Below are 112404 nucleotides of genomic sequence, written 5' to 3'. Positions count from 1 at the left end.
CCAGCCCGAGCTGGCGCTCGCCCACCCGTTCCCGGACGGGTCGGCCGCCGTGCTCACCGGGTCGGTGGGGGAGAGCGCCATGTCGCTCGGTGCCGAGGACGCCGGGGCGTACCGCAGGCTCGTCGCCCCCTTCCTCGGACACTGGGACACCCTCGCCGAGGACTTTCTGCGCACCCCGTGGGACGGGCTGCCCCGTGACGCGTACCGCTGGGTGCGATTCGGTCTCGACGCGCTCCAGCCCGCGACGCTGCTCTCCCGCCGTTTCCGCGGTGCGAAGGCGCGCGGTCTGATCGCCGGGCTGGCCGCCCATGCCATAGCGCCCGTCAGCGGCGTGGCCACCGGCGGGATCGCCCTGCTCTTCGCCCTCGCCGCGCACGAGAAGGGCTGGCCGGTGCCGCGCGGCGGATCGCAGGCCATCTCCGACGCCCTTGCCTCGTACATGCGCGAACAGGGCGGCACGATCCGTACCGGCACCCAGGTCAAGCGCCTGGACGAGCTCCCGCCCGCCCGCGCCTACATCTTCGACACCTCGCCGACCGCCCTCGCCCGCATCGCGGGGCTGGGCCACGCCTACAGCGGCTATCGGTACGGGGCATCCTGCTTCAAGATCGATTACGCGCTGTCGGGCCCCGTCCCGTGGACCGCGAAGGAGGCCCGCCGCGCCGGAACGGTCCACATCGGCCCCACGGCCGGCGAGATCAACTCCGCGCTGAGCGCCGCGGTGGCGGGCCGCGACCCGAGCGTGCCGTTCCTGATCACCGCACAGCCCAGCCTGGTCGATCCGTCCCGCGCGCCCGAGGGCCGGCATGTCTTCTGGGCGTACGGACATGTCCCGGCGGGCTGGGAGGGCGACGCCACCGATGTCATCGAGCGGCAGCTGGAGCGCTTCGCCCCGGGCTTCCGCGACCTGGTGCTCGCCCGAGCGGTCGCAGGGCCGCCCCAACTCGCGGCGCGCAACGCCAATTACGTCGGCGGCGACATCGCGTGCGGCGCGTTCTCCGGCCTCCAGACGGTGATACGGCCCAAGCTCGCACGGGTTCCGTATGCGACGGCGCATCCGGCGGTGTTCCTGTGCTCCTCGGCCACTCCGCCCGGCCCGGGCGTGCACGGCATGTCCGGTCACCATGCGGCGAAGGCCGTCTGGCGGCGGCTGCGGGCGGCCTGAGCACCTCAAGCCCTTCCGGAGCGCCGGGGGAACGGGGCGCCGCGCCGTTCGGAACGCCACGTCCAGGCGCTCGGTTGTCGGCTGCATCGACTTGCGCTTCCCGTCCAGCATCAGCCCGCACAGGTACAGCTCGCCCTTGGCCCGCTGATCCCGACGGACCGGCGAGCCCACCATCTCCGCCGCGAAGGACCGAGAGCGGGCCGGCGAGCGAGAACGACGTGGCCCGCGCCCATGAGGCAGGTCCTCCTGCGGTCGCGACCGTGGCAGTGCCGTCGATTGCCGATGACATTTGCCGTAAGTCGGCGGGGTGCGGCAGCCGTCCGGCGGGAAGGCATCGTCCGTAACGTGGTTGTCGTAGCGAGCTGTCGAGCTCCAGCGCGAGGGAGGTCGGACCGGAGTGCGTTTCGGGAAAGGGGCATGACCGCTCGCGCCACGGGACGTGCTTTCACGCTCGCCCAACATGAGGAACCAGTGGTTCCTCCATGCCCGGCCTCCTCCTGTCTGCATAACGTCGTCCCAGACGGGCGAGCCCGTCAAAATAGGATCGGTACGCTGACGTGTCTGTTGGCCAATCGGTCGTGGGCCGAGGCTGACTTCACATGAGAACAAGGGATGTTATCGGCATGACAACGCTCAGTGGCCCTGTCGAGGCTTTCACCCAATGGATTGTGGAACATCAAGAGATGCTCGTCGAAAATATCCTCACGGCGGTTTGGCGTGACGGTCTTTCGGACAGTCCTTTCAGTAGGGATCCCGCGCTGGTGACGGTGGTGCGGTCGGAGACAGCGATGCTTGTCGCGCGTTTTGTGAAAGGGCTCCAGAGCGGGCAGCAGGAGCCGATCTGGTCACCCGAGGCGCAGCACATCGCCCGGCTCGCGGCACTGCACGAGATACCGCTGGACGCGCTCATAGCCAGTTACCGGGTCGCGCAAGGGGTCGTGCAGGACGCCTTCTTCCAAGCCGCGCAGGAAGCGGAGATTTCGGCGACCGAGGTCGTGCACGTCTTACGGTTATGCTGCAGTCAGCTGTCCCAACAGATAAAAGTAATCCTCGAGTTCGTTACGGATGAGTACATGGACGCGCTGGAAGCGAGCAGCGCGGACGAGAACGCGATACGTCTCCGGGTGGTCCGCTCCGTTCTGAACCAAACGGGCTCCGCCATCGAATCGCCTTTCTACGATCTGAACGCCGAGCACGTCGCGGTAGTGGCCTGGGGTGCGGCGGCGAGGGCGCTCGCGGCATTCGCGCGCGAATGCGGAAACTCCGCCGTCTACGCCTTCATCGACCGCGGTGTCATGTGGGCGTGGTTCAGCTCGGTGGGTCCGGACCAGGTGCACGAAGCGGTGCTGGAACGCACCCCGCGCGGTCGGCTGGGAACCGGCGGATCGGGCAAGGGAGTTCTGGGCTTCAGGCAGTCCCACCTCGAGGCGCAGTCCGCCTACCGCGTGTGCGAGCGGACCGGGCGCCGGAACGCGCATTTCCCCGAGGTCGCCCCCGAGGCGATCGGGCTGGCGGACCTGGACGTCGCACGCGGCCTCGTCCACCGGCACCTCGGTCAACTGGTCGGCGGCGACAGCCGGCAGAGCGAGCTGCGCAAGACGCTGGAGGTCTATCTCGCGTCGAGGCACTCCGCCCGCTCCGCAGCCGTCAAGCTCGGGCTGACGGAACGCACAGTCGCGAACAGAATGCAGGCCGTGCGGGCGCTGCTGCCGCCCGACACGGAACTGTCCTCGGTCGAACTCGCCCTCGCGCTGCGGCTGCGGACCCTGGTGATGGGCCGGTCGGCGGAGTCGTAGCCCGATCGGCCGCCCGAGGCGTACAAGCGGCCGGCCCCGCCCGTGGGCGCCTTCCCCCGGGAGGAGCCCGGGGGAAGGCGGGGCTCGTCGCGACCATGGCCGGCCCGGTCGGCACGGCGGGGGAGCGCGTCGCCCGGCACGGGTCTCCGCCCTGCCACCGGCCGGCCCACCGAGTCCTCTGAGCGACCGGGCCGACGATGGGCCGGGGTCGTGAAACTCCGGCCACGACACCGTCGTCGGCCCGGTCGCCCACCCCCGATGCCCTTCCTGGAACGGGAAGATCGCGGGCGGATGTTTCACATTGCTGTCATTGTCCGCACACGCTCCGTGATGCCAAGCTGGTCGAGATCGGAGCCTGCAAGGGGCGTCCGGAGACCTCATCAACCCACAGGTATTCCGACTCATCACTCCGAGGACACGGAATGGCGTACATGACCACTGGCTTCAGCCCGGTGTCATTCACCGGACCTCGAAAATCCGCCATCCAAGCACTGCCGGGAATCACCGCTCCCGGTTCGTCCGGCCGATGTTGCGCCGGTGGTCTCCCCCGGTGACTTCTCTGCCGGTTCGGGCCATCGAGCGGCAGGCGATGTGCAGATGCTTCCCGGCGCGGGTCGGACGGTACCTCCCCGATCGAGGCACCCGCGCCCGGGTGGGCGAGTGAATCCGACTCACGACACGTGGATGGGAACATGGCGGACAGGCCCCTGCTGAACCGCGCGCCGGCCGGACTGGGCACGACGATCTTCGCGGAGACGTCCGAGCTCGCGGCCAGAACCGGATCCACCAACGGCGGCGCCCGGCACCAGCCGATCGTCTCGCTGCCCGAGCGCTGTGGCGTCATGGCCATTCCCGACCAGATCTTCTACGCCGATCCGCAGGCCGGCCGGCCGCTGGTCCGCTACGCCTTCCGCAAGCGGGCCGACGTGCTGCAGGAGGCCGTCACGCGGCTGAAAAGGACTGTTCTCCGGACCCGTCCTGCCCTTCGTCATCCCTTGAGCGGCGGCCGCGCGCAGTCCGCTCGGACCAGAGGAGAGCCATGACCACACGTCCCGCCCACACGGCCACGGTGCCCGGGCCCGCGACGTCTCTGCCCGACGGCCGGGTGCGGTCCATGCCCGCCGCCTCGCTCGCCTGGTCCGACGGGGCCATCAGCATCGTCGACCAGCGGGCGCTTCCGCACGAGACCCGGTGGCTGCGGCTGGAGAGCGTGGACGAGCTCGTCGATGCCATCCGCACGCTCGCGGTGCGCGGTGCTCCCGCGATCGGACTGGCCGGAGCCCTGGGCGTGGCCCTGTCCGCGTACCGGCACACCACGCCCGACGGCTCCACCGACGAGGCCGCGGTCCGCGCCGACGCCGAGCGGATCGCCACGGCACGGCCCACCGCGGTCAACCTGGCCTGGGCCGTCGGCCGGGTGGCCGAACGGATCCCCGAAGGCCCCGACGCGGTGCTCCACGCGGCGCGGGAGGCGATCGACGAGGACATCGCCACGACCCGCGTCTGCGCCGTCAGTGCCGCCGACCTCGTCGCCGGGCTGCTGCCGGACCGGCCGCTGCGCGTGCTCACTCACTGCAACACCGGCCGCCTGGCCACGGCGGCGAGCGGTACCGCCCTCGGCGCCATCCTGGAGCTGGCCGCCCGCGGCCGGATCGCCGAGGTGCTGGTGGACGAGACCCGCCCTCTGTTGCAGGGCGCCCGGCTCACGACCTGGGAACTCCAGGAGGCCGGTGTGCCGTACCGGCTGTGCCCCGACTCGGCGGCCGCCGCCGCGATGTCGAGGTCCCTGGTGGACTGCGTCCTCGTGGGCGCCGACCGCATCGCGGCGAACGGCGACACGGCCAACAAGATCGGCACCTATGCCCTGGCGGTGGCGGCCACGAGGCACGGCATCCCGTTCGTCGTCGTGGCGCCGGAGTCCTCGTGGGACCCGGAACTGCCGGACGGCTCCGGGATCGTGGTCGAGGAGCGCGCGGCCGACGAGGTCACCACGCTGGCCGGCGTCCGGGTCGCCCCCGAGGACGCCCGGGTGTTCAACCCGGCGTTCGACGTGACGCCGCACGAGCTGATCACCGCGCTCGTCTCCGAGGAGCGAGTGCTGCGCCCGGCCACCTCCGCCGCGCCGGCGGTCCTCGCCCCGGACAGTGCGACGGGGGAGCACCGGACGCGTGCGGCCGTTGGCCTCGCCGACCACTCCCGCGACCTCTACCTGCGCGGGTGGATGCCCGGGACCTCCGGCAACCTCTCGGTCCGACTGCCCGGACCGTCCCCCCACGCGCTCATCACCGGCAGCGGCCTGGACAAGGGCACCCTCGGCCCGCGGGACATGGTGCTGGTCGACGCCGTCACCGGGCAGGCCGCCGGACCGGACGGCGACGGGCCGCGGCCTTCGGCGGAGACCGCAATCCACGCGGCCGTGTACCGGTCCGTCGAGGAGGCGGGCTCCGTCGTGCACGCGCACTCCCCGTACTCCACCGCCCTCGCCTGCCGTATCGGTGTTGCAGGCCGCCTCTCCTGGCTGCCGCTGCGGGACCTCGAACTCCTCAAGGGACTCGGCCTCACCGACCCCAGCCGCACCGCGCTGCCCGTCTTCCCCAACTGGTCCGACGTCGCCCGTATCGCCCACGACGTGGCCGGTCATCTGGCGAAGTCCCCCGAGGCGCCGCCGGCGCTCCTCATCGCGGACCACGGCATCACGGTCTGGGGGCGCGACCTGGCACAGGCCCGCAATCGGCTGGAGTGCGTCGAGGCCATGTGTCACCTGCTGCTGCTCAGCGGCGAGCCGGATCCGAACCGCCTGGCCGCATGACTCCTCCCGGAAAGGAATCACTGCTGTGACCCTGCTTCAGATCATGCCCGAAGACGCCCCCCGGAAGGTGCTGCTGCGCACCCGCGACGACAAGGAAATCACCCGCGAACTCGCCTCCTACGGGATCACGTTGCGGCACTGGCCGCTGCGCACCGATGACAGCGCCGCCCTCGACGACCAGACCCTGCTGAACCTCTACCGCGAGGAGATCGAGGAGGTGTGCACCCAGGACTCGATGAAACTCGTCGATGTCGCCCGGCTGCACCCGGCTCCGACCGAGGAGTGGCGCGAGCGCGCCGCGAAGGCCAGGTCGACGTTTCTTGAGGAGCACCGGCACAGCGAGGACGAGGTCCGATTCTTCGCTCACGGTTGCGGCCTGTTCACGCTGCACCTCGGCGACCGCGTCTTCGCCGTGCTGTGCGAGGCCGGCGATCTGCTGTCGGTGCCGGCCAGTGTCCTCCACTGGTTCGACATGGGCGAGCGCCCCGACTTCGCGGCCATCCGCTTCTTCCGTGAGGAGGACGGCTGGGTGGGCGACTTCAGCGGCGCGCCGCTCGCCCGCCGCTTCCCGGGGCTGGACGACCTCACGGGGTCCGGCCGGTGACCAATCTTCGTGCGGATGCGGTGGTTCTCGACATCGAGGGCACCATCGGATCCCTGACGCACGTACGGGACGTGCTCTTCCCGTACGCCCGCAGGCGCCTGGCGGACTGGTTCGGGCGCCACCGTGACGACCCCCGGCTGGAAGCCCTGCTGCATGCCGTGCGGGAAGAGGCGGGACGTCCGGAGCTCGATGAGACGGGTGCCCTGGCAGTACTCGTCGCATGGTCGGACGCGGATGTCAAGGCCGCCCCGCTGAAGACGGTCCAGGGCTGGATCTGGGCCGAGGGGTACGCCGAGGGCGACCTGCACGGGCACGTGTACTCGGAGGTGCCCTCCGTGCTGCGCCGGTGGCGGGCGGACGGGATGCGTGTCTTCACCTACTCCTCGGGCTCCGCCAAGGCTCAGCTGGACTGGTTCGGCCACACCGCGTACGGCGACCTGACCGGACTGCTGGACGACCGGTTCGACCTGGAGAACGCGGGCCCCAAGAACGACCCCGGCTCCTACCGGCGGATCGGCCTCATGATAGGTGGCTCCGCCGTGCCGCCCGTCTTCCTCAGCGACACCGCCTACGAACTCGACGCGGCGGCGGCCGCAGGTTGGACCGGCGTCGGCGTACGCAGGGACGACGACCCCCGCGGAACCGAGGTGCCCGGACACGTCACCGTAACCGCCCTCGACCGGCTCCACCTGGGGCCGGCCCCCGCAGCCACCCGTGCCCACGACCAGACCGTCGGAGAGGTGTTCTTCTCATGAGCACATCACAGCAGTCCGCCGCCCCGGCCCGGATCGGGGTGATCGGCGGCACCGGCTTCTACGAACTGCTGTCGGATGCCACCGAGGTCACGGTGAGCACCCCCTATGGCGACCCGGCCGACACGCTGACCGTGGGCATGGTGGGCGGACGCCGGGTCGCCTTCCTGCCCCGGCACGGCCGCGGCCACGCCCTCCCCCCGCACCGCATCAACTACCGCGCGAACCTCTGGGCGTTGCGCTCGGTCGGCGTCCGGCAGATCCTCGCCCCGTGCGCCGTCGGCTCGCTCCGCCGCGACCTCCTGCCCGGCAGTGTCGTCGTCCCCGACCAGGTGGTGGACCGTACGAGCGGCCGGACGGGAACCTTCTTCGACGACACGGTCGCGCACGTGTCCTTCGCGGACCCATACTGCGACGTGGGCCGGTCGGCCGTCCTGAAGGCGGCCACCGACTGCCGGTTCGAGTCGATCAGCGACGGCGGGACGATGGTCGTCGTCGAGGGCCCACGCTTCTCCAGCCGCGCCGAGTCCCGGTGGTACGCGGCGGCGGGCTGGTCGCTGGTGAACATGACCGGCATGCCCGAGGCCGCGCTGGCCCGTGAACTGGCCATGTGTTACACGTCGGTGGCCCTGGTCACCGATCTGGACGCGGGCATCGACGCCGAGGAGAGCGTGGCCCAGGAGGACGTCTACGAGGTCTTCGCCCGGAACGTCGAGCGGCTGCGCGGTCTCGTCCTGAGTACCGTCTCCCGGCTTCCCGAGGACCGCGACTGCCGTTGTGCACAGCAACTGGACGCGGCCGACGCGCTTTTGGCCCCGCCTTCCGCGTAACCGCGCGCTCGGTGGCACCGGTCGGCGCCGGACACGAGCCGGCCGGTGTCAGACGAGCCGGCTCTGCGGATCCGGCGAGGGGCGCGTCGGCACCGGCGACGGACGGTGCCAGCCGCGGCAGTAATGGATCAGGGGTGGTGCGGCGGTGAGCGTCACCTTCTCCAGCCGGCCGACGAGGATGCTGTGGTCGCCGCCCGGCAGAACCTGCTCGCGCGAGCAGAGGAACCTGGCCGACGCGCCGGGCACACCGGGCAGGCCCCCCTCCAGGGGGACGAGTCCGGCCTCCGCCTCGGCCCGATCGTGCCGCGCGAAGGCGGTCGCCACGTCGGCCTGCTCGTCGGTGAGGACGTTCACCAGGAAGTGGCCGGCCGCAGCGAACACGTCATGGGTGCTCCCGGTCCGGTTCATGCAGACCAGGAGCAGGGGCGGGTCCGCGGAAAGGCTGCAGACCGCGCTCGCGGTGAACGCACGCGGTTTTCCGTTGTCCTCCATGGCGGTGACCACGGTAACGGGAGAGGCGAGGTGGGACATCGCCTCGCGGAACACTTCCGCGGTCACGGCCGTCCCGGGCGGAGCGGGGCCGTCGCCGAGGAGGACGGAGCGCATCCGCTCCGCGACGCCGGCGGCCCGGCCGTCTCCGGCGGCGTGCGGTCCGCCGACCACCGGCAGCCGAGTGACCGGGCCACTGGTGAGCTCGGCCCACAGGCCCGCGTCCCGTTCCGGGGCGTCGGCCTCCTCGTCACCGGTGAACACGGTGACCGGACAGTCGAGACGCGGGACCCGGCCCGCCTCGCGATACCAGCTGTGCCACTCCTGGTCCCGGCGGATCCGCGCGTCGGCGTAGGAGCGAGCGTCGTTGAGCTCCAGGAATTCCCGGGGCACGCAGACCGCGCCCGTCAGGGCCGCCAGGAACGTGAGGTCGGGACGCGTGTGCTCCCCCGTCCTCCCGTTCTCGCCGCGCCGGCCGTGCGGCAGGGTTCCGGACACGAACATGTGCCGCGGGGACCGGTGCCCGGCGGCCACGAGGCGGCGCGCCGCCTCGTACCCGATCAGTCCGCCCGTGCCGCAGCCGTAGACGGCGTACGGAGCGTCACCGACCTGCCGTGGGATGCGGGCAGCGAGGTCGTCGACCGCCTCGGCGAACCTCTGGTACGGCCGGTCCTGGCCCCGGTCGCCGGGGCCGTCCGGTTCGATCGTGACGACCTCGACCCCCGGGCCGAGCGTGGCCGTCATGGCTGGGAAGGGATGAGCCGGCTGATCCCCGCAGGGAATGCAGAGCAGTTTCATGGGCACGTCCGAAGTGATGTCGGGGACAGGGAGCTGCTGCTCGTCGGCGGCCCGGATACGTGGGGCACTTTGGCTCGTGACAGGCAGGCCGGGGTGCGGCCCGGGGGCCGATGCTGCGGGTTCCGGGCCGCACCGCCGCGCCCCGTTCCTCCGGCCGACGTCGGTGACTCGGGGCGGAGCCGGTACGGGCGCTACCGGTAGGACCCGGCGCTCGCCCGGACGGGCCGTGGCTGCGGGCGCTGTTACGGCATGACGAGGGGGTCCCCGATGATGAACCGGTCGAGCGGCTCGGCCATGGCGCTCCTGGCCGGCGGGTGGAACGCCATGGCCCGGGCCGACGTGAAGAACGTCGTGCTGAAGCCGCTGATCATGTAGGATGTTCCGCCGAGCAGTTCGGTGGCGTGCGCAGCCACTCGCTCGACGGTCCGCTGTGCCGAGTACCGCACATACAGTGCGCGGGCCACGCCCAACTGGTCTGCGCCGCCGGCCATCGCCGTCCGGGCGACGGCCTCGAGGGAGGCCATGGTGGTCTCCAGCTCGCCGACGAGTTCCACCCGCTCCGCGGCGGAACCCCGGCGCTGTCGGAGCACCTCCTCGACCAGACCACTGGCCGCGCCGACGTAACTCGCCGACATCAGAACCTCGAAGACGTGGAACACCGTAGCGAGCGCCGCGTTCAGGGACTGCGGGTCTCCCAGGGAGGATATGTAGTCGTCCGGCACGTCGACGTCGGTCAACACCACCTCGCACGTCTCCGAGCCGAGCAGCACCGGCGAGTCCCCGAGCGGTCGTACCTCGATGCCCGCGGTGCCGGCCGGGATGATCGCGAGGGCCATCTCCGTATCGCTCGTACCCGGGGACGTCAGCATGACGCTCGCCGTGAGGTAGTCCATCGACTTCGAGAGGCTGCATGGCTTCTTGGTGCCGTTGAGGCGCCATCCGCCGCCGTGGCGTTCCCCCTTCACCAGGGGTTTGAGAATGCTGGCGGAAGGCTTGCCCTCACCGAACGCGGACGCGAGGTACAGGTATTTCCCCGCGACCGCACCGAGCAGTTCCTCGGTGGCGGGACACGGCGGCATGGCGATCACCGTGCACACGTGCATGTTCGCCGCGAGGGCCAGCGACGGCGACCGCGCACCCAGCACCCGTTGGACGTGCAGGGCATCCACGAGGGTGGCGTCCAGACCGCCGAGCTCCTTGGGGACCATGAGGGCCGGCCCGCCATACTCACGGAAGATGGTCAGCGCGGGGGACCTGTCGGACTCCAGCTCGGCCACCGGGAATTCGCGAAGCCTCTGGTCGAGACCGGGGAACAGCCGTTCTGCAGTGGTCAGTTCCTCGACCATGAAGTTGATGGGCACGTTTCAACCTCTCATTTCACATGGCATCGTCCGACGGTCCGCCGTCGTCGATGAACTCAGTGATGCGCTCGGCCAGCCAGGCGGGCTCGTCGAGCGAGACGAAGGCGCGGGAGTGCTCAGCGATCGCCACCGAGCTGTGCGGGAAGCACGCGGCCAGCCGCTGCGCGTGGTCGAACGGGAAGAGGGGATCCTTCCGGGACCAGACGACGAGTACGCGCCCCTTGAACCGGTGCAGCTCCTCGGCCACCGCGCTGGTGACCTCGGGCCGCAGGCCCCGCAGCAGCTTGGTGAAGTCCCTCTGTACTCCCCGGTCGTAGGGCAGCGCGCCGAGCAGTTCCGCTACGGTCCCCGACGCCACCTTGCTGCGCGACACGAGCATCATCATCGCCCGCTTGACGAAGCCCAGACGCAGGGAGAGCGACACGGCCCGGATGGCGCCCGGGACGGCGGCCAGGCCGCGCATCGGGACCAGCAGTTTCGGCGGACAGTTGTCGAAGGCGTCCGAGGGAAGGAGCACCAGGCGGTCGAACAGCCCGGGTTCACGCGCCACGGCGATCTGGGAGATCGCCCCGCCGGTGTCGCTGCCGACGAGCACGATGGGCCCTGACAATTTCCGCGCGATCTCGATCACACGCGCAGCGTGTGCCTCCAGGCTGCAGTCCGCGCTCGGTTCGAGCGGTGTGCGGTGCCCGCCCAGCGGCAGGTCCGGCACAACCATGTGGAACCGGTCGCGCACAGCCGCGATGAGCGGGTCCCACAGGTGCCCGTTGACCATCAGCCCGTGCACGAGCAGGAGGGTCGTACCCTGCCCGAAGTGCCGTAAGTCGATCGAGCCGCCGGAGGTCTCCACCCGGGATGTCTCGTCATGCATGCTGGACGTCTTCCTTTCGATCAGCCGGTCAACGTGAGCACCTCGATGTCGTAGACGAATGCTTTGTCGTCATGAGTGAGCGACGAACTGAGCACGTCGTCACGGACCAACGTGGACCGTGCCTCTTCCGGCACCTGGTGCTTGGCCAGGAAATTGCGGTAACACACCCGTCCGTCGGGCCGGCCGACGCGCACGATGTGACGCATGATCCGATCGAATCCCTCCTGGCCGATACAGCTTGTCACATCGGACAACGAGAACTTGTCGAGCGATCCCTCGGGAACGTTCGCCAGGTAGTCGATGAGGTTCTCGGTGACGATCTCGACCTTCGTGCGCGCGGCGCGGATCGCCTCGTAGTTCTCCCGCAACAGGTAGTGCGGGAGCGTGTCGCGGTCCGGGTAGCGCCCGAGGAACGTGAACGCGAGCCAGTGGTTGTCCTTCGCGAGGTGGTTCATGAAGGAGTGGTGGACGCGTTCGAGCACGTAGCCGCCCACGGAGTCCACGTCGATCGTGATGCGGTAGCCGGGGTCGTTCAGCACGGTTTTCAGCACCCGCTCGGAAAACCCGAACCGGACCAGCGACCGCCACAGGACGCCGTCGATCTTCCCGAGGTAGACGGCCCTCTGCTCGTCGAGCGTCCGGGCCGAGAACAGGTCGCGCATGGCACGGCCGTACAAGACCCGCATAGCCGGGGCGACGACGCGCCGATAGAACTTCTCGTGCCGCCCCGACATCACCAGGCCGCTCTCGATTTCCCCGCGGTGCTGCGAGAAGTAGTGGAACGCTTTGTAGCTGATCTTTCCCTGGAGTTCCGAGAACAGCCGCCAGCGGTCCGGGCACGGGTCGATGCCGAGGAACGCGAGCAGCGAGTCGTACTCGAAGTGCCTGATCGCCGCCAGTTTCACCTCGAGCAGATAGTTCTGGCCGGGCGCGGTGTCCACCGACACCACCGAACGCGGGTCCTTGGCGACCAGGCTCAGAGTGCGGCAGCCGCTGCCCGTGACACTCAGCACGTCCTCGCCGGCCGAGACGCCCAGAGCCCGCATCTCCGAGTCGGAGTCCTCGTCACACGTGCTGTACAGGATCCACTTCTCCGAGCCCTTCGAGCTCATCATCACCATTCCTCATTCGGGCTTGATGGGACCGTCCGCCGGGTGTTGCGGGCCGGACTGACTGCTGACGTGCTGCTGCCGCGGCGTGCCGGCGCTCACGACACGAAGAATCCGTCGTCGGCCATGTCCGCCACGCTGAGGTCGAACGCTTTGCCGGTGGTGGCCAGGTCGTCGTCGGTGTGGGCGGTACTGAGCAGGAAGCTGTGCAGCTCCGGCATGTACACCCCGTGCCGGCGCATGTAGTACGCGAGCGCGATGGTGGCCTTGAAGTTGCTGCCTGCCATCCGGTCCCGGTAGACGCCCGCCGACCGGTGGCTGAAGTTGAGCGAGAAGATCGACCCGCGGGCGTTGATGCGACAGGGGATGCCGCGTTTCCCAGTGCTTTCCATGAGTTCGGCGCGCAGCCGCTGCGTCTTCGCCTCCAACTCCTCGTACAGGTGCTGGTTGGCACGCAGGTGGGTGAGGACCGCGGTGCCCGCCCGGCAGGTCATGGAGTTCCCGCTCAGCGTGCCGCCGGCGAACGCCTTCTGCTCGTAGTCCAGGAACGGGTCCTCGGAACTGCGGCACATCTCGACCAGCCGGGCCCGTCCCACCACCGCACCGCAGGGCAGACCACCACCGATGATCTTGCCCAGGCAGGTGAGGTCCGGTTCGATCCCGGCCAGTGTCTGAGCCCCGCCGTACGCCACCCGGAAGCCCGTGACGACCTCGTCGAAGACCAGCGGGACACCCGACTCGGTGCACAGCTTCCGCAGGGCGGCCAGGAACTCCTGGTCGAAGGTGGTCGTCGAGGTCGGCATCGGCTCGACGATGACGCAGGCGAGGTCGTCCAGACGCTCACGGAGTCGTTCGAGGCCGCCGATGTCCCCGTACTGGAGCACCAGCGTGTTCCGCACGACGTCCTCGTTCGAACCGAGGGTGCCCGCGATCGGCTCCGGCGCGTGCTTGTCCCCGGTGAAGCGGAACCACGAACTGACCATGCCCTGGTCGGAGAACCCGTGGTAGTGGCCCTCGAACTTCACCACCGTCTTGCGCCTGCGGTACGCCCGGCACAGACGGATCGCCAGCAGGACGGACTCGGTGCCGGAGTTGCACAGCAACGCCCGTTCCGCGGAGGGGAAGGCCTCGACGAGCGTCTCGGCCAGTTCGACCTCGGGCGCGTGGCCGATGCCGTTGAGCATGCCGGCCGCGATGCCTGAGCTGATCGCCTCGTTCACCACCGGGTGGGAGTAGCCCAGGATGTGCGGCCCGTACCCGCCGGAGAGGTCCACGTACTCGTTGCCGTCGAGGTCGCGGACCCGTCCGCCCTGCGCGTCCTTGACGAAGATGGGGTACGTGCTGGGGAAGAAGTAGCGGTGGATGTGGGTGGGCGCGACGAGCGAGAGGTTTGCCCGGTCACGCATCTCCAGCGAGCTCGGGATCTGGTTCTTGAACTGCTCGTCGAATCGCTCGCGGACCTCCTTGCTCATGTAGGGGGAGTAGCGGTCCGTGAACTTGCGGGCGTTGTCCCAGATGTTGATGTCCGGGTCGAGTTGGGTGGCGAACCCCTCGCAGGAGAGGAAGACGAGCTCGACCTTGGTGAAACTGGTGGTGTACCGGGCACCGTACTTGCGCAGGATGTTGCTGACGTCCCGGAAGTAGCTGATCGTCGACCAGCGGTTCGAGACGGTGTCGAAGTGGTGCTCCAGCGCCGCCTCAAGCTCCTCCCGGTACTCGTCCCAGCGCTCATGAAGCTTCTCGGTGCCGGTGACGAAGTGGGCGGTGAAGCGCTCCACCGCGATGTCCCAATCCTTGCGAGTGCACGCGTAGTAGAAGGACGAAAGGCCCCATTTCTCGTCCTCGCTGAGCTCGACCGTGATCCCGAAGTCGAGCAGGATCAGCTCACCCTCCTCGGAGAAGAGGATGTTGCCCGGGTGAGGGTCGCCATGGGACAGGCCGTGCATGTAGAGCATGGTGTAGATCGTGTCCTGCAGGCGCCGGGCCAGCTGCGCGGCCGGCAACCGCACCCGGTGAGCGTCATTCCCGCGGATGCCGTCCATGAACTCCATGGTGAGCATGCGGGGCGTGACGAGGTCCGATATCACGCGCGGCACCCGCACGTAGGGGTGGCCCTGGAAGTTGCGGTGGACCGCCTTCTGCCGGGCCGCCTCCTGGAGCATGTCGGCCTGCGAGCGGAACAGGTTCGCCACCTCGGCGAAACGCCGGGCGCCGTCGGAGTCGGCGACGGTCGGGACCATCTTCTCGGCCAGGCGCACCCCCCTGGCTATCATGCGCAGGTTCTGGTCTATGTGCTCGGGCACTCCGTCCTTCACCAGCTTCACGGCGACCCTCTGGCCGTCCAGCAGCCGGGCCCGGTGGACCTGGGCGACCGAGCCGCTGGCCACCGGTTCGAGGTCGAACTCGCGGAAGACACTGTTCATCGGAGCGCGCAGCTCCCGCTCGACGACGGCACGTGTGGTGGCCGCGTCCATGTGGGGAGCGTCGTCCTGGAGCATGCGCAGGGTCTGCACCCACTCGCCGGGCACCAGGTCGGACCTGGTGGCAAGCAGTTGGCCCATCTTCATGTAGATCGGGCCGGCCTGGACGAGACAGTCCAGCAGCCGCTCGGCCTCCTGGGTCCTGAGGTCCTCGCGCGGGTTCCGCAGACGCGACACGGAGTATCCGAAGAGGTGGCCCAGCGCATTGGTGACTGGTTTCATCGGGAGAGTGGCCATGGTGTTCTCCGTCCTCCTGGTCAGTACACGAACGAGAACGCGCTGAAGGACATGCCCGCGCTGCCGAGCCAGCCGATCGCGCGGTCACCGCGCTTCAGGCGTCCTTCGCTCACCGCGGTCGCGATGGCCGTCGGCACCGAGGCCGAGACAATGTTTCCGGTGTTCTGGAAGACGTGGAAGATCTTGTCGCCCAGGCCCACGCCGTCGGCCATCTCCTGCCAGAACCGCTTCGAGGAGGCATGCGTGAACACGGCGGTCGCCTCCTCCTTCGGGGCGTCGAGCCGCTTGAAGACCTCCGTGGCCTCGACCTGGGCGGCCTCGTGCAGTTCGAAACCGAACGAGGTGAAGCGGTGGACGCCGTTCCTGGCAGTCTTCTCCGACGGCCGGCTGAAGTCCGCATAGCCGTCCAAGGGGATGTTGCACAGGTCGGCGAGATCGGGCCGCGAGGAGAATTCGAAGGACCACGGTTCGTGCCCGTCCGCCGTCAGGATGGTCGCGGAGGCGGCCTCGCCGAGAGTGAATGCCGGAAAGCTCCAGGTGATCGCGTCGGCGTTGGGCAGCGCGAACACACCCGGGTAGACCGGCCCGGTCGGACGCATGTTGAACTCGGCGTTGACGACCATCGCGGTGCGGCACGCACCCGAGGCGAACAGGCCCTCGACGATCTGCAGTGCTCTGGTCCAGCTCATGCACGCGTCGAGGACGTCGAAGCACTGGGCGCGCTTGATGCCGAGCGCCGCGGCGGCGTGGTACGACCCGCCCGGTTCGAGGAAGCCCCTGCCGATGCCGGTGTAGATGACGACGTCGATGCTTTCCCGCGTCACTTTGGCCTCGTCGAGCGCCTCCTCGGCCGCGCGGGCCAGCAGGTCGATGGGGCGCTCCCCGTCGTCGGCCCAGACACGGCAGTCGGATCCGGAGTACGCGAGCCAGAAGCTGATCTTCCGAAGGGCCTCTTCGATGTCGCCCTCGAAGACGTCGGCGCTGTGCTCGCGGACGAGGTCGAGGACGTCGTCGTTGGTGACGCGGCGCGACGGCAGGGCGGCGGATACGGCGGCGATCCTCATCGGCCCGCCCCTGCGGTGGAGTCGGCGGCGGGGCTGGTCAGACGTTCCACGACGAGTGTGACCAGTTCGTCGATCGATCCCGACTCCCACATCCACTCGGGAGGCAGCCGCGTTCCGGTCCAGTCCTCCAGACTCTGGTGCAGTTCCAGCGTGTGCAACGAGGAGAGTCCGTAGGCGGACAGGGGTTCTTGGGCGTCCACATTCCTCATGCCTTCCAGCACCCTTTCTGTGATCCAGCTCTCGATGTGTGCACGGCAGCCCTGGTGGAGCGACTGGGCCGCGGAGGTGAAGGCCGGCCGCGCGGCCGGACCGGGCGTCTCGTCGGGACCGGCCGAGCCGGCGTCAAGACGGGCACGGACGACGAGGCGTCCCGCAAGGAAATCGGCCTTGCAACGGGTCCGCTGGATCTTGCCGCTCGTGGTCACGGGGACCGTTCCGGTCTCGGCGACCACGACCGTGGCGGTGAACTCGTGGGTGCGCCAGACGGCTTCGCGGACGGCGAGGGCGACCTCCTCGGGGGAGCTCTTGTCGCCTCGGGCGCATTCGGCGACCACGACGACGCTCTCCCGGACCCCCTCGGTGACACCGAAGGCCGCAGTGCGGCCGCGCCGGACGGCGGAGTGGCTCTCCTCGACGGTCCGTTCGATGTCCTGGGGATAGTGATTGACCCCGTTGATGATCACGACGTCCTTGATCCGTCCGCAGATGTAGAGCTGCCCGTCGTGCACGAACCCCAGATCTCCCGTCCTGAGGTGGGCGCCGGTGTCCTCGCCCCTGACGCGTACGTCGAAGGTCTCCGTGCTCTCCTGGGGGCAACCCCAGTAGCCACGGGAGACGATGGGGCCGGTCACCCAGATCTCTCCGGCGTGGTCGTCGGGAAGGCGCTGCCCCGTCTTCGGGTCGACGACGGCGACGCGGGTGTCGGCCACGGTCGTGCCACACGCGACGAGCGGACGCACGGCCTTGTCGGCGGGCAGTTCCACCACTGGGCTGCCGGGGGTGACGGCGCCAAAGGTGCCCCAGACCAGCGGCTCGTCCGGCATCGTGTTCGTGACCTTCAAAGTGGCTTCGGCGAGACCGTAGGAGGGACACAGGACACCGGGCCGGAGGCCGTGTTCGGTAAACGTCTCCTCGAAGCGCCGCAGCGTGTCTAACTGCACGGGCTCCGCGCCGTTGCCGGCCGTGACCAGTGAGCTCAGGTCCAGCCCGGCTCGCTGGTCCTCGGTGGTGCCTTCGACGCAGAGGTCGTAGGCGAAGTTCGGGGCGCCCGTGTGGGTGCCGCGGTACTGCGAGATCGCCCGCAGCCAGCGGACGGGCCTGCGGATGAACGTGGTCGGCGCCATCAGCACGCACTGGGCGCCCGCGAAGACCGGCAGCATGATCGAGCCGATCTGGCCGTAGTCGTGGAAGTGCGGAAGCCACGAGACCCACCGGCTTTCGCTGTCGACCTTCCAGGAGAGCGCTGCCTCGGCGCACTGCCGGACCGCGTTGGTGTGGTCGACGATCACGCCCTTGGGGGCGGATGTGGAGCCGGAGGTGTACTGCAGATAGGCGATCGTGTCCGGGGCGATGCCGTCGGGGTCCAGCGGGGAGATATCGTCCAGCGGCACATCCGTGGCCAGCCAGGGCAGGTTCGCCGACCGTGTGTCCTCGCCGAAGAGCGACTTCTGCTTCGTCCCCCGCTCCGTGGTCAGTACGGCGGTGGCCGCACAGTCCCGCGCGATCGCCTCGACCGTCGAAACGGTGCGTTGCTGCGGGACGTACAACGGAACGCCGATGATCCGTGCGTACAGGCAGGCGTAGAACGCTACGGCGTAGTCGAGGCCGGCCGGGTGGAGCAGCAGAACACGGTCTCCGGGGGAGACCGTCCGAGCCAGCCGGGCGGCCAGCCGGCCGGCACGGTCGTGCAGCTCTCTGTAGGTCAGCGTGCCCACTACATCGAGATCGCCCTCAAGGAATGTGAATGCTAAACCATGCGGGTCGTCCTGGGAACGTTTCTGCAGTATCTGGACGAAATCGGTTTCCAGCGCGGGTTCCACGGGGTGCTACCTCATTCTGACGGTGACAAGTAGACATGCCTGCCGGCTGCGACCGTTGGTATATCGAAGGCATTTGATGATTCGCCGGTGGAGTGGGAAGGAAAGCGGTCCGCCTCCCGCGGAGGCGCCGCTGCGGTGCGCTTCGATCAACGAGCCTGCCACCGCCCGGCGCGTACGGGCAATGACAGCAGTCCGAAAGATCTCCGTGTGATCTTCGCAATGCGGGAAGACGCTCCGCTGAAACGTCAGCGGGCTGAATTATTGAGGAACAGTTCCCGCGCGCTGTGCCTCCGGCGGTTCCCCGACCCCCTTCCCGGCGCGCATTCAAGCACCCGCTTTTCCTGTACTGGGAAAGACGGATCGGGCGTTTTCCGATTCCTGACCTTGTGCGCCCGCGCCTGCCGGTGACAGGCTCCTTGTGCCCTGGGAGCGGTCATATATCCCCGGGCCTGTTTCAGGAAGCTGCCGCGGCTTCCGTCGGCCGTGGAGCCGAAACAGTGCCGGACGGGCGCACGACGCTCGTCCGGCGCCAAACGGCCCGGGCGGGCCGTCCCCTGCCACGACATCGTCCCTGATCCACCGTCAGCGGAGCAGCACCGGCCCTGGCCGATTCGTCACCCGATCCTCAGGACCACGGAGTCAACTGGTATGACGTACCGATCCCCTCGTGCTGCGGTTCTCACCGGCCTCGGATCCTGGCTGCCGCCCGACACGGTGACCAACGCGGACCTGGAGGCCACCCTCGACACCAGCGAAGAATGGATCCGCAGCCGTACCGGCATCGCGAGCCGCCGCCGCGTCTCGCCAGGCATGTCGACCTCGGACCTCGCGGTGGAGGCGGGCCGGCGGGCGCTGAAGTCCTCCGGCTCCGGTCAGGCCGACGCCGTGGTGCTGGCCACCAGCACGCCCGACGAGCTGTGCCCAGCCACGGCGCCGGACGTCGCCTCCCGGCTCGGCCTGACGGGCGTGGCCGCCTTCGACGTCTCCGCCGTCTGCGCGGGCTTCGTCTACGGGCTGGCCAGCGCAGCGGGCCTCGTCGCCACCGGCGTCGCCGACCGCGTCCTGCTCATCGGGGCCGAGGCGTTCACCACCCTCATCGATCCCGCCGACCGCACCACCGCCGCCATTTTCGGCGACGGCGCGGGAGCCGTCGTACTACGCGCAGGCGATCGGGACGAGCCCGGCGCGCTCATCTCCCTCGTGCTCGGCAGCGACGGCGGCGGGAACGCCCTCCTGAACGTGCCCGCGGGCGGCGCGCGCCGGCGCGTCCCGACCGAGGACCACTCCCGGTATCTCCGGATGCAGGGGCGCGAGATCTTCCGCTTCGCTGTCAGACACATGACGTCCGCCTGCCGCACGGCCGCTGAGCAGGCGGACTGGCGGCTCTCCGACATCGACCGCCTGGTGGCCCACCAGGCCAACGCACGCATCAGCAACGCGCTCGGCGACGCACTGGGCGTCTCGCATGAGGCCCGCGCCTCGAACATCGAGCTCGTGGGCAACACGGCCTCGGCCTCGGTACCACTGCTGCTCGACCAGGACAACGCTTCCGGTGCACTGACCGAGGGCCAGCGGGTGCTGCTCACCGCGTTCGGCGGCGGACTTGCCTGGGGCGCTGCCACCCTCGTCTGGCCGTCGCTCACCAGCGTTCCCTGAACCGGCGACCTCCGCCCCACGGTCACGGCAGCACGCCCCGCTCTGGATTTCCAGCCCGCCCGGTCCCACCCGGGTTCCCCGACACCACGTGCAAGGAGCTGACATGAACGGCTACGACACGCTCAAGAAGATCATGATCGAGGACCTGAAGATCTCCTCAGATCTCGTGAGTCCGCAAGCCTCCCTGGAAGATGTGGAGTTCGATTCCCTCACCCTGGTGGAGCTGACCGTAATCCTGGAGCGAGACCTCGGCGTGGACATCCAGGACCAGGAGTTGCGCGACGCGGCCACCCTGGCCGGCATGGGCCGTCTGGTGGAGGACCGGGTCACCCAGGGCCAGGCATGACGGTCCGCACCGACATCGCGGTCACCGGCCTCGGGCTCGTCACGCCGGCCGGAGTCGGAGTGAAGCGCAACTGGTCCGAGGTGTGCGAGGCCCGGGGCACAGCGGCGGCTCTCGACCCCGAACTGGAGGGCATGCCGGTTCCCGTGGCCTGCCGCGTCCCGGACTTCGACGCCGACGTGCTGCTGGGTGGGCGGCGGGCACACCGCCTTGACCGCTTCGTCCAGTTCGCGCTGGTCGCGGCAGGTGAGGCCCTGGCCGACTCCGGCCTGAACCCCGCCACCTGGGACGGTGCGCGGGTGGGGGTCGTGCTGGGCAACGCAGGAGCCGGCCTCCACACGTACGAGGCACAGCACCGCGTGATGCTCGACCAGAAACCCCAGCGCGTGACACCCCTGCTGCTCGCCATGTATCTGCCCAACATGCTGGCGGGGCAGGTGGCGATCGAGATCGGCGCCACGGGCCCGAACCTGGTGGTGGCCACGGCGTGCGCCTCCGGGACCACGGCCATAGCCACAGCCTGCGACCTGCTGGCCCTCGGGCGCTGCGACGTCGTCCTCACCGGCGGCAGCGAGGCGATGGTCACCCCGCTGGCCATGTCCGGATTCGCGAACATGGGGGCCCTCTCCAAACGCAGCGAGGCCCCGGAGGGAGCCTCCCGGCCCTTCGACGCCGACCGCGACGGATTCGTCGCCGGTGAAGGGGCGGGACTGCTTGTCCTGGAGCGCGCTCCGGAGGCCCGCGCCCGCGGAGCGCGGATCCGGGCCCGGATCGTCGGGCACGGCTCGACCGCCGACGCCCACCACATCACCGCACCGCCCCCGGACGGCCGCGGGCTGGAGCAGGCCATGCGGCTGGCGCTCGCCGACGCCGGCGCCGCCCCGCAGGACGTGTCCTACGTCAACGCGCACGGCACCTCGACTCCGCTGAACGACCTGGCGGAGGCCAGGACACTGCACCGGGTGGTGCCCGGCGGCCCGCTGGTCAGTTCCACCAAGGGCGTCACCGGGCATCTTCTCGGGGCAGCCGGGGCGATCGAGGCCGCCTACACCGTGCTCGCCGTCGAAAACGGTCTGGTGCCGCCCACGGCCAACCTCCTCACACAGGACCCGGAGATCGACCTCAACCTGGCGCGAACCCCGACCTCCCATGACATCGGATTGGCGCTCAGCAACTCGATGGGCTTCGGCGGCCAGAACGCGGTCCTGGCGCTGAGCCGGGCGTGACGTGACCGCGTCAGCGGTGTCTGCGTACGGGCGCCTTCGTCAGGGCGGCGCGCGTCTTACGCCGCGTCGACCGCACCCAGGTCCACCTGCCCGCCGCGATGAGCCTCGCCCTGACGGGGGCAGAGGACCCTTCACCCGAGAGGTAATTCCATGACACGACCGGTCGCCTTCCCGCAGGACCGCACCTGCCCCTACCAGCCGCCCGCCGGCTACGCACCGCTGTCCCGCCCGCTCTCCCGGATCACCCTCTTCGACGGCAGCGAGGCCTGGGCCGTCACCGGTCATGCCACGGCCCGTGAACTCCTCGTCGACCAGAGGCTGTCATCCCGCAGCGACTGTCCGGGCTTCCCGATTCCCAGCGCTCGCCTCGTCGGATTCCGCGAGCGCAGCGCCGCCCTGGTCGGCCTGGACGACCCGGAGCACAATACCCAGCGACGGATGCTGATCCCGAGCTTCTCCTTCAAACGCACCGCCGCCCTGCGGCCACGGATCCAGGAGACGGCCGACCGCCTCCTGGACGCCATGGAGACGCAGGGCACGTCCGCCGAACTGGTGAGCTCCTTCGCGCTGCCCATGACGTCCATGGTGATCTGCGCGCTGCTCGGCGTCCCGTACGCCGACCACGACTTCTTCGAGATCCAGTCGCGTCGGCTGCTGCGCGGCCCCGAGGTCACCGACGCCGAGGATGCGCGCTTCCAACTGGAGCACTACCTGGGCAACTTGATCGACCGCAAACAGAAGGAACCCGGCGACGGCGACGGTCTCCTCGACGAACTGGTCCACAACCAGCTGCTCAAGGGCCGGACGGACCGGACCGAACTGGTCGCGCTCGCCCTGGTCCTGCTGGTCGCCGGGCACGAGACGACGGCGAACATGATCTCGCTCGGCACCTTCACCTTGCTGCGCCACCCCGAGCAACTGGCCGAACTGCGAGCCGATCCCGCTCTGGTGCCCGCCGCCGTGGAGGAGCTGCTGCGGTTCCTGTCCGTCTCCGACTGGCTGCTGCGGGTAGCAACCGAGGACATCGAGATCGCCGGTACGACGATTCGGGCCGGCGACGGTGTCGTCTTCTCGACCTCCGTCATCAACCGGGACGCCGGCTGGGTGTCCGACCCGGACACACTCGACTGGCATCGCTCGGCCGGCCACCACGTGGCCTTCGGATTCGGCATCCACCAGTGCCTTGGCCAGAACCTGGCCCGCACCGAGATAGAGATCGCTCTGCGCAGCCTCTTCACCCGCTTCCCCGGACTGCGCCTGGCCGTGCCGGCCGACGAGATTTCCTGCAATCCCGGCGACACGATTCAGGGGATGCTCGAACTTCCCGTCGCCTGGGAGTAAAGGGCTTGCTTTGCACATCGGTGCCGGCCAGTGCGTGCTGACCGCACGGAACGTGTTCACCTGCGACGACAACGGCCTCAGCGAAATCCTGCTTCGGTAGGACCAGATATAGGTAAAGGAAAATCGGCAACGTGACACAAAACGACTTTGCCCAGCGGAGCTACGTTCATGGACACGCACCTGCGGAGCAGCAGCGTCTCATAGACCAGGCCGAATTGTGGCAGGACAGACTGATCCTGGACGGTACGGCTCTCGTTTCCGGTACTCGTCTGCTGGAGGTGGGCTGCGGGGTCGGCGCGGTACTGGGAACCTTGGGCAACTCGTTTCCCGATGTGCGGTTTTCCGGCGTGGACATCGAACCCGCCCAGATCGGTTTCGCCCGTAAGCATCTCGCGGATCGCGGGGTGGTTGCCGATCTCCAAGTGGCCGATGCCCGGGAGCTTCCTTACGACACAGCATCGTTCGACCATGTGTGGATGATGTGGGTGCTGGAACACATGACGGAAGACGACGCGAAGGCGGTGCTGCGCGAGGCGCGACGGGTACTCAGCCCGGGAGGGAGGATTACCTGCATCGAGCTCGACTACGCAACGATCAAGGTGGGTCTGCCGACTCCTGGCCTGGATGCACTGATGACGACATTGGTGCAGGCGATGCGAGCATTCGGCCAGAGCGACGCCGGAACCCAGCTGTGGGGATGGCTGGACGAGACGGGTTTTTCTCAGATAGACCCCGGTGAGCGGCTGTTCTCATTCCGCGGAGCAGAGGCGGTGCCGTTGGCTCGTTATTTGGCCGATTCGGTGGAAGGCGCGATGACCGCAATCATGTCACTTCCTGGTATCGCTGAAGAGGAGACCCTGCGACAGGGGCTGACCGAACTGCGCGCCTTCGGCGCCGATTCATGGCTGCGATGCGTGACCCACAAGGCCCAGGCGCTGGTCTGACGCAGTGACAGGGCGGCTGGCGCTCCCCCGTGGCACCGATCGCTTCCCAGGAGTGGGTCCGCTCAGGCGGGCGGGGCGCCCGGACGACGAGGCCGGTCTTGTCGAGCCACCGCCACGGCCTGGGCGTGGCCGTCCAGGTCCAGCTTGGTCGCGGTCCGGTTCAGGTGGGTCTTCACGGTCGCCCCGTCCCCCTCGCCCCAGAGGAGCAGTGCAGAGAAGAAGTGATCAAGAACTGAGGCCGAGGCCATGACTGAGGTCCTGGCAGTGCAAGGTTGATGTCGGATTTTCGCCAGCCTCCAGGTGCCCCGTGGCCGATGCTTGAGTCATGCACACCGACACCGAGCGCTGCGTGCGGGCCGTCCAGTCCAAGGACTCCCGCTTCGACGGCTGGTTCTTCACGGCGGTCCTGACCACCCGGATCTACTGCCGCCCCAGCTGTCCCGTCGTGCCGCCCAAGGTCGAGAACATGACCTTCTACCCCAGCGCCGCCGCCTGCCAGCAGGCCGGATTCCGGGCCTGCAAGCGGTGCCGCCCCGACACGAGCCCCGGCTCCCCGGAGTGGAACGCCCGTGCCGACTCCGTCGCCCGTGCGATGCGACTGATCCGGGACGGTGTCGTCGACCGCGAAGGCGTCCCCGGCCTTGCTGCCCGGCTGGGCTACTCCGCCCGGCAGATCGAGCGCCAGCTGCTCGCCGAGCTGGGCGCCGGCCCGCTGGCCCTGGCCCGTGCGCAGCGCGCCCAGACCGCGCGGCTGCTCATCGAGACGACCGGGCTCCCCATGGCCGAGGTCGCGTTCGCAGCCGGGTTCTCCTCGATCCGTTCCTTCAACGACACCGTCCGTGAGGTCTTCGCGCTGGCCCCGGGCGAGCTGCGCAGCCGCGCCGCCCGGTCCGCGACACCGTCGCCCATTCCGGGCGTGATAGCCCTGCGGCTGCCGTACCGGGCCCCGCTCAACCCCACCAACCTCTTCGGCCACCTGGCCGCGACCGCGGTCCCCGGCGTCGAGGAGTGGCGCGACGGCGCCTACCGCCGCACGCTCACCCTCCGGTACGGACACGGCATCGTCGCCCTCACCCCGCACCCCGACCACATCGCCTGCCGGCTCTCCCTCACCGATCCGCGCGATCTCACCCTCGCGATCAGCCGCTGCCGCTGGCTGCTCGACCTGGACGCCGACCCCGTGGCCGTCGACGACCAGCTGCGCGCCGATCCACTGCTCGCCCCCCTGGTCGACAAGGCACCGGGCCGACGGGTGCCGCGTACCGTCGACGGTGCGGAATTCGCCGTACGGGCCGTGCTCGGCCAGCAGGTCTCGACCGCGGCCGCCCGCACCCACGCGGCCCGCCTGGTCACCGCCCACGGCCTCCCCGTCGACGACCCGGAGGGCGGCCTCACCCATCTCTTCCCGACCCCCGGGTCCCTTGCCGCGCTCGACCCCGAACAGCTCGCCCTGCCGCGCAGCCGCCGCACCACCCTCACCACACTCGTCGGCGCACTCGCCGACGGCACACTGCGACTCGGCACCGACACCGACTGGGAGAAGGCGCGGGCCGAGCTGACCGCCCTGCCCGGCTTCGGCCCCTGGACCGTCGAGGTGATCACGATGCGGGCGCTCGGAGACCCGGACGCGTTCCTCCCCACCGACCTCGGCATCCGGCGCGCGGCCGGGCAACTGGGCCTCCCGTCGACACCGGCAGCGCTCACCGCCCGCGCGGCGGCCTGGCGGCCCTGGCGGGCGTACGCGGTCCAGTACCTTTGGACCGTGGACGATCACCCCATCAACCACCTGCCCGCATGAGCAAGTTGGGAATTTCACTCATGACCGCGACGCATATGCGTGACGTGACCCGGCAGCACACGGTCGTCGACAGCCCGTACGGTCCGCTCACTCTCGTCGCCACCGACGGAGTCCTCGCAGGCCTCTATATGACGGACCAGCGGCACCGTCCGCCCGAGGAGACCTTCGGCGACCGGGACCCGCACCCCTTCGCAGAGGCGATCCGTCAGCTCGACGCCTACTTCGCCGGTGAACTGCGCGAGTTCGACCTCCCGCTGCATCTGGACGGCACCCCGTTCCAGCGCAGCGTCTGGGCGCGGCTCCAGCTGATTCCGTACGGCGAGACCCGCTCGTACGGCGAACTGGCCGAGCTCCTCGGCAAACCGGGCGCCTCACGCGCGGTGGGCCTCGCCAACGGCAGGAATCCGGTGGGCATCATCGTCCCCTGCCACCGTGTCATCGGCGCCTCCGGCAGCCTCACCGGCTACGGCGGCGGGCTCGACCGCAAGCAGCGGCTGCTGGCCTTCGAGAACGGTACGCAGGACGACACCCCGGCACTCTTCTGACGCCGCCCGTGGGAAGAACGCGAGGAGACGGGCTCGGAAGACCTGGTCCGAGCCCGTCCGGAAACCACGTACGAAAGAGCCGAAGCAGCGCCGTAGCGGCGCAGGCGTCAGCCGGTGAAGATCTCCACGAGGGTCCAGATCGCCAGCCCCAGCATGCAGAGCCCGCCGATCCGCTGAACCGTCTTGAGGGGCACCCGCTTCGCGATGAACCGCCCCGCGAGGAGCGCCAGCGCCGAGACGGACATCAGGGCGGCCGCGGACCCGATCGCCGTGGACCAGGTGCCGTTGCTCGCGGCCAGATTGGCCGTGGTGATCTGGGTGAGGTCGCCCCACTCGCTGATGAAGACCGCCATGAACGCGGTCGAGTAGACCGGCCAGAAGCCGGTCACCGTCTTGGTGCCGCCCTCCTCCTCGTCATCGCCGCCGCCGTTGCGCAGCAGCATGAACGCCCCGAACGCGAAGAGGGACGCCGAGACGAGCTTGACGATCCAGTCGGGCAGCAGCCCGATCAGGCTGCCTGCCCCGACGGCGATGGCGACGTGCACGATGAACGCGGACGACGTACCGAACCAGACATACAGCGGTCGCATACGGGTGCCCATGGCAAGCGACGCGAACATCGTCTTGTCGGGGAGTTCCGCGAGGAAGATCAGCCCGAAGGCGGTGAGGATCGCCAGGGGGTCGAGGTGCATTCCGGGTGGCTTTCTGTAAGAGCCGGTCCCCGGGCCTTCGCGAAGCGCCATTCGGGCTTTTCGGAGGACCACTCGGCCCGGCATGACGTCAGCGCCCACGGGGCGCGGGCGCGTCATACCTGACCGAAGGTCTCGCCCGCCCGTAAGGATCTACGGGCCCGGCCACCGGGAACCCGAGGGATCCAGTGTGTCGACGACCGGTTTGCGGGGCTACTCCCCTTCGCAGCCATCCACTCTACCTCACCGGCCGGCGGGGTAGAGCGGGTGTTCGACCCGGCAGCAGGGATCGGTAGAGTCGCACGGTGATCATCCGCGCAGGCACCGGAGGCGTCCCCGCATGAGCCGCCGCACCCGCGAGGCCGACCCCGCCCAGGGCACGCCCCGCCCCACCGTCAGCGTCTGCCGCGGCTGCTGCTGCGGGACACCGAAGATCCCGGACGTCGACCACGCCGGTCAGCTCGCCGAGCTGCGCCGCTCGCTCGGTGAGGCCGCCACGGTCCGTGCCGTCGAGTGCCTGGACGCCTGCGAGCAGGCCAACGTCATCGTCGTACAGCCTTCCGCGGAGGGACGCAGGGCGGGCGGCCGCCCGGTCTGGCTCGGGCTGGTCAACGACCCGGACGCCGTGACGGACATCGCCGCCTGGGCCGAGGCGGGCGGCCCGGGGCTGGCGGACCCGCCCGAGATCCTCGGCCTGTACACGTTCCGCCCCTCGCGCCGCATACAGCAGGGACTCGATCACTAGGGCCTTTCGCTCGGATCAGGCCGTGTCCACCGCCCCGTCGGGTACCGACCACTCAGCCCCTGGAGCCCGTACCCGCGTCCGGGCCCGCGGCCAGTCGCTTCAGCAGTGCGGGAAGCGCCGTGCCGATGGGCTCGCGGATGGTCTCGTCGGCCAGTTCGTCGTACGGTGTGGGCTCCGCGTTCACCACGATCAGCCGCGCCCCGTTGTCCACCGCGATCCCGGCCAGCGAGGCGGCGGGCTGCACCTGCAGCGTCGTACCGACCGCGATGAACACCTCGCAGGCCTTGGCGATCGACATCGCCTCGCCCAGCACCACCGGATCGAGCCGCTCGCCGAACATGACCGTCGCCGATTTCAGGATGCCGCCGCAGACGCTGCACGGCGGGTCGGCCTCGCCCGCCTCCACCCGGGCCAGCGCCTCGGCCATCGGGGAGCGGGCATGGCAGCGGGTGCAGACCGTCTCGCGCGCTGTCCCGTGCAGTTCGAGTACCTTGCGGGCGGTCAGGCCGGCGAGCTGATGCAGACCGTCGACGTTCTGAGTGATCACCCGCACCGCGGCGCCGGACCGCTCCAGCTCCGCCACAGCCCGGTGGGCCGCATTCGGCTCCGCGCCCCAGGTCGCGCTGGTGCGGCGCATCTGCCAGGAGCGGCGGCGGATCTCCGGATCGGCCATGTAGAAGTCGTACGTGACAAGCTTCTCGGCCTCCGGATCCTTGCGCCAAAGCCCATGGGGCCCGCGGTAGTCGGGGATGCCGGAGTCCGTGGAGATACCGGCGCCGCTGAGGATCGCGACGAGAGTCATGGCACGAGCGTACGCATCGCCGACCGTCTCCCGCGAGGTCATTTCACCCGGTGCGGTGGTCCCGGCCCATGGCCGAGGCCACCGCAGGTCCCGATGCGGAACTCGTGGTGGAAGTGACGGTGCTCGCGGGCGACGGCAGCCCGCAGGACACCGTCGAACTCGTCGTGCGCGACTACGTCGCGCGAGGCCACCGCACCGGAGCGCGGACTGCCGCGCGCGGTGGACGTCAAGCCGCAGGACCAACAGGGCTGAACGGTGACGGGGTCCGGCCTGTCCAGGTGTTCAGCACGGCGCGGGCTGTCTGCTTGGTGACGCCGCCGTCCTGGACCGTGCCGCTCCGAGCGACATAGAACCGCCCGTCGTCGAGCGAGATCAGCCCGTACTGCCCGTACTGTCCCGGCACCGGCCACCCGTACGTGCCGGTCGCCGCATCGTGTGCCCCCTCGCGCAGCAGAGGGAGCAGCAGACCGTGCTCCGGCTTCTGCTGACCGAGGACGGGGCCGCGTACCGGCTTCCTCGCACCGTCCAGTGCGAAGACCGAGTAGTTGGGGAAGCCCGGCTTGGTGCCCTTGTAGACGGCCATCAGCCAGTTGCCGCTGTAGCCGTCGTACTCCAGGTTCTGCACGCCGTACGTGGTGTTTCCGGTGTACGCGAAGAACTTTCCGTCGACGTGTGCCGGGCCGCTGGTGTGCGGGGCGGACTCGGTCAGCGGGCGCTCGTACTTCTTCCACCGTGTGACGTCGTACTGGAGCAGCACCTGGTGGTCGTTGTCCGTGCGGCCCGTGTTGGCGTACACGCCGTACGCGACCGTCAGCTTCTGCCCCCCGCGCTTGCCGCGACGGTCGCCGAACGCCGGGCCGAACGCGACGCCGTCGATGCCGCTGCAGCCGTAGCGGTGATCGGCGTATTGGCCGTGTCGCCGTCGAAGACGCCGTCGCCGTTCATATCGGCGGTGAAGTCCTTCACCACCTCCCTGAGATAGACGGTCGACACGACACCCGTGGACTGGGCGTCCATGCCCATCCGGGTGATGCGGTCGACGTCGAGGATCGCGATGTAGAAGGACTTCGCCTCCTTGTACTCCAGCGAGCCGTAGACCCTGCCGTCCTTCTCGTTGAAGTCCAGATCGCCGAGATGGCCGGTGAATCCGGTGACCGAGCCGACCGGGTTGCCCTTGAGGTCGGTCTTGACCAGCAGGTTGGTCATCGAGAAGTACATGAAGCCCTTGCGGCGGTCGATGGCCATGCCCTGGACATGCCCCGACTGCCACGCGCCGCCGTCGACCGACAGCGGCACCTTGCGGTGTGCGGCCGGGGCCGACGCCGGCTCCGCGGTCGCGGTCGACGCCGTGGCGACAACTGCCGTACAGGCGAACGCTGCGACGATCGTGGCCAGCAGCCCGCCGAGGTGTCCCGTGTGCGTACGCATGATCCCTCCGCTGTCGTGGAGTTCGGATGATGCCGGTCGAGCGTGCACTGCGGACAACCGACACATGAACTCGGGTGTCCGGCAGCTGCCGACCGGACTATCAGCCGACGACCTGTCAAGACAACGGGACGCAACGGAAATACGGGCCATACGGGACGGGGGGTGTGCGACGGGAGCGGGCGCGTACGTCAGCCGGCCACCGGGCGGCCGTCCTCCAGCTCCACTGCACCGCTGCTGGAATCGAGCACATCCAGTGCCGCCCTCAGGCGCAGCGCGAGACCGCCGTGCAGATAGCGGTCGAGGTCGTCGCGCTCGACCAGTTCCCAGGACAGGAGTTCCTCCTCCTGCAGCCGGATCGCCTTCAGCTCCGCCTCGTCCAGCACTCCGCCGTCGTACAGATACGCGGCGATCGGTGGCCGCTTCGGGCCGCGTGCCCAGTCGATCGCGAGCAGCCGTCCCGGCTCCAGATCGAGACCGATCTCCTCGGCCGTCTCGCGTCGCGCGGCCTGCCGAGGACTCTCGCCCTCGTCCGACTCGACTGTTCCGCCGGGCAGCGCCCAGCCGTCCCGGTAGTTCGGCTCGACGAGCAGCACTCGCCCGCGGACGTCCCGGAACACGGTGGCCGCGGCAGCGAGAACCCGGGGGAGTCCCGCGATGTAGGTGGCGTAATCAGTGGTGGTCACGCGGGCAGCGTAGTAGGGGCGGAGCCGGTGCGAGGACGGCTCTGGGCAGCAGGTATCCGCTGCGGATAGGGTCAGGGGCGGCGCGACTGCCTGTTCGAAAGCAAGGGATTCAAGGTGGCGGACGGAGCAGTGATGGAGACCGCACGCGTGCTCGTCGCGGCGGACAAGTTCAAGGGATCGCTCACGGCCGTACAGGTCGCGGAGCGGGTGACGGCCGGGCTGCGGCGCGTCGTCCCCGGGGTGCAGGTCGAGACCCTGCCCGTGGCGGACGGCGGCGACGGCACGGTGGCGGCGGCGGTGGCCGCCGGGTTCGAGCGCCGCGAGGTGCGGGTGACGGGGCCGCTCGGGGAACCGGTGACCGCGGCGTACGCGCTGCGCGACACCACGGCGGTGGTGGAGATGGCCGAGGCCTCGGGCCTCCAACACCTCCCCGCAGGGGTGTTCGCCCCGCTCACGGCCACGACATACGGCTCCGGCGAACTGTTGGCCGCGGCGCTCGACGCGGGTGCCCGGACGATCGTGTTCGGCGTCGGCGGCAGCGCGACCACGGACGGCGGCGCGGGCATGCTGGCCGCGCTCGGAGCCCGTTTCCTGGACGCGGACGGAAAGCCCGTCGGCCCCGGGGGCGGCGGCCTCGCCGACCTGGCCGAGGCGGACCTGTCCGGCCTCGACCCGCGAATGGCCGATGTGGACCTGATCCTCGCCAGCGACGTGGACAACCCGCTGACGGGCCCGAAGGGCGCGCCCGAGGTCTACGGCCGGCAGAAGGGCGCGACCGAGGACGACATCGCGACCCTCGACGCCGCGCTCGCCCACTACGCGTCCGTCCTGGGCCCGGACCACGCCGGGCTGCCCGGAGCAGGCGCCGCGGGCGGCATCGGCTACGGGGCGCTGGTCGCTCTCGGCGCCCGGTTCCGTCCCGGCATCGAGGTCATGCTCGACGTCCTCGGCTTCGCCCCCGCGCTGGCATGCGCCACGCTGGTGATCACCGGGGAGGGTTCGCTCGACGAGCAGACCCTCCACGGCAAGGCCCCGGCAGGTGTGGCCGCGGCAGCCCGTGCCGCGGGCGTCGAGGTCGTGGCGGTCTGCGGCCGCCTCGCCCTGCGGCCGGAGGCCCTGGCCGGCGCGGGCATCAGCCGCGCGTACGCCCTCACGGACCTGGAACCGGACCCCGCGGTCTCCATGGCTCAGGCAGGACCACTACTGGAACGGGCGTCCGAGGCGATCGCGCGCGACTTCCTGCTGTAGTCCGCCCCGGTTCCGGGAAGGGTGGGCAGGGGACAGCCCCTTCCCGGAACCGCACCCCCACCTCACCCTCCGCGTCACCCCACAGAGGGCGCCGCCCCCTGACCGTCGGTCGTGTCCGCGTCGGGACGGTCCTCGTCGGCGAGCAGCTCCGCCAGACACCGCAGCTCCGCCGGCAGATCACGACGCCACGCCATCGTCACGAACGGCGCAAGAATGATCATGCCGCCGTCCAGATGGGGCTTGACCGAAACGGTGACCATCGTTCCCTGCCGGCTCGGACTCAGCCGGAACTCGAGTTCCGGGGAGTGGCGGCCCAGCGGGGTCCACATACGCGCACCGCGGAAGGCCAAATACTCGACAGGTGTACTCGCGGTGCACGTGAGGCGATGCATCCGTCGCCTGCCCGGGAACTTGCAGGTGTACTCGTCGCCGAGTTCCGTGGTGATCGGGCCCTCGATCACCTGATCTATGCTCGACGACCACACGGCCAGATTCCGCGGATCCCGGAGAAACGAGAAGATCTCGTCGGCGGGTCGGGACACATGGACGTTCGCAGACACATGGGGCATGGCTCCACCTCTTATGGCGCCCGTCCGCCGAGTTTTCGCGTCCGGTTGCCCTCGTTGCGGTGCCGTTCGCCCATCAGCTTGCTTCGGATCGCAGGTCCCCGCACTCTTCGCACGGCCGATGGAGTGAATCAGGTGTCCTGCTGCGACACCTTCTCGGTGAGTTGCACACAGAGTCGCTTGATCTCCTGGTATGTGCGGTTCCGTTCGGTGACGACCGCCGCGAGGAGCAGAGCTGTGAGTGAGGTGGCTCCGTTGAATGCCTGGAGCGTGATCATGTTGGTGAGGAGACCGTGGTGGGCGAAGGGGCCTGTCATCCGTCCGGCGGCGAGGATCGCGAAGATGGACACGCCCAGTGCGCAGCACGCGGCGCCGGCCCGCTCGAAGCGGAAGGCGGCCCAGATGAGGAACGGGAACACGAGGAAGAGCAGGGAAGCGTTGGGGGTGTCGGTCGCCAGGACGGTGACGGTCACCGTGCACGCCACCAGCGCGGTGGCCTCGGCCCACCTGGGCAGGCCGACGCCGTGCGGCCATCGGGCCCTTCGGACGACGAGCAGGAACGGCGTGACGACCATGACGCCCATGGCGTCGCCCGTCCACCAGACCGACCAGGTCGGCCGGAAGTCACCGGCCGGGAGCGCCCCCGACAGGACCAGGATGCCGGTGCCCACGGTCGCGCTGATCAGCATGCCGCACAGTGCGCCGAGGAAGACCAGCGCCAGCGCGTCCCGCAGGCGGTCGAGGGCGTTGTGGAAGCCGGCACGGCGCAGCATCAGGTAGGAGCAGATCGGGGCGAGGGTGTTTCCGGCGGCGATGAACAGGACGGGCACGACGGAAGGCCCGATGAAAATGTTGACGACGAGGGCGCCGAGCGCGATTCCCGGCCAGATCCGCATACCGAACACGAGCAGCGCTGCGACCGCGATTCCGGTCGGGGGCCACAGCGGCGTGACCTGGCCGCGCACCACCTCCTGGAGCAGCCCCAGACGGGCCGTCGCGAAGTAGCAGACGGCCACCGCCAGGAGCGTCAGGACCGTGACCGTGTGCTGCCGGAGCTGTGAGCTGTCCACCACCACAGCATCAGACACCACGTCGAGGCGGCCCGGCCGGTCAGGCACGCCGACGCCACACCGATGAAGTGGACGAATGAGGTACGTCCCTGCCGGGCAGCCCGGGTTGCCCGCCGTGGCCGACGAACGAGGACGTCCCGCTAGCCGCCGCCCCGCACACCGTCGTAGCGGACGACGATGACAGCGGCGTCGTCCTCATGACCGGTCAGGTCCGCCACCTCGATCACTCGCGAGGCCAGCTCGCCGGGATCGGCCCCGTCCGCCGTACCGACCAGCGCGGACACCGCAGCCAGCCCCTCGTCCATCGGGTAGGCCGGTCCTTCCACAACCCCGTCGGTCACCATGACCAGATACCCGGGCTGCTTCAGCCGCCGACGGGTCACGGGGTACTGCTGGCCGGGGAGTATCCCCAGGGGCACCCCGCCGGCGTCCAGGGAGATGCCCGAGTCGCCGCCGTCGCTGCCCCAGACGATCGGGACATGCCCGGCCCGGGCGACGCAGAACTCACCGCTCTCCGGGACGATGCTCAGCAGGCAGCAGGTCGTGAACAGGTCACCGCCCAGTGAGATCAGCAGATCATTGGCGCGGGCCAGCACCTTCCCCGGGTCGACCGTGACGCTGGCGAGGGCCCTGAGACTGGCACGGGCCTCACCCATGAAGGCGGCGGCCTCCACCCCGTGACCCTGCACATCACCGATGGCGATCTCCGCCACTCCGTCCCTCATGGAGAACGCGTCGTAGAAGTCGCCACCGACAGCCAGACCGTTTTGCGACGGCGAGTACCGGGCCGCGATCCGGATGCCCGGAAATTCCGGAAGCTCGGCCGGGAGCATGTGCCGCTGCAGCGCCATGCCCAGCTCCGCCCGGGCTCGCTGCAGCCTGATGTTCTCCAACGCCTGATCGACCAGATGCCCAAGGGTGACCAGGAGCTCCTGGGTGCTGTCCGGTGCGCTGCGGTGTCGGTGCATGACGTCCCCGGGCGTTGTCGGTGCGCCTCTGTTGAAACCTTAGCCCTCCTGCCGTCACATGCAGGAGGGCGCGGTTGGACACGGTCGAAGCCCCACGGCGGTCCGGGCTCGGGGCTGTGGCCGTTTGCTCGCACATGGACAACGTGCCGGTTGCCTCTCCGGCTCCGCCGCCGCACGCTGGATGGGTGGATGTCTCCGCGTCCGTCCCGGCTGAGCAGAGCGGCTGGGCCGTCCGGGCACCCGGTCCGATCGGCACCGGGCCCTTGGCACGCGTGCACCGCACGATGCCTGCTCCCGGTCCCGGGGAGCTTCTGCTGAGCGTGGAAGCGTGCGGCGTCTGCCGCACGGATCTCCATCTGGCCGAGGGCGATCTCCTGCCGCGCCGTCCCTCCACGGTCCCCGGTCATGAGATCGTCGGCCGGGTGGCGGCCGTCGGCGACGGGGCCGGCCTCTTCCGTATCGGCGACCGGGCGGGTGGAGCGTGGCTGCGCGGAACGTGCGGGAGCTGCCGGTACTGCCTGGGCGGCCGGGAGAACCTCTGCCCGCGGTCCACCTATACGGGATGGGACGCGGACGGCGGCTTCGCCGACACGGCGCTGGTTCCGGAGGCGTTCGCCTACCGGCTCCCGGAAGACCAGGACGCCGTCCGGCTCGCACCACTCCTCTGCGCGGGAATCATCGGATACCGGTCGCTGAGGCGCAGCGCGCTGCCGGAGGGCGGGCGGCTGGGAATCTACGGCTTCGGCGCGTCGGCCCATCTGGCTGCGCAGGTGGCCATCGCCGAGGGAGCCACCGTTCATGTGCTGACCCGCTCGGCACAGGCACGCGCGCTCGCTCTGGACCTCGGCGCCGCGTCGGCGGGCGGTGCCTACGACCGCCCACCGGAGCCCCTGGACTCGGCGATCCTGTTCGCACCCGTCGGCGACCTGGTGCCGGTGGCGATGGAGGCGCTGGACAGGTCAGGCACGCTCGCCATCGCCGGAATCCATCTGTCGGACATTCCCGTGCTGAACTACCAGCGACATCTGTTCCAGGAACGCAATCTGCGCAGCGTCACCTCCAACACCCGCGAGGACGGCCGCGATTTCCTCGCTCTGGCCGGGCGCGTGGGCATCCGGGTCACGGTGAGTGCCTACCCGCTCAGCAGGGCCGACCAGGCACTGGCCGATCTGGCGGCCGACCGGGTGAACGGGGCCGCCGTGCTCGTACCCGGCTGAGAGCCGGGCGGTGCGCAGCGGGCGGCAGCACCGGGACACGTGCGTCAGCGGGTCCGCGCACCGGCACACGCAGAGGGCCCCGGGTGCTGGGGAACACCCGGGGCCCTCTTACGTATCCGCTGTACCGCTACGGCAGCTGCGCCGCCCGTGCCTCACGCCGGTTGTCGCGGAAGGTGTTCACCCGCCGTGCCGTCGCGAAGAGCGGGATGACCGCTCCCAGGACCACCTGCAGCGCACAGCCGGTCTGGAGAAGCAGCTGACCGCCGGGGGCGTCGAACGCCCACGCGGCGAGGAGCCCCATCGCGGCCACGATCCAGCTGAGCATCGCCACCGCGAGGACGCCCCGCGGTTTCGGGTACTCGACCCGGCTGACCATCAGCCACGCCACTCCGACGATCGCGAGCAGCGTCAGTGGGAAGGGCAGCTCCAGCAGCACGATCGAGACGACCGTGAGCGCTCCGAAGGGGCTCGGCATGCCCTGGAACATGCCGTCCTTCATGGTCACGCAGGAGAATCTGGCAAGTCTGAGCACCACAGCCAGCAGCACCACGATCGCCGCCAGTGCCGAAACCCGCTGGTGTGCGTCGTCCGCGACCATGCCGTACACGAGGACGAAGTACGCCGGGGCGAGTCCGAAGCTGATCAGGTCCGAGAGGTTGTCCAGCTCGGCACCCATCGGCGAGGAGCGCAGCTTGCGTGCCACCAGCCCGTCGAAGAGGTCGAACACCGCGGCCATGAGCATGAGGATCACGGCGGTGGCCGCGGAATGCCGGGCCATTCCGCTCTCGTCGCTGCCCGTGAGGTGCGGGATGAGGATTCCGGTGGTGGTGAAGTACACCGCCATGAAACCGCACGTCGCGTTGCCGAGAGTCAGGGTGTCCGCTATCGACAGCCGCAGAGAGAGCGGCATGTCCTCGCCGGCGTCCTCCTCGGACTCCGCCTCCGGCACCCAGCCTGCTTGCGTGTCAGGATCAATCACGGTCAATTCGAGTCACCCCCGCGGTGGTGGCCTGGCCGACCTCGACCGCGACATCGATACCTTCCGGAAGGTAGATGTCGACCCGGGAGCCGAAACGGATCAGGCCGATGCGCTCGCCCTGTTCCACCTTCGTGCCCTGCGGGATATAAGGGACGATGCGACGGGCGACCGCACCCGCGATCTGCACCATCTCGATGTCACCGAGCTCGGTGTCGAAGTGCCAGACAACGCGCTCGTTGTTCTCGCTCTCCTTGTTGAACGCCGGAACGAACCCACCGGGGATGTGCTCGACCGAAGTCACAGTGCCGGCCAGGGGCGCACGGTTGACATGGACATTCAGCGGGCTCATGAAGATCGCAACGCGGGTGCGCCCGTCCTTCCACGGCATGATGCTCTGCACCACACCGTCGGCCGGCGAAATGACCCGACCCTGGGTGATCTCACGCTCGGGGTCGCGGAAGAACCACAGCATGCCCGCCGCGAGCGCGGTGGTGGGCACGGCCACCGCGGCCCAGCGTCCGGACTTGCGGGCCCGGGTGAGGCTGAGTGCCGCGGTGGCGACGGTCGGGAGGAGCCACGGCGAAGCTCCGCGCGCAAGGCGGACTCCGCCGCGTGGTGCAGAGGTTTGGCTGTCGGGCATGGATGACCTTCGTAGCGGATGATGCCGCGCTGGCAACGGGGGACGGCGGCTTTTCCGGCGATGTTATCGGTTGCGAGCCACAACTGGGCAAGCCAGCAGCCGAGTCGGACGGCTTGAAGGCGCCGCCTGAGGGTGACAGGGTGTGATCTTCTTCGCGGCTAAATCGCCTCGAAAGGGGCAATCACCCCTGGAACCGGTACTCCTCGAGGAGTCGGCGCCCAATGATCATTTTCTGGATCTCGGCGGTACCTTCACCGATCAGCAGCATCGGGGCCTCCCGGTAGAGGCGCTCGATCTCGTACTCCTTGGAGAAGCCGTAACCGCCGTGGATCCGGAAGGCGTCCTCGACGACTTCCTTGCAGTACTCGGAGGCGAGGTACTTCGCCATCCCTGCCTCCAGATCGTTTCGTTCCCCGGAGTCCTTTTTGCGCGCTGCATTTACCATCATCGCATGGGCGGCCTCGACCTTGGTGGCCATTTCGGCCAGCTTGAACTGGATCGCCTGGTGCTGGGCGATCGGCTTTCCGAAGGTGTGACGCTGCTGGGCATAGGAAACACCCAGCTCGAATGCACGCTGTGCGACGCCACAGCCACGCGCAGCCACATTTACCCGGCCGACCTCGACGCCGTCCATCATTTGGTAAAACCCTCGGCCGGTGGTGCCGCCCAGTACCCGATTGGCCGGAATGCGTAGCCCGTCCATGATGAGTTCGGTCGTGTCGACGCCCTTGTAGCCCATTTTGTCGATTTTGCCGGGGATGGTGAGACCGGGCCGGACCTCGCCGAAACCGGGCTCCTTCTCCACCAGGAACGTCGTCATCGACTTGTGCGGGGCGGTCCCCTCGGGGTGGCCTTCGTCACTCCGGCACAGCACGGCGACGAGCGAGGACGTGCCACCGTTCGTCAGCCACATCTTCTGGCCGTTCAGGACGTACTCATCGCCGTCCTTGACGCCCTTGGAAGTGATCGCCGCGACATCGGAGCCCAGCGCCGGCTCGGACATCGAGAACGCACCCCGGACCTCGCCCAGCGCCATCCGCGGCAGGAACGTGTCCTTCTGCTCCTGCGTGCCGTGCTGCTTGAGCATGTACGCCACGATGAAGTGCGTATTGATGATTCCCGACACGCTCATCCAGCCGCGGGCAATTTCCTCCACGCACAGCGCGTATGTGAGAAGCGACTCACCCAGGCCCCCGTACTCCTCGGGAATCATCAGCCCGAACAGGCCGAGCTCCTTGAGCCCCTCGACGATCTCGGTCGGGTACTCGTCACGGTGCTCCAGCTGGGTCGCGACCGGAATGATCTCCTTGTCGACGAAGTCCCGGACCGTGGAGAGAATTTCCTGCTGGACATCGTTGAGACCGGCAGTCTGGGCAAGTCGCGTCATGGCTACTTCTCCACGTTCTTCTGCGAAGGCTGGTTCAGCTCGGGGCGGCCGGGCTGCTCCCCGCCGCGCTCCTTGATGTACGTCTCGGTGGGGACCATCACCTTGCGACGGAACACGCAGACCAGCGTGCCGTCCTGCTTGTACCCCCTGGTCTCCACATAAACGATTCCACGGTCGTTCTTGGACTTTGACGGAGTCTTGTCCAGGACGGTCGTCTCGCCGTAGACCGTGTCCCCGTGGAAGGTCGGCGCGACATGCTTCAGCGACTCGACTTCGAGGTTGGCGATCGCCTTTCCGGAGACATCCGGAACGGACATTCCGAGCAGCAGCGAGTAAATGTAGTTGCCGACGACAACGTTCTTCCCGAAGTCGGTCGTCCTCTCCGCGTAGTTGCTGTCCATGTGGAGCGGGTGATGATTCATGGTCAGCAGGCAGAAGAGGTGGTCGTCGTACTCGGTGACCGTCTTTCCGGGCCAGTGCTTGTAGACCGCACCGACTTCGAACTCCTCAAATGTGCGTCCGAACTGCATGATCAGGCCTCCGGTGCTTCGAACTTGGAGGTGCGCTGCATACCGGCCGCGCGGCCCTTGCCCGCGATGACCAGGGCCATCTTGCGGCTCGCCTCGTCGATCATCTCGTCGCCGAGCATCGCCGAACCCTTCTTGCCGCCCTCCTCCGAGGTGCACCACTCGTACGCGTCGAGGATCAGCTCCGCGTGGTCGTAGTCCTCCTGCGACGGCGAGAACACCTCGTTGGCCGCGTCGACCTGACCGGGGTGCAGCACCCACTTGCCGTCGAAGCCCAGCGCCGCCGCACGGCCCGCGACCTCGCGGTACGCGTCCACGTCGCGGATCTGCAGGAAAGGACCGTCGATCGCCTGGAGGTCGTGCGTACGGGCCGCCATCAGAATGCGCATCAGGATGTAGTGGTACGCGTCCGCGCCGTATCCGGGCGGCTGCTGACCGACGACCAGGGTCTTCATGTTGATCGACGCCATGAAGTCTGCCGGGCCGAAGATCAGCGTCTCCAGGCGGGGCGAGGCGGCGGCGATGTCGTCGATGTTCACCAGGCCCTTGGCGTTCTCGATCTGCGCCTCGATGCCGATCTTCCCGGCCTCGAAGCCCATCGTCTTCTCGATCTGAGTGAGCAGCAGATCGAGGGCGACGACCTGCTGGGCGTCCTGGACCTTCGGCAGCATGATGCAGTCGAGGTTCTGGCCGGCGCCCTCGACCACCGTGATCACATCGCGGTACGTCCAGTGCGTCGTCCAGTCGTTGACGCGCACGACCCGGGTCTTGCCGGTCCAGTCGCCGCTGTTCAGCGCGTCGACGATGTGGTGCCGGGCGCCCTCCTTGGCGAGCGGGGCGCAGGCGTCCTCGAGGTCCAGGAAGACCTGGTCGGCCGGGAGGCCCTGGGCCTTCTCCAGGAACCGCGGGTTCGAGCCCGGCACGGCCAGGCAGGAGCGACGTGGACGCAGACGGTTCACAGGCTGGGTCATGCGGGGACCTCCAGAGGGTCGAGCTTGTTCGCTTTCCGGATCTCGTCGACGATACGGCCGATGATCTCCGTGATGCCGAAGTCCTTCGGGGTGAATACGGCGGCGACGCCCGCCTCGATCAGCGCGGTGGCGTCGGCGGGCGGAATGATCCCGCCCGCGATGACGGGTATGTCGTTGGCGCCGGCCTCGCGCAGCCGGTTCAGCACGTCCGGCACCAACTCGGCGTGCGAGCCGGACAGGATCGACAGGCCGACGCAGTGCACGTCCTCGGCGAGGGCGGCCGAGACGATCTGCTCGGGGGTCAGCCTGATCCCCTGGTAGACGACCTCGAAACCGGCGTCACGGGCCCGTACGGCGATCTGCTCGGCGCCGTTGGAGTGCCCGTCCAGGCCCGGCTTGCCGACCAGCAGCCGCAGCCGCCCGGCGCCCAGGTCGGCCGCGGTGCGGGCGACCTTCTCGCGGACCAGGGCCAGCGGTGTGCCGGCCTCCGCGGTGACCGCGACCGGAGCGGACGAGACGCCCGTCGGAGCCCGGAACTCGCCGAAGACATCGCGCAGCGCCCAGGACCACTCGCCGGTGGTGACACCCGCGCGGGCGCACTCCACGGTCGCTTCCATCATGTTCTCGGTGCCCGCGGCGGCCTTCTTCAGCGCGGCCAGCGCGTCGGTGGCACGGGCCTCGTCGCGGTTGTCGCGCCACTCGTGGAGGGCTGCGGTGACCCTGGCCTCATTGGCGGGGTCGACCGTCATGATCGCCCCGTCGAGGTCCGCGGTGAGCGGGTTCGGTTCGGTCGTCTCGTAGATGTTGACGCCGACGATCTTCTCCTCGCCGCTCTCGATCCGGGCCCGGCGGGCGGCGTGCGAGGAGACCAGCTCGGACTTCAGATAGCCGGACTCGACGGCCGCCATGGCACCGCCCATCTGCTGGATCCGGTCGATCTCGGCGAGCGACTCGGTGACCAGCTCGTCCACCTTGGCCTCGATGACATGCGATCCGGCGAAGATGTCCTCGTACTCCAGCAGATCGCTCTCGTGCGCGAGCACCTGCTGGATACGGAGCGACCACTGCTGGTCCCAGGGCCGGGGGAGCCCCAGTGCCTCGTTCCAGGCCGGCAGCTGGACAGCCCGGGCGCGGGCGTCCTTGGAGAGGGTGACGGCCAGCATCTCCAGGACGATGCGCTGGACGTTGTTCTCCGGCTGTGCCTCGGTCAGGCCGAGCGAGTTGACCTGGACGCCGTAGCGGAAGCGGCGCTGCTTGGCGTCGGTGATGCCGTACCGCTCGCGGGTGACCTGGTCCCAGATGCGGCCGAAGGCGCGCATCTTGCACATCTCCTCGATGAAGCGGACGCCCGCGTTCACGAAGAAGGAGATCCGCGCGACCACATCGCCGAACTTCTCCTCGGGCACCTGACCGGAATCGCGTACGGCGTCCAGGACCGCGATGGCCGTCGACATCGCGTACGCGATCTCCTGGACCGGAGTGGCTCCCGCCTCCTGCAGGTGGTAGCTGCAGATGTTGATCGGGTTCCACTTCGGGATGTGGCTGACCGTGTACGTGATCATGTCGGTGGTCAGCCGCAGCGAAGGACCGGGCGGGAAGACGTGCGTCCCGCGCGAGAGGTACTCCTTGACGATGTCGTTCTGCGTCGTGCCCTGGAGCTTCGTGGCGTCGGCGCCCTGTTCCTCCGCGACCACCTGGTAGAGCGCCAGCAGCCACATCGCGGTGGCGTTGATCGTCATCGAGGTGTTCATCTGCTCCAGGGGGATGTCCTGGAACAGCCGGCGCATGTCACCGAGGTGCGACACGGGCACGCCGACCCGGCCGACCTCGCCGCGGGCGAGGATGTGGTCGGGGTCGTACCCGGTCTGCGTCGGCAGGTCGAAGGCGACCGACAGGCCCGTCTGGCCCTTGGCGAGGTTGCGCCGGTAGAGCTCGTTGGACGCCTCGGCGGTCGAGTGACCGGCGTACGTCCGCATGAGCCACGGGCGGTCCTTCTGGCGGCCCGTCATGTCAGACATTCCTGCTGTGCTCGTCGGTCCGCTCCGCTGACGCGTCACGGAACAGGTTGATGGCGTCGATGTGCTTCTCGCGCAGTTCCTCGTTGCGTACACCCAGACCCTCGCGGGGGGCCAGTGCGAGCACGCCGACCTTGCCCTGGTGGAGGTTGCGGTGGACGTCGTATGCGGCCTGACCGGTCTCCTCCAGCGAGTAGACCTTCGACAGCGTCGGGTGGATCCTGCCCTTGGCCACCAGCCGGTTGGCCTCCCACGCCTCGCGGTAGTTGGCGAAGTGCGAGCCCACGATCTTCTTCAGCGACATCCACAGGTAGCGGTTGTCGTACTCGTGGTTGTAGCCCGACGTGGACGCGCAGGTGACGATCGTGCCGCCCTTGCGGGTCACGTACACCGAGGCACCGAACGTCTCGCGGCCCGGGTGCTCGAAGACGATGTCCACGTCCTCGCCGCCGGTCAGCTCACGGATGCGCTTGCCGAACCGCTTCCACTCGCGCGGGTCCTGGTTGTGTTCGTCCTTCCAGAACTTGTAGCCCTCGGCATTGCGGTCGATGATCGCCTCGGCGCCCATCTTCCGGCAGATGTCCGCCTTCTGGTCGCTGGAGACGACACAGATCGGGTTGGCGCCACCGGCCAGCGCGAACTGTGTGGCGTATGAACCGAGTCCGCCGCTGGCGCCCCAGATCAGCACGTTGTCGCCCTGCTTCATGCCCGCGCCGTTGCGCGAGACGAGCTGACGGTACGCGGTGGAGTTGACCAGGCCCGGAGCCGCGGCCTCCTCCCAGCTGAGGTGCTGCGGCTTCGGCATCAGCTGGTTGGACTTGACGAGCGCGATCTCGGCGAGGCCGCCGAAGTTGGTCTCGAAGCCCCAGATGCGCTGCTCGGGGTCGAGCATCGTGTCGTTGTGGCCGTCCGAGGACTCCAGTTCGACCGAGAGGCAGTGCGCGACGACCTCGTCGCCCGGGTTCCAGGCGTTGACGCCGGGGCCCGTGCGCAGGACGACGCCCGCCAGGTCGGAGCCGATGACGTGGTACGGGAGGTCGTGGCGCTTGGTGAGCTCGCTGAGCTTGCCGTAGCGCTCCAGGAAGCCGAAGGTGGCCATCGGCTCGAAGATCGAGGTCCACACGGAGTTGTAGTTCACCGAGCTGGCCATGACGGCGACCAGCGCCTCGCCGGGCCCGAGCTCGGGCACCGGAACCTCGTCGAGATGCAGCGACTTGCGGGGGTCCTTGTCGCGGGTGGTGAGCCCGGCGAACATCTCCGTCTCGTCCTTGTGCACGGTCACCGCGCGGTACGACTCAGGGATGGACAGGGCCGCGAAGTCTGCGGCGGTGCTGTCCTGCGATTGGATCGCGTCCAGGATTTCCTTCACGGTGTGCCTCCGGCGGGTGGGGGCGCTGAGGGAACGCTTGAGCATCCCTGCAAGCTGAGGGGGAGCGGTGTGGTGTGGAGGTGCTGCCGTCGGTTCGGCTGGTAAGGCTTCGGCTTGCTCTGTGGAGCAGAAGGGGTTGCCTGTGACGCAGGCGTCCGGGCGCGCAGGCACATTGCTTGCGGGGACAGCCGGCGTACGTGAGGTCTCAGCACGCCGGCCGCCCGGACAACTTCAACGTATGGCACTCCGTGACACGTGGCAAGGCACTCGGTGCCAACAATTTCTCCCACTTGTCACCCGCCGGGCACGCATGAGCAACACAAGAGGTGTTTCAGGCGGTTCCGTCCCGCCGGATGCGGTCAGTGCGAGGGCCGGTACACGTAAGGAATCGTGGTGCTCAGGGCCAGGAATCCGAGTCGCTGGAGGATCGGGCTGCTCTGATCGGAGGCGTCCACCTGAAGGTAGCCGTAGCCGCGCTCCGCCGCGATCCGGGTTCGGAAGGCGACCAGGGACCGGTAGATGCCCCTCCCGCGCCACGCCTCGACCGTTCCGCCGCCCCAGAGCCCCGCGAACCCCGTGCCCGGGTACAGCTCCATCCTGGCCGAGCTCACCGGCTCGTCGCCCGCCATGGCGAGGACGCCGACGAAGCTGTCCGGGTCCTCGGTCAGCCTGGCCAGCACCTGCTGCCGCAGCCGCGACCAGTCCGAGCCGAATGCCTGCTCATGGGCGCGGGCCATCAGCTCCACATCGTCCGCGTCGCTCACGGTGCGCAGCCGGACGCCCTCGGGCAGTTCCACCGCCGTCGAGAGGCCCGCCACCGGGGCGACCAGCAGGGTCTCCGGCTCCTCCGCCTCGAAACCGGCCGCCAGCAGCCGCTCCGCCAGATCCAACGGCCGGTCGTGCGCGTACAGCTTCCACTCGAACTCGTCGTGCCCCAGCGCCGTGTAGTGCGCCACCTGTGCCGCGATCGCCGCGTCCGCCCGTACGGCATCGAGGTCCGGGGCCGACCACACGACACCGTTCCAGTCGTCGGCCGCGCCGACCTGCCGTACGACATCACCGGCGCGCTCGACTCGGACGCCGGGGCCGTCGGGGCGGGCGTGCTCGCGCATTTCGCGGTCGAAAAGGGTCAGAAGTGTGTCGCGATCATGATTCATCCCCATACCACAGCACCGAGGTGCGGGCGCGGCAACCGGGTTGTTCGGGTACGGGCCGGGAACCGGCCCCGCCGGTCGAGCGGGGCCGGGCGGGCCGGCACGTCCCCGTTCAGCGGCTCTTGAGCGCCTGCTGGATCGTGCGCATCACTTCTTCGAGGGGCGCGTCCGTCCGCGCCACCGTGACGAGCACCTCGCCCTGGGACGTCACCGAAGCGGCCGGCTGTTTCGCCGGTTCGGTGCCGACGATCCGGCCCGCCCCGATGCCGGTCCCGAACGTGTCGCGGACGATCGAGAAGGCGTGGTCGAGCTGGGCCTCCACATCGCCCTCACCGCCCGCCCGCAGCCAGCGGCGCAGCACATGGTTGTGCGCGGTGACGACGGCGGATGCCGCGACCTCCGCGAGCAGCGGGTCGTCATTGCCGACATGGTGGTCGCGCTCGTCGAAGTGGCCCAGCAGATACCGCGTGAACAGCCGCTCGTAGCGGGCCACCGAGGCGATTTCGGCCTCGCGCAGTGTGGGGACCTCACGGGTCAGCTTGTAGCGGGCCACGGAGACCGCGGGCTTTGCCGCGTACATCTTCATGACTTCCTTGATGCCGCGGCAGACGGTGTCGAGCGGGTGCTCGTGCGCGGGGGCGGCATTGAGGACGGCCTCGGCCCTGACGAGGGTGTCGTCGTGGTCCGGGAAGATCGCCTCTTCCTTGGAGCGGAAGTGCCGGAAGAAGGTCCGCCGGGCGACTCCCGCGGCGCCCGCGATCTCATCGACCGTCGTCGCCTCATACCCCTTCGAGGCGAAGAGTTCCATTGCCGCGGCGGCCAGTTCGCGGCGCATTTTGAGCCGTTGGGCGGCGGCACGGGTACCTGCGGCACTCTCCTGGGTGTCGGGCGCGGCGGAGACACGGGGGGACCTGGCGGGCTGGGACATGGTGTGAACGTACTGCATCGGTGCAGGGGAATGCGCCCGTGGGGGCGGGCCGCCCGAAGGATCGAGCAGCCCGCCCCACCCGGCTCCCGGCTCAGCGCCGGGCATATTCGCGGAAGCCGCGCCCCGTCTTGCGACCGAGGCAGCCGGCGGCCACCAGATGCTCCAGCAGCGGAGCCGGGGCCAGACCCGGGTCGCGGAACTCGCTGTGCAGCACCTTCTCGATGGCGAGCGAGACATCGAGTCCGACGACATCGAGGAGCTCGAACGGGCCCATCGGGTAGCCGCCGCCCAGCTTCATCGCGGCGTCGATGTCGTCGAGGCTCGCGTAGTGCTCCTCGACCATCTTGATCGCGTTGTTGAGGTACGGGAACAGCAGCGCGTTCACGATGAAGCCGGCCCGGTCCCCGCAGTCCACCGGGTGCTTGCGGACCTTGACGCACACCTCGCGGACGGTGGCGTGGACATCGTCGGCGGTGAGCACCGTACGGACGACCTCGACCAGCTTCATCGCGGGCGCCGGGTTGAAGAAGTGCATCCCGATGACGTCCTGCGGGCGCGCGGTGGCCCGTGCGATCGCCACGACCGGCAGCGACGAGGTGGTGGTGGCGAGCACCGCACCCGGCTTGCAGACCTTGTCCATCGTCCCGAACAACTGCTGCTTGACCGACAGGTCCTCGGCGACCGCCTCGACCGCGAGATCGACATCGGCGAAGGCGTCCAGCGAACCGGATGCGGTGATCCGGGCCAGGGTCTCGTCCCGCGCCTCGGCGGTCAGCCGCCCCTTGGTGACGGAACGCTCCAGGGACTTGGCGATCCGGCCCTTCGCCGTGTCCGCCTTCTCCTGGCTGCGGGCGGCGAGCACCACGTCGTAGCCGGCCTTCGCGAAGACCTCGGCGATCCCCGAGGCCATCGTCCCGGAGCCCGCGACGCCCACCGACCGCACCGTGCGCCCGTCGGCCGCCGACGCGCTCTCCTGCGGGGTCAGCGCGTCCGGCACCACGGTCTGGCTGCCCGATTCCGTGTACGTGTAGAAGCCGCGGCCCGACTTGCGGCCGGTCAGCCCCGCCTCGCTGAGCTGCCTGAGGATGGGGGCAGGGGCGTGCAGCCGGTCGTGCGATGCGGAGTACATCGCCTCCAGGACGGTACGGGCGGTGTCGATCCCGATCAGGTCGAGGAGGGCGAGCGGGCCCATCGGCAGGCCGCAGCCCAGCTTCATCGCCGCGTCGATGTCCTCACGGGAGGCGTAGTTCGCCTCGTACATCGCGGCGGCCTGGTTGAGGTACCCGAACAGCAGCCCGTCGGCGACGAAGCCCGGCCGGTCGCCGACCGCGACCGGCTCCTTGCCCAGGCTGCGGGCGAGCGCGGTGACCGCCTCGACGGCGGGCGGCGCGGTCAGCACCGAGGAGACCACCTCGACCAGCTTCATCGCGGGCGCCGGGTTGAAGAAGTGCAGACCGAGCACGCGCTCGGGATGCAGCGATTCGGCGGCGAGCCGGGTGACCGACAGGGCATTGGTGCCGGTCGCCAGGATCGCGGTGGGGGAGACGATCGCGTCGAGCTCCCGGAAGAGCTGCTGCTTGATCTCGTACGACTCGGGCACGACCTCGATGACCAGCTCCGCCTCCGCGGCGGCCTGGAGGTCATCGAAGGTACGGAACCGGGCGAGGACGTCGCTGCGCTCCTCCTCCGTGATCCGCTCGCGCCGCACGGCGCGGGCGGTTGCGGCTTCCAGGGCGGCGACGGCCTGACGGGCGGCCGCGTCGCTGATGTCGATACCGATGACCTCGTGGCCGGCGCGGGCCAGGACTTCGGCAATGCCGGTGCCCATGGTGCCGAGACCGACGACGGCAATGGTGCTGAGCGGGGTGTCCATCACGGGACTCCAGAGAATGAGTGACGACTGTGAGGAGCACGGCGCGCGCTGAAGAGGCGAACTGGCGCAGAGCGTGCGGGAATTGCGTGTCGTGGTGCTCAAGGCCTGGGCGTGATGGGCACGCCCGGACCGGGAAGGGGCGACGGACTCTGTCCCGGAGTCGCGTCTCGCAAAGCTGCCGAACCGACAAGCACTCCGGGTGGCTGCGTCACCAGGCCACCGGAACCGGCGGGGAGTGTGTCCCGCTCACATGAGCTTAACCGGCGAGTAACGAGCACGCCAGCCCCGAGTTGCTGTGGTCCGGCTCACACTCGCTGTCATCGCCGATACGCTGACGGTCATGGATGAGGAGTTCCGGTCGTTGACGGACCGGCTGGCGGACGAGGCGGGGGAGTCGGCGGCGTACCGCAGACTGCTCGCCACCGACGACGACGAGGAACTGGCCCGGGTCCTCGTGGAACGCGAACGCCCGCTCTGGGCGCGGGAGATCGCCGCGTTCAGGCTCGGCTGCGGCGGCGACCGACGGGCCTTCGAGGCGCTGGTCCTGCTGCTCAACCACCGAGACCCGGAGCGCTGCGTCTGTGCCGCCCACGCCCTGGTGCGCCTCGGTGACCCCCGCACACCCCGGGCCGCCGCCGCCCTGGCAACGAACAAGCTGCGCACCGCGTACGCCCTGCAGCCGGTGCGGCTGCTCACCGCGCTTCGGGCCCCGGAGTCCGTACCGGCGCTGATGGGCACCCTGGAGCGGCTCCTGGCCCCGGACGATCCGCACTGGCGGGTGGCGCTCGCCTGTGTGGAAGGGCTCGGGCAGCTCGGGGACGAACAGGCCCGCCCGCTCCTGGAGGCGGCGCTGCCGCACCCGAGACTGGGCGGCGCGGCACGGGACGCGCTCAGCCGCCTGAGGGGGGCCTGAGAGCGCGGACCTCTGCCGGCCGGTCCGGCGCCGACGCGTTCAAGGGGTGCCGAGGGCGCGCACGTACCGCACCTCGGGCACGAGTACGCCGTCCACCTCGAACGGCTCCTCGGCGCCGTCGGGGAGGAAGCCCGAGCGCTCGTAGAAGCGGCGGGCCGGGGCATTCTCCTTCAGCACCCAGAGCGCCAGGTCCGGGAAGCCGTCCGCGGTGGCACGGGTGAGCATCTGAGCCATCAGGGCGCGGCCGGCCCCGGTCCCGATCTGCTCGGGCAGCACATAGATCGCGTACAGCTCGCCCCGCGCCGGCCGTCTGCCGTTCTCGCGGTACGGGCCGTAGCAGGCCCAGCCGATCACACCGAGGCCCGCCCGTTCGGCCACCACATTCACGACCTGGTTGCCCTCGGCGAAGAATCCGCGGCGCCGTTCCGTGTCCTCGGCGATGTGCATGGCGTCCAGATGCGACTGCGGCATCAGTCCGGCGTACGCGGCCTGCCAGCCGCGCACCCGGACTCTCGCGACCGCCTCGCAGTCGTCGACACTCATGTCCCGTACGAGCACATCGGGCGTGTTCCGTATCGTCATACGGGTCATCCTGACGCATGCGTCAGGATGACCCGTACGGGAATCCGGCCCGGGTTCGCAGGGCGTCAGCCGCGGAAGCCGAGCAGGCCGTGCAGGATGCTGCCCCTGCTGCCGGAACCCGTTCCCCGGGCCGACTCCACCGCCGCCCTGCCGGTCAGCGGCTTCGGGTCGGGGGACTTGGCGCAGACCGCGTCCGCGTCGGCCCCGCTGCCTTTGCCACGCGGGACGGTGCCCTTGTCGAGATAGTCCGCCAGATAGGTGTCCAGGCAGTCGTTGCCGCTCAGTGTGATGCCGTGATTGCCGCCGCCCTGCTCGACCACCAGGCTGGAGTCGCGCAGCTTGCGGTGCAGCGTGACTCCGCCCTCGTACGGCGTGGCCGCGTCCTCGGTGGCCTGGAAGAGCAGCGCCGGCGGCAGGCTGTCGTTGGAGACGCGTACCGGGTTCAGCGGCTCCACCGGCCAGTCGACGCACGGGGCGTTGTACCAGGTGTTGTTCCAGGTGAAGAAGCGTGCCTTGTCGTGCACCTTCCAGCTGTCGTTGCGCCAGGTGTTCCACTGGCGGGGCCACTGGGTGTCGCGGCACTGCACGGCCGAGTAGACCGAGTACCCGTTGTCGGCCTTCGCGTCGACCGCGCCGAACTTCTCGTACGCCGTCACGAGTGCGTCCTGGTCCTGGTCGTTCACATACGCCGCGAACGCATCGGCCAGATAGGGCCAGTAGCCGTTGTAGTAGCCGCCGGGCAAGTAGGTGTCCTCCAGCTCGCTCGCCCCGACCTTCCCGCCCGCGGGGTGCGCCTTGACGGCGGCACGCATCGCGTACCAGGCATCCTCGACCTTCGCCGGGTCGTTGCCGAGCCGGTATGTGGTGTCGTGCTTCGCGACCCAGGCGGCGAACGCCTTGTGGCGGGCGTCGAAGGCGTAGTTCTGGCCGATGTTGTCGTCGTACCAGACGCCCTCCGGGTCGACGTTCGAGTCGAGGACCAGACGCCGCACCCGCTCCGGGAACAGCTTGGCGTACACCGCGCCGAGGTAGGTCCCGTACGAGTACCCGAAGTAGTTGAGCTGCTGGGAACCGGTTGCCTGCCGGATCACGTCGAGGTCCTTGGCGGCGCTGACCGTGTCCATGTACGGCAGCAGGTCGGGGTACTTCTCGCCACATGCCTGCGCGAACGAGCGGGCCCGGTTGCGGTTGGCCTCCTCGACCGCGAGCGAGTCCGGCACCGAGTCGGGGCGCAGCGGATCGAAGTACTTCGGTACGCAGTCCAGCGCCGGCTCGCTCTCGCCGACGCCGCGCGGGTCGAACCCGATCACGTCGTACTGTGCGGCAACCGACTTCGGCAGTGAGGACGCCACGAAGCCGGCCATCGAGAGGCCGCTGCCCCCGGGGCCGCCCGGATTGACGAGCAGGGGACCCTGAAAGGTCTTCGCGGTGTGCGGGATCCGGGACAGGGCGAGGGTGATCTGCCGACCCGACGGATCGTCATGATCGAGCGGTGTACTGACCGATGAGCACTGCAGGCTCGGATACGACTTGGTGCCGCAGTCGGTCCATCTGAGCTCGGCTGCGGTGTGCCGCGCACCGTTGTCGGCGGTCGCCGGGGACGGGACGGCGGTCACCAGACCGGCGACCGTCGCACCGACGGCGAACAGAATTCCTGGACGATTCGTCATATGGCCTCCCGTAGTGGGGAAAAGACGGCTGCGCGTGGCGAAGCCCCCGCCGCATGCTGCCCACATTCGCGCCCGGAAGGACATGTTCTGTTGAGAGTTGACCCGTTTGCCCGCGTCGGATGCGCCGGGCCCGCCCGTGTCGGATGCGCCAGGCCTGCCCGTGTCGGCTGTGCCGGGTCAGAGCAGGGTCAGCTGGGTGGGCCCGGGGCCGTCGAGCGGTGACCGCTGCTCCTGACGCACGGGGAGCCGACGGGCCGAGCCGCGGTGCGAGGGGCCGATGCCGAACTCGGTCGCCAGTTCGTGGACGTACCGCGTGATGCGCCGCTGGTACCACTTGGGCGCATAGGCCCCCTCGGCGTACAGCCGCTCGTAGCGCCGTACCAGATGGGGGTGGTGCTGCCCGAGCCACCGCATGTACCACTCCCGGGCGCCGGGCCGCAGATGAAGGACGAGCGGGGTCACCGAGGTCGCCCCGGCGGCGGCGATCGCCCGGACCGTGGCGCGCAACTGGTCCTGGTGGTCGCCGAGGAACGGGATGACGGGCGCCATCAGCACGCCGCAGTCGATGCCGTGCTCGCTCAGTGTGCGGACGGCGTCGAGGCGGCGCTCGGGGGAGGGTGTGCCGGGCTCCACGGTGCGCCACAGCCCGTCGTCGACGAAGCCCACCGAGACGGAGACGCCGACATCGGTGACCTCGGCCGCCTGCCGCAGGAGTTCCAGATCGCGCAGGATCAGAGTCCCCTTGGTCAGGATCGAGAACGGGTTCGCGTGATCGCGCAGGGCCGAGATGATGCCGGGCATCAACCGGTAGCGGCCCTCGGCGCGCTGATAACAGTCGACGTTGGTCCCCATCGCGATATGCGCGCCGTGCCAGCGGCTGGACGCCAGCCGGCTGCGCAGCAGCTCCGGGGCGTTGATCTTGACGACGATCTGGGAGTCGAAGCCGATTCCGGTGTCGAGGTCCAGATAGCTGTGGGTCTTGCGGGCGAAGCAGTACACGCAGGCGTGCGTACAGCCCCGGTACGGATTGACGGTCCACTCGAACGGCATCCGCGACGCGCCCGGCACTCGGTTCACGATCGAGCGGGCCCGGATCTCGTGGAAGGTGATCCCCCGGAATTCGGGGGTGTCAAAGGTGCGCGTGGTCACCGCGTCAGAGGTGAAGAGCGCGCCGGCCCCGGTGTTGGTGGGACTGGTGGGGTTGTCGGCCAGATTGTCCCAGCGCATGGACGCCTCCTCGGTAGCACTGGACAGAGAATAGAACACTTGTTCCCTTGATCGTTTTCTCCCCTTCGTCCCGGCCCGGATTTTGAGCGGCGTCCCGGAGGTGGTTGGCTCAGCACACCCCCGAACAACCGAGTGCTGGAGGAACAGCCATGGCGCAGGTCGAGGCAACGACGGAGCGAGTCATCGCGGCGGACGCGGAGACGGTGTTCGACGCGCTGGCCGACTACGAGGAAGTCCGGGGCAAGGTGCTGCCCGGACACTTCAGCGAGTACGAGGTGCGTGAGGGCGGTGACGGCGAGGGCACCCTCGTCCACTGGAAGCTCCAGGCCACCAGTAAGCGGGTGCGCGACTGTCTGCTGGAGGTCACCGAGCCCACCGACGGCCGGCTCGTGGAGAAGGACCGCAACTCCTCGATGGTCACCACCTGGACCGTCACTCCGGCCGGTGAGGGCAAGTCGAAGGCGGTCGTGTCGACCGTCTGGAACGGCGCGGGCGGCATCGGTGGATTCTTCGAGAAGACCTTTGCGCCCAAGGGGCTTGGGCGGATCTACGACGAGTTGCTGCAGAACCTTGCTGCCGAGGTCGAGAAGTAGCTCCGACGTCTCTCGACCGGCCTCACCGGTTCGGGTGGTTTTCTCGGCCCGTCGGTTGTGCGCCGTAGTGGCTCCCACCGGGGGCTAAGCCCCCCGAGTGCGCCGTCAGCGCCCCCCGTCGCGTTTGCCCTCCCTTGTCGCGCAATGCAAGAAATGGGCGGCGCAGATGCGACGAGGGGAGCGGCACGTGGTGGGTGGGATCACTCTGTTGGAGGACGAGCCGAGCGGTGCGGGGGCCGCCGAGGTGGCGAACACGCCGCCCTCGCCGCCCTTTGTCGCGAACAAGATGCAAGAGGCGGAAGAAGCCGCGGCCATCGCGCCTTCCGCCGTACCGGAGACCACGCCCCGCCACATCCGGCTGGTCTTCCTCGGGCTGATGCTCACGCTTCTGCTCGCGGCGCTCGACCAGATGATCGTCGCCACCGCACTGCCGAAGATCGTCGGCGAGCTGCACGGCCTGGAGAAGATGTCCTGGGCCGTCACCGCGTACCTCCTCGCCTCCACCATCGGGCTGCCGATCTACGGAAAGCTCGGCGACCTCTTCGGCCGCAAGGGCGTCTTCCAGTTCGCCATTGTCGTCTTCGTCATCGGCTCCGCGCTGGCCGGCTGGTCCCGCACCATGGACGAACTGATCGCCTTCCGTGCCGTCCAGGGCATCGGCGGCGGCGGGCTCATGATCGGCGTCCAGGCGATCATCGCGGATGTCGTACCGCCCCGGGAACGCGGCCGGTTCATGGGGCTCATCGGCGCAGCCTTCGGCCTCGCCTCCGTCGCGGGTCCGCTGCTCGGCGGCTTCTTCACCGACCATGCCTCCTGGCGCTGGTGCTTCTACATCAACGTCCCGTTCGGCCTGATCACCCTCGCCGTCATCACCGTCGTCCTGAAACTCCCCAGGCCCACCGTCCGGCCCCGCCTCGACATCCTCGGCGCGCTGCTGCTCGCGGCCGCCTCCACCTGCCTGGTGCTGCTGACCAGCTGGGGCGGTACGGAGTACGCCTGGGGATCGCGCACCATTCTGGGGCTGGCCGCCGGAGCCGCCGGAACGGCCCTGCTGTTCATCGTCGTCGAGCACCGGGTAGCCGAACCGATCATTCCGCTGCGGCTGTTCCGTGACTCGATCTTCAATGTCACCGCGGTCGTCGGCGCGGTCGTCGGGGTCGCACTGTTCGGCGCCGCCAGCTATCTGCCGACGTTCCTGCAGATGGTCGACGGCGCCACGGCCACCGAATCCGGGCTGCTGATGCTCCCGATGATGGGTGGCATCGTCGGCGCGTCCGTCGTATCCGGTCAGCTGATCTCCCGCACAGGCCGTTACCGCGTCTATCCGATTCTCGGCAGCGCCGTCTCGGTGGCCGGCATGTGGCTGCTCTCCCGGCTCGAAACCGACACCCCGCGGTTCGAATACAGCATCGCGCAGGCCGTGCTCGGCATCGGGATCGGCCTGGTCATGCCGGTACTCGTGCTCGCCGTGCAGAACTCCGTGGAGCCCGCCGACCTCGGAGCCGCCACCAGTGCCAACAACTACTTCCGGCAGATCGGCGGCAGCGTCGGCGCCGCCGTCTTCGGGACGCTCTTCGCGGGCCGCCTCGCGGACGCGCTCGCCGTCCGTCTGCCGTCCGGCGCCGACCTCCCGGACCCCGAGTCGATCACCCCGCAGCTGGTCCATGCCATGGAGCCCGCGCTGCGCGACAGTTACATCCAGGCATACGCCGACGCGATGCCGCGGATCTTCCTCTATCTTGTGCCGGTGCTCGCGCTCGGCCTGTTCTTCGCCTTCTTCCTCAAGGAGAAACCGCTGGTGTCCCACCACAGCCCGGAGTCCGCCGCCGAAACCGCACCGATCCCCACCGCCCGCACCGCTGCCGCTCCGCCGCCTGTGTACCTGTCGGGTGTGCCGGTGTGCGGCAGCGTCCAGCACCCCGACGGTACGAAGGTCCCGCGCGCCGCCCTCACCCTCATCGACGTCCAGGGACAGCAGGTCGGACGGGGCGCGAGCGGGGACGACGGGCGGTACGCGCTGAGCGTGCCCGGCGCCGGCTCGTACGTCCTCATCGCCGCGGCCGGTGGCCACCAGCCGCAGGCCGTCAGCGTCACCGTGGGCGAACGGCCCGTCGAGCTCGATGTGGTGCTCGGCGGTGCGGGACGCCTTGCCGGGACCGTCGTCACCGCCGACGGCATCCCGGTGCGCGACGCCGCCGTCACCCTCACCGATGTACGCGGCGAAGTGGTCGCGTCCACCCGCAGCGGCCGCGAAGGCGGCTATGTGATCACGGAGTTGGTGGCCGGCGAGTACACCCTCGCCGCCAGCGCGCCCGCCTTCCGGCCCGCCGCGCTGCCGGTGAGCGTGCAGGCGGCCAGGGAGACCCGGCAGGACATCGAACTCGCCGGCGGAGCGGTGCTGCGCGGCGTCGTGCGGGCCAGCGGCGGCCGGCCCGTCGAGGACGCCCGGGTCACACTCCTGGACGCGGCGGGCAATGTCGTCGACACGCTCACCACCGGGCCCGACGGCGCATTCCGGTTCGTGGACCTGTCCACCGGTGAGTACACGGTGATCGCGGCCGGGTATCCGCCGGTGGCCACCGTCCTCCAGGTCGCGGGTGGCGGACGCACGGAACGCGACCTCCAACTGGGCCACGAGGACTGACCGTTCCGAGGAACGGGCCGGCCGGTGGCTTCGCCGGCCCGCCACCGCAACGGCGCCGTTCCGTGCGCGGCCGGGTTCGCCGGGCGCACATCCCGCCCGTGCTGGTCCGCGCCGAGGACGGCCGGGCCGAACTCCTCGACCTGCCCACCGGTGCACCCATCGGCGTCGACGGTGTCGCCTTCGGGACCGCGGCCTTACGGGTGCGGCCGGGCGACCGTCTCGTCCTGTGTACCGACGGTCTTTTCGAGGTGCGCGGCCAGGACATCGGCGCCGGGCTCGCCTCCGCGGGCGGTGGATGCTGTGTGCGGTCTTGCCGCGGCCGCCCCGGGGCGGTAGTCCGTACCGGAGCAAAGTGCCTCAGGAAAAGCGGACTCGGGAGTGCATATGGACGTGTCACAGCGTTACCGTGAGGCGTGGGAGGGCTTCTGGTCCGCCACCTCGGATGCGCCCGGTGCGGCGATCTGGGACGCCGACCCCTCCCTCAGCTCCGCACCCCACAGCGAGCTGCTCCTGCCGTACGCCGACACCTCGCTGCCCGTCGTCGACCTCGGCTGCGGGAACGGCACCCAGACCCGCTATCTCGCCACCCGCTTCCCCCGCGCGATCGGTGTGGACCTCTCGCACGCGGCGATCGCGCACGCACGCCGCGCGGACCCCGACGGCGTAGCCGAGTTCGCCCAGCTCGACCTCGTCGACGCGGAGGCCGTGGCGGCCCTGCACGAGCGGATCGGCGACACCAATGTCTATATGCGTGCGGTGATCCACCAGAGCGAGGCCGAGGCCAGGCCCGCCGTCGCCGCGGCGATTGCGACGATGGTGGGGGAGCGGGGCCGGGCGTTCGTCGCCGAGCTGACCCCAGCCTCCAAGGAGGTGCTCCAGCAGGTGGCGCAGGGACCGGACGGCCCGCCCGAGAAGCTGCGCAGGGTCCTGGACCACGGTCTCAAGCCGGCCAGTGCCACGGAGGAGGAGGTGCCTCAGCTGCTGCGGGCGGCCGGACTGACCACGCTGGCCGGCGGTGAGACCGCCCTGGCCCAGACCGAGTATCTGCCCGACGGAACCCGTATCGACCTGCCCGCACGCTGGTTCGTGCTGGCCGCGTCCTTGGCCGTCGGCTGACATCGTCCACCGGCAGCACAGGGAGCGGCGGGCGGGGAAGTCACGGCAGTAACCGTGGCCCCCGCTTCGCCGCGAGGTCCTCGACCCAGCCGAACAGCGCCACCGCCGCGGCGATCAGCACCCGGGCGACGGCGAACTGGAACCACATGCTGTCCAGCGGAAGATCCCGTTCGAGGGCCGGCACGGACTCGGCCGGTTCCCCCGACACGTACAACCTCGCCTTCGTCATCGCCGACGGCGACCGCTGCACCCCGCTGTGGGGTGGCACCGCGAAGGCCGGCGACAAGGCGGTGGCCTCGCGCATCGCCGCGCTCACCGCGACCGGCGCGGACGTCCGGGTCTCCTTCGGCGGGGCCGCGGGGAACGAGCTCGCGCTCGCCTGCGACAGCGCCCGGGAACTGGCCGATGCCTACGCGCGGGTGCTCGACGCGGTCGGCGCGAACAAGGCCGACTTCGACATCGAGGGCGACGCACTCACCGACCAGGCGTCGATCACCCGCCGCGACCAGGCGCTGCGCCTGCTCCAGAAGGAGCGGGACCTCGATGTCACATACACCCTCTGTTCGCACCGCCCTCGCCCCCTGCCCTCACAGCCCGCCGTCACTTCGGAGCAGCGCCATCAGTTCCCGCGCGCCCGGGCTCATGGCCCGGGCCGCGGGCAGCACCACGACGCTCTCGTAGTAAGGCTGTCGGGGCCCTTCGAGCTCCACCGCCACCAGTCCCCGGGCCTCGGGCTTACGGGAGAAGTGGTGCGGCACCAGCGCGACCCCCAGCCCCTCGTGCACCAGCTCCAGCAGGCTGTGTACGTCATTGACCTCCAGCCCCACCGTGCGACGCACCCGCGCCTCGGTGAACGCCCCGTCCGCCGCCCGCCGCGGACCCCAGTCCGGATGGAAGTCGATGAAGGACTCACCGGGCAGCTCGCCCCACGCGACGCGGTCCGCCGTCGCGAACCGGTGACCGGGTGCACAGAGGACGACCATGGGCTCACGCGCCAGCGGGATGAGCTCGCCTCGCCATTCGACGGAACTGACGGTCGCGGCGAAGGCGGCATCGAGCCGCCCGCCGGCCACCCCGTCCACCAGACTCGTGGTGCCCTCCTGGCGGAGCCGGATCTCCATGAGCGGATGCTTACGGTGAAAGGCCGCCAGCAGACGCGGAAGATGCACCCCGGGCACGCACTGCTCGACGCCCACCGACAGCGTGCCGCGCAGCAGTCCCCGTACCGCATCGACGGCGTCCCTCGCCGCTCGCGCCCCCGCCAGCGTGCGCTCGGCCTCCACCAGCAGGGCGCGCCCAGCCTCGGTCAGCCGCACGCTGCGCGTGGTGCGGCTGAACAGCGGTGTCCTGAGCTCCTGCTCCAGGGCCCGGACGGAGGCGGAAAGACCGGACTGCGACACGGCGAGGCGCTCGGCAGCACGCGTGAAGTGCTGTTCCTCGGCGACGGCGACGAAATGTTCCAGCTGACGCAACTCCATGATTGAGAAATATAAGCGCTGAATCCAAGCAGAATCTCCTGTTGGACTGCTGGATCGTTGTAGGCGAACCTGGACCCTGCGCACCGCAACCGCCCCTCTTCCGTGGAGCCCGCATGTACCTCCCGTCCGCCGACCGCTACCAAGTCATGCCCTACCGGCGCACCGGACGCAGCGGACTGCTGCTCCCCGCGCTCTCGCTCGGCCTGTGGCACAACTTCGGCGGCGACCGGACGCCGGAGATCCAGGGGCAGATCCTGCGCCGGGCATTCGATCTCGGCATCACCCACTTCGACCTCGCCAACAATTACGGACCGCCGCCCGGCGCCGCCGAGACCGCGATGGGCCGCGCACTGAGGACGGATTTCGCCCGGCTCCGGGACGAGCTCGTCATCTCGACCAAGGCGGGCTATCTGATGTGGGACGGCCCGTACGGGGAGTGGGGGTCCAGGAAGAGTCTGCTCTCGTCGCTCGACCGGAGCCTCACCCGGCTCGGCCTCGACTACGTCGACATCTTCTACTCGCACCGCCCCGACCCCGACACCCCGCTCGAAGAGACGATGGGCGCGCTCGACTCGGCGGTACGTCAGGGCAAGACGCTCTACGTCGGCATCTCCAACTACTCGCCGGAGCAGACTCGGGAGGCCGCCCGGATCCTCAAGGAGCTGGGCACCCCGCTCCTCATCCATCAGCCGCGCTACTCGATGCTGGACCGCTGGGTCGAGGACGGCCTGCTCACGGCGCTCGACGAGCTGGGCACCGGATCCATCGCCTACTCGCCGCTGGAGCAGGGCATCCTCTCCGACCGCTATCTGCGCGGCATCCCGGAAGGCTCGCGCGCGGCCGGCAGCAGCCCCTTCCTGACGCCCGATTCGGTCACCCCGGAGCTGGTGGACCGGCTGCGGGCGCTTGACGAGGTGGCTTCCGCGCGCGGGCAGTCCCTCGCGCAGATGGCGCTCGCGTGGGTGCTGCGGGGCGGCCGGATCACGTCCGCCGTGGTCGGGGCGAGCAGCGTCGCCCAGCTGGAGAACAGCGTCGAGGCGGTCCGTGATCTGGAGTTCGCCGAGGAGGAACTGGCCCGGATCGAGGAGATCCTCAAGGGCCCGGACCTCCGCTGAGCCCTCGGGCCCCGCGAATTGTCGGGGCGTACGGCTGTCGTGCTTGGCATGATGGCTCGATGCAGGATGACAAGAGAATCTACCCTCCGCGGGTGGGCGACGAGCGCGCGTCACTGAGCGGCTTCCTCCAGTTCCAGCGCGAGACCCTGGCCATGAAGTGTGCCGGGCTCACCACCGAACAGCTGAGGCAACGGGCTTTTCCTTCCACGGAGTTGAGCCTGCTCGGGCTGGTCCGCCATCTCGCCGAGGCGGAGCGTTCCTGGTTCCGCCGCGTACTGAAGGACGAGGTCGCGCCGCCGCACTGGCCGGGGCCGAATCCCGGCGAGTTCGCCGAGTTCGACGTCGAAACCGCCGACCCGGACGAGGCGTTCAGAATCTGGCGCGAGGAGTGCGCACGCTCCCGCGCCACAGTGGAGGCCGCAGATTCCCTTGAAATCGCCGGGAGTTACGGCGACGAGGTGTTCTCGCTGCGTTACATCCTCACTCATATGATCGAGGAGTACGCGCGACACAACGGCCACGCGGACCTGCTCCGGGAGGCCATCGACGGAGCCACCGGGGCGTAGATTCCCTCCCGGTTCCATGGCGGCGCGGCCACGTCCGTGCTCAAGGCGCCGCAGGTGTCCGTGCCTCGACCCGGTCGACGTAGCGGTGGGCCCAGGGCAGGGCCTCCTCCAGGGCCGCGGATACGCCGAGCAGGAGATCCTCGCGGCCCCATCCGGCCGTGAGCGAAACCCCGAGCGGCAGGCCCTGGGAACTCCAGCCCAGCGGAAGGCTGATGGTCGGGAACCCGGTGGCGTTCCCGATCACGGTGTTGCCCGTGAAGGCGGTCATCGCGGCCAGCTCCGCCACCGGATCCGCGTCGTTGCGGAGTCGTCCGACGAGCGTCGGCGGGGTCGTGACGGTCGGGGTGATCACGATGTCGGCGTCCGCGTAGTCGAGCGTCCAGGCCCGCGCGCGGGCCTGGACGACACCGATCGAAGCGGCCAGCTCGCCCGAGGTGAACTGCTTCGAACCGGCCCGGAGATGGCGGACGATCGGACGCAGCGCCGCCTCGTCGAACGCCATGGTCCTGGCCCCGACCAGCGCGGTGAACATCACCCGGAAGCCCTCGGTGAACTCGGGGTCCGGCGCCTGGTCCCGGGCGAAGACGGAATGGCCGAGCCCGGCCAGCGTACGGGCGGTGAGTTCGGCGGCGGCGGCGACCTCGGCGTCCACGGGCGCCCCCGAGACCGAGCCCTGCGCGAGTGCCACCCGGAGTCGCGGGACAGGTGCGTCGCAGGCGCGCTCGTAGCTGTCGACGCGGGGCGGATGTACGGTGCCGACTCCGGTACGGGTGGTCAGCGCATCGAGAAACGCCGCGGTGTCGCGCACGGTGCGGGCGAGCGGGCCCCGTACGGAGAGCCCCATCCCGTCGTTGCCGTCCGGGCCCGCCGTGACGAGCCCACGACTCGGTTTCAGCCCGACCACACCGCAGGCGCTCGCGGGGGAGCGTACGGAACCGGCGGTGTCACTGCCCTGGGCGATCGGCACCAGCAGCGCACCGACCGCGGCCGCCGCACCGCCACTGCTGCCGGCCGCGCTGCGGGTGAGGTCGAACGGGCTGCGCGCGGGGGCGGACACCTCGGGCTCGGTGTAGCAGGCGGCCCCGAACTCGGGAACGGTGGTCTTGCCGAGGCTGATCAGCCCGGCGTCGGCCATGACATCGACGATCTCGTCGTTGTGGTCGGGAATCCAGTCGCGCAGCAGCGCGGAACCCAGCGTGGTGCGTACGCCCGCAGTGGCCTCCAGGTCCTTGACGGCGGTGGGTACGCCGAACAGGCGCGGCAGTTCCGTGCGGTCCGAGGAGCGCAGGGTGCGTCCGGCCTCGGCCGCGGCGGCGCGGGCCCGGTCCGCCGACACGGTGGTGAACGCACCCACCCGGTCGCCGTCCTCGATCCGGGTCAGTAGATGGTCCACGACTTCGGTGGGAGTTGTGTCTCCGCGCTCGTAGGCGGTGGCCAGTTGGAGAGCCGTGAGGTCGTGCAACTGCGGCATGGATGCTCCCATTGCTGTTTCGTTACGCGTATCGATACGGTGACGGCATGGTGGTCGAGAAGGCAAGCACTCCGAAGAACGGCCGTCCCCGGGCGGTCACGCTCGACGCGATCCTGGACGCGGCGACCGAGATCGCCGACGACCGGGGTCTCGACGCGGTGACCTTCCGCGTGGTGGCCGACCGGCTGGGTGTGTCACCGATGGCGATCCACCGCACGACGGGCGGCATCGACGCGCTCCAGCACGCGCTGGTGTCCCGGATCGTCGGCGAGGTGACCCGGTCCGTGGACTGGCCGCACGACTGGCGCGGCGTCGTCCGGCTGTTCGCGGACACGCTCCATGACCTGCTCATGCGGCACCCCGTGATCCTTGAGGCGCACCGCCGCGCCTCCCTCGTCGGGCCCGGCGCGGACGACGTCGCACTGCGGGTCGTCGAGGCGCTGCAGACCGCGGGACTCGACGAGGAGGCCGCCGTGTACGCGTACGGCGCCCTGCACGACTTCGTCACCGGACATGTGGCGATCCGTCTCGGCCGCGGCGATCCGGAACAGCTCCGACTTCCGCCCGAGCGCCGGGCCTTGTCGGTGTTCGCCGACCACCACGACTACGACCGCCGGTTCGCCTACGGTCTCGACCTCGTCATCGGCGGGATCGCCGCTGCCGCCGCCCCCGTATCGCATGAGGAGCAGAGATGACCCCCTCCTTGCAGGATCTGCCCGAGACGGTCCGTCTGACGGCCCCCGGCGGGCGCCGTATCGCGTACTGCTCTTACGGGGACCCCGCCGCCCCGCCCGTGATCGTGCTCCACGGCACCCCAGGCAGCCGTTTCGAGGGGGTCGCACTGCGGCAGGCGGCCACGGACGCGGGCCTTCATCTGGTCTGCCCGGACCGTCCCGGATACGGCGAGACCGATCCCGTGCCCGGCCGGGGCTTCCACCGCTGGAACGACGACTTCGTGGCCCTGCTCGACCACCTCGGCCACGAACGGGCGCCGCTCGTGGCGATCTCGGGCGGCGGCGGATACGCGCTGTCCGCCGCCCAGGCGCACCCCGAGCGGGTGACGAAGCTGATCCTCGCGTGCGCCGCCGTCCCCGGAGCACCCCGACAGGCGTACGCACGCCGGATCCCGATCGTGAAGTGGCTGGACCGGCTGGTGCGCTGGGCCCCGGTGATCGCCCGGCCGATGCTCGCGGGGACGGGGATCTTCAAGCGCATGAAAAGCCGTGATCCGCACCTCGACGCCTGGCCGCTCGCCGACCAACTGATCATGAAAGAACCGGAGTTCCAGGAGCTGTCGGAGCTGGACACCACCGAGGCCCGGCGCCAGGGCATGGACGCGGCCATGGCCGATCTCGCCGGATACTCCCGGCCGCTGCAGGAGTCGCTGGGATCGATCCGGGTGCCGACCGTGTTCATCCACGGCGAGGCGGACGGCAACGTCCCCATCGAGGTGACGCGTTGGGCGCACGCGCAGATCGACGGCGCCGAACTGCGCGCCGTCCCCGACGGCGGACACCTGTTCCTCCTTGAGGACCCGGACCTGCTCCTGCGGGAACTGACCGGCCCGCATCGCGGCGCGACTGTTGCGAAAGGAGACGGGGGGCAGCACTGACGATCCCTCTCCTGCCGGTGTGCTCGTCAGGGTCGCTGCGGGGCCCGTGCACGGCGACGGGGCCCCGCGCGGTGGATCACGCCGTCGGCCGGTATCGCATGGCAGCAGAGTTCATCGGGCTCAGGGCTCACGCTCTGCGCCGACACGAGCAGATCGGCCTGATGCCGCAGGTGGAGCGGTCGCACGCCGGTCGGCGCCGCTTCAGCAACAGGGAGCTGGAGGCGAACTCACTTGCCCGCCTCACGTGTTGAGGAACTCCGCACACCGGTAGGGGCCCAGCGTGGCGCCTTCGGACGGCCGCAGGGTGACTTCGACGTCGTCGGTCCTGACCTTCGGGTCGAGTACGGACTGGGCGCGCGCCAGTGTGCACACCAGTTGGCCGGTGCCCTGGTCGCGTCCCGACTCCGCATAGGGGCCGTCGAGGTGCACCGTGACGCGGGTGCCCGTTCCGGTCACCGAATAGCCGCCGAGCTGCTGGACGAGAGAGGTGAGCCCGTCGCGCTGCTCGGCGGGCGAAGGCCCCACGGCGAGCAGCTTCACCACCGAGTTGAGGTCCTTGACCTCCTTGTCGGGCAGGGGCACTGCGCGCAGTCCGTTGTCGGACGCGTAGTACAGCCGTATGCCGCGCGTCAGTCCGGACGCGGGCTCGCCCGCGCCTATCACTCCGGTCGGCTGGACGCCGCAGCCCACGAGAGCGGTCGCCAGCGCGGCGATCACGACCCCCTGTCGGACCTTCATTCCATGGCCTCTTCTGTGCGTCGCAGGGGCAGCCGCAGCGTGAACACCGCGCCGCGCTGCGGTCCGTCGGTCACGTCGATCGTGCCGCCGTGCAGCCGTGCGTTCTCCAGCGCGATCGCCGTGCCGAGGCCGCTGCCCGGTCCGCTGTCGTCGGCCGTGCCACGCGTGCGGGCCGCGTCCGCCTTGTAGAACCGGTCGAAGACCCGCTCCGCGCTGGAGGACGGCGGTGCGGGCGTCCCGGTAGGCGAGGGCGGTCGAGGTCACCGCGCTGATCAGGGCGACGACGACGAAGGCGACGACGAGCCGGGTGCGCAGTCCGCCGACGAGCCGCCGGGAGCGCCGCTTCGAGGCGACGCCGCGCTCGCCCTTGTCCATACGGTTCACAGCGGCTTCGTCCGTACGGTTCACAGTGGCCCGAAGCGGTAGCCGAAGCCTCGCACCGTCTGTACGTACCGCGGTTTCGCCGGTACGTCCTCGAGCCTGGCCCGCAGCCGTCCGACCGCCGCGTCCACCAGCCGGGAGTCGCCCAGGTAGGTGTGGTCCCAGACGGATTCGAGGAGCTGCTCGCGGCTGAAGACCCGGCCGGGGGAGGCCGACAGTTCCAGCAGCAGCCGCAGTTCGGTGGGCGGCAGCGTGACCGGTGTGCCGTTCTTGGTGACGGTCAGCCCGGCGCGGTCGATCACCAGCCCGGCGAGATCGGCGTCCGAACGCTGTCGTGCGGACGGTTCCGCACGGCGCAGGGCGGCCCGGATGCGGGCCTCCAGGACGGGTGCGGTGACCGGCTTGACGACGTAGTCGTCGGCGCCCGCCTCCAGGCCGGTCACGATGTCCGAGTCGTCGCCGCGCGCGGTCAGCATGATGACCGGCAGGGTCGCCGAGCGGGCGCGGATACGGCGGCACACCTCGAAGCCGTCCATGCCGGGCAGCATCAGGTCCAGTACGGCCAGCTCGACCCGCGCGCCCCGCTCCCCGGCCAGCAGGGCAAGGGCCTGCTCGCCGGTGGCGGCGGTGTCCACGCCGTATCCGTGACGGCGCAGCACGAGCTCCATTCCGTCCCGTACGGACGCGTCGTCCTCGATGAGCAGTACGTGCGGCATGGGGCCGATTATGGGTACACGGGACCGTTTCCGCCTACTCCGGACTGGGGGTGGACGCGCAGGTCGGGGGCATTGTTACGTTCCCATCATGTGGCCATGGACGGGCCATCATCTGCGGCGGCGAACGTGAAGCGCATGAGTTTCCTCAGGACGAACCCTCGAACCCCCGCCCGGCTGCGCATGGCCACCCTCGTGGCCGTGCCCGTACTCGCCTTCTCCGTCGCCTGTGGCGGCGGTGACGACAGCGCCGGCGGAGCGAAGAAGGACGACGCGATCGCCGACGTGCCGGACGCTCCGGCCGCGAGCGCCGCGAAGGGCGAGAGCAAGCCGAACACCCGGCCCGCGGGCAAGAGCGCCTTCTACGACGCCCAGATGAAGTACGTCCAGTGCATGCGTGCCAAGGGTGGCTACAAGGACTTCCCCGACCCCAAGCTCAGCGGGCACCTCGACTGGACGAAGGTCAACGAGATCGGCTCCCAGCCCGGTCGCAACGAGGGCATCAAGGGCGGCAAGGACGGTGCCTGCGTCACCGAGTTGCAGGCCGCCATGACGGCCGAGCCCAAGCGCGACCAGCAGAAGGACTACGAGTCGATGCTCGCGCACGCCAAGTGCATGCGGGACAACGGCGTCTCCAAGTTCACCAACCCGACCATGAGCGGCGGCAACGCGATTCCCGGCGGCGACCCGAACCCGGGGTCCCCGTCCATCGACCCGGAGTCGCCGTCGTACAAGCAGGCCCGCGAGGCGTGCAAGTCGAAGCTGCTCGACGGTCTGGACGGCATGCAGTGAAGCGCCGCACCGCCTTCCTCGCGCTCGGCGCGGCGACCGTCGCCGCCGCCGTCACCGGGGGAGTCCTGTTCCTCGGCGACGGCGGCGACGCGGGCGCCTCCGGGAAGGGCGGCGACCTGCCGCCCGCCACCGCGACCGTCGTACGCACCGACCTCGTGCAGTCCAAGACGGTCGACGGAAAGCTCGACTTCGCGCAGCGCCGACCCGTCAAGTCCGCCGTCGAGGGCACCGTCACGGTGGCCGCTTCCGAAGGGAAGACGCTGACCATGGGGCAGGCACTGTACGAGCTGAACGACAAGCCCGTCACCCTCCTCTACGGCCCGGTCCCGATGTTCCGCGAGATGAAGGCGGGCGACCGGGGCAGCGACGTGCTCCAGCTGGAGCGCAATCTGCGCGATTTGGGGTACGGAGCGAATCTCTATGTCGACGCGCGGTACGACGAGGACACCGAGGCCGCCGTCAAGCAGTGGCAGAAGTCGCTGAACCGTGAGGCCACCGGCAGGGTCGGCAAGGGCGATGTCGTCTTCCAGCCCGACCGGGTCAAGGTCGTCACCGCGGACGCGGCGCTCGCCGACCAGGTCGGCCCGGACACGACCGTACTGACGGTCGCCTCGACCAAGCCGGTCGTCCGGGCGCAGCTCGACCAGGGCGACGGCGCGCTCACCTCCCGGGGCACCAAGGTCGAGGTCACCCTGCCGAGCGGGAAGACGGCGACCGGCAAGGTGGCCCGGACGGTGCGCCCCGAGGCGTCCGCAGGGGAGAGCGATGCCGCGCAGGACGGCATCACGGTCGAGGTTGTCCTGGACGGCGGGGTGAGCGCTGCGTCCGGCGAGGACGCCAAGGCGTCGGCGAGCGTGAAGTTCGTCAGCGAGGCGCGCAAGGGAGTTCTCGCGGTCCCCGTCGAGGCGGTCGTCGCCCTGCGTGGCGAGATGGGCGGCTACGGCCTCCAAGTCGTCCAGGGCGCCACCTCGAAGATGGTGCGGGTGGAGACGGGCATGACCACCGACGGACAGATCGAGGTCAGTGGCCCGGACGTGCGCGAGGGCATGAAGGTCGGAGTGGCGAAGTCATGACGTCGGCCCCGGTGATCGAACTGCGGGACGCCACCAAGTCCTACCCCGGCGGCGTCCACGCCCTGCGCGGAGTGAACCTCACCGTCGAAGAGGGCGAACTGCTCGCCGTCGTCGGCCCGTCGGGTTCCGGCAAGTCCACGATGCTCAATGTCATGGGCACCCTCGACAAGCCCACCACGGGCACCGTCCGCGTCGCCGGGTACGACGTGGCCGAGCTCTCCGACTCCCGGCTCTCCGCACTACGGGCCCGCCACATCGGCTTCGTGTTCCAGCACTTCCACCTGGCGGCGGGGCGCGACGCGGTGGACAACGTCGCCGACGGGCTGCTGTACGCGGGCGTACCGCTGAAACAACGGCGCGCGCGTGCGCGGGAAGCGCTCGCCAAGGTGCGACTGGACCACCGCTACTCGCACACGCCGAACGAGCTGTCCGGCGGCGAGAAGCAGCGCGTGGCCATCGCCCGCGCCCTGGTGGGAGACCCCCGGCTGCTGCTGGCGGACGAACCGACCGGGGCGCTGGACACCGCGTCCGGCGAGATCGTCATGGAGCTGCTGCACGAGCTGAACGCGTCCGGCACCACCATCTGCGTGATCACCCACGACAACGAGATCGCAGACTCGCTGCCGCGCCGGGTCCGCTTCAAGGACGGCGAGATCGTTGTCGACGCCTGTTCCGGCGCGCGTTCCGCCTCCCGTACGGAAGAGGCCGGTTCATGAAGAACGACCTCAAGCCCTCCCGCCTCTCACCCCGCGACATCCTCCGCGTCGGTGCGGTCGGCCTCCGCGCGCGTCGCGCGCGCGTGGTGCTCTCGGCGCTCGGCATCGCCATCGGTATCGCGACCATGGTCGCGGTCGTCGGCCTGTCCGAGTCGAGCCGCGCGGACCTGATGGCCCAGCTCGACCGCCTCGGCACCAACCTCCTTACCGCCGAGGCGGGCGAGGACGCCCTGGGGCAGCCGATCAAGCTCCCCAAGAACGCGGTCGCGATGGTCGAGCGCATCGGCCCGGTACAGCACGCCACGGCCACCGCCGACGTCGACGCCCGCATCCGCCGCAGCGACGTGGTCCCCGAGGAGCGCACCGCCGGCGTCACCACCCAGGCGGCCCGCATCGACCTGCTGTCCGCGCTCGGCGGCGAGGTCGACAAGGGCGTCTGGCTGAATCCGGCCGGCGAACGCCTCCCGACGACGGTCCTCGGCGCGGTGGCGGCGGAACGCCTCGGCATCACCCGCACCGGCGAGACGATCATGATGAACGACACGCGCGTGGTCGTCGTCGGCATCCTCAAACCGCTCGAACTGGTCCCCAACCTGGACCGGGTGGCCATGGTCGGATTCCCCGCCGCCGAGCGCTACTTCGGCTTCGACGGCCACCCCACCACCATCTTCGAGCGCTCCACGGACGCCTCGGTGGAGGACGTACGGGCCATCCTGGCCCGCACCATCAGCCCCGGCAACGAGGGGAGCGTCAAGGTCTCCCGCCCCTCGGACGCGCTGGCAGCCAAGGCCGCCACCGACGAGGGCCTGACGACCCTGATGCTCGGCCTGGGCGCGGTAGCCCTCCTGGTCGGCGGTGTCGGCGTCGCCAACACCATGGTCATCTCCGTCCTGGAACGCCGCCAGGAGATCGGCCTGCGCCGCTCGCTGGGCGCTACCCGGGGCGCGATCCGGCTCCAGTTCCTGACCGAGTCGCTGCTGCTGTCGGCGCTGGGCGGCGCGACGGGCGCACTGCTGGGCGCGGCAGCGACATACGGCTTCGCACGGGTCCAGGGATGGACCGCGGTGGTCCCGCTCTGGTCCCTGGCAGGCGGCCTGGCCGCCACCCTCCTGATCGGCGTGGCCGCGGGCCTCTACCCGGCAATCCGCGCCTCCCGTCTCCACCCGACCGTCGCTCTGAACGCGACATGAGGCAGCGGCGCACGGGGTGCCCTCTTGAGGCGGCGCCCCGTACGCCCCACTTGCCCCACGCCGAACGGTCGTGGGTGCGACGACGTCATGACGACTGTCCCGATGCGGCGGCGTGTGGGGCGACCGTGCCGGTGATGAACCGGCGGAACGCGGTGAGCTTCTCGGAGCGCACGGCCCTCTCGTACGCCTCCGGCAGCGTCGCGGCCGGTGTGAGGATGGCTGCCATGACATGGACGGCACCCCGTATCGAACGTACGACAGCCGACGGCGACCAGCTGAACGTCCCGAGCACCGCGGACGAGCGAGCCATGCTGGAAGGCTGGCTCCGATGGCACAGGGAGACGCTGCTCACCAAGTGCGCCGGACTCGACCCTGCGCAGCTGGCGCACACCGCCGCCGAACCGTCGAACCTCACTCTCCTCGGCCTGGTACGGCACATGGCGGAGATCGAACGTTGGTGGTTCCGGCGGAGTTTCGCAGGTGAGCCGATCGGTGACGTCTTCACCGGCCTGGATGACGGGGACGAAGGCATCGACGGCGTCGACGCCGCGTATGCGGAACGCGATTTCGCCGCGTACCGCGCCGAGGTCGAGGCGTGCGAGGTCGCCGTGGCGGGGCGCGGTCTCGACGAGACATTCATGTCGACGACCCGTGGCCGGCTCGTCAGCCTTCGCTGGGTGTACCTGGTGATGATCCAGGAGTACGCCCGCCACAACGGCCACGCGGACCTGCTGCGCGAACGGACCGACGGCGCCACGGGCGACTATCCGGCGTCGGGTTGAGCGCGGTTTCGTACTCCTCGGTGCGAGGAGTACGAAACCGCCCCTCAGCCGTCCCTCAGCCGTCCGTCTCGGACGGATACACCGCCGCATAGGCCGAGCGGAACAGGGCGGTGACCTCCTGGCCGCTGAGCCCCTGAGACCGTGCCTCGTCCAGCCACCGGGCGAGCGAGGCGCGCAACGGGGAGTCGGGTCCCTCCTGGGCCGGGGCGAGGGATCGGGTGATGAAGGTGCCCGCTCCCTGCCGGACCTCGGCCAGGCCCGCGCGTTCCAGCTCGCGGTACGCCTTGAGGGTCGTGTTCGGGTTGACCTTGGTCTCCGCCGCGACCTGCGCGGCCGTGGGCAGCCGGTCGCCCTCCTCCAGGGCGCCCATCCGCAGAGCCTGTTCGACCTGTCGCACGATCTGGAGGTACGTCGCCACTCCGCTGCGTCTGTCGATTCGGAATACGACCACGGTCTTCACCTCCTTTTGAACTGCCGAAACGATACGTACCTGCTGCGGTTTGTCCTAAAGGGGGCTCCGGGACACCCGCCACAGGGTGAACACGGTGAGCACGGCGGTGGCCGCGAGCAGGATGCCTGCCCCGGTCCACTGCATGGCCGGCATCTGGTCGTAACCGAGGTACTCGACGACGTTGTTGACGATGCCGTGGTCCTTGATGCAGGCGCTCGAGGCCGCTTCGGTGGTCTTGGCGCACAGTCCCCAGCCGTAGAGATGGCCGTCGGCGGAGCCGATCCAGCGGTCCAGCTCGTGCGACTCGTTCAGCCGTGCGGGCATGTCGCCGTCGAGCGGGTAGGTGAGCATGCGTGACGGGGCGAGATATACGCGCATCTCGCCCCAGACGACCTCGGTGATCGCGGCGAAGACGAACGTGACCAACATGGACGCGAGGACACGGCGCAGCAGCATGCCGATGGTGATGCCGGCGGCGGTCAGGAAGAGGCAGAGCGCGGGGAGCACCGGACCGGTGTTGTCGAAGACCGGCCCCTCCGGCCACAGGCTGGGGAACACCGAACGGTAGGGCTTCCACCACCAGGTGAAGAACGCCGAGAGCACCGCACCGGACACGACCACCGCCGCGTAGCACCAGACGATCTTTGCAGTAAGCCAGCGACGGCGGGATACGGACTGGGTGGTGACCAGCTGCGCGGTGCCGTGCTCCTGATCGCCCGCGATCAGCGGGGCGCCGAGGAAGACGGCGAGGATCACGGGCAGCGCGCTCAGGGCCGTGACGGTGAAGTTGAGTCCTGTCGAGATGAATGTCGGCTGCGCCAGCTCCTTCTCCGGCCAGCCCGCGGCTTCGAGCGTCTGGCTCATCCGGCCGTGCTGGTACGCGATCCAGATCGAGCCGAGGACCATCGCGGCGAGCACGGCGAGCAGCGCGGCCCGGTGCTGACGTACGACGAGCCAGTTCAGCCCGCGCAGCAGACGGGGTCCGGGCGCCCGTCCGGTTCGGGGCGTCTCGGTCAGGGTGGCGCTCATGAGGTGTGGATCCCTTCGGCCTCGATACGGGCACCGGGTGTGAACAACGGGGGTGCGTCCGGCGAGCGGAGATGCGCCAGCAGCACTTCCTCCAGGCTGGGTTCGGCGACCACCCAGTCACCCGGCAGCGGGCCGTTCGGTCGCACCAGCGCCTGGAACTGCCTGCCCTGGACACGGGCTTCGACCACCGTGTGGGGAGCCAGCGAGGCGGCCGGGTCCCCGCCGGTGGCGAGTCCCGTGACCAGCGCGTGGGCCGGGACGAGGGCGTCCGCGTCGCCCGCCATCCGGATTCTGCCATCGGCGAGGACCAGCAGGTAGTCGCACATGTCCTCCAGCTCGGACAGCATGTGCGAGGACATCACCACCGTGGTGCCGCGCTCCACGGCCTCCGACATCAGGAGGGCGCTCATGTCGTGGCGGGCCAGCGGATCGAGGTCGGACATCGGCTCGTCGAGCAGCAGCAGGTCGGGCCGCTTGCCGAAGGCGAGCGCGAACGCGACACGGGTGCGCTGACCACCGGAGAGAGTGCCGACACGGGCGTGCATCGGCACCTGGCCCGACCGGACGATCCGCTCCGCCGCGGCCATGTCCCAGCCGGGGTTGAGCTCGCTGCCCAGACGTAGCGTCTCCGCCACGGTGAACCGCTTGAACAGCGGTTTGTCCTGCCCGAGGAAGGCGAATCTCGGCATCGCCGCGGGATCGTCCACCGGCACGCCGAAGACGTGGAGTTCGCCCTCTGTCGGCTGCACCTGCCGGGTCGCGAGTCCCAACAGGGTGCTCTTCCCTGCCCCGTTGGGGCCGACGAGACCGCAGATCCGCCCGGCCGGCAGCCGGAACGAGCAGTCGCGCAGCGCCCAGCCGCGACGGTAACGCTTACCCAGGCCGCGGGCCTCCAGCGCCCATGCGCCGGACGCGCCGCCCGGAGTGAATGCCTCTGCCATGCACTTCGCCTCAATTCCATTAGTCAATTAATGGAATCATGGTCTTGGTGAAGGAGGGCTGTCAAGGAACCTCAAGCCGGCCTGCGTGCCGACCGGGCGCGCGGCGTCCGGAATGTGCCTGTTCGAGGTGCAGGACGCACTCTCTTCGGAGGACTGGACCATTGAACGTAACTGCGGCTCTGGCCTGGCGGTTCCTCGGCGCGTAGCGTGAGCCCGCATGAAGATCCTGATCAGCGCGGACATGGAAGGCGCCACCGGCGTGACGTGGCCGGCCGATGTGCTGCCGGGCACCCCGCAGTGGGAGCGGTGCCGTTCCATGTTCACCTCCGACGTGAACGCGGCGGCGCTCGGTTTCTACGACGGCGGCGCCGACGAGGTGCTCATCAACGAGGCCCACTGGTCCATGCGCAACCTCCTGCTGGAGCAGCTCGACGACCGGGTCCAGATGCTCACCGGCAGGCACAAGTCCCTCTCCATGGTGGAGGGCATCCAGCACGGCGACGTCGATGCCGTCGCCTTTGTCGGCTACCACACGGGCGCCGGTACGGAAGGAGTCCTCGCCCACACGTATCTGGCGAACTCCATCACCGGGGTCTGGCTCAACGGCGCCCGGGCCGGCGAGGGGCTCCTCAACGCGCATGTCGTGGCCGAGTACGGCGTTCCCGTCGTCCTCGTCACCGGCGACGACCTGACCTGCGTGGACGCGGACGGGTACGCCCCCGAGGCCCGCAAGGTCGCCGTGAAGGACTATGTGTCGCGGTACGCGGCGGTGTGCCGCACCCCGGCCCGTACCGCCGCGGACATCCGCGCGGCGGCCAAGGACGCGACCGCGCTCGCCGTGCGGCACACCCCGGTGGAGGGCGGCCCCTTCACCGTCGAGCTGGAGTTCGACGCCGAGCATCTGGCCGCGGCGGCCACCGTGGTCCCCGGCGTGGCGCCCAGCGGTGAACGGCGCGTCGCCTACACCAGCGCGACGATGTACGAAGGTATCCGCACGTTCAAGGCGGTGACGACGATCGTGTCGTCCGCCGTGGAGGAACAGTATGGCTGAGGCGACCCGTCCCCGGGAGAGCGCCGAGAGCGCCGAGAGCGTCGACGAGCGGGCGCTCGACGAATCGGTGACGTTCACCTCCGAACTGATCCGGATCGACACCACCAACCGCGGCGGCGGCGACTGCCGGGAACGACCGGCCGCCGAGTACGTCGCCGAGCGGCTGGCCGCCGCCGGACTGGAACCCACCCTGCTGGAACGCACCCCGGGGCGCACCAATGTGGTGGCCCGGATAGCCGGAACCGACCCGTCCGCCGACGCCCTGCTCGTACACGGCCATCTCGACGTCGTCCCGGCCGAGGCCGGCGACTGGACCGTGCACCCCTTCTCCGGGGAGGTCCGCGACGGTGTCGTCTGGGGGCGCGGCGCCATCGACATGAAGAACATGGACGCGATGGTCCTGGCCGTCGTCCGGGCCTGGGCGCGCACCGGTGTCCGGCCCCGCCGCGACATCGTGATCGCGTACACCGCCGACGAGGAGGCCAGCGCCGAGGACGGCTCCGGCTTCCTCGCCGACCGGCACGCCGAACTCTTCGAGGGGTGTACGGAGGGCATCAGCGAATCCGGCGCCTTCACCTTCCACGCCGGTCAGGGCATGTCGCTCTACCCGATCGCCGCCGGTGAGCGCGGTACCGCCTGGCTGAAACTCACCGCGCGCGGCAAGGCGGGGCACGGCTCCAAGGTCAACAAGGCCAACGCGGTCAGCGCACTCGCCGCGGCCGTCGCCAGGATCGGCGAGCACCGGTGGCCGGTCCGGCTCACCCCGACCGTGCGCGCCGCGCTCACCGAGATCGCCGCGCTGCACGGCATCCGCCCCGACCTCGATGCCCCGGGCTTCGACGTGGACGAGCTCCTCGACAAGCTCGGACCGGCCGCCGCCCTGGTCGAGCCGACCGTCCGCAACAGCTCCAACCCGACCATGCTGGAGGCCGGGTACAAGGTCAATGTGATCCCCGGCCATGCCACCGCCTTCATCGACGGCCGGATGGTGCCCGGCGGCGAGGACGAGTTCCACACCACTCTGGACCGGCTGACCGGACCCGATGTCGACTGGGAGTTCCACCACCGCGAGGTCCCGCTGCAGGCCCCGGTCGACTCGCCGACCTTCGCGAAGCTGCGCGCCGCCGTCGAACGCTTCGACCCGGACGGCCACGTCGTGCCGTACTGCATGTCGGGCGGCACGGACGCCAAGCAGTTCTCCCGGCTCGGCATCACCGGCTACGGCTTCTCACCGCTGAAGCTGCCCGCCGGCTTCGACTACCAGGCGCTGTTCCACGGCGTCGACGAACGCGTCCCCGTCGAGGCACTGCACTTCGGCGTCCGCGTCCTCGATCACTATCTGCGCACGGCCTGACCCGGTACGGGGGGAATTGATCATGAAGTCCACAGCGGCCCACGGAACGTGGCCGTCACCGATCGACGCACGACTGGCCGCCTCCAACGACGGCCGTCCGGAATACGTCGGTGTGGTCGGCGACGAGGTGTGGTGGACGGAACCACGCCCCGCCGAGGCGGGCCGCCGCGCCCTGATCCGCCGCCGGGCGGACGGGACCAGCACCTGTGTCCTGCCCGCTCCGTGGAACGTACGGAGCCGGGTCATCGAGTACGGCGGACAGCCCTGGGCCGGGGCCGCACGCGCCGAGGGCGGCCCGCTGATCGTCTTCGTCGACTTCGCCGACCAGCGGCTGTACGCATACGCCCCCGACGGGCCCGGCGAACCCTGGCCGCTCACCCCGGTCTCGGCCGTCGGCGGCGGACTGCGCTGGGTCGACCCGCAGCTCCACCTCGACCGGGGTGAGCGGGGCGAAGTGTGGTGCGTCCTGGAGGAGTTCACCGGCGAGGCACCCACCGATCTGCGCCGGGTGATCGCCGCCGTACCCCTGGACGGCTCGGCGGCCCACGACCGCTCGGCGGTACGTGAACTCACCGACGACAGCCGCCGCTTCGTCACCGGACCGAAGCTCTCGCCCGACGGGCGACGGGCGGCCTGGATCGCCTGGGACCATCCGCGGATGCCGTGGGACGGCACCGAGGTGATGCTCGCGGACGTCGCCGACGACGGTACGTTCCACCACACCCGCAGTTTCGTCGGCGGCCCGGAGGAATCGGTGCCGCAGATCGAATGGGGCGCCGACGGGCAGCTGGTGTTCGCCAGTGACCGCAGCGGCTGGTGGAACCTGTACCGCGCCGACCCGCACCGGGGCACGGTCGCGCTCTGCCCCCGGGAGCAGGAGTTCGCCGGACCGCTCTGGAAGATCGGCCTCAGCTGGTTCCGGCCGCTGGAGAACGGCCTGATCGCCACCGTCCACGGCCGGGGCACCACCACGCTCGGCATACTCGACCCGGAGACCGGTGAACTCGTCGACGTCGCCGGGCCCTGGACCGAATGGGCCGAGTCGCTCGCCGTGCACGGCAGCCGGATCATCGGCATCGCCGCGAGCCCGTACAGCGCCTACGAGATCGTCGAGTTGGACACCGCGACCGGCCGCACCCGGATCATCGGCACACCGCACGAGGACGCCGTCGACCCCGCCTACTACCCGCAGCCCGAGGACCGCACCTTCACCGGGCCCGACGGCCGGGAGATCCACGCCCACATCTACCCGCCGCGAAACCCCGACCGGGCCGGCCCCGACGGCGAACTGCCGCCCTATGTGGTCTGGGCGCACGGCGGCCCCACCGGCCATGCCGCACTCGTCCTCGACCTGGAGATCGCCTACTTCACCTCGCGCGGTATCGGCGTCGCCGAGGTCAACTACGGCGGCTCCACCGGCTACGGCAGGACCTACCGCAACCGGCTGCGCGAACAGTGGGGCGTCGTCGACGTCGAGGACTGCGCGGCCGTCGCCGAGGCGCTGGCGGCCGAGGGCACGGCCGACCGGCAGCGGCTCGCCATCCGGGGCGGCAGCGCCGGCGGCTGGACCACCGCCGCCTCACTGACCGGCACCGATGTCTACGCCTGCGGCACGATCATCTACCCCATCCTCGATCTGACCGGCTGGGGCACGGATGAGACCCATGACTTCGAATCGCAGTACCTGGAGTCCCTGGTGGGCCCGCTCGCCGAAGTCCCGGCACGCTACCGTGAACGGTCGCCGGTCACCCGCACCGGCCGACTGACCACGCCCTTCCTGCTGCTCCAGGGGCTGGATGATCCGATCTGCCCACCCGTCCAGTGCGAGCGGTTCCTGGCCGAGGTCGCGGGGCGCGGCATCCCGCACGCGTATCTCACCTTCGAGGGGGAGGGGCACGGGTTCCGGCGCGCCGACACCATGATCCGCGCCCTGGAGGCCGAACTCTCCCTGTACGGACAGACGTTCGGCATCGACTGTCCCGACGTACCGCGGCTGGAGCTGAAGAAGTGACCCTCGCACCCCTGACCCGCCCCGCCCGACTGCGTCCGGGTGCCAGGATCGCCGTCGTGTCACCGAGCGGGCCGGTGCCCGCCGACCGCCTGGAGGCGGGCCTCGACGTACTGCGCGGCTGGGGCCTCGACCCCGTCGAAGCACCCCATGTCCGCGACGTGCACCCGGAGTTGGACTACCTCGCCGGTATGGACGCGGTGCGGGCCCGGGACCTCCAGGAAGCCTGGTGCGATCCGTCCGTCGACGCGGTGATCTGTGCCCGCGGCGGGTACGGCGTGCACCGCATGGTCGACCTGGTCGACTGGGCGGCGATGCGCGCGGCCGGGCCCAAGGTGTTCATCGGCTACAGCGACATCACCGTGCTCCACGAGGCATTCGCCCAGCGCACGGGGCTCGCCACCCTGCACGGCCCGATGGCAGGCACCGAGACCTTCCTCAAGGACCCGGACACCCAGGAGTCCCTGCGGGCCACCCTGTTCGAGCCCGAGTCGGTACGCACCCTCGGCCTGCCCACGGCGCGGGTACTGGTCCCCGGCAGGGCCCGCGGCATCACCTACGGCGGCTGTGTGAGCCTGCTCGCCGCCGACATCGGCACCCCGCACGCCCGGACGTCCGCCCGGGGCGGGCTGCTGGTGATCGAGGACACCACCGAGGACCCGTACAACATCGACCGCATCCTCACTCAACTGCTGAGGGCCGGGGCGCTCGACGGGATTGTTGGGGTGGCCTGCGGTTCCTGGGCGGGCTGTGGTCCGTACGAGAAGGTGCGGGCGGTCCTCGCCGACCGGCTCGGCCCCCTGGGCGTACCCGTCGTCGAGGAACTGGGCTTCGGGCACGGACCGACGGCGCTCACGATTCCGCTCGGCGTGCCCGCCGTGCTGGAAGCACCGGCCGACGGCGGCCCTGCCACGCTTACCATCGAGGTGCCCGCGCTGGTCTGAACGGCTTTGAATCGCGAAGAAGTTGGGCAGCCTTCAGGATCCTGCGCCCCGAGCGTTGCCGGGACACGCGCCGCCGACGACGGCACGAAGGCCGACTACGTCACCAAGGACGGCAAGGGCGCCCCCGGGGTCGGCATGATCGGCGGCTCGTACGGCGGCGCCATCCAGATGGCCACCGCGGTCGTCGACCACCGCGTCGACGCCCTCGTACCGCTGATCACCTGGAACGACCTTTCCTACGCGCTCGCCCCCGACAACACCGTTACCCGCAAGGGCGTTTCGTCCGACACCGCAGGTGTCTTCAAGTGGCAGTGGACCAACGGCTTCTACCTGATGGGGGAGGGGCAGACGATCCTCAACGCGAGCCTCGACCCGTCCCGCTTCGGCAGCCTCACCTGTCTGTACCTCGCACCACAGGCCTGCGACACCATCCGGCTGCTCAACTCCGGCCGCTACCCCGCGGACAGGACCGCCGCGATGCTCGACTACGCGCGCAGCGTCTCACCCGTCGACTACCTCAGCAGGGTCAAGGCACCCACCGTTCCTAGCCAGTGTGCATGAGTGAGTCCTGGACCCACCGATGTGTACTGGGCGCATCCCGAACGGTGTTGTATGCGCTCGGTCCCCGCTTTCGCCGTGCAACTGCCGGGCATCGTCCACCGGTACGAGGCGGGGCACAAACTCGAATTCGTGATCGCGGCGAGCGACAGCGCCTACTCGGGCAACCCAGGCATCAAGCCCGTCACGGTCGTCAGCGCCCCTGAGGACACCGGTGTGCTGGAGCTTCCGGTGGTCGGCGGCCGGGTGGAGCGAGGCGCAGAGGGGATGATCGGCCACGTCGACACCCCCTAGGCTGGCCGGATGTCCGAAACCCACTATCTGGCCGAGGGACGGCGCACGGCGATCCGCCCTTACACCCGAGCGGACGGGGAAGAGTTCACCACCCGTGCGAGGGAGAGCAGGGGCATGCACAGCCCCTGGCTCTTCCCGCCCGACGACGCACGCGCGTACGCCGCCTACGCGGGCCGGCTGATCGAAGACCCCACAAAGGCGGGCTTCCTGGTCTGCGAACGCGGGGCCGGCGAGGGTGCCGGTGACAGGATCGCGGGGTTCATCAACATCAACAACATCGTCGGCGGAGGGTTCCGCTGCGGCGCGCTCGGATACGGGGCCTTCGCCCATGCGTCGGGGCGCGGCCTGATGAGCGAAGGGCTGGGACTGGTCCTGAGGTACGCCTTCGGGCCGCTCGGCCTGCACCGTCTCGAAGCCAACATCCAGCCCGCCAACGAGGGTTCGCTCGCCCTCGTCAAACGGGCCGGATTCCGCCTGGAGGGATTCTCGCCGGACTTCCTCTTCATCGACGGAGCCTGGCGCGACCACGAGCGGTGGGCGATCACGGCCGAGATGCTGAGCCGGGGCGGCGTCTAGGAACCGGGCCGGGCCGTACCCACGGTCGCGGACACCACGGCGGCGGGCTCGGGCCCGGCCTGTACGGCCGGGGTTCCGTCCGGTGCCCAGAGGCCGGAGCCGCCCGACGTGCGGGCGTACACCCCACTCGGTCCCGCCGCGGTGGCCAGCACCGCCCACACACCATGGGCGAGCGCCGCCCGGTTCATGTGCCCGTCGCGCCGGGCGGCCTGCTCGGGTCCGGGGCCGTACAGGGTGCTCGCGACATACGCGTCGATGCCCATGGCGGCAGTGGCGGCGGCGTGCTCGGGAACGGCGGCGTCGTAACACACCGCAAGCCCCAGCCGCAGACCGTCGATCACCAGGACCTCGGGCTTCTCTCCCGGGGCGAAGCGGTCGGACTCCTCGCCATGCAGCCACATCTTCCGGTAGACGACGCTCGCGCCCTCGCCCGTGACGGCCAGGGTGGCGATGTACTCACGCCCGTCCGCGCCGCGCACCGGCGCCCCGACCAGGGCCGTTGCCCCCGCCTCGCGGCACGCCGTGACGATCGGCCGCAGACGGGGGTCGTCGGGCGACACGGCCGGAGCGGCGAGGTCGTAGCCCGTGAGCGACAGCTCCGGGAAGACGACCAGCCGTGCCCCCGACCGGCCGATCGCCTCCGCATGAATTACGGCGTTGGCGGCGACGTCGAGATGAACACAGTCGGGCTGGGCGACGGCGACAGTGAGCGGTATGGGCACGAGGTACTCCGGATCAGCCGGTCGGCCGGGCACTTTGGGGGCGGACCGCCCGGGGAGACACCGCAGGTCACCGACACGAACAAGGTCGTGACCAGCCTATAGAGCGGCTCAACCGGAGCAGCCGGCCGGGTCCGCCGGACGGAGCGGTCAGCCGGGCCGGTCCAGCCTGCGCGGTTCAGCAGTGGCCAGGTCTGGCGTACACGGTGATGCGCGCCTGCGTGACCGTTCGGCTCGCGCATTCCTCGAAGTGCGCGTCGAGGGTGGAGCGCTTGACCGCCTCACGCGCGTTCGCGTCCAGCGGCTGGCCCTCCAGGTCGCGCACCGCGATGACGCGTGCGCTGTTCAGGATGCGCTCGCGGATCCGGTCCGGTGGCAGTTCCCTGCCGAACAGTGTGTTGGAGGCGACCGGTGTCTGTTCCAGGGCGCGGTCGGACAGGGACCGGAAGGAGTCCGGCCGGGCCAGCGTCCATACGCGTCTGCGTGACGGCATGAACAGCAGGCCGTCTCCCGGCTCGGCGATGTCCTGGACCGCCCGGGCGATCGCGACCGCGTCGTTCTTGCGGCTCCCCGGCTGCCGCAGCGCGGTGCTCACGGGTACGAGGGTGGCGAGCACCGCGGCCAGTGCCACAGCACATGCCACACGTTGCGTGGTTCCGGCACCGCGTGCCGACACCCGGAGCCGGTCGAGCATCGAGCCCGCCAGGAGCGCGAAGCCGATGGCGGAGGCCAGGACATAACGGTCCACGTACAACGGATGCAGCGGGCTCGTCAGCATGAGCAGCGTGCTGGGCAGGATCAGCAGCGGGAGCGCGAGCGCGGACACGGTGACCGGTCCGCGGGCACGGCCGGCAAAGCGGGCGAGGGCGACGCCCAGCAGGGCCGTTGCGACGAAGCCCAGCACTTCCCCGGCGTCCGGCACGCCGATCCAGTCCACCTGCGCGGACTGCGTGGTGCTGAAGGCGGCGAGCGGGAGGAGGCCGGCGAGCACCCCACCCGCCGCGATGCTCCACGCCCGCGTCACCGGCCGCGCCAATCGCGCTCGGAAGACGGTCACACCATGGGCCAGGAGCATCAGTACGGCGAACTCGTGGAGCAGACAGGCCGTCAGTATCACCGCGCCGTACGCGACCCAGCCCCGTCTTCCCGGCCGGGAGAGGCTGCTGACCAGGAGGCAGCTCGCCCACGTGATCAGTGCACAGATCAGGGCGTAGGACCGGCCCTCCTGCGCGTACCGCTGCACCGGCGGGAGCAGTGGAAAGACGAGGCCCGCCAGCAGCCCGGTCCACGTCCCTCCGAGCCGCTGCCCCAGCCGTACGATGCCGACCGCCGCCGCGGCGACCGCCAGTACCGACGGCAGCCGCAGCGCCACCAGGCCGCCGTCCCAGAGGCCGAACACCCCCCGCATGATCAGGTAGTACAGGCCGTGCACGATGTCGACATGGCCCAGCGTGTGCCAGATCTGCGGCACACTCCGATGTGACATTGCGAAGGTGACCGCCTCGTCTCCCCACAGGGTGTCCTGGCGACGGATTCCCCACGCCCCGATGAGCAGGGCCAGCAGGCCTGGGGTCCACGGGACCGCCCGGCGCAGGGCGCTCCGGACCGGTTGCGGGAGATGTTCCGTTCGCGAATCGACGACGTGGGCGGTGCGCTGGATGAGAGAGATGACGTGCTCCGTCCGAAGAGAGGTCTCTCGCTCAGTCGATCGTCCGTCGTATTGATGGGCAGCCCCCGTAGGCGGTGCCGATCAATTTCATCTGCGCTGCTCAGCGCCGGCGCGCAGCCGCCTCCTCGGAGTCGGCAGCAGCCGAGGAGCAGGGGAGGGCAGGCGCGCCATACCCGGTGCCGGCTCCGCGTCACCACCCCCTACACCGCCCTGCGCACCTACCCGCTCGCTCCGTCCCGGTCGGCCGCCGCCGTCTGCTCACGCTCCCGGGGCGGTCTCTCGGAGGAGGAATGGAAGGCGCATCTGCCCGATGTGGGGTATCGGACCATCTGCTGACCCGCAGGGTGCACCCCACTGGCCCACCCCGGATTGGGCAAGTCTTTGCCTGTGGCCGATTCGGGCTGCCCGCCGCGCCCGTAGGCCTTTCCCGTACGGGTAGCGGAGCGCAGCACCCCGTATAGGAACGGAAAAGTGGCGGCCGAAAGTGTGAGGGGCCGGCGCCCGCCGATGTAACGACCGTGTTGACCGTACGCAATCGCAGGCAGAGGCTCGTTACATAGCTGCTAAATACAACTGGTTCTGCCGGGCCTTCGCTTTCGGCATGCCGCCCGGGGGGCGGCACCGTGCGTGCGACCGCTTTCCCGGCCGGGACCGAATCGGGAGGACGCGTATGTGTGGCATCACCGGCTGGGTCTCCTTCGACCGTGATCTGCGGGCAGCCGAGGACGTCGCGACGCTGGACGCGATGACGGAGACCATGTCCTGCCGGGGCCCCGACGACCGGGGGACCTGGATCGCCGATCACGTGGGGCTCGGACACCGGCGGCTCGCGATCATCGACCTGCCCGGCGGACGCCAGCCCATGACCGTCGGCACACCCGAGGGGGACGTAGCCCTCGTCTACTCCGGTGAGGCGTACAACTTCACCGAACTCCGTACCGAACTGACCGCCCGCGGGCACCGCTTCATCACCGACTCGGACACCGAGGTCGTGCTGCACGGCTATCTGGAGTGGGGCGAGTCCGTCGCCGAACGGCTCAACGGCATGTACGCCTTCGCCCTCTGGGACAGCCGCCACGACAGGCTCGTCATGATCCGCGACCGGATGGGCGTCAAACCGTTCTACTACTGGCCGACGCCCGACGGAGTGCTCTTCGGCTCGGAACCCAAGGCCATCCTCGCCAATCCCGTGTCCCGGCCCCGGGTGACTCTCGACGGGCTCCGGGAGCTCTTCACCCTCGTCAAGAACCCTGGCCATGCCGTATGGGACGGCATGTACGAGGTGGAGCCCGGCACGGTCGTCACCGTGGACCGCGGCGGCCTGCGCAAGCACGTCTACTGGCAGCTCAGGACCCGTCCGCACCCGGACGACCGGGACACCTCGATCGCCAACGTACGGTCACTGCTCGACGACATCGTGCGCCGCCAGCTGGTCTCCGACGTACCCCGCTGCGTCCTGCTCTCCGGCGGCCTCGACTCGTCCGCGGTCACCCTGCTCGCCGCCCGGCAGCTCGCAAAGAGCGGCGAGAAGGTCCGCACCTTCGCCGTCGACTTCGTCGGACGCACCGAGAACTTCGTCGCCGACGAACTGCGCACCACCCCCGACACCCCGTTCGTACACGACGTGGCCGACCAGGCGGGCACCCTCCACCGCGACATCGTGCTCGACCCGAACACCCTCGCCGACCCCGACGTACGCGCCCGGATGATCCGGGCCCGGGACATCCCCGTGGGCCTCGGTGACATGGACGCCTCGCTCTATCTGCTCTTCCGGGCCATCCGCGAACACTCGACCGTCGCGCTGTCCGGCGAGTCGGCCGACGAGGTCTTCGGCGGGTACCTCCAGTTCTTCGACGAGGAGGCCCGCAGCGCCGACACCTTCCCCTGGCTGGTGCGGTTCGCCGAGCACTTCGGTGAGGACGCGGGCATGCTCCGCGACGACGTGAACCAGGCCCTCGGCCTGGAGACGTACATCCGCGACAGCTACGATTCCGCCGTCGCCGGCATCGAGCGGCTCACCGGTGAGAGCGACTTCGAGTACCGCATGCGCAAGATCTGCCATCTCCACCTGACGCGGTTCGTACGCATCCTGCTCGACCGCAAGGACCGCGCCAGCATGGCCGTCGGCCTGGAGGTCCGGGTGCCGTTCTGCGACCACCGGCTCGTCGAGTACGTCTACAACACCCCCTGGGCCCTGAAATCCTTCGACGGCAGGGAGAAGAGCCTGCTGCGCGAGGCGACCGCGGATCTGCTTCCCCGGTCCGTGTACGAGCGGACCAAGACCCCCTATCCGTCGACCCAGGACCCCAAGTACGCCGTCGCCCTCCAGGAGCACGCCCACGACCTCCTCGCGCGCCCGGACCACCGGGTCTTCGACCTCATCGACCGCGCCCGGCTGCAGCGGGTCGCCGACCACGATGCGCCCCGGATCACCTCGGCGTCCCGCCGCGGCCTGGAACGCACTTTGGACCTCGCGATGTGGCTGGACATGTACGAGCCGGAGGTGGACCTCGGCTGAGCGGTCCGCCGCCTCCGGCCCGTCGCGCGGCGGCCGCTGCTCAGTCGCGCCGGCCCTTGTAGTTGATCTGTATCCGCGAGGATGCAGTGATCATGGTCTGACCTGCGGATCAGCGTTCAGAATGCACCTCCCGAGTCGCGCCAGGGGCTTTTCAGGGATTTCCTACCCGTGGTCTTGGACGAGCCACGAGTCCATGGCTGCGAGCTCTCGCTGCCCCGCCCCGGGCATGAAGTGCGCGTAGTTTTCGAGCGTGATCTCGGCGGATGAGTGGCCAAGCCACTGCGACACGCTCACGATCGATTCGCCAGCCTCCAGTTGGACGCAAGCGTATGTGTGGCGGAGCACGTGGAACATGTCCTGCCGAGAGGATTCGAAGACTGGGGCCTTACGGTCGCGCCCCGAGACCTCGCGCTGCTTACCGCCTTTCGGCAAGCAGAAGCATGGTCGTCCCTTGACGTCCCAGCGCAGCTGACGGCGTACGTGCACGGTCTCGCCGTCGAAGTCGAATTCGGTCTCAGCGAGGCCGAATGCTTCGCCTTGGCGAAGACCGAGTCCCAGCCCAAGATCCATGGCAAAGCGCTCCCGCTCAGGTAGCTCGGCCCGCACGGCGCTTACGGTTGACCGCTGCCATGCTTTGGCCTTCCTCCGTGTCAGCTTCGGGGACTTGACCGTTCGATGAGCCGTGCAGGGGTTTTTCGGAAGGCGCTTGTCGTCCACCGCAGCGTTGAAGATCGTGACCAGGTTGCGGATCCGCTTGCCCGCGAGCCACCGGTCCAGCCACTCGCCCACGGTGAGGCTGCCGACGAGGTCCTGGCCGGCCTTGAGACGCCGCCTCGTCTCCTCCACGTCGGGGAGAGGCAGCGCCATTGGCCGTCGGGAGGGACGTCTCGCGCTCTGCTCACAGGCCGGGTGCCTGGAAGCCGTTCAGGTACCAGAAGGCGGCGGCGTACCAGATCAGGGCAATCGCGGTGACGAGGGTGCCGCCGGCCAGGGGGAGTGCCCAGCCGGGCCAGCGGCGGTGGCGGACCACGATGACCTTGGCGACGAAGGCCCCGTAGAGGAAGCAGCCGGTGAGCGAGTGCAGTGCCAGGCGGGTGTCGGTCAGCTGGACGCCGTAGGCGGTGATGCAGTGCCGGGCGATGGGGAGGGAGAGGAGGAAGGCGGTCAGGCCGATGAGGCGGTGCGTGGTGTGGACCCGATGTGGTGCGGCTCGCAGTGTGGGCAGGCGGCCGTACATCCAGAGGGCGAGCAGTAGCTGAATCAGCGCCAGGCATAGGAGCGCGGAGCCGAGTTGGGCTTTGAGCAGTCTGGCGTCGTCGCCGCGCTGCCCGAAGAGGCTGCTCTCGTAGTTGGGGGTGTGTACCCGGCCGTACCAGTAGAGGCCGACCGTCACTGCCACGGGCAGGAGCCACCACAGGACGTCGTGGAGCCGTCGGTGGTTGGCAGGGTGAGCGAGGCGGTCCACGTGATCAACCGCCCCCGCTCTCGATTTTGCCGCCATGGAGCTGGACGGCACACCACGTGGTGCCGAGCGCGGCGGTGGGAGTTCCGGTGGTGCGGGCCGATGGCCGGGAGGCGAGGTGAGGATCGGTGCGGGCGGATGCGACCGCCGGTGCGGGCTGCCGGCACACGCCGATCGTTGCCGCGCTGCCGCCGGAGCAACCGCCACGCACCGTGGCACGCATGGCGCCAGCGGCGACCGAGGCGGTCGCGAGGCGAGGGTTTCTCAACAGGTTCTCCAACCGTTGTGGGCCGATCTCGCCAGTACGTCCGAAGAGTCCCTGCCGGGTCCGGTCGGCGCGCCAGCAGGTACGCGAATCGAGAAGAGCGGTTGGGCCGGACAGCCGATGAGAGTGACATGCCGACCCAGGTGAAGGACGGGCCGTGTTCGCAGAGCCATAGGTGACCGGGTGTTCGGATCGCCTGCGGCATCGGCCGGGACGACGAGGGCGAGCGGGCGGACATCGCCGAAGTGCGGTCCTTCGCAGGTGCACGACGGCGATCGGAGCGCTTCGAAGCGGGCCCCGGCGCGGACGACCGGGCACCTTCAGGTGCGCCGCCGCACGCCCCCGGCGACGCGGCCATGCTCGTCGCCCGCGGCGGCGATCCGGAGTAACACGGGTGCAGCCAACAGGAGGAATGAGGCAACGGCGAAGGCGGCGCTGGCCTGCAGCAGGAACAACGGGCCGATGACGTGGATAAACCGGTATCCGTCGATGTAGAGCTGGGCGTGGATGTATCCGCTTGCCGCGAGCACCAAGCGCAGTGCGAGGGCGGGCAGGCTCCGGGTGTTCACGTGAGTTTCTCGTCCTTGACGGCCAGTGCATGGCTGCCCTGCTGGTAGTTGACGGTACGGATGCCGAGTGCGTCCTTGAGGCGTCCGGCGGGCAGCACTTGTGGAATGGGGCCGGGGCCCTGGCCGGGTTTGGGAAACGGGTAGCAGGTGGGGGCGGCCGAGTGGAAGGTGATGTTGCCCTCGGTCTTGGTGAACAACTGGTGGACGTGCCCGTTGAGGCACGTTACTGAGGAGAAACGGCGCAGCATCGACAGCACCTGCACCGCATCGTCGGTGCCCCAGCCCCACTTCGGATACATCGCGAACAGCGGGATGTGACTGAAGACGACGATTGGGGTGTCCGATGACAGGCCGGCGATGTCCTTGCGGACGAAGTCGATCTGATCGCTGCCCAGGTGGCCGAGTCGCTCAAGGTGCAGGGTGTTGACCAGCGCGATGAAGTGCACACCATGGGTGTCGAAGCTGTACCAGCCGTCGCCGAGGGTGTTTTTCGCGAAAGTCTGTCGGTATGCGCGTCCGTTGTCTCCGATCGAGTCGTGCTCGCCCGGCACGGTGAAGATCCGGTCCGTGCGCAGTTGCGACAGCATCTGCTTGACCTGGTCGAACTGGGCGGGGGTGGAAAGGTGTGTCAGGTCGCCGCTGTGCATGACGAAGTCGGGCCGGAATCCGAGGGAGTTGACCTGGGTGAGCGCTGCGCTGAACGTTCCGGCGACATTCATGTTGGGCGGGCCATGGAAGCCGATGTGGCTGTCGGAGACCTGCACGAATCGCAGGTCTGCGCTGCCTGCCGGAGTGGGGTCCGGCGAACCGGCGATATGGCTGACCACCTCTCCCCCGGTGACTGTCAGGATGACGGCACCACCGAACCAGGCAGAGTGCCGCATGAGCTGACGGCGGGTCATTCCGTTCTCGCCGCCGCCGTTGGAGTCGTGTGTGGGCTCGGTCATGGGGTCACCTCCACGGTGGCGGTCATGAACGGGTGGATGGAGCAGTAGTAGGCGTAGGTGCCGGGTTTGGTGAACGTGTAGCTGTAGGTGGCGTTGGTGGCCAGGCCCGCCGACTTCAGCGGCCCGCCCGATCCTTGCTTGCTGGTGACGGTGTGAGTGTCGGGGTCGGTGTTGGTCCAGGTCACCTTCGTGCCCACCTTGACCGTCAGTTTGGCCGGGGAGAACGCAAAGTTCTTGATCGTCACCGCGTTGGCGGCCGCCGGAGCGGACGGTTGGCCGGTGGTGGGTGAGGTCGAGGGCGTGGCTGGTGGTGGGGTGACCGTACCGCCCGTTCCGGAGGCGCCGGGCGTTCCAGGCAGGGTCTGGCCAGGGCCGGGACTCAGTGCGCCCGCTGGCTTGGGGTGTGGCGATCCGCCGCATGCACTGAGCAGTCCCAGTGCTCCGACAACGGCGACAGCGGCCAGGCACGCCGTACGCGACCGCCGGACCGGCCGAGAGGAGTTCGCATTCATGGTCATCGTTCCTTCTACGCGTCCCCAGCCGCACGGGCGGGTGTGATCCAAGACCGATCCGGGATCGGTCTGTTTCAGGCAGATAGGCGACCGCGTTATGCCCCCCTATAGGGTATTTGAAGGGGCGTAACCCGGTTGGTTAATTTATGTGAGCGGACAGGAGCTTCCATTCAGCGAAACGAATCCCACAGCGAAGTCTTCGTTGTTTCACTGTGACGGCGGGTAGTACGCCTGGAGCCAGGGGCTTTTTGCGGTGTCCGTACCGGACCGCAGGCGAAGTCGGACAAGCACCGCACTTCGAGGCGACCGAATACCTGCTGCTCCGTCAACCGACGCCCGCACTGGTGCGTCATGAGCGCCGGAGCCGCGATCGCCTGTCGGTCCGCCGCACCCCGTCCGTATCGGCAACGCCGGTATCCGTCGGACCTGACCGATGCGGGGCCGGCTGAGGCACCGAGGCCGGTCGGAGCGAGCGGGCATGAAACAGGAGACTCAGGCTCGCTGGGGCATCGTCGGCTTGCCCATCCCTGCGGGCGGGCGCCCGGCGAGCCCGTGAAGCGGCCCGCGGCCATACGTCACCCGGCAGCCGGCTGTTCCAGCGGCACATCCGGGTCGGCGAGCCTGTCCCGGTCGATCTGCTTGCCGGAGCGGACCAGGTGCTGGATCGCTTCGTTGACGTCCCAGATGTTGACGTTCATGCCGGCCAGCACGCGACCGTCGGCCACCCAGAAGGCGATGAACTCCCGGCTTGCCAGATCGCCGCGCACCACCACGTCGTCGTAACTGCCGGGCTCGGCGTAGCCCGCGTACTCCATGCCCAGGTCGTACTGGTCGGTGAAGAAGTACGGGACGCGGTCGTAGAGCGCACGCTCGCCCAGCATCGACCGCGCGGCCGTCCCAGGCTGGTGAAGGGCGTTGGCCCAGTGGTCCACGCGGATGTGCTTGCCCAGCATCGGGTGAAGGGCGTTGGCCACATCGCCGGCCGCGTAGATGTCCGGGTCGGAGGTCCGCAGGGAGGCGTCGACCACGACGCCGTTGTTGACCTGCAGACCGGATTCGGCGGCCAGTTGGGTGTTGGGAGCGGCGCCGACGCCGACCACGACCGCGTCTGCGTCAATACGGGTGCCGTCGGCCAACCGAACGCCCGCGACCTTCTCCTTCTCGCCGACGATCTCGGTGACCCGCGCACCGAGCCGCAGGTCCACGCCGTGCCCACGGTGCAGGTCGGCGAAGACGGGCGCGATCTGCGGGCCCAGGACGCGCATCAGTGGCAGTTCGCCTGCCACCAGTACGGTGGCCTCGACGCCTGCCTCCCGTGCGGCGGCGGCCACCTCCAGGCCGATCCAGCCCCCTCCGACGAGGACGATGCGGGACGCGGAGCGGAAGGTGCGCTGGATGCGCTCGCAGTCGCCGACGCGGCGCAGGTAGAGCACGCCGTCGAGGTCCGCACCCGGTACGGCCAGGCGGTGCGGGGAGGCGCCGGTGACCAGCAGCAGCTTGTCGTAGCCGATCGTCTTGCCACCGGAGACGGTGACTGCCTTCCGGTCGCGGTCGATGGCCGTGACCATGGTGTCCAGCCGCAGGTCGATGCCCTGATCGGCATACCACTGCGATGGGTGGACGAAGATCGTTTCGCGGTCTTGCTTGCCCATGAGGTAGCCCTTGGACAGCGGCGGACGCTCATACGGTGGGTCCGGCTCGTCCCCGATGAGCAGGATCCGGCCGTCGAAGCCGTTCCCGCGTAGCGCTTCAGCGGCCTTGGCTCCGGCCAGGCTCGCCCCGACGATCACGAACGTGGATTGCGCCATCACACCTTCTCCTTGCCACGGTCTGTGCGGTGGGACTGGCCGCTGTCGGATTCGTGCGGGCTGACCGCGAGTTTCTCAACCAACTCATTCCAGCTGGCGCCGGGCTTCTCCACGCCCTCGTCCTCCAGCACCTGCGCGACGTCGGCGTACTCGACGCCGAGGGCGGCGAGTTCCTCCAGTACTTGGTGCGCTTCGCCACAGGTGTCGCGGATACTGCCAACCGGAACCGCGCCGTGCTCGGCGACAGCGTTCAGTGTCGCCTCCGGCATGGTGCTGACCACGCCCGGGGCGAGCAGGTCCACGACGTACCGCGTGGCGTCGTATGCCGGGGCCTTCACGCCCGTGGACGCCCGCAACAGCCGCTGCGGTCTGGCGCCAGCCCGCTCCAGCAGCTTCCACCGCTCGGTGGCGAGCATGCGTTCGTAGTGCTCGTACGCGATGCGGCCGTTGGTGACGGCCTCGCGCCCGTGCAGCGCGGCGGGCTGACCGCCGCCCAACCGGTCAGGCCGCCGGTCGGTCTCGGTATCCACCCGCGAGACGAAGAACGACGCCGCGGACGCGATCCTGGACAGGTCGCGCCCGGTGTCCTGTGCGCGTTCCATCCCGGTCAGGAACGCCTCCGCCGCCGCGTCGTAGCGGTCGAGGGAGAACGGCAGCGTGACGTTGATGCTGAGGCCCTCGGCCGGACATGCGCTCATCGCTTCCAGGCCCTGCTTGACTGCGGGGATCTTGACGAATCACCATGTGCCTCCTTACCCGGGCACGGGCGTGGCGCTACGCGAAAGGCTCCTTGCGTCAAGGCTCACCCATCAAGCGGGGCGGCGCACGTCGACCCCTGCCGGCCTCTTACGACGCATTGCACCGGGTAGCCGAACAGACACCCGTCAAACCCGGACTCACCGGTACAGGCGCCGCAGCAGCACGGTATCGACGTGGAAAAGGTCTACTGCCAGGATTCCTACGGACCGGCTGCGCAGGAACTCCGCCCAGGTCGGGCCTGAGCGGCGGGGTGTCGGGTCGATCCCGGCCTTGTTCAGGATCGCCCAAACTGCAAAGGCGCCAACGGTCCAGCCCGGCCGGGCCAGTTTGCGAGTGATTCACAGAGCCGAAAGGTGAGAATTTCCTGATCAGAGCCCCTGCAGCAGCTGCCGACGCGGCGTCACGCCGCCCCTGAGCCGCGCCGTCCCTTGTAGTTGATCTTCATGGTGTCCATGTCCGTCGCCGTGGACCGCAGTTCGCCATGGCCGTACCCCTGCTCCTTCAGCAGCGTCTCGGCCCGGTCCTCGGCGATCGCGGACGCCATCTCCTCGCCGTCCCCGGCGTCCGACACGACCACGAACCGGAAGCTGAAGTGCTTGAGCACACGGTCGTACGTCAGCGAACCCTCCTCGGTGAACTGCATCGCGCTCAGTCCGTGCAGGTCCACCTCGGACAGGAGCCGGGCGCGCGCCTCGTCCGTCAGACCGTCCCAGGTACCGCGCACGATCACTCGGTAGGTGTGCTGCGTGCTCATCGTGTTTCCCGCTCCGCATTCCGCTCGTGAACCGTCGAGGGCCAAGGTTACGGCGGTGAGGGCGGGGCGCACGCGAATTATCGCGGGGGCGGCGGCCCCGGCGGCAGTGCGGGGAGGGCGACCCCGGCCGTCGCCTCCGTGGGCCTTTGCCGAAGTCTGACGGCGACGCCCCTGGCCGGGCCGCTGTCCAGCGTGTTCCATGGTCATCGGGGGCGCCCGGACCTGCGGCGGCCCGTGTGAGGGAGCGAGGTTGCCTTGGCCACGACCGTACGACGTGCCGTACTGACTCTGCCTGCCGCACCACTGGGCCCGGAGAACCCGCTGCCCGCATTGCGGCCGCTCGACGAGATGCATGTCGTCGACGACCGCGACCGGGCCGGACTGCCACGTGACATGGCACGCCAGATCGGCTACGAACCACTGGCCACCGTGCTCCCGGTCCGCATCCTCGACGGGTACGGGCGCGATCGCGTCCCCACGGAACTGGACGCGATCATCATCGAGAACGACCGGCTGCGGGCCACCGTGCTGCCCGGGCTCGGTGGCCGCATCCACTCCCTCCACCACAAGCCGAGCGGCCGCGAACTCCTCTACACCAACCCCGTCCTGCAGCCCGCCGACTTCGCGCTCAACGGCGCCTGGTTCTCCGGCGGCATCGAATGGAACATCGGTGCCACGGGCCACACCACACTGTCCTGCGCCCCGGTCCACGCCGCCCGGGTGCCCGCACCGGACGGCGGTGAAATGGTCCGCCTCTGGGAGTGGGAGCGGCTGCGCGACCTGCCGTTCCAGGTGGACCTCTGGCTGCCCGAGGACTCCGACTTCCTGCACGTCGGCGTACGGATACGCAACCCGCACGAACACACCGCACCCGTCTACTGGTGGTCCAACATCGCCGTACCCGAGGGCGCGCGCACCCGCGTCCTGGCCCCGGCCGACGAGGCATGGCACTTCGGCTACGAGCGGACCCTGACCCGGGTCCCGGTCCCCGGGACCGGCTCCGTCGACCGTACGTACCCGCTGCGCGGCGACTTCCCCGCCGACTACTTCTACGAGGTGCCCGAAGGCGCCCGTCGCTGGATCGCCTCCCTCGACGAGGACGGCCACGGACTCGTCCAGACGTCGACCGATCTGCTGCGCGGCCGAAAGCTGTTCCTGTGGGGCAGCGGCCCGGGCGGGCGCCGCTGGCAGGAGTGGCTCACCGAGCCCGGCACCGTCGGATACGCCGAGATCCAGGCCGGACTCGCCCGTACCCAGCTGGAACACATCCCCCTCGAACCGGGCGCCGAGTTCAGCTGGCTGGAGTCGTACGGACCGCTGTCCGCGGATCCCGGGGCCGTGCACGGCGACGACTGGGCGGCGGCCCGCGCCGAGACCGAGCGGCGGCTCGCCGAGGCGCTGCCGCGCGCCGATGTCGACGCCGCGTACGCCGCCTGGCGCCCCTGCGCCGACAACGAACCCGGTGAGCCGCTCGCCACCGGATCCGGCTGGGGTGCTCTCGAAGTCCGGCGCGGCAAGTACAAGCTCCCCGGCACACCCTTCGCCGAGTCGACCCTTGGCGAACAACAGGTGCCCTGGCTGGAGTTGCTGGACCAGGGCACTTTCCCCGAACCGCGCAGGGCAGCCCCGCCCGGCCCCTCCCTGGTCTCCCCGCACTGGCGCGACATGCTGGAGACGGCCTTGGCCGAACCCCTCACGGAGTATCACCTCGGAGTCGCCCAGTGGCACGCCGGCGACCGCGCCCAGGCGGTCCGCAGCTGGGAACGCGGACTGGCCCTCGCCCCGTCCCGCTGGCCGCTGCTGCGCTGCCTCGCCCTCGCCGCCGAGGAGGGCGGCCAGCGGGACCGGGCGGCCGACCTCTACACCGAGGCGTTCGACGACCTGAGCGCGGAACGTCGCGACGACGGCGACGCCTGGACGTCTGCCACGGCGGCGCTCGGCCGCGAGGCGTTGGAGACACTGCTGACGGCAGGGCGCCCCGAAGCGGCCCGGACGGTGTGGGACGGCCTGCGCGCGGCGGTCCGACAGCGAGGCCGCTTCCGCCTGTTGGAGGCCCGGCTGCTGATCGCCGAGGGCGACCGCGCCGCCGCCCGGGCCGTTTTCGACGAGGGCTTCGAGGTCGCGGATCTGCGCGAGGGTGCGGAAATCCTGGATGAGGTGTGGGCCGAGCTCACCGACGAGCCACTGCCGGACAGATACAACTTCCGGATGCGCCCCAGTACTTGATTGGGCCAATGCCGTCCGGCCCGCGACCACCTCTTCCGGCGCGGGTCAGACGACCGCGGGTCAGACGGTCAGGTTCCGGTCGACGTACTCGAAGACCGAGCCGTCCGGATGCACCGCGATCAGATTGCGGCCCACCGGCGTCGGTACCGGGCCTGCGAGGATCCGGGCGCCGACACGGGTGAGGGCGGCATGGGCTTCGTCGACATCCTTGACCGCGATCGTCGCCGTCACCTTGCGCAGGATCTCCAGCTCCGACTCCGGGCCGCTCATCAGCAGAAAGCAGCTGATCGCGGCGACCGAGACTCCGCCGCGCTCGAAGCGCAGCGCGGAACTGGCCGTGAGGTCCTCGTAGAAGGCCACCGCGGCCTCCAGGTCGTCGACGCAGATGCGCAGCGTGGTTCCCAGAATGTCCATGCGGGCAAGGGTAGTTGGCGGTGCTCAGGCCCGGCAGAGCACCTCGCCGTGCGGGACCATGAACCAGGCGTCGTCCTGTGCGCCCCACTCGCGCCAGGCCGCGGCGATCGCGGCCAGCTCCTCGGTGCTCGCGTGGCCGCCGTCCACGGCCAGCTTCGCGTACACCGAGCCGACCGTACGGTCCGCCCACAGACCGCTCCACCAGGCGCGGCTCTCCGGGGTGGCGAAGCACCAGTTGCCGGCGGTCGGGGTGATGTCGGTGAAGCCGGCCCGGCGGGCCCAGGAGAGCAGCCGGCGGCCCGCGTCCGGCTCGCCGCCGTTGGCGCGGGCCACCCGCCCGTACAGTTCCTGCCAGTCGTCCATGCCCGGTACCTCGGGGTACCAGGTCATCGCCGCGTAGTCGCTGTCGCGGGCCGCGACGATGCCGCCGGGGCGGCAGACGCGCCGCATCTCACGCAGCGCCTGCACCGGGTCGCCCACGTGCTGGAGCACCTGATGGGCATGGACGACATCGAAGGAGTCGTCGGGGAAGTCCAGGGCATGGACATCGGCGGTGGTGAACTCGGCGTTCTCCAGGCCGCGTTCGGCCGCGACCTCGGCCGCCCGGTCCAGGATCTCCCCGGTGGTGTCGACGGCGGTCACCCGGCCGGGGGCGACCAGCGCGGCCAGATCCGCGGTGATGGTGCCGGGTCCGCAGCCGACGTCCAACACGGTCATGCCGGGGCGGAGTTCGTCGATCAGATACGCCGCGGAGTTGGCGGCGGTGCGCCAGCGGTGCGAGCGCAGCACCGACTCGTGGTGGCCGTGGGTGTAGACGGCGGTCTCCTTCGGCATGGCCGTGGATCCTTTCTCGAAACGCAGAGCGCGACAGGCGAACCGCGAAGCGCTGATCGGTACGGTCACCGTACGCTCGAATGTCGAATGATGAGATATGCGTCTTGGTATACGGACACGCTTATATCGACCGGCGTGCGGAAGGACGGCCAACCGGCAGTGAGCCGCCCCTTGTTCGCTCGCGCGTGGCTGATTCCCGGACGCTTCTCTACACCGGCATCGGGCAGTACACCGTCAGTGCCTCCGGAAGCTTGGCGATCACCAACTCACGTCGGCTGTACGCCACCTCGCCGTCGTACGCATAGGGTGTGCCGGGCTTCAGGCCGGCGATCTGCACCCTCCGGCGCCGCTCTGACGCATGTACGGGCGAGCGGGTCAGCGGGCCCGCGACGGCTGCCGCGAGCAGGCGCAGGCCCGGCGTGCGTCCGCCGTGCACCACCCGTACGTCCAGCAGGCCGTCCGCGAGATTATGCCGGCGGCCGAGTGCCGGACCCACCCGCTGGAACAGGCCGTTGCCCACGAACAGCAGCCACAGCGGGCGCCGTCGACCCTCCAGCTCCGCCTCCAGCGGACGCTCGCCACGCAGCACCTCCCATGCCGCGACCAAGCCCGCCGGCCAGCCCCCGATACGTGGGGCCCAGCGCTCACGGGTCCGTACCAATTCCGGATAGACGCCCAGGCTGAAGGCGTTGAGAAAACAGCCGTGCCCACCATCAGGCCCCTCGGGCCCGGGCCGGAACCGGCCGAGGTCGACCCGGACCGCATCACCCGCGGTCAGCGCGGCGCAGACGTCGCGCCGGTGAACGGGGTACGGCGTGGTGCAGACATTGGGACAGCGAATACCCCGCCCGGACGCGCCGAACCAGGAGGCGCGCTCGCGCACCCGTCACGGGCCGGGGAGAGTGGACCCCATGGCATCTGTCCCCACCAGCGAAATTCTCGACCGCCACGGCGAGGCGCTCCGGCTCTTCACGGACCGGGTGCATGCCGTACGCGACGACCAGTGGTCCGCACCGACGCCGTGCACCGAATGGACCGTCCGCGATCTGGTCACCCATCTCGCCTCCGAGCAGCTCTGGGTGCCGCCCCTGCTCACCGAGGGCCGCACCGTCGCCGAGGTCGGTGACGCCTTCGACGGCGATGTGCTGGGCGAGGACCCCGTAGCCGTGTGGGACCGGGCGGCGGACGGGGCGCGCCGGGCGTTCGAGGCGCCCGGCGCCCTGGAGCGGACGGTGAACCTGTCGTACGGGAACAGCGCCGCCGGTGCCTACTGTGCGCAGATGGTGGCCGACGCGGTGGTGCACGCCTGGGACCTCTCCCGGGCCATCGGCGCCGACGAGCGGCTGCCCGCACCACTGGTCGCGTTCACGCGCCGCGAGGTCGGACCGTATGCGAAGGATCTCTCGCAGAGCGGTCTGTTCGCTCCGCCCGTCGAGACCCCCGCGGACGCCGACCCGCAGACCGAACTGCTCGCGCTCCTCGGCCGACGGGCCTGACCTCACCCGAGGTCACCGGCATTGTCGCGGCAAGTGCCACCCGATTACCCTGTGTTCGTGAATCCGGTCATCGGCCGGAGTGTCGAACGCGAGAGATGGGTGCACGACCATGGGGCGACTCGTCCCCGCGGTGACCAGGGCTCCGGACGTACTCGAGCCCATGATCCGCTGGACCGAGGAGCGCGAAGAGGAACTGACGAGCCTCGCTGTCGGCGGTGCCGCCGCGCTCTCCGGCCGGCTCGGACACCACGAGGGGCGGCAGTGACCACCACACGCCTGGATGTTGCCGTACATGAGCGCGCCGAGCTCGGCGAGGGACCGACCTGGGATCCCGTCACCGGCCGGCTGATCTGGGTCGACATCGTCTCCGCCCGCGTGCACACCTACGACCCGGTGAGCGGCCGCCGTACGGTGATGGCCACCGAACAGCACGTCGGAGCCGCCAAGCCGCGTGCCGGTGGGGGACTCGTGGTGAATCTGCGCGACGGCATCGGCCTGTACGGCCCCGACGGCGCCTTCCACTGGCTGGTCCACGACCCGGAGCCAGGACGCCGCGGCAATGACGCGGCGGTCGCTCCGGACGGGGCGCTGTGGGCGGGCACCATGCGCTACGACGGCGCGGAGACCGGCGGCAGCCTCGCCCGAGTCGCACCCGAGGGCGCGGTCACCCCGGTGCTGCCCGTCGTGGCCTGCGGCAACGGCATCGGGTGGAGTCCGGACGGGCGGCTGATGTACTTCATCGACACGCCCACGCGCCGTATCGACGTCTTCGACTTCGACGGTCAACACGCTGTGAACCGGCGTCCGTTCGCCACCGTCGAGCCGGGTGCGGGATTCCCCGACGGGCTGACGGTCGACGCCCGGGGAGCCGTCTGGGTCGCTCTGTGGGACGGCGCTGCGGTGCGCCGCTACACGGCCGACGGCGTTCTGGACCGGATCGTCGAACTCCCCGTACGGCGCCCGACGGCCTGCGCCTTCGGCGGCAGGGACCTGCGCGACCTCTACATCACCTCGGCCCGCACGGGGCTCGCCGCTCCGCATCCGCTGTCCGGTTCGCTGCTGGTGCTCCCGGACGCGGGGCACGGGATGCCCGGGTCGGCCTTCGCGGGCTGAGCCCGCCTCCCTCGGCCGTTGTCCATGGCCCGCCGCCGGGCGGGCGCCTCGACGGCTCGGTTGGGCGGGCGCGGTCGGCCGAACCCTCGTATAAAGGGCCCTGAGTGCGAGACGACGGGACGGGGCGGCGGCGAAGGAGGCCCGGATGGCGCGGAAGCGGACCGAGCGGACCGGACGGGCGGGGCGCAATGAGAAGGACGGGAGTGGTGCGGGTTCCGTGCGGGAGGACCGCGGCCCTGTCCGGTACGGGCCGCCCGCCCCCGATCCCGGTCTGCCCGTCCTGCCCGAGCTGGCCGAGGTGCTCGCCGCCGCGGCCGGCCGCAGCGAACCCGAACCGACCGGCGGCGGAGACGCCCTGCGCGAGGCCGCGACCGCCTACTGGGAGCGGCGCGGACTGCACGGCAGCCCGGAGAACATCGCCGCCGCCCCGGGCGCCTCGCCGCTGCTGCTCGCGCTGATCGCCGCGCACGGCGGCGACGTGCTCATGCCGCGCCCCTGCACAGCCACCTGGATTCCGCAGGCCAGGCTGCTGGGCAGGCCCGCCTATCATGTGCCGACCCCGGCCGAGTGCGGCGGTGTGCCCGATCCGTACGCGCTGCTGGAGACCGTACGCAGAGTGCGCGCCGAGGGAGGCAGACCCCGGCTGCTGCTGATCTCCGTCGTCGACGACCCGACCGCCACCGTCGCCCCGCCGGAACTCGTGCGCGAGGCGTGCGAGGCGGCGGTCGCCGAAGGGATGCACATCGTCAGCGACGAGACCTGGCGCGACACCCTGCACCGGCCGCACGACACGGTCCTGCTCAGTCCGGCCGAAATGTGCCCCGACGATGTCACGGTCGTCTGTGATCTCGCCGGTGCGCTGACCCCGTCCGCCTGGCCGGTCGCGGTCGTCCGGTTCCCGGACACCGAGCGGGCGGCGGTGCGCCATGCCCGTACCCTCGACATCCTCACCGCACTCGGCGCGCACGTCGCGGGGCCCGTCGCCATGGCCGCCGCCCACGCGCTGCGCGAACCGGACTCCGTCACGGACCGGGTCCGCCGGGCCGCCGCGCTCCAGGCGCAGGTCGCGGCAGCGGCCCACCGCGCGGTCCTGGCATCGGGCGCGCTGGCCAGACCTCCGCAGGCCGGCCGCCATCTCTACGCCGACCTGGGGCCGCTCAGGTCCCGGCTCGCGATGCGAGGTGTCACCGACTCGCTCGAACTGGAGGAGTACCTGACGGAACGCCTCGGCGCACCGGCGCCCGGCGGCCACCGGTTCGGCGACGAACTGGGGGCGCTGCGCGTACGGCTGGGCACCGGGACGCTCCTCGGGTCTACCCCGGAACAGCAGATGGAGTCCCTCACCGCTGTGGCGCCCCTGGAATTGCCGCATGTGGCTCAAGCCCTGAGCATCTTCGGAGAGGCCCTCGACGAACTCCGATGACGAACCGAGATGCCGAACCGGCTCCGAATCATCCCGTTGACCTCGATGACCCCGATGGCCCTGGACAACTCCGGTGCCGAACTCCGAGACGGGAGTCCCTCGATGACGGAACAGACCGAGCGCTCCCTCTCCGGGACCGCGCACCCGCACCAGGTCTCTCGCGGCAAGGTCGTGGGACCGCGTCCGCTCGGCGAGCTCCGGGTCTGGCCGAAGACGTTCGCCGACCGGCTCACCGCACCGCTCCCGGGTGTCATGAGCATGTCCCGACTGGCCCGTGACCGTGCCCTGCGGCCCGACGCGGAGGGACTGCGCGGCATCCACCGGCTCCCGTACGCCCCCGAACCCCTGCCCGCCACCCCCGCAGGCACCGCATCCGTGACCTGGGCCGGGCACGCCAGCTGGATCGTGCGCACCGGCGGGCTGACCGTCCTCACCGACCCAGTCTGGTCCCGGCGCATCCTCGGCACCCCGGCCAGGATCACACCGGTCGGCGTCCGCTGGGAGGACCTGCCGCCCGTCGATGCCGTCGTCATCAGCCACAACCACTACGACCACCTCGACGCCCCCACCCTGCACAGACTGCCCAAGGACACCCCGCTGTTCGTGCCCGCCGGGCTCGGCCGCTGGTGCCGCCGTCGCCGCTTCACCTGCGTCACCGAACTCGACTGGTGGGAATCGGCCCAGCTGAACGACGTGCGCTTCGATTTCGTGCCCGCCCACCACTGGTCCAAGCGGACCCTCACCGACACCTGCCGCTCCCTGTGGGGCGGCTGGATCATCGACACCGGCCGCGACGGGCAGCGGATCCACTTCGCCGGGGACAGCGGGTACGGGCACTGGTTCGGCGAGATCGGCCGCCGGTACCCGGGCATCGATCTGACCCTGCTGCCGATCGGGGCGTACGAACCGCGCTGGTGGCTCGGTGACGTACACATCGATCCGGAGGAGGCCGTGCAGGCGTACGAGGACCTGGGCGCCCGCGCGATGGCGCCGATGCACTGGGCCACCTTCCTGCTCTCGGCGGAGCCCGTACTCGAACCGCTGACCCGACTGCGTACCGCCTGGCAGCGGGCCGGACACCCCCGCGAACGGCTCTGGGACCTGCCGATCGGCGGCTCCCGCGTGCTCGAACCGGAACCTCGCACGATCAGTGGCTGAAGCGGAACCTCGTACGATCAGTGGCTGAACCGCGCCCGCATCCGGCGCCACGCCGCGGGCGCCCCGCTGATCAGCAGCGTCAGACCCACCGCCGCGACCACACCCTGCCACGGCTCGGGGAAGAGCGAACCGCCCAGAATGCCGATCAGCTGGTACGTCGCCGCCCACGCCAGACAGGCCGGCACATCTCCACGGGCGAACCGGTGCAGCGGCATCCGCCCCAGCAGGCAGGCCAGCATCACCGGAATCCGCCCCGCCGGTACCAGCCTCGACAGCACGAGCACCATTGCACCGTGCTCGTCCAGCTTCTGCTGCGCCTGCGCCAGCCGCTCCGGGGCGGCCCGGTCGCTGATCGCCTGCAGCCACTTCGAACCGTTCTTCGACCGCACCCCGCGCTGACCGAGCCAGTACAGACAGATGTCGCCGAGGAACGCCGCGGCCGACGCCACCCCGAAGACGATCAGCAGCGAGAACGGCGACGACTGATGGAGCGCCACCACCGCGGCCGAACTCACCAGCGCACCCGTAGGCACCACAGGCACCAGCGCGCCCAGTGCCACCAGCAGGAACAGCGACGGATAGCCCACCGCCTGCTGCGTCGACTCCGGGGGAAGCTGCCTCACGACCTCCTGGATCACCTGGCGGCCTCCGGCCGCACATGTTCGCCGTGGGACAGCCGGTGCACCGCCACCTCCGGCGCCAGCAGCGCCGCCTTGCGGACGAACTCGTCACCGGGTGCGTGGAACTCGTGCGGCCTGACTCCGTCCATTCCGATCGGCCAGTACGTGCCGTAGTGCACCGGCACGGCCGACCTCGGCGCCAGCCGGGCCAACGCCTGCGCGGCCCGGCCCGCGTCCAGATGGCTGTGGCCCAGATACGGACCCCAGCCGCCCACCGGCAGCAGCGCCACATCCACCGGACCCACCGCCTGGGCCATGTCGTCGAAGAGTCCGGTGTCACCGGCGAAATACGTCCGTGCCTCGCCCTCGACGACATAGCCGAGCGCGGGGGAGCGGTGCGGGCCCATGGGCAGGCGCCTGCCGTCGTGCAGTGCGGGAACCGCCCGTACCAGCACCTCGCCGACCCGGACCTCGTCGCCCGGCGCCACCTCGGTGATCCGCAGCCCGCGCACCGAGCGCAGCACCCGCAGCCCCGGGACGGAGCGCACCGCACCCACCGGCACGATCAGCAGGCTTCCGGGGGCGAGCCGGGCCAGTGACGGCAGATGCAGATGGTCGGAGTGAAGATGCGAGACGAGCACCACATCGGCGACCGTGGCCTCGGGGCCGGGCAGCTCGCCGCGGCGGCGGCGCAGATGCGCGAAGCGCCGTACGAAGAGCGGATCGGTCAGCACACGGACCCCGGAGTCCTCGATCGTGCAGGTGGCATGACCCCACCAGGTGACTTCCACCGGCACGCGGTGCCTCCTCGTTCCAGGGTTCCTTGTTCCGGCCCTGGCATCGAGCCTAGTGCCGTGACCGGCCCGGGTGACCCGGCTCCGTCCGGTCCTTGCCATCCGGCCGGTCACTCTCAGTCGGTCAGGCCCAGTGCCTGCGCCGCCTGGATGGCCGGCCAGACCTCCGCCCGGGCCCCCCGTGGATGCCATAAGCGCGTCATGACGTCGCTCTGACCCACCCGTCCGATGCGCGCCCCGCCCCGGCTCCGTCCCGGGGCGGGGCGGGGGCGCACCGGCGTTCCGTACTCCGCGCTCCTCCCGTCCCGACATGCGCCTGTTTGTACGGGAGCCGGAGCGGTAGGGTCGCCCGTACGCCTAGCACGGGGGGAACGGCCATGGGGGACGCAACGGACGTACGGGTGGCGGCCATCGCCAGTCTCACGCCGCTCGAAGAGCTCGACAGCGATCCGTTCCTCGTGGACACCCGCAGCCAGCACGAAATGTGCGCCCGCTGGGCCGCCGACAAGGGATACGTCGTCACCCGGCAGCTGCGCTTCTACGGGCTGCGCCCCGACCACCACGCGCTGTGGACGGATGTCGAGAGCGGAGCTGTCGAACTCTTCGTCGCCGCCAACGACCGGGTGCTGGCGCGGGCTCTCACCTCGGTGCCGGAGTTCGCCGCGGAGTGCGAGCGGCGCGGCGTACGGCTGGAGATCGCGGGACTGGACGAGCCGCCGTACAACGCCCGTACGAAGGCGAGTGTGCACCGCAGGCTCTCCATGCCTACCGCCGGATACGACGGCTGCTGACCGGCCTCCTGCCCGCTGCTGTCAGTGGGCCGCGGCCGCGCTGTGAAAAGCTGAGGGGACAGGGCCCGGAACGGCGGGGTCCGGACGTGAGGTGGAACGGCGTGGGTGACGGGCGATGGCGAACAGCCGGCAGCGCCCTGATGCGAGTGGTTGTGGTGTGGGCGGTCTCGACGCTCACGATGCTGGCGCTCGCCGGGATTCTGCCGGACTTCCAGCTCCAGTCGGACGACGGCGACAGCATCACCAAGATCGCGTTCACCGCGGCCTGGGGCGCCGGAGCGTTCGGTCTGCTCTCCGCGCTGGTCTGGCCGGTCCTGGTACGGGCACTGCTCATCGTGCCCGCACTCGTCCTGGGGATGCTCGTCTTCTTCCTGAACGGCTCGCTGCTGCTGGTCGCCCTGCGACTCATCCCGGACGGGCGCGGCGCCGCCAACCCGGAGACCGCGGTCGTCGTCGCGGCCGTGATGTCCGCCGTGGCCTCCGCGACCTCCACGGCGCTGGCCGTCCGCGACGACAACGCCTACCGGCGCCGGCTCTCACGGCTCGCCGACCGCCGCCGTAGGCGCAGCGGTGCGGACAGCGGGCGCAGCGGACCGCCGGGCACCGTCTTCATCCAGCTCGACGGCGTCGGCCACGACGTGCTCGCCCGGGCCGCCGACTCCCGCCTGATGCCGACCGTCGCGAACTGGCTCGCCGACGAGGAGGGCCACCGGCTCACCCCGTGGCGCACCGACTGGTCCAGCCAGACCGGTGCCAGCCAGCTCGGCATCCTGCACGGCAGCAACCACGACGTCCCCGCCTTCCGCTGGTACGAGAAGGAGACCGGCGACATCATGGTCTCCAGCCGCCCCGCAAGCGCCATAGAGCTCCAGCGCCGGGCCATCGCACGCACCCATGACGGCGGGCTGCTCACGCTCGACGGTGCCAGCCGCGGCAACCTCTTCAGCGGCGGCGCCGACCAGCTGGCGCTCGTCCTGTCCATGGCGGCCCGGCTCGGCAAGGGCCGCCGCTCCAGGGCGGGGTACTTCGCCTACTTCTCCGATCCGGCCAACGCCGTGCGCACGGCGCTGTCGTTCGTCGCCGAGGTCTGCCGCGAGATCGGGCAGTCGACCCGGGCGCGGATACGGAAGGACACGCCCCGGATCAAGCGCGGTGGGCTCTACCCCTTCATCCGGGCCTTCGCGACCGTCGTCGAACGCGATGTGGTGGTCGCCGCCGTCATCGGGGACATGTTCGCCGGACGCACCGCCGTCTATGCCGACCTGGTCGCGTACGACGAGGTGGCGCACCACTCCGGACCGCACAGCCGTGACGCGGAGAAGGTGCTCGCGCGCCTGGACCGCTCGCTCGCCCTGATCGTCAAGGTCGCCGAACACACCCCGCGCAGGTACCGGATCGTGCTGCTCTCCGACCACGGTCAGAGCCCTGGCGAGACCTTCGCGGGGGCGTACGGGCTGACGCTCAAGGACCTGGTGCGGGCGGGCTGCGGGCTGCCCGTACCCCGTCGGGCGCAGCGCACCCGCAGCGGTTCGGAGGCGCGTGACGCGGTACGGATCGCCCTGCACCGGCCGGTCGAGGAGGGCGAGGTGGAACGCCGTGCGAAGCCGTCCGACCCGGTCGTCCTCGCCTCCGGCAACCTCGGCCTGATCTCCTTCCCCGACATCGAGGGACGCGCCTCGCGCGAACAGCTCGACCGGAGCCGTCCCGCACTGCTCGGTACCCTCGCCAACCACCCCGGCATCGGCTTTCTGCTGGTTCGCAGCGAGCGGCACGGATCGGTGGTGCTGGGCCGTGGCGGCACCGAGGTCCCGGTGTCGGATCTCAAGGACGGGGAAGGGCCGCTGGCCCCCTTCGGCCCGGGCGCGGCGGCCGCGGTGCGCCGCACCGACACCTTCCCGCACGTCGCCGACATCATGGTCAACTCGATGCATGACGGGGCCACGGGCTGCGTGCACGCCTTCGAGGAACAGATCGGCTCGCACGGCGGTCTGGGCGGTGAGCAGTCCCGGCCGTTCCTGCTGTGGCCGGCGGATCTGTCTGCGCCGGTGGCGGAGGGCGCGGAGCTGGTGGGGGCCGAGCAGGTGCACGAGGTGCTGCGGCGCTGGCTGCGGGAGTGCTCGGGACCGCAGATCCCGCTGGCACAGCCGGGCGCGGTGGGTGGCGCCGACGAGGCGGGTGGGGCGGTTCAGGCGGCCGGCTGAGGGGCGTTGTCAGTGGTGGGCGGCAGGATGGGGGCCATGACGAACTCAGCTGTTGTGCTCGCCGATACCGCCGCCTACGCCGCCGCGGTCGAAGAAGCGTCGCAGGCCGCCGCCGCGTACTACGCCACGGGCGAGAGCACGCTCGACGACGATGCGTACGACCGGCTGGTACGAGAGATCGCCGCATACGAGCAGGGGCACCCGCAGGAGGTGCTGGAAGCGTCCCCGACCGGCAAGGTGGCGGGCGGCGCCGCGAGCGGGGACGTGCCGCACACGGTGCCGATGCTGTCCCTGGACAACGTCTTCTCGGCCGAGCAGTTCGCCACATGGACGGCGTCGTTGGAGCGCCGGATCGGCAGACCTGTCGCCGCGTGGAGCGTGGAGCCGAAGCTCGACGGCCTGGCTGTCGCCGCCCGCTACCGGGCGGGCCGCCTGGAGCAGCTGATCACCCGGGGCGACGGCACCGCGGGCGAGGACGTCTCGCACGCGATCGGCACCGTGGTCGGCCTTCCCGAGCAGCTCGTCGAGCCGGTGACGATCGAGATGCGCGGCGAGATCCTCATGACGACCGAGCAGTTCGAACAGGCCAACACCGTGCGCACCGAGCACGGCGGCGCCCCCTTCGCCAACCCGAGGAACGGCGCGGCGGGCACACTCCGCGCCAAGGACCGCGCGTACACGGTGGAGATGACCTTCTTCGCCTACGGTGCACTGCCGCTGCCCGATTCCGGAGAGCTGACCGACACCCTCGCCGAACTCCCGCACAGCGAGGTCCTGGAGTACGTCGCAGGGCTCGGCGTGCACACCGCGGCGGACACGGATGTGGCACCGCGCACCGTCACCACCGTCGAGGGGGTGCAGGCCCGGGTCGAGGAAGTCGCCGCCCTGCGCGCCTCGTTGCCGTTCGGCATCGACGGCATCGTGATCAAGGCCGATCTCGCGGCCGACCAGCGCGAGGCCGGTTCAGGGACCAGGGCGCCGCGCTGGGCCATCGCATACAAGCTCCCGGCCGTCGAGAAGGTCACCCGGCTCCTCGGCGTCGAGTGGAACGTCGGCAGGACCGGCATCATCGCGCCACGCGCCGTGCTGGAACCGGTGGAGATCGACGGCTCGACCGTCAGCTACGCCACACTGCACAACCCGGCCGACATCACCCGCCGCGATCTCCGCCTGGGCGACCGTGTGATGGTCTACAAGGCGGGCGACATCATCCCCCGCATCGAGGCGCCCGTCGCCCATCTGCGGACCGGTGACGAGCAGCCCATAGTCTTCCCCGAGGCATGCCCGCAGTGCGGCTCCGGGATCGACACCAGCGAGCAGCGCTGGCGCTGTGTCCGGGGCCGCGACTGCCGCCTCGTCGCCTCCATCTCATACGCGGCGGGCCGCGATCAGCTCGACATCGAGGGCCTCGGCGCCACCCGGGTCGTCCAGCTCGTCGACGCCGGGCTGGTGGCCGACTTCGCAGACCTCTTCACCCTCGGCCGCGAGCAGCTGCTCGGCCTGGAACGGATGGGCGAGACCAGCACCGACAACCTCCTGGCCGCCATCGAAACGGCACGGACCCAGCCGCTCTCCCGGGTCTTCTGCGCGCTGGGGGTACGCGGTACCGGGCGCTCCATGTCACGGCGGATCGCCCGGTACTTCGCGGACATGGACCGGATCAGGGCCGCCGACGCCGAGGAGCTCCAGCGCGTCGACGGCATCGGCAAGGAGAAGGCCGCGGGCGTCGTCGCGGAGCTGGTGGAGCTGGCCCCGCTGATCGAGAAGCTGGTGGCCGCCGGGGTCAACATGACGGAGCCCGGTGCGACGCCGCCGCCGGAGCCGGGCGAGGAGGGCACGAAAGAGACTGCCGCCGCCGACGGGGAGGGGACCGTCGGCCTGCCGCTGGACGGGATGACCGTGGTGGTCACCGGCGCCATGACCGGCGTGCTGGAGAAGCTCTCCCGGAATCAGATGAACGAGCTGATCGAGCGAGCCGGCGGGAAGTCCTCGTCCAGCGTCTCCAAGCGCACCACGCTCCTGGTCGCCGGGGAGAAGGCCGGATCCAAGCGCACCAAGGCCGAGGACCTGGGTGTCCGGATTGCCGCGCCGGACGAGTTCGCCGAACTGATCGCCGGGTTCCTGCCGTCGGAGGTGTGACGCACGACGGAGACCTCGCCGCGCCCGAGCCCTTGGATTTTGCCTGGGAGTAGCTTTCTTTGCCTCCCTATTGCATAGTGAGGGCTCGGCCATGCCTCGCTATCAGCGGGTCAATGGGTGTGTGAACGGCCGCGTCGGCAGGCCGGTGGGAGGGGCGATGCGTTCGCTGCACAACGGACCGCGACTCGGCCGGTCCGTCCGCCAGGAGTACCGGGGCGTCACCCGCGGCCTCGCCTTCGACCTCGGCAGCTCACGGACCCGCGCCTGGATGCCCGGACACGGCGTCATCGCCGACACCGACGCCTGCAGCGACTTCGGCGCCGGGCCGGGGCACGGCCGCCCGGTCCGGCGAGGACGCATCGTCGACCCCGTGTCCTGCGGCCGCATGCTCGGCCGTATCGCCGACAGAGCCCTGGGTGCGGACCGCACCGACACCGTGATCCTCCTCAGCCATCCCGTCCTCGCCGGGCCCGAACACCGCGCCGCGGCGAGGGAACTGATCGCCGCACTCGGGCCGACGAGCGTCATCGCCCTGGACAGCGCGAGGGCCGCCGCCGCATACGCCGGACCGCAGGACGGCGGCCCGCTGCTCGTCGTCGACATCGGCGCCGAGCTGACCGAGGCGACCCTCCTCGTCGACGGACTGGTCCGCGACGCCCGCCAGGCCGAGACGGGACTGAGTGACCTCGACCCCTGCGAGCCGCCCACCGCCGTCGTCCGCACCGTCCTGGACATGGTGGACGAGATGTGGAAGCAGGACCGGCACGGCGCCGTCCTCGGGGCCCTGCGCAAGGGCCCGTTGCTCGCCGGGGGAGGCGCCGCCCGCCCCGACATCACCGACCGGGTCGCGGTCCGCCTCGGCGTTCCGGTACGTCTCGCCGACGACCCGGCGACCACCGTCGTACGCGGCGCCGGGCTGATACTCAGCTCCGTGCTCCGCCGAGCCGGTGCGACACCGGCCCTGCCCGGCCGAACGAGGTGACCCCCCTCCCGGGGCCGCCCCCGGGGAACGTGCCCCCGAGGGCATGGCCGGGCGCCCCGGCGCACCACAGAACCGCACAGGCGGCCCGGCAGGTCTTCGTCGCCCTCCTTCTCGCCGTACTCACCGTCGTCGGCGGCGCCCCCGCAGCCGCCGGATCCGTACTCCCCGACCGGCCGTTCGCCGGTGTGCCGCCCTCCGCCGCGTACTCACCCGGCGCCCATCAGCCCACCCCGCACACGGACCGGACCGCCCGCACGGGCACCGTCCACGACACCCGGCGCACCCGCACGGCCACGGCGACCGACCGCCACCGGACCGCGCCGACGACCGGACCCCTGCCCAGGGCCGGCACCGACCACGCCCGGACCCCGCACCCTCTCCCGCCGCCCGCCCCCTACTTCCTGCTGCCCGGCGCACCGGGCATCCGCGCACCGCACCACGCCTTCCGGCGGGCTCCCGCCGCACCCGCTCGTGCCACCGACCGCTTCCGCGCAGCACTCCCCGTCGTACGCGGTCCTCCGAGGCCGGCCGTTCACCGGCCACCGGTCCTGCCACCGGCCCCGTCCCACAGACCCGCCGGAACGTCCTCGCCGAGGTGAGGGCGCCCGGCGCCCCCTCGGAGGAAACCCATGACTCGCGCCACCACGGTGCGAGCGGTTCTGGCTGCGGCCGTCCTGCTCGTCTCCGTGCTCATCACGCTGACCATGTCACCCAGACTCGGCCTCGACCTTCAGGGCGGCACCAGACTGGTGCTCCAGGCCAAGGACTCCGACACCGCGAAAGCGGACCGGGAGAGCACCGACCGCACCCTTGAGGTGCTCCGCCAGCGCATCGACTCCCTCGGCGTCACCGAACCCACCCTGACCCGCTCCGGCGAGGACCGGATCATCGTCGAACTCCCGGACGTCCAGGACCCGCGCAAGGCCGCCGAAGTCATCGGCAGAACCGCCCAGCTCAGCTTCCACGCGATCCAGGGCCCCGCCGCGCAGAACGACGAAAGGGCGGACGCCAAGGCCGACGCCAAGGCCGACGCCGAGGCCGGCAACGGGCCGACGCTCCCCGACGAGCAGGGCCGCTCCCTCGACCTCGGCCCGGCCCGGCTCTCCGGCGCGGGCGTCAAGGACGCCACCACCGCTTTCGACGCCCAGCAGGGCGCCGGCTGGACCGTCTCCCTCGACTTCCACAAGAAGGCCGGCCGGGACTGGACCCGGCTGACCGGTGAGGCCGCCTGCCACCCGGTCCAGGACGACCGGCGCCGCGTCGCCATCGTCCTCGACCAGCAGATCATCTCCTCGCCGGAGGTCTCACCCTCGGTGGGCTGCAACGTCGGCCTGCCGTCCGGGTCCACCCAGATCACCGGCTCCTTCAGCGCCGACGAGGCCCGGGAACTGGCCCTGCTCATCAAGGGCGGCGCTCTGCCGCTCCCCGTCGAGATCGTCGAACAGCGGACCGTCGGCCCGACGCTCGGCGCCGCCGCCATCGACGCCAGCGCCCGGGCCGCCCTCATCGGCGCCGCGGCCACCGCGCTCTTCATCACCATCGTCTACCGGCTCTTCGGCGCGCTCGCCGCCGTCGCGCTCGCTGCCTACGGGTTGATCTCCTACGCGGCCCTGGTCGCCCTCGGAGTCACCCTCACCCTGCCCGGCCTGGCCGGGTTCGTCCTGGCCATCGGGATGGCGGTCGACGCCAACGTGCTGGTCTTCGAACGGGCCAGAGAGGAACACGCACAGCACCCGGGCCGCTCCCTGCGCTCCTCGCTGACCGCCGGATTCCGAAACGCCTGGAGCGCCGTCGCCGACTCCAACGTCACGACGCTGATCGCGGCCGGGCTGCTCTTCTTCCTCGGCTCCGGGCCCGTGAAGGGCTTCGGCGTCACACTCGCCATCGGTGTGCTCGCCTCGATGTTCTCCGCACTCGTCATCGCCCGCGCACTCACCGACATCGCCGCACGCTCACGATTCGTCAGCGACTACCGGGGCATCAACGGCATCGCCGCCCCCGGCCGGGTGCGCACCTGGCTGACCCGCCGCGATCCCCAGCTGATGCGTTCGCCGCGCCGCTGGCTGCTGATTTCCACGGCACTGATCGCCGTCGCGGTCCTCGGCATCGTCGTACGCGGCGTCAACCTGGGCGTCGAATTCACCGGCGGCCGGCTCGTCGAGTACTCGACCAGCCGGCCCGTCGACGTGGAGCGGGCCCGCACCGCCCTCGCCGACGCGGGCTTCGATGACGTCGAGGTCACCACGGCGGGCGAGGGCGACCTCTCCGTACGCACCGGAGAACTCGACAACGACGGCGAACACGCCCTGCGCGCCGCCCTCGCGGAGGAGGGCGGCGAAACCACCAAGGTCCGCGACGAACTCATCGGCCCCAGCCTCGGCGACGAACTCCGGCGCAACGCCCTGATCGCGCTCGGCATCGCCGTCCTCGTACAGCTGGCGTATCTGGCGATCCGGTTCCGCTGGACGTTCGCCGTGGCCTCGGTCGTGGCGCTGGTCCACGACGTCATCATCCTGGTCGGCGCCTTCGCCTGGCTCGGACGCACCGTCGACGGCATCTTCCTGGCCGCACTGCTCACCGTCATCGGATACTCCGTCAACGACTCGGTGGTCGTCTTCGACCGGGTGCGGGAACTGTGGGCGAAGGCCCGTCGCGTGCCTCTTGCCACGGTCGCCAACCGGGCCGTTCTCCAGACCGTCCCGAGAACGGTCAACACCGGAATGGGTGCCCTGTTCATCCTGACCGCACTTGCCGTGCTGGGCGGCGACTCCCTCGCGGACTTTGCGCTCGCCCTGCTGATCGGCATCTGCGTCGGCACGTACTCCTCGGTGCTGACCGCCGTACCGGCCGCGCTCCTCCTGGAGCGGAGCAGCAAGGCCCCGCCGCCCGCCCGGAAGCGGGCTCCCGGACGCCGGTCCGGTACGAAGGCGGGGCGCCGGGACCCGCTCGACAACGGGGCACGCGTATAGCGGCTCCGGAACGCACATCGCCCCCGCCCCGGGAACCGGCCTCCTTCCGGGCGGGGGCGATGTGCGTCGGTCGTGGTGTTCCGTGCGCCCGGGGCGGCACAATTCCGACCACCCACACCGTGATCGGAGCGTGGCCGTGTCCGTGCGCGTCGTGCTGCGTGAGGCATGGTCCACCGTCGTACCGGACATGAACGACCGGCATGGACCGCTGCCGCCCATGATGCTCGCCCTGACCGTCGTCAGCTGGTCGACGCCGTCAGTTACCTGGAACTCGGCCGGGTCTTCGTCGCGAACATGACCGGCAATGTGGTCTTCTCCGGCTTCGCGATCGCCGGAGCCCCCGGATTCTCGCTCGTCGCGCTTGCCGCGTTCGCGATGGGGGAACTGCTCGGCGGCCTGATCGTGCACCGTGCCCTGACGCATCGCGGCCGGATGCTGTTGTACGCGCTCCTCGTCGAAACCGCCTGTGTCCTGGCCGCGCTGATCGTCACTCTGGCTTCCGGCCATCCGTTCGTGGGCGGGGTCCGCTTCGCGCTCATCGCACTGCTCGGACTCGGACTCGGTGCGCAGAACGCCATCTCCCGGGCGCTGGCGGTCCCCGACCTCACCACCACCGTGCTGACCCTGACCATCACCGGCATCCTCTCCGACAGCCGCTTCGCCGGCGGAGGCGGCAGCAAGGCCGGACGGCGGTGCTCTCGGCCGCCGCCATGATGACCGGAGCATTCGTCGGAGCCGTGGCCGTACTGCACGGGCACCCGCGACTTCCCCTGCTGCTCGCCGTGGTGGTCCTGGCGGTCGTGACCACGGCCGCGATTGTCCTGGCGCGGGCCGACGCCCCCTGGATCCGCCCGATCGTCAGGAAGTGAGGGACCGCAGATGGTCGGCGGTCGCCCGGTCGGCGGGCAGGAACGTCTCGATGGCCAGCTCGGCCACCGTCACATCCATCGGGGTATTGAACGTCGCGATGGAGGAGACGAACGAGAGCACCTGCCCGCCGTGCTCGATATGCAAGGGCAGCGCGAACGGCAGGGGCGACGCGGGGCCGGCTCCCGCGTTCTCCCCGGCGCCCCCGCCGCTCCCCGCTGCTCCGGCCCCCTCGGCCCTGTCAGCACCTTCCGGTGCGGGATAGCCCGCGACCTCCTCGTACAGCTCACGCAGCTCCGCAGACCGGGCCAGGGCGATCTGGCGGTCCATCTGCGCCAGCAGATCGGCACGCCACTCCCGAAGATTGCGGATGCGTGGGGCCAGGCCCTCCGGGTGGAGAGTGAGCCGCATGGCATTCAGCGGCGGGGCCAGCAGATGCCCGGCCACTCCCTCCAGCAGCATTGCGATGCCCCGATTGGCCGCCACCACGTTGTACATGCCGTCGACGACGAGCGCCGGGTAGGGGTCGTACCCCTGGAGCAGTCGCTCCATCCCCTCGCGCAGCGCGCCCAGCGCCGGGTCGTCGAGCGCGGTCTGTGCGTAGCGGGGCGCGTAACCGGCCACCACCAGCAGGGCGTTGCGTTCCCTGACCGGGATGTCGAGATGCTCGGCCAGCCGCAGGATCAAGTCCTCGCTGGGGCGGGAACGGCCCGTCTCGATGAAGGAAATGTGCCGGGCAGAGGAATCCGCGCGGAGCGCCAGCTCCAACTGGCTGATGCGACGCTGCTCCCGCCAGCTGCGCAGCAGCGGCCCTACCCCCGTGTCAAGCGCGACAGTTGTCATACGAAGACCGTAACGTCACCGGCACCGCCGACCGGCACCGATCGCTCGTAGGGAGTCGCAGCATGCCCGCCGCACCATTGTCGCAGAAGGAGATCGAGGACCGTCTGGGTGACCTGCCCGGCTGGTCGCTGGAGGGAGACCGGATCACCTGTACCTACCGGCTCCGCACGCACTTCGCCGCCGTCGGGCTGACCGTGCATGTCGCCCAGATCCAGGACGAACTGAACCACCACTCCGATCTGACCCTCGGTTACAACACCGTCACCCTGTCTGTGAACACCCACGACGCGGGTGGTGTGGTCACCGAGAACGATCTGAACCTGGCCGCGCGGGTGGTGGCGATCGCCGCCGGACACGGCGTGAGGTAGCCGGACGGGCGGGCACGCCGCCGAACACCGGGCCGGGGGCCGCGGGGGGCGGGCGACGTGCAGCCGTGCCGCGGCGCAGGCCGCTCATGCGCGATGACATGTCACATTGCAGAGTCGAAACGGGGTGCATGACGGCATGTCACATCGCAGCGCCGAACCGTGGATGCGTGCTGGTACTGCGTGCGAGAGGCCGAGACGGTGGCCGCTTGCCCCGACCGCGTCCGGGGCATCGGCCCAAGGGGTGCCGGTGCGCTGACTTGCCGAACCGGCAAAGAATCTTGCCAGGGGGTTGATGTGTGGTGAGGCTGTCCCCATGAGCCAGCACACCGACCACGGTCACCAGCACGACACCGCCGGCAGCCATCGGCGTGACACCACCCACGGTCATCACCACGGCAGCACACCGGGACACCAGCACGACACCACCGACATCGACTGGGGCGTCATGGGCCCGCGGCTGGAGCAGAACGCCGAGCTCAGCCGCCCGCAGTACGAGGAGGCGGCCCGTTGGATCGCCGGCCTGCCCACGGCCCCGAAGGTGCGCAGGATTCTCGACATCGGCAGCGGACCCGGCGTGATCGCCTGTCTGCTCGCCGAGGTGTTTCCCGAGGCGGAAGTCGTCGCCGTCGACGGCACCCCGGCGCTTCTGGAACGCACCCGGGCCCGCGCGCAGCGGCTCGGTCTCGGTGACCGGGTCCGTACACAGCAGGCCGACATCCCCGACGGCCTCGCCGAGCTGGGGGAGGCGGATCTGATCTGGGTGGGCAACGCCCTGCACCACATGGGTGACCAGCGCGCAGTTCTCGCCGGGTTTGCCGCGCTGCTGCGCCCCGGTGGGACCGTCGCCCTGGTGGAGGGCGGTCTGCCGCCCCGCCAGCTCCCGCGTGACATCGGCATGGGCCGGCCGGGTCTGGAGGCCAGGCTCGACGCGATCACCGCGGACTGGTTCGAGGACATGCGGGCGTCACTGCCCGGCACCAAGCGGGAGACCGAGGACTGGAGCGCCCTGTGCACCGCGGTGGGTCTGGACCCGCAGGGCACCCGCAGCTTCCTGCTGGACCTTCCGGCGCCCCTCTCCGAGCCGGCCCGC

104 protein-coding genes and 8 pseudogenes (2 of these 112 cut by a window edge) are annotated in these 112404 nt (G+C 70.0%); 57 read left to right on the top strand and 55 right to left on the bottom strand.

Translation table 11 applies throughout. The features are described 5' to 3' along the window. Positions 1–1165: the 3' portion of a phytoene desaturase family protein gene (locus NRF20_RS08965; protein ID WP_398633398.1), read on the top strand. 251 nt of this gene lie to the left of the window's left edge; only the last 1165 of its 1416 coding nucleotides appear in the window; its start codon lies off the left edge, out of view; its stop codon occupies positions 1163–1165. Positions 1166–1228: 63 nt separating this feature from the next. On the opposite strand, the pseudogene NRF20_RS08960 reads toward NRF20_RS08965, so the two are convergent. After that, positions 1229–1339 (bottom strand): annotated as a pseudogene (locus NRF20_RS08960) (transposase); the annotation flags it as partial. Positions 1340–1788: 449 nt separating this feature from the next. On the opposite strand from NRF20_RS08960, the gene NRF20_RS08955 reads away from it, so the two are divergent. The 6 genes from NRF20_RS08955 (at position 1789) to NRF20_RS08930 (ending at position 7956) form a co-directional block, all read left to right on the top strand. Beyond that, on the top strand, positions 1789–2961 hold the full coding sequence (locus NRF20_RS08955) for a helix-turn-helix domain-containing protein (protein ID WP_398633399.1): 1173 nt from the start codon (positions 1789–1791) through the stop codon (positions 2959–2961). A gap of 692 nt (positions 2962–3653) precedes the next feature. Continuing rightward, complete coding sequence (locus tag NRF20_RS08950) at positions 3654–4004, top strand: hypothetical protein (protein WP_413752358.1); 351 nt, start codon at positions 3654–3656, stop codon at positions 4002–4004. Then, entirely contained in the window at positions 4001–5770 is a 1770-nt protein-coding gene (mtnA, locus tag NRF20_RS08945; protein WP_398633401.1) for an S-methyl-5-thioribose-1-phosphate isomerase, read from the top strand. The genes NRF20_RS08950 and mtnA overlap by 4 nt, the downstream gene beginning before the upstream one ends. A 25-nt stretch (positions 5771–5795) precedes the next feature. Next, complete coding sequence (locus NRF20_RS08940) at positions 5796–6374, top strand: 1,2-dihydroxy-3-keto-5-methylthiopentene dioxygenase (protein ID WP_413752357.1); 579 nt, start codon at positions 5796–5798, stop codon at positions 6372–6374. After that, positions 6371–7129 carry an acireductone synthase gene (mtnC, locus tag NRF20_RS08935; protein WP_413752356.1) on the top strand — a complete coding sequence of 253 codons (759 nt, stop codon included), beginning with the start codon at positions 6371–6373 and terminating at the stop codon, positions 7127–7129. Before NRF20_RS08940 ends, mtnC begins: the two co-directional genes overlap by 4 nt. Then, on the top strand, positions 7126–7956 hold the full coding sequence (locus tag NRF20_RS08930; RefSeq protein ID WP_398633404.1) for an S-methyl-5'-thioadenosine phosphorylase: 831 nt from the start codon (positions 7126–7128) through the stop codon (positions 7954–7956). Before mtnC ends, NRF20_RS08930 begins: the two co-directional genes overlap by 4 nt. A gap of 48 nt (positions 7957–8004) precedes the next feature. Here NRF20_RS08930 and NRF20_RS08925 read toward each other — a convergent pair whose 3' ends face one another. The 7 genes from NRF20_RS08925 to NRF20_RS08895 form a co-directional block, all read right to left on the bottom strand. Then, positions 8005–9243 (bottom strand): flavin reductase, encoded by a 1239-nt coding sequence (locus NRF20_RS08925; protein WP_398633405.1) that lies wholly within the window; start codon positions 9241–9243, stop codon positions 8005–8007. A gap of 242 nt (positions 9244–9485) precedes the next feature. Continuing rightward, positions 9486–10604: an acyl-CoA dehydrogenase gene (locus tag NRF20_RS08920; protein ID WP_398633406.1), complete on the bottom strand. Its 1119-nt coding sequence runs from the start codon at positions 10602–10604 to the stop codon at positions 9486–9488. 16 nt (positions 10605–10620) lie between these two features. Continuing rightward, the gene (locus NRF20_RS08915) at positions 10621–11475 is read right to left on the bottom strand and encodes an alpha/beta fold hydrolase (RefSeq protein ID WP_398633407.1); all 855 of its coding nucleotides are present in this window, start codon (positions 11473–11475) and stop codon (positions 10621–10623) included. A 20-nt stretch (positions 11476–11495) separates the two neighbouring features. Beyond that, positions 11496–12590, bottom strand: coding sequence for a DUF3419 family protein (locus tag NRF20_RS08910; protein ID WP_398633408.1), 1095 nt, complete (start codon positions 12588–12590; stop codon positions 11496–11498). 92 nt (positions 12591–12682) lie between these two features. Beyond that, positions 12683–15301 (bottom strand): aminotransferase class III-fold pyridoxal phosphate-dependent enzyme, encoded by a 2619-nt coding sequence (locus NRF20_RS08905; protein WP_398633409.1) that lies wholly within the window; start codon positions 15299–15301, stop codon positions 12683–12685. Positions 15302–15321: 20 nt separating this feature from the next. Further along, positions 15322–16365 (bottom strand): 3-oxoacyl-[acyl-carrier-protein] synthase III C-terminal domain-containing protein, encoded by a 1044-nt coding sequence (locus NRF20_RS08900; RefSeq protein ID WP_398633410.1) that lies wholly within the window; start codon positions 16363–16365, stop codon positions 15322–15324. After that, positions 16362–18404, bottom strand: a complete 2043-nt coding sequence (locus NRF20_RS08895; RefSeq protein WP_398633411.1) for an AMP-binding protein — start codon at positions 18402–18404, stop codon at positions 16362–16364. The genes NRF20_RS08900 and NRF20_RS08895 overlap by 4 nt, the downstream gene beginning before the upstream one ends. A gap of 648 nt (positions 18405–19052) precedes the next feature. On the opposite strand from NRF20_RS08895, the gene NRF20_RS08890 reads away from it, so the two are divergent. The 5 genes from NRF20_RS08890 (at position 19053) to NRF20_RS08870 (ending at position 23914) form a co-directional block, all read left to right on the top strand. Further along, positions 19053–20060, top strand: coding sequence for a beta-ketoacyl-ACP synthase III (locus NRF20_RS08890; RefSeq protein ID WP_398633412.1), 1008 nt, complete (start codon positions 19053–19055; stop codon positions 20058–20060). Positions 20061–20163: 103 nt separating this feature from the next. Then, complete coding sequence (locus NRF20_RS08885) at positions 20164–20406, top strand: acyl carrier protein (protein ID WP_398633413.1); 243 nt, start codon at positions 20164–20166, stop codon at positions 20404–20406. Continuing rightward, positions 20403–21629, top strand: coding sequence for a beta-ketoacyl-[acyl-carrier-protein] synthase family protein (locus tag NRF20_RS08880; RefSeq protein ID WP_398633414.1), 1227 nt, complete (start codon positions 20403–20405; stop codon positions 21627–21629). The genes NRF20_RS08885 and NRF20_RS08880 overlap by 4 nt, the downstream gene beginning before the upstream one ends. Before the next feature lie 150 nt (positions 21630–21779). Further along, complete coding sequence (locus NRF20_RS08875; RefSeq protein WP_398633415.1) at positions 21780–22970, top strand: cytochrome P450; 1191 nt, start codon at positions 21780–21782, stop codon at positions 22968–22970. Positions 22971–23101: 131 nt separating this feature from the next. Next, on the top strand, positions 23102–23914 hold the full coding sequence (locus NRF20_RS08870) for a class I SAM-dependent methyltransferase (RefSeq protein WP_398633416.1): 813 nt from the start codon (positions 23102–23104) through the stop codon (positions 23912–23914). Between the two features lie 62 nt (positions 23915–23976). Here the strand turns inward: NRF20_RS08870 and NRF20_RS08865 are convergent, their stop codons facing one another. After that, positions 23977–24162 (bottom strand): hypothetical protein, encoded by a 186-nt coding sequence (locus NRF20_RS08865; protein ID WP_398633417.1) that lies wholly within the window; start codon positions 24160–24162, stop codon positions 23977–23979. A gap of 77 nt (positions 24163–24239) precedes the next feature. Between NRF20_RS08865 and NRF20_RS08860 the strand changes: the two genes are divergently transcribed. Continuing rightward, positions 24240–25712 (top strand): AlkA N-terminal domain-containing protein, encoded by a 1473-nt coding sequence (locus tag NRF20_RS08860; protein ID WP_398633418.1) that lies wholly within the window; start codon positions 24240–24242, stop codon positions 25710–25712. A gap of 20 nt (positions 25713–25732) precedes the next feature. Further along, complete coding sequence (locus NRF20_RS08855) at positions 25733–26257, top strand: methylated-DNA--[protein]-cysteine S-methyltransferase (RefSeq protein WP_398633419.1); 525 nt, start codon at positions 25733–25735, stop codon at positions 26255–26257. Positions 26258–26364: 107 nt separating this feature from the next. Here the strand turns inward: NRF20_RS08855 and NRF20_RS08850 are convergent, their stop codons facing one another. Next, complete coding sequence (locus NRF20_RS08850) at positions 26365–26949, bottom strand: TMEM165/GDT1 family protein (RefSeq protein WP_114247589.1); 585 nt, start codon at positions 26947–26949, stop codon at positions 26365–26367. Between the two features lie 337 nt (positions 26950–27286). On the opposite strand from NRF20_RS08850, the gene NRF20_RS08845 reads away from it, so the two are divergent. Next, on the top strand, positions 27287–27691 hold the full coding sequence (locus NRF20_RS08845; protein ID WP_266356229.1) for a (2Fe-2S) ferredoxin domain-containing protein: 405 nt from the start codon (positions 27287–27289) through the stop codon (positions 27689–27691). 52 nt (positions 27692–27743) lie between these two features. Here NRF20_RS08845 and NRF20_RS08840 read toward each other — a convergent pair whose 3' ends face one another. Continuing rightward, positions 27744–28493, bottom strand: coding sequence for an SIR2 family NAD-dependent protein deacylase (locus NRF20_RS08840; RefSeq protein ID WP_398633420.1), 750 nt, complete (start codon positions 28491–28493; stop codon positions 27744–27746). 68 nt (positions 28494–28561) lie between these two features. Between NRF20_RS08840 and NRF20_RS08835 the strand changes: the two are divergent. Further along, positions 28562–28717 (top strand): annotated as a pseudogene (locus tag NRF20_RS08835) (DUF2191 domain-containing protein); the annotation flags it as partial. Positions 28718–28719: 2 nt separating this feature from the next. Here the strand turns inward: NRF20_RS08835 and NRF20_RS08830 are convergent. The 3 genes from NRF20_RS08830 to NRF20_RS08820 form a co-directional block, all read right to left on the bottom strand. After that, positions 28720–29289, bottom strand: coding sequence for a hypothetical protein (locus NRF20_RS08830; protein ID WP_398633421.1), 570 nt, complete (start codon positions 29287–29289; stop codon positions 28720–28722). Between the two features lie 14 nt (positions 29290–29303). After that, positions 29304–29921, bottom strand: a complete 618-nt coding sequence (locus NRF20_RS08825) for a hypothetical protein (protein ID WP_398633422.1) — start codon at positions 29919–29921, stop codon at positions 29304–29306. A 188-nt stretch (positions 29922–30109) separates the two neighbouring features. Continuing rightward, positions 30110–30604, bottom strand: a complete 495-nt coding sequence (locus NRF20_RS08820) for an NUDIX domain-containing protein (protein WP_114247593.1) — start codon at positions 30602–30604, stop codon at positions 30110–30112. 132 nt (positions 30605–30736) lie between these two features. Here NRF20_RS08820 and NRF20_RS08815 point away from each other — a divergent pair, with 132 nt between their 5' ends. Beyond that, the gene (locus NRF20_RS08815) at positions 30737–31852 is read left to right on the top strand and encodes a glycerate kinase (RefSeq protein WP_398633423.1); all 1116 of its coding nucleotides are present in this window, start codon (positions 30737–30739) and stop codon (positions 31850–31852) included. 74 nt (positions 31853–31926) lie between these two features. On the opposite strand, the gene NRF20_RS08810 is transcribed toward NRF20_RS08815, so the two are convergent. From NRF20_RS08810 to NRF20_RS08800, 3 genes are all read right to left on the bottom strand, one after another. Continuing rightward, a complete protein-coding gene (locus NRF20_RS08810; protein ID WP_266356225.1) occupies positions 31927–32421 on the bottom strand; it encodes an SRPBCC family protein in 495 nt (164 codons plus the stop codon). Between the two features lie 128 nt (positions 32422–32549). After that, positions 32550–33491, bottom strand: coding sequence for an MASE1 domain-containing protein (locus NRF20_RS08805; RefSeq protein ID WP_398633451.1), 942 nt, complete (start codon positions 33489–33491; stop codon positions 32550–32552). A 137-nt stretch (positions 33492–33628) separates the two neighbouring features. Further along, on the bottom strand, positions 33629–34456 hold the full coding sequence (locus NRF20_RS08800; RefSeq protein ID WP_398633424.1) for a PP2C family protein-serine/threonine phosphatase: 828 nt from the start codon (positions 34454–34456) through the stop codon (positions 33629–33631). A gap of 185 nt (positions 34457–34641) precedes the next feature. Between NRF20_RS08800 and NRF20_RS08795 the strand changes: the two genes are divergently transcribed. Beyond that, entirely contained in the window at positions 34642–35673 is a 1032-nt protein-coding gene (locus NRF20_RS08795; RefSeq protein ID WP_398633425.1) for a zinc-binding alcohol dehydrogenase family protein, read from the top strand. Between the two features lie 127 nt (positions 35674–35800). Here the strand turns inward: NRF20_RS08795 and pssA are convergent, their stop codons facing one another. The 10 genes from pssA to NRF20_RS08745 all read right to left on the bottom strand — a co-directional run bounded on the left by pssA (position 35801) and on the right by NRF20_RS08745 (position 47516). Further along, a complete protein-coding gene (gene pssA / locus NRF20_RS08790; protein WP_266365075.1) occupies positions 35801–36622 on the bottom strand; it encodes a CDP-diacylglycerol--serine O-phosphatidyltransferase in 822 nt (273 codons plus the stop codon). Positions 36623–36644: 22 nt separating this feature from the next. Continuing rightward, positions 36645–37292 (bottom strand): phosphatidylserine decarboxylase, encoded by a 648-nt coding sequence (locus NRF20_RS08785; protein WP_093894850.1) that lies wholly within the window; start codon positions 37290–37292, stop codon positions 36645–36647. Between the two features lie 181 nt (positions 37293–37473). Beyond that, positions 37474–38679: an acyl-CoA dehydrogenase family protein gene (locus NRF20_RS08780; protein ID WP_398633426.1), complete on the bottom strand. Its 1206-nt coding sequence runs from the start codon at positions 38677–38679 to the stop codon at positions 37474–37476. A gap of 2 nt (positions 38680–38681) precedes the next feature. Then, on the bottom strand, positions 38682–39209 hold the full coding sequence (locus NRF20_RS08775) for a MaoC family dehydratase (protein WP_398633427.1): 528 nt from the start codon (positions 39207–39209) through the stop codon (positions 38682–38684). Between the two features lie 2 nt (positions 39210–39211). Beyond that, entirely contained in the window at positions 39212–40177 is a 966-nt protein-coding gene (locus NRF20_RS08770; protein WP_398633428.1) for an HpcH/HpaI aldolase/citrate lyase family protein, read from the bottom strand. Then, entirely contained in the window at positions 40174–42186 is a 2013-nt protein-coding gene (locus tag NRF20_RS08765; protein WP_398633429.1) for a protein meaA, read from the bottom strand. The genes NRF20_RS08770 and NRF20_RS08765 overlap by 4 nt, the downstream gene beginning before the upstream one ends. A 1-nt stretch (position 42187) precedes the next feature. Then, positions 42188–43561, bottom strand: coding sequence for a crotonyl-CoA carboxylase/reductase (gene ccrA / locus NRF20_RS08760; RefSeq protein WP_413754547.1), 1374 nt, complete (start codon positions 43559–43561; stop codon positions 42188–42190). Positions 43562–43920: 359 nt separating this feature from the next. Then, positions 43921–44718: a GNAT family N-acetyltransferase gene (locus NRF20_RS08755; protein WP_413752355.1), complete on the bottom strand. Its 798-nt coding sequence runs from the start codon at positions 44716–44718 to the stop codon at positions 43921–43923. Between the two features lie 109 nt (positions 44719–44827). Continuing rightward, complete coding sequence (locus NRF20_RS08750) at positions 44828–45643, bottom strand: TetR family transcriptional regulator (protein WP_383071371.1); 816 nt, start codon at positions 45641–45643, stop codon at positions 44828–44830. Positions 45644–45734: 91 nt separating this feature from the next. Then, a complete protein-coding gene (locus NRF20_RS08745; RefSeq protein ID WP_398633431.1) occupies positions 45735–47516 on the bottom strand; it encodes a 3-hydroxyacyl-CoA dehydrogenase family protein in 1782 nt (593 codons plus the stop codon). 340 nt (positions 47517–47856) lie between these two features. Between NRF20_RS08745 and NRF20_RS08740 the strand changes: the two genes are divergently transcribed. Continuing rightward, the gene (locus tag NRF20_RS08740) at positions 47857–48429 is read left to right on the top strand and encodes an adenylosuccinate lyase (RefSeq protein ID WP_398633432.1); all 573 of its coding nucleotides are present in this window, start codon (positions 47857–47859) and stop codon (positions 48427–48429) included. 39 nt (positions 48430–48468) lie between these two features. On the opposite strand, the gene NRF20_RS08735 is transcribed toward NRF20_RS08740, so the two are convergent. The 3 genes from NRF20_RS08735 to NRF20_RS08725 form a co-directional block, all read right to left on the bottom strand. Further along, positions 48469–49011 (bottom strand): GNAT family N-acetyltransferase, encoded by a 543-nt coding sequence (locus tag NRF20_RS08735; protein WP_398633433.1) that lies wholly within the window; start codon positions 49009–49011, stop codon positions 48469–48471. A 65-nt stretch (positions 49012–49076) separates the two neighbouring features. After that, positions 49077–50681, bottom strand: coding sequence for an alpha/beta hydrolase (locus NRF20_RS08730; protein WP_398633434.1), 1605 nt, complete (start codon positions 50679–50681; stop codon positions 49077–49079). A gap of 177 nt (positions 50682–50858) precedes the next feature. Beyond that, positions 50859–51908, bottom strand: coding sequence for an Rv2578c family radical SAM protein (locus tag NRF20_RS08725; RefSeq protein WP_413752354.1), 1050 nt, complete (start codon positions 51906–51908; stop codon positions 50859–50861). 149 nt (positions 51909–52057) lie between these two features. On the opposite strand from NRF20_RS08725, the gene NRF20_RS08720 reads away from it, so the two are divergent. From NRF20_RS08720 to NRF20_RS08705, 4 genes and pseudogenes are all read left to right on the top strand, one after another. Next, a complete protein-coding gene (locus tag NRF20_RS08720; RefSeq protein ID WP_398633436.1) occupies positions 52058–52501 on the top strand; it encodes an SRPBCC family protein in 444 nt (147 codons plus the stop codon). A gap of 187 nt (positions 52502–52688) precedes the next feature. Beyond that, positions 52689–55145, top strand: a complete 2457-nt coding sequence (locus NRF20_RS08715) for an MFS transporter (protein WP_413752353.1) — start codon at positions 52689–52691, stop codon at positions 55143–55145. Positions 55146–55231: 86 nt separating this feature from the next. Next, positions 55232–55429, top strand: a pseudogene (locus NRF20_RS08710) (SpoIIE family protein phosphatase); the annotation flags it as partial. Between the two features lie 100 nt (positions 55430–55529). Beyond that, entirely contained in the window at positions 55530–56261 is a 732-nt protein-coding gene (locus tag NRF20_RS08705; protein WP_398633438.1) for a methyltransferase domain-containing protein, read from the top strand. Between the two features lie 40 nt (positions 56262–56301). Here the strand turns inward: NRF20_RS08705 and NRF20_RS08700 are convergent. Both NRF20_RS08700 and NRF20_RS08695 read right to left on the bottom strand, forming a co-directional pair. Then, a pseudogene (locus NRF20_RS08700) lies at positions 56302–56445 on the bottom strand (acyltransferase); the annotation flags it as partial. 403 nt (positions 56446–56848) lie between these two features. Further along, positions 56849–57739, bottom strand: a complete 891-nt coding sequence (locus NRF20_RS08695; RefSeq protein WP_398633439.1) for a LysR family transcriptional regulator — start codon at positions 57737–57739, stop codon at positions 56849–56851. 113 nt (positions 57740–57852) lie between these two features. Between NRF20_RS08695 and NRF20_RS08690 the strand changes: the two genes are divergently transcribed. Next, positions 57853–58854, top strand: coding sequence for an aldo/keto reductase (locus tag NRF20_RS08690; protein WP_413752352.1), 1002 nt, complete (start codon positions 57853–57855; stop codon positions 58852–58854). Positions 58855–58913: 59 nt separating this feature from the next. Next, on the top strand, positions 58914–59420 hold the full coding sequence (locus NRF20_RS08685; protein ID WP_413752351.1) for a DinB family protein: 507 nt from the start codon (positions 58914–58916) through the stop codon (positions 59418–59420). A gap of 40 nt (positions 59421–59460) precedes the next feature. Here the strand turns inward: NRF20_RS08685 and NRF20_RS08680 are convergent, their stop codons facing one another. Further along, a complete protein-coding gene (locus NRF20_RS08680; protein WP_413752350.1) occupies positions 59461–60891 on the bottom strand; it encodes an amidase in 1431 nt (476 codons plus the stop codon). A 47-nt stretch (positions 60892–60938) separates the two neighbouring features. Here NRF20_RS08680 and NRF20_RS08675 point away from each other — a divergent pair, with 47 nt between their 5' ends. The 3 genes from NRF20_RS08675 (at position 60939) to NRF20_RS08665 (ending at position 62754) form a co-directional block, all read left to right on the top strand. Then, positions 60939–61586 carry a TetR/AcrR family transcriptional regulator gene (locus NRF20_RS08675; protein WP_413752349.1) on the top strand — a complete coding sequence of 216 codons (648 nt, stop codon included), beginning with the start codon at positions 60939–60941 and terminating at the stop codon, positions 61584–61586. Further along, positions 61583–62503, top strand: a complete 921-nt coding sequence (locus tag NRF20_RS08670; RefSeq protein ID WP_398633444.1) for an alpha/beta fold hydrolase — start codon at positions 61583–61585, stop codon at positions 62501–62503. The genes NRF20_RS08675 and NRF20_RS08670 overlap by 4 nt, the downstream gene beginning before the upstream one ends. A 98-nt stretch (positions 62504–62601) precedes the next feature. Then, complete coding sequence (locus tag NRF20_RS08665) at positions 62602–62754, top strand: MerR family DNA-binding transcriptional regulator (protein ID WP_398633445.1); 153 nt, start codon at positions 62602–62604, stop codon at positions 62752–62754. A 483-nt stretch (positions 62755–63237) separates the two neighbouring features. Here the strand turns inward: NRF20_RS08665 and NRF20_RS08660 are convergent. Next, positions 63238–63453: pseudogene (locus NRF20_RS08660) on the bottom strand (ATP-binding protein); the annotation flags it as partial. Between the two features lie 192 nt (positions 63454–63645). After that, positions 63646–64338, bottom strand: coding sequence for a response regulator transcription factor (locus NRF20_RS08655; protein WP_266356616.1), 693 nt, complete (start codon positions 64336–64338; stop codon positions 63646–63648). Positions 64339–64473: 135 nt separating this feature from the next. On the opposite strand from NRF20_RS08655, the gene NRF20_RS08650 reads away from it, so the two are divergent. From NRF20_RS08650 to NRF20_RS08635, 4 genes are read left to right on the top strand one after another with little or no spacing between them, the layout of a single operon-like run. Further along, positions 64474–65127 carry a hypothetical protein gene (locus NRF20_RS08650; RefSeq protein ID WP_413752348.1) on the top strand — a complete coding sequence of 218 codons (654 nt, stop codon included), beginning with the start codon at positions 64474–64476 and terminating at the stop codon, positions 65125–65127. Further along, positions 65124–66200 (top strand): peptidoglycan-binding protein, encoded by a 1077-nt coding sequence (locus NRF20_RS08645; RefSeq protein ID WP_413752347.1) that lies wholly within the window; start codon positions 65124–65126, stop codon positions 66198–66200. The genes NRF20_RS08650 and NRF20_RS08645 overlap by 4 nt, the downstream gene beginning before the upstream one ends. Next, positions 66197–66916 carry an ABC transporter ATP-binding protein gene (locus NRF20_RS08640; protein WP_413752346.1) on the top strand — a complete coding sequence of 240 codons (720 nt, stop codon included), beginning with the start codon at positions 66197–66199 and terminating at the stop codon, positions 66914–66916. Before NRF20_RS08645 ends, NRF20_RS08640 begins: the two co-directional genes overlap by 4 nt. After that, the gene (locus NRF20_RS08635) at positions 66913–68106 is read left to right on the top strand and encodes an ABC transporter permease (protein ID WP_413752345.1); all 1194 of its coding nucleotides are present in this window, start codon (positions 66913–66915) and stop codon (positions 68104–68106) included. The genes NRF20_RS08640 and NRF20_RS08635 overlap by 4 nt, the downstream gene beginning before the upstream one ends. A gap of 103 nt (positions 68107–68209) precedes the next feature. On the opposite strand, the pseudogene NRF20_RS08630 reads toward NRF20_RS08635, so the two are convergent. Continuing rightward, positions 68210–68296, bottom strand: a pseudogene (locus tag NRF20_RS08630) (RacP protein); the annotation flags it as partial. A 34-nt stretch (positions 68297–68330) separates the two neighbouring features. Here NRF20_RS08630 and NRF20_RS08625 point away from each other — a divergent pair. Continuing rightward, positions 68331–68888, top strand: a complete 558-nt coding sequence (locus NRF20_RS08625; RefSeq protein WP_413752344.1) for a DinB family protein — start codon at positions 68331–68333, stop codon at positions 68886–68888. 55 nt (positions 68889–68943) lie between these two features. Here NRF20_RS08625 and NRF20_RS08620 read toward each other — a convergent pair whose 3' ends face one another. The 3 genes from NRF20_RS08620 to NRF20_RS08610 are packed head-to-tail and all read right to left on the bottom strand — an operon-like array spanning position 68944 to position 71309. Next, positions 68944–69348, bottom strand: coding sequence for a GntR family transcriptional regulator (locus tag NRF20_RS08620; RefSeq protein WP_398630578.1), 405 nt, complete (start codon positions 69346–69348; stop codon positions 68944–68946). 45 nt (positions 69349–69393) lie between these two features. After that, entirely contained in the window at positions 69394–70368 is a 975-nt protein-coding gene (locus tag NRF20_RS08615) for an ABC transporter permease subunit (RefSeq protein ID WP_413752343.1), read from the bottom strand. Next, positions 70365–71309: an ABC transporter ATP-binding protein gene (locus tag NRF20_RS08610; RefSeq protein WP_398630580.1), complete on the bottom strand. Its 945-nt coding sequence runs from the start codon at positions 71307–71309 to the stop codon at positions 70365–70367. The genes NRF20_RS08615 and NRF20_RS08610 overlap by 4 nt, the downstream gene beginning before the upstream one ends. A gap of 217 nt (positions 71310–71526) precedes the next feature. On the opposite strand from NRF20_RS08610, the gene NRF20_RS08605 reads away from it, so the two are divergent. The 7 genes and pseudogenes from NRF20_RS08605 (at position 71527) to NRF20_RS08575 (ending at position 78094) form a co-directional block, all read left to right on the top strand. Continuing rightward, a complete protein-coding gene (locus NRF20_RS08605; RefSeq protein ID WP_398630581.1) occupies positions 71527–72360 on the top strand; it encodes a M55 family metallopeptidase in 834 nt (277 codons plus the stop codon). After that, on the top strand, positions 72353–73714 hold the full coding sequence (locus NRF20_RS08600) for a M20/M25/M40 family metallo-hydrolase (protein ID WP_413752342.1): 1362 nt from the start codon (positions 72353–72355) through the stop codon (positions 73712–73714). Before NRF20_RS08605 ends, NRF20_RS08600 begins: the two co-directional genes overlap by 8 nt. 22 nt (positions 73715–73736) lie before the next feature. Then, a complete protein-coding gene (locus NRF20_RS08595; RefSeq protein ID WP_413752341.1) occupies positions 73737–75725 on the top strand; it encodes a prolyl oligopeptidase family serine peptidase in 1989 nt (662 codons plus the stop codon). Then, a complete protein-coding gene (locus tag NRF20_RS08590) occupies positions 75722–76666 on the top strand; it encodes an LD-carboxypeptidase (RefSeq protein WP_398630584.1) in 945 nt (314 codons plus the stop codon). The genes NRF20_RS08595 and NRF20_RS08590 overlap by 4 nt, the downstream gene beginning before the upstream one ends. A gap of 60 nt (positions 76667–76726) precedes the next feature. Continuing rightward, a pseudogene (locus tag NRF20_RS08585) lies at positions 76727–77209 on the top strand (peptidase S15); the annotation flags it as partial. Between the two features lie 69 nt (positions 77210–77278). Further along, entirely contained in the window at positions 77279–77518 is a 240-nt protein-coding gene (locus NRF20_RS08580) for a hypothetical protein (RefSeq protein WP_413752340.1), read from the top strand. 9 nt (positions 77519–77527) lie between these two features. Beyond that, on the top strand, positions 77528–78094 hold the full coding sequence (locus NRF20_RS08575; RefSeq protein ID WP_398630585.1) for a GNAT family N-acetyltransferase: 567 nt from the start codon (positions 77528–77530) through the stop codon (positions 78092–78094). Here NRF20_RS08575 and NRF20_RS08570 read toward each other — a convergent pair. Then, entirely contained in the window at positions 78091–78816 is a 726-nt protein-coding gene (locus NRF20_RS08570; protein WP_398630586.1) for a carbon-nitrogen hydrolase family protein, read from the bottom strand. The genes NRF20_RS08575 and NRF20_RS08570 overlap by 4 nt on opposite strands. A gap of 175 nt (positions 78817–78991) precedes the next feature. Beyond that, positions 78992–80299 carry a hypothetical protein gene (locus tag NRF20_RS08565; RefSeq protein ID WP_413752339.1) on the bottom strand — a complete coding sequence of 436 codons (1308 nt, stop codon included), beginning with the start codon at positions 80297–80299 and terminating at the stop codon, positions 78992–78994. 853 nt (positions 80300–81152) lie between these two features. On the opposite strand from NRF20_RS08565, the gene asnB reads away from it, so the two are divergent. Then, entirely contained in the window at positions 81153–83000 is a 1848-nt protein-coding gene (asnB, locus tag NRF20_RS08560) for an asparagine synthase (glutamine-hydrolyzing) (protein WP_398630588.1), read from the top strand. 162 nt (positions 83001–83162) lie between these two features. On the opposite strand, the gene NRF20_RS08555 is transcribed toward asnB, so the two are convergent. From NRF20_RS08555 to NRF20_RS08520, 8 genes are all read right to left on the bottom strand, one after another. Continuing rightward, positions 83163–83867 carry a hypothetical protein gene (locus NRF20_RS08555; RefSeq protein WP_398630589.1) on the bottom strand — a complete coding sequence of 235 codons (705 nt, stop codon included), beginning with the start codon at positions 83865–83867 and terminating at the stop codon, positions 83163–83165. Positions 83868–83898: 31 nt separating this feature from the next. Beyond that, the gene (locus NRF20_RS08550) at positions 83899–84465 is read right to left on the bottom strand and encodes a DUF6529 family protein (RefSeq protein ID WP_398630590.1); all 567 of its coding nucleotides are present in this window, start codon (positions 84463–84465) and stop codon (positions 83899–83901) included. A gap of 582 nt (positions 84466–85047) precedes the next feature. Next, entirely contained in the window at positions 85048–85296 is a 249-nt protein-coding gene (locus NRF20_RS08545; RefSeq protein WP_398630591.1) for a hypothetical protein, read from the bottom strand. Beyond that, positions 85293–86243, bottom strand: a complete 951-nt coding sequence (locus tag NRF20_RS08540; RefSeq protein WP_398630592.1) for a metallophosphoesterase family protein — start codon at positions 86241–86243, stop codon at positions 85293–85295. Before NRF20_RS08540 ends, NRF20_RS08545 begins: the two co-directional genes overlap by 4 nt. Next, positions 86240–86755 (bottom strand): cupredoxin family copper-binding protein, encoded by a 516-nt coding sequence (locus NRF20_RS08535; RefSeq protein ID WP_413752338.1) that lies wholly within the window; start codon positions 86753–86755, stop codon positions 86240–86242. Before NRF20_RS08535 ends, NRF20_RS08540 begins: the two co-directional genes overlap by 4 nt. A gap of 575 nt (positions 86756–87330) precedes the next feature. Further along, positions 87331–88566, bottom strand: coding sequence for an NAD(P)/FAD-dependent oxidoreductase (locus tag NRF20_RS08530; RefSeq protein ID WP_398630594.1), 1236 nt, complete (start codon positions 88564–88566; stop codon positions 87331–87333). Beyond that, the gene (locus NRF20_RS08525; RefSeq protein ID WP_413754546.1) at positions 88563–89291 is read right to left on the bottom strand and encodes a transaldolase family protein; all 729 of its coding nucleotides are present in this window, start codon (positions 89289–89291) and stop codon (positions 88563–88565) included. The genes NRF20_RS08530 and NRF20_RS08525 overlap by 4 nt, the downstream gene beginning before the upstream one ends. Before the next feature lie 431 nt (positions 89292–89722). Beyond that, positions 89723–90076: a DUF6204 family protein gene (locus NRF20_RS08520; protein WP_398630595.1), complete on the bottom strand. Its 354-nt coding sequence runs from the start codon at positions 90074–90076 to the stop codon at positions 89723–89725. Between the two features lie 255 nt (positions 90077–90331). Between NRF20_RS08520 and NRF20_RS08515 the strand changes: the two genes are divergently transcribed. Continuing rightward, positions 90332–92302, top strand: coding sequence for a DUF5107 domain-containing protein (locus NRF20_RS08515; RefSeq protein WP_413752337.1), 1971 nt, complete (start codon positions 90332–90334; stop codon positions 92300–92302). A gap of 60 nt (positions 92303–92362) precedes the next feature. Here the strand turns inward: NRF20_RS08515 and NRF20_RS08510 are convergent, their stop codons facing one another. The 3 genes and pseudogenes from NRF20_RS08510 to NRF20_RS08500 form a co-directional block, all read right to left on the bottom strand. After that, positions 92363–92716 carry a VOC family protein gene (locus NRF20_RS08510; protein WP_398630597.1) on the bottom strand — a complete coding sequence of 118 codons (354 nt, stop codon included), beginning with the start codon at positions 92714–92716 and terminating at the stop codon, positions 92363–92365. A gap of 24 nt (positions 92717–92740) precedes the next feature. Then, the gene (locus tag NRF20_RS08505) at positions 92741–93550 is read right to left on the bottom strand and encodes a class I SAM-dependent methyltransferase (RefSeq protein WP_398630598.1); all 810 of its coding nucleotides are present in this window, start codon (positions 93548–93550) and stop codon (positions 92741–92743) included. 208 nt (positions 93551–93758) lie between these two features. After that, positions 93759–94343 (bottom strand): annotated as a pseudogene (locus NRF20_RS08500) (diacylglycerol/lipid kinase family protein); the annotation flags it as partial. Between the two features lie 118 nt (positions 94344–94461). Here NRF20_RS08500 and NRF20_RS08495 point away from each other — a divergent pair. From NRF20_RS08495 to NRF20_RS08475, 5 genes are all read left to right on the top strand, one after another. Continuing rightward, positions 94462–95046, top strand: a complete 585-nt coding sequence (locus NRF20_RS08495; RefSeq protein WP_398630599.1) for a TIGR03086 family metal-binding protein — start codon at positions 94462–94464, stop codon at positions 95044–95046. 109 nt (positions 95047–95155) lie between these two features. After that, a complete protein-coding gene (locus NRF20_RS08490) occupies positions 95156–95311 on the top strand; it encodes a hypothetical protein (protein WP_413752336.1) in 156 nt (51 codons plus the stop codon). Then, positions 95308–96159 (top strand): SMP-30/gluconolactonase/LRE family protein, encoded by an 852-nt coding sequence (locus tag NRF20_RS08485; RefSeq protein ID WP_413752335.1) that lies wholly within the window; start codon positions 95308–95310, stop codon positions 96157–96159. Before NRF20_RS08490 ends, NRF20_RS08485 begins: the two co-directional genes overlap by 4 nt. A gap of 145 nt (positions 96160–96304) precedes the next feature. Next, a complete protein-coding gene (locus NRF20_RS08480) occupies positions 96305–97582 on the top strand; it encodes an aminotransferase class I/II-fold pyridoxal phosphate-dependent enzyme (protein WP_398630602.1) in 1278 nt (425 codons plus the stop codon). Positions 97583–97684: 102 nt separating this feature from the next. Then, complete coding sequence (locus tag NRF20_RS08475; RefSeq protein ID WP_398630603.1) at positions 97685–98740, top strand: MBL fold metallo-hydrolase; 1056 nt, start codon at positions 97685–97687, stop codon at positions 98738–98740. Positions 98741–98757: 17 nt separating this feature from the next. Here the strand turns inward: NRF20_RS08475 and NRF20_RS08470 are convergent, their stop codons facing one another. Together NRF20_RS08470 and NRF20_RS08465 are read right to left on the bottom strand one after the other, a co-directional pair. Continuing rightward, on the bottom strand, positions 98758–99378 hold the full coding sequence (locus NRF20_RS08470; RefSeq protein WP_398630604.1) for a DedA family protein: 621 nt from the start codon (positions 99376–99378) through the stop codon (positions 98758–98760). After that, a complete protein-coding gene (locus NRF20_RS08465; protein ID WP_266356128.1) occupies positions 99375–100157 on the bottom strand; it encodes an MBL fold metallo-hydrolase in 783 nt (260 codons plus the stop codon). Before NRF20_RS08465 ends, NRF20_RS08470 begins: the two co-directional genes overlap by 4 nt. A gap of 374 nt (positions 100158–100531) precedes the next feature. On the opposite strand from NRF20_RS08465, the gene NRF20_RS08460 reads away from it, so the two are divergent. The 8 genes from NRF20_RS08460 to NRF20_RS08425 all read left to right on the top strand — a co-directional run bounded on the left by NRF20_RS08460 (position 100532) and on the right by NRF20_RS08425 (position 110105). Further along, complete coding sequence (locus NRF20_RS08460; protein WP_413752334.1) at positions 100532–100945, top strand: hypothetical protein; 414 nt, start codon at positions 100532–100534, stop codon at positions 100943–100945. A gap of 101 nt (positions 100946–101046) precedes the next feature. Beyond that, positions 101047–103146: a phage holin family protein gene (locus tag NRF20_RS08455; RefSeq protein ID WP_413752333.1), complete on the top strand. Its 2100-nt coding sequence runs from the start codon at positions 101047–101049 to the stop codon at positions 103144–103146. Between the two features lie 27 nt (positions 103147–103173). Then, on the top strand, positions 103174–105285 hold the full coding sequence (ligA, locus tag NRF20_RS08450) for an NAD-dependent DNA ligase LigA (RefSeq protein WP_413752332.1): 2112 nt from the start codon (positions 103174–103176) through the stop codon (positions 105283–105285). A gap of 157 nt (positions 105286–105442) precedes the next feature. Beyond that, positions 105443–106267, top strand: coding sequence for a rod shape-determining protein MreC (locus NRF20_RS08445; RefSeq protein WP_398630607.1), 825 nt, complete (start codon positions 105443–105445; stop codon positions 106265–106267). Between the two features lie 29 nt (positions 106268–106296). Continuing rightward, the gene (locus NRF20_RS08440) at positions 106297–106866 is read left to right on the top strand and encodes a hypothetical protein (RefSeq protein ID WP_413752331.1); all 570 of its coding nucleotides are present in this window, start codon (positions 106297–106299) and stop codon (positions 106864–106866) included. Between the two features lie 30 nt (positions 106867–106896). Further along, positions 106897–109236: a protein translocase subunit SecD gene (gene secD / locus NRF20_RS08435; RefSeq protein ID WP_413752330.1), complete on the top strand. Its 2340-nt coding sequence runs from the start codon at positions 106897–106899 to the stop codon at positions 109234–109236. A gap of 165 nt (positions 109237–109401) precedes the next feature. Further along, entirely contained in the window at positions 109402–109950 is a 549-nt protein-coding gene (locus NRF20_RS08430; protein ID WP_398630610.1) for a DUF1275 family protein, read from the top strand. After that, entirely contained in the window at positions 109947–110105 is a 159-nt protein-coding gene (locus tag NRF20_RS08425) for a hypothetical protein (protein ID WP_398630611.1), read from the top strand. The genes NRF20_RS08430 and NRF20_RS08425 overlap by 4 nt, the downstream gene beginning before the upstream one ends. On the opposite strand, the gene NRF20_RS08420 is transcribed toward NRF20_RS08425, so the two are convergent. Then, complete coding sequence (locus NRF20_RS08420) at positions 110095–110946, bottom strand: helix-turn-helix domain-containing protein (RefSeq protein ID WP_398630612.1); 852 nt, start codon at positions 110944–110946, stop codon at positions 110095–110097. The two genes, NRF20_RS08425 and NRF20_RS08420, sit on opposite strands and share 11 nt — an antisense overlap. 62 nt (positions 110947–111008) lie before the next feature. On the opposite strand from NRF20_RS08420, the gene NRF20_RS08415 reads away from it, so the two are divergent. Together NRF20_RS08415 and NRF20_RS08410 are read left to right on the top strand one after the other, a co-directional pair. Further along, on the top strand, positions 111009–111314 hold the full coding sequence (locus NRF20_RS08415) for a 4a-hydroxytetrahydrobiopterin dehydratase (RefSeq protein ID WP_114247647.1): 306 nt from the start codon (positions 111009–111011) through the stop codon (positions 111312–111314). Positions 111315–111627: 313 nt separating this feature from the next. Further along, a protein-coding gene (locus NRF20_RS08410) for a class I SAM-dependent methyltransferase (protein ID WP_398630613.1) crosses the window boundary here: on the top strand, positions 111628–112404 show its 5' portion. Its footprint extends 177 nt past the window's final position; the window shows 777 of its 954 coding nt (coding positions 1–777); it begins with the start codon at positions 111628–111630; its stop codon lies beyond the right edge, outside the window.

Source organism: Streptomyces sp. R-74717, from assembly GCF_047305335.1.
Classification (GTDB): domain Bacteria; phylum Actinomycetota; class Actinomycetes; order Streptomycetales; family Streptomycetaceae; genus Streptomyces; species Streptomyces atratus.
The sequence above is the reverse complement of the archived record's forward strand: the minus strand, read 5'-3'. Positions and strand labels throughout refer to the sequence as shown.

Coding starts and splice junctions, on each gene's coding strand:
- asnB (WP_398630588.1), top strand. CDS start 81,153: ATGTGTGGCATCACCGGCTGGGTCTCCTTCGACCGTGATCTGCGGGCA.
- NRF20_RS08730 (WP_398633434.1), bottom strand. CDS start 50,681: ATGACGAATCGTCCAGGAATTCTGTTCGCCGTCGGTGCGACGGTCGCC.
- NRF20_RS08555 (WP_398630589.1), bottom strand. CDS start 83,867: ATGGCGCTGCCTCTCCCCGACGTGGAGGAGACGAGGCGGCGTCTCAAG.
- NRF20_RS08460 (WP_413752334.1), top strand. CDS start 100,532: ATGGGGGACGCAACGGACGTACGGGTGGCGGCCATCGCCAGTCTCACG.
- NRF20_RS08885 (WP_398633413.1), top strand. CDS start 20,164: ATGAACGGCTACGACACGCTCAAGAAGATCATGATCGAGGACCTGAAG.
- NRF20_RS08640 (WP_413752346.1), top strand. CDS start 66,197: ATGACGTCGGCCCCGGTGATCGAACTGCGGGACGCCACCAAGTCCTAC.
- NRF20_RS08615 (WP_413752343.1), bottom strand. CDS start 70,368: ATGAGCGCCACCCTGACCGAGACGCCCCGAACCGGACGGGCGCCCGGA.
- NRF20_RS08665 (WP_398633445.1), top strand. CDS start 62,602: ATGGCAGCAGAGTTCATCGGGCTCAGGGCTCACGCTCTGCGCCGACAC.
- NRF20_RS08905 (WP_398633409.1), bottom strand. CDS start 15,301: ATGGCCACTCTCCCGATGAAACCAGTCACCAATGCGCTGGGCCACCTC.
- NRF20_RS08915 (WP_398633407.1), bottom strand. CDS start 11,475: ATGCATGACGAGACATCCCGGGTGGAGACCTCCGGCGGCTCGATCGAC.
- NRF20_RS08605 (WP_398630581.1), top strand. CDS start 71,527: ATGAAGATCCTGATCAGCGCGGACATGGAAGGCGCCACCGGCGTGACG.
- secD (WP_413752330.1), top strand. CDS start 106,897: ATGACTCGCGCCACCACGGTGCGAGCGGTTCTGGCTGCGGCCGTCCTG.
- NRF20_RS08735 (WP_398633433.1), bottom strand. CDS start 49,011: ATGACGATACGGAACACGCCCGATGTGCTCGTACGGGACATGAGTGTC.
- NRF20_RS08675 (WP_413752349.1), top strand. CDS start 60,939: ATGGTGGTCGAGAAGGCAAGCACTCCGAAGAACGGCCGTCCCCGGGCG.
- NRF20_RS08480 (WP_398630602.1), top strand. CDS start 96,305: ATGGCGCGGAAGCGGACCGAGCGGACCGGACGGGCGGGGCGCAATGAG.
- NRF20_RS08625 (WP_413752344.1), top strand. CDS start 68,331: ATGACATGGACGGCACCCCGTATCGAACGTACGACAGCCGACGGCGAC.
- NRF20_RS08725 (WP_413752354.1), bottom strand. CDS start 51,908: ATGCGCTGGGACAATCTGGCCGACAACCCCACCAGTCCCACCAACACC.
- NRF20_RS08765 (WP_398633429.1), bottom strand. CDS start 42,186: ATGACGGGCCGCCAGAAGGACCGCCCGTGGCTCATGCGGACGTACGCC.
- NRF20_RS08685 (WP_413752351.1), top strand. CDS start 58,914: ATGCAGGATGACAAGAGAATCTACCCTCCGCGGGTGGGCGACGAGCGC.
- NRF20_RS08540 (WP_398630592.1), bottom strand. CDS start 86,243: ATGACCGAGCCCACACACGACTCCAACGGCGGCGGCGAGAACGGAATG.
- NRF20_RS08845 (WP_266356229.1), top strand. CDS start 27,287: ATGAGCCGCCGCACCCGCGAGGCCGACCCCGCCCAGGGCACGCCCCGC.
- NRF20_RS08740 (WP_398633432.1), top strand. CDS start 47,857: ATGGATGAGGAGTTCCGGTCGTTGACGGACCGGCTGGCGGACGAGGCG.
- NRF20_RS08495 (WP_398630599.1), top strand. CDS start 94,462: ATGGCATCTGTCCCCACCAGCGAAATTCTCGACCGCCACGGCGAGGCG.
- NRF20_RS08850 (WP_114247589.1), bottom strand. CDS start 26,949: ATGCACCTCGACCCCCTGGCGATCCTCACCGCCTTCGGGCTGATCTTC.
- NRF20_RS08430 (WP_398630610.1), top strand. CDS start 109,402: ATGGTCCACCGTCGTACCGGACATGAACGACCGGCATGGACCGCTGCC.
- NRF20_RS08565 (WP_413752339.1), bottom strand. CDS start 80,299: ATGTCACATCGGAGTGTGCCGCAGATCTGGCACACGCTGGGCCATGTC.
- NRF20_RS08720 (WP_398633436.1), top strand. CDS start 52,058: ATGGCGCAGGTCGAGGCAACGACGGAGCGAGTCATCGCGGCGGACGCG.
- NRF20_RS08785 (WP_093894850.1), bottom strand. CDS start 37,292: ATGCCCGACAGCCAAACCTCTGCACCACGCGGCGGAGTCCGCCTTGCG.
- NRF20_RS08680 (WP_413752350.1), bottom strand. CDS start 60,891: ATGCCGCAGTTGCACGACCTCACGGCTCTCCAACTGGCCACCGCCTAC.
- mtnA (WP_398633401.1), top strand. CDS start 4,001: ATGACCACACGTCCCGCCCACACGGCCACGGTGCCCGGGCCCGCGACG.
- NRF20_RS08815 (WP_398633423.1), top strand. CDS start 30,737: ATGGAGACCGCACGCGTGCTCGTCGCGGCGGACAAGTTCAAGGGATCG.
- NRF20_RS08425 (WP_398630611.1), top strand. CDS start 109,947: ATGATGACCGGAGCATTCGTCGGAGCCGTGGCCGTACTGCACGGGCAC.
- NRF20_RS08875 (WP_398633415.1), top strand. CDS start 21,780: ATGACACGACCGGTCGCCTTCCCGCAGGACCGCACCTGCCCCTACCAG.
- NRF20_RS08655 (WP_266356616.1), bottom strand. CDS start 64,338: ATGCCGCACGTACTGCTCATCGAGGACGACGCGTCCGTACGGGACGGA.
- NRF20_RS08880 (WP_398633414.1), top strand. CDS start 20,403: ATGACGGTCCGCACCGACATCGCGGTCACCGGCCTCGGGCTCGTCACG.
- NRF20_RS08800 (WP_398633424.1), bottom strand. CDS start 34,456: ATGCACCGACACCGCAGCGCACCGGACAGCACCCAGGAGCTCCTGGTC.
- NRF20_RS08750 (WP_383071371.1), bottom strand. CDS start 45,643: ATGTCCCAGCCCGCCAGGTCCCCCCGTGTCTCCGCCGCGCCCGACACC.
- NRF20_RS08420 (WP_398630612.1), bottom strand. CDS start 110,946: ATGACAACTGTCGCGCTTGACACGGGGGTAGGGCCGCTGCTGCGCAGC.
- NRF20_RS08490 (WP_413752336.1), top strand. CDS start 95,156: ATGGGGCGACTCGTCCCCGCGGTGACCAGGGCTCCGGACGTACTCGAG.
- NRF20_RS08475 (WP_398630603.1), top strand. CDS start 97,685: ATGACGGAACAGACCGAGCGCTCCCTCTCCGGGACCGCGCACCCGCAC.
- NRF20_RS08535 (WP_413752338.1), bottom strand. CDS start 86,755: ATGAATGCGAACTCCTCTCGGCCGGTCCGGCGGTCGCGTACGGCGTGC.
- NRF20_RS08745 (WP_398633431.1), bottom strand. CDS start 47,516: ATGGACACCCCGCTCAGCACCATTGCCGTCGTCGGTCTCGGCACCATG.
- NRF20_RS08810 (WP_266356225.1), bottom strand. CDS start 32,421: ATGCCCCATGTGTCTGCGAACGTCCATGTGTCCCGACCCGCCGACGAG.
- NRF20_RS08505 (WP_398630598.1), bottom strand. CDS start 93,550: ATGCCGAAGGAGACCGCCGTCTACACCCACGGCCACCACGAGTCGGTG.
- NRF20_RS08445 (WP_398630607.1), top strand. CDS start 105,443: ATGCGTTCGCTGCACAACGGACCGCGACTCGGCCGGTCCGTCCGCCAG.
- ligA (WP_413752332.1), top strand. CDS start 103,174: ATGGGGGCCATGACGAACTCAGCTGTTGTGCTCGCCGATACCGCCGCC.
- NRF20_RS08770 (WP_398633428.1), bottom strand. CDS start 40,177: ATGACCCAGCCTGTGAACCGTCTGCGTCCACGTCGCTCCTGCCTGGCC.
- NRF20_RS08840 (WP_398633420.1), bottom strand. CDS start 28,493: ATGACTCTCGTCGCGATCCTCAGCGGCGCCGGTATCTCCACGGACTCC.
- NRF20_RS08775 (WP_398633427.1), bottom strand. CDS start 39,209: ATGCAGTTCGGACGCACATTTGAGGAGTTCGAAGTCGGTGCGGTCTAC.
- NRF20_RS08910 (WP_398633408.1), bottom strand. CDS start 12,590: ATGATGAGCTCGAAGGGCTCGGAGAAGTGGATCCTGTACAGCACGTGT.
- NRF20_RS08610 (WP_398630580.1), bottom strand. CDS start 71,309: ATGGCAGAGGCATTCACTCCGGGCGGCGCGTCCGGCGCATGGGCGCTG.
- NRF20_RS08855 (WP_398633419.1), top strand. CDS start 25,733: ATGACCGCGACGCATATGCGTGACGTGACCCGGCAGCACACGGTCGTC.
- NRF20_RS08415 (WP_114247647.1), top strand. CDS start 111,009: ATGCCCGCCGCACCATTGTCGCAGAAGGAGATCGAGGACCGTCTGGGT.
- NRF20_RS08580 (WP_413752340.1), top strand. CDS start 77,279: ATGCGCTCGGTCCCCGCTTTCGCCGTGCAACTGCCGGGCATCGTCCAC.
- NRF20_RS08690 (WP_413752352.1), top strand. CDS start 57,853: ATGTACCTCCCGTCCGCCGACCGCTACCAAGTCATGCCCTACCGGCGC.
- NRF20_RS08865 (WP_398633417.1), bottom strand. CDS start 24,162: ATGGCCTCGGCCTCAGTTCTTGATCACTTCTTCTCTGCACTGCTCCTC.
- NRF20_RS08695 (WP_398633439.1), bottom strand. CDS start 57,739: ATGGAGTTGCGTCAGCTGGAACATTTCGTCGCCGTCGCCGAGGAACAG.
- NRF20_RS08705 (WP_398633438.1), top strand. CDS start 55,530: ATGGACGTGTCACAGCGTTACCGTGAGGCGTGGGAGGGCTTCTGGTCC.
- NRF20_RS08755 (WP_413752355.1), bottom strand. CDS start 44,718: ATGAATCATGATCGCGACACACTTCTGACCCTTTTCGACCGCGAAATG.
- NRF20_RS08600 (WP_413752342.1), top strand. CDS start 72,353: ATGGCTGAGGCGACCCGTCCCCGGGAGAGCGCCGAGAGCGCCGAGAGC.
- NRF20_RS08925 (WP_398633405.1), bottom strand. CDS start 9,243: ATGAAACTGCTCTGCATTCCCTGCGGGGATCAGCCGGCTCATCCCTTC.
- NRF20_RS08900 (WP_398633410.1), bottom strand. CDS start 16,365: ATGAGGATCGCCGCCGTATCCGCCGCCCTGCCGTCGCGCCGCGTCACC.
- NRF20_RS08950 (WP_413752358.1), top strand. CDS start 3,654: ATGGCGGACAGGCCCCTGCTGAACCGCGCGCCGGCCGGACTGGGCACG.
- NRF20_RS08510 (WP_398630597.1), bottom strand. CDS start 92,716: ATGGACATTCTGGGAACCACGCTGCGCATCTGCGTCGACGACCTGGAG.
- NRF20_RS08520 (WP_398630595.1), bottom strand. CDS start 90,076: ATGAGCACGCAGCACACCTACCGAGTGATCGTGCGCGGTACCTGGGAC.
- NRF20_RS08575 (WP_398630585.1), top strand. CDS start 77,528: ATGTCCGAAACCCACTATCTGGCCGAGGGACGGCGCACGGCGATCCGC.
- NRF20_RS08860 (WP_398633418.1), top strand. CDS start 24,240: ATGCACACCGACACCGAGCGCTGCGTGCGGGCCGTCCAGTCCAAGGAC.
- NRF20_RS08650 (WP_413752348.1), top strand. CDS start 64,474: ATGAGTTTCCTCAGGACGAACCCTCGAACCCCCGCCCGGCTGCGCATG.
- NRF20_RS08890 (WP_398633412.1), top strand. CDS start 19,053: ATGACGTACCGATCCCCTCGTGCTGCGGTTCTCACCGGCCTCGGATCC.
- NRF20_RS08930 (WP_398633404.1), top strand. CDS start 7,126: ATGAGCACATCACAGCAGTCCGCCGCCCCGGCCCGGATCGGGGTGATC.
- NRF20_RS08780 (WP_398633426.1), bottom strand. CDS start 38,679: ATGACGCGACTTGCCCAGACTGCCGGTCTCAACGATGTCCAGCAGGAA.
- NRF20_RS08955 (WP_398633399.1), top strand. CDS start 1,789: ATGACAACGCTCAGTGGCCCTGTCGAGGCTTTCACCCAATGGATTGTG.
- NRF20_RS08825 (WP_398633422.1), bottom strand. CDS start 29,921: ATGCGTACGCACACGGGACACCTCGGCGGGCTGCTGGCCACGATCGTC.
- NRF20_RS08670 (WP_398633444.1), top strand. CDS start 61,583: ATGACCCCCTCCTTGCAGGATCTGCCCGAGACGGTCCGTCTGACGGCC.
- NRF20_RS08595 (WP_413752341.1), top strand. CDS start 73,737: ATGAAGTCCACAGCGGCCCACGGAACGTGGCCGTCACCGATCGACGCA.
- NRF20_RS08635 (WP_413752345.1), top strand. CDS start 66,913: ATGAAGAACGACCTCAAGCCCTCCCGCCTCTCACCCCGCGACATCCTC.